102 protein-coding genes and 2 pseudogenes (1 of these 104 cut by a window edge) are annotated in these 114,268 nt (G+C 67.5%); 63 read left to right on the forward strand and 41 right to left on the reverse strand.

The window, feature by feature from the left end; genetic code table 11:
- Both FOB72_RS07025 and FOB72_RS07030 read left to right on the forward strand, forming a co-directional pair.
- On the forward strand, positions 1–486 hold the 3' portion of the coding sequence (locus FOB72_RS07025) for a tryptophan 2,3-dioxygenase (protein WP_150371866.1). It extends 396 nt beyond the left edge of the window; the window shows 486 of its 882 coding nt (coding positions 397–882); its start codon lies beyond the left edge, outside the window; the stop codon is at positions 484–486.
- Positions 483–1,553: a glutathione S-transferase family protein gene (locus FOB72_RS07030; protein WP_150371867.1), complete on the forward strand. Its 1,071-nt coding sequence runs from the start codon at positions 483–485 to the stop codon at positions 1,551–1,553. The genes FOB72_RS07025 and FOB72_RS07030 overlap by 4 nt, the downstream gene beginning before the upstream one ends.
- A gap of 61 nt (positions 1,554–1,614) precedes the next feature.
- Here the strand turns inward: FOB72_RS07030 and wrbA are convergent, their stop codons facing one another.
- Together wrbA and FOB72_RS07040 are read right to left on the reverse strand one after the other, a co-directional pair.
- On the reverse strand, positions 1,615–2,241 hold the full coding sequence (gene wrbA / locus FOB72_RS07035) for an NAD(P)H:quinone oxidoreductase (protein WP_150371868.1): 627 nt from the start codon (positions 2,239–2,241) through the stop codon (positions 1,615–1,617).
- A 27-nt stretch (positions 2,242–2,268) separates the two neighbouring features.
- Complete coding sequence (locus FOB72_RS07040) at positions 2,269–3,219, reverse strand: ring-cleaving dioxygenase (RefSeq protein WP_150371869.1); 951 nt, start codon at positions 3,217–3,219, stop codon at positions 2,269–2,271.
- Between the two features lie 201 nt (positions 3,220–3,420).
- On the opposite strand from FOB72_RS07040, the gene FOB72_RS07045 reads away from it, so the two are divergent.
- Together FOB72_RS07045 and FOB72_RS07050 are read left to right on the forward strand one after the other, a co-directional pair.
- Complete coding sequence (locus FOB72_RS07045) at positions 3,421–4,332, forward strand: LysR substrate-binding domain-containing protein (RefSeq protein ID WP_150371870.1); 912 nt, start codon at positions 3,421–3,423, stop codon at positions 4,330–4,332.
- Between the two features lie 100 nt (positions 4,333–4,432).
- On the forward strand, positions 4,433–4,831 hold the full coding sequence (locus tag FOB72_RS07050) for a hypothetical protein (protein ID WP_150371871.1): 399 nt from the start codon (positions 4,433–4,435) through the stop codon (positions 4,829–4,831).
- Here FOB72_RS07050 and FOB72_RS07055 read toward each other — a convergent pair.
- Complete coding sequence (locus FOB72_RS07055; protein ID WP_150371872.1) at positions 4,796–5,746, reverse strand: GlxA family transcriptional regulator; 951 nt, start codon at positions 5,744–5,746, stop codon at positions 4,796–4,798. The two genes, FOB72_RS07050 and FOB72_RS07055, sit on opposite strands and share 36 nt — an antisense overlap.
- 104 nt (positions 5,747–5,850) lie before the next feature.
- Here FOB72_RS07055 and FOB72_RS07060 point away from each other — a divergent pair, with 104 nt between their 5' ends.
- From FOB72_RS07060 to FOB72_RS07100, 9 genes are all read left to right on the forward strand, one after another.
- Positions 5,851–6,498: a hypothetical protein gene (locus tag FOB72_RS07060; RefSeq protein WP_150371873.1), complete on the forward strand. Its 648-nt coding sequence runs from the start codon at positions 5,851–5,853 to the stop codon at positions 6,496–6,498.
- A 73-nt stretch (positions 6,499–6,571) separates the two neighbouring features.
- Complete coding sequence (locus tag FOB72_RS07065; protein WP_150371874.1) at positions 6,572–7,489, forward strand: hypothetical protein; 918 nt, start codon at positions 6,572–6,574, stop codon at positions 7,487–7,489.
- 85 nt (positions 7,490–7,574) lie between these two features.
- Positions 7,575–8,354 carry a GntR family transcriptional regulator gene (locus FOB72_RS07070; RefSeq protein WP_150371875.1) on the forward strand — a complete coding sequence of 260 codons (780 nt, stop codon included), beginning with the start codon at positions 7,575–7,577 and terminating at the stop codon, positions 8,352–8,354.
- A gap of 158 nt (positions 8,355–8,512) precedes the next feature.
- Positions 8,513–10,228 (forward strand): fumarate reductase/succinate dehydrogenase flavoprotein subunit, encoded by a 1,716-nt coding sequence (locus FOB72_RS07075; RefSeq protein WP_150371876.1) that lies wholly within the window; start codon positions 8,513–8,515, stop codon positions 10,226–10,228.
- Positions 10,229–10,246: 18 nt separating this feature from the next.
- On the forward strand, positions 10,247–10,492 hold the full coding sequence (locus tag FOB72_RS07080; protein ID WP_150371877.1) for a ferredoxin family protein: 246 nt from the start codon (positions 10,247–10,249) through the stop codon (positions 10,490–10,492).
- A gap of 65 nt (positions 10,493–10,557) precedes the next feature.
- Positions 10,558–11,985: an ABC transporter substrate-binding protein gene (locus FOB72_RS07085; RefSeq protein ID WP_150371878.1), complete on the forward strand. Its 1,428-nt coding sequence runs from the start codon at positions 10,558–10,560 to the stop codon at positions 11,983–11,985.
- A 9-nt stretch (positions 11,986–11,994) separates the two neighbouring features.
- A complete protein-coding gene (locus FOB72_RS07090) occupies positions 11,995–12,858 on the forward strand; it encodes an ABC transporter permease (RefSeq protein WP_150371879.1) in 864 nt (287 codons plus the stop codon).
- Positions 12,855–13,730: an ABC transporter ATP-binding protein gene (locus FOB72_RS07095; protein ID WP_150371880.1), complete on the forward strand. Its 876-nt coding sequence runs from the start codon at positions 12,855–12,857 to the stop codon at positions 13,728–13,730. Before FOB72_RS07090 ends, FOB72_RS07095 begins: the two co-directional genes overlap by 4 nt.
- Before the next feature lie 11 nt (positions 13,731–13,741).
- The gene (locus tag FOB72_RS07100; protein WP_150371881.1) at positions 13,742–14,689 is read left to right on the forward strand and encodes a HEAT repeat domain-containing protein; all 948 of its coding nucleotides are present in this window, start codon (positions 13,742–13,744) and stop codon (positions 14,687–14,689) included.
- Positions 14,690–14,722: 33 nt separating this feature from the next.
- On the opposite strand, the gene FOB72_RS07105 is transcribed toward FOB72_RS07100, so the two are convergent.
- Genes FOB72_RS07105 through FOB72_RS07120 form a run of 4 tightly spaced genes read right to left on the reverse strand, consistent with a single transcriptional unit; the run spans position 14,723 to position 18,908 of the window.
- A complete protein-coding gene (locus FOB72_RS07105; RefSeq protein WP_150371882.1) occupies positions 14,723–15,703 on the reverse strand; it encodes a Bug family tripartite tricarboxylate transporter substrate binding protein in 981 nt (326 codons plus the stop codon).
- 26 nt (positions 15,704–15,729) lie between these two features.
- Positions 15,730–16,701 (reverse strand): Bug family tripartite tricarboxylate transporter substrate binding protein, encoded by a 972-nt coding sequence (locus tag FOB72_RS07110; RefSeq protein WP_150371883.1) that lies wholly within the window; start codon positions 16,699–16,701, stop codon positions 15,730–15,732.
- A gap of 59 nt (positions 16,702–16,760) precedes the next feature.
- Positions 16,761–17,699: a hydroxymethylglutaryl-CoA lyase gene (locus FOB72_RS07115; RefSeq protein WP_150371884.1), complete on the reverse strand. Its 939-nt coding sequence runs from the start codon at positions 17,697–17,699 to the stop codon at positions 16,761–16,763.
- Positions 17,700–17,708: 9 nt separating this feature from the next.
- Positions 17,709–18,908 carry a CaiB/BaiF CoA transferase family protein gene (locus FOB72_RS07120; protein WP_150371885.1) on the reverse strand — a complete coding sequence of 400 codons (1,200 nt, stop codon included), beginning with the start codon at positions 18,906–18,908 and terminating at the stop codon, positions 17,709–17,711.
- Between the two features lie 140 nt (positions 18,909–19,048).
- Between FOB72_RS07120 and prpR (FOB72_RS07125) the strand changes: the two genes are divergently transcribed.
- Entirely contained in the window at positions 19,049–20,953 is a 1,905-nt protein-coding gene (gene prpR / locus FOB72_RS07125) for a propionate catabolism operon regulatory protein PrpR (protein WP_150371886.1), read from the forward strand.
- An 18-nt stretch (positions 20,954–20,971) separates the two neighbouring features.
- Here the strand turns inward: prpR (FOB72_RS07125) and FOB72_RS07130 are convergent, their stop codons facing one another.
- On the reverse strand, positions 20,972–21,916 hold the full coding sequence (locus FOB72_RS07130) for a Bug family tripartite tricarboxylate transporter substrate binding protein (RefSeq protein WP_223851451.1): 945 nt from the start codon (positions 21,914–21,916) through the stop codon (positions 20,972–20,974).
- 203 nt (positions 21,917–22,119) lie between these two features.
- On the opposite strand from FOB72_RS07130, the gene FOB72_RS07135 reads away from it, so the two are divergent.
- Positions 22,120–23,904, forward strand: coding sequence for a zinc-dependent metalloprotease family protein (locus tag FOB72_RS07135; protein ID WP_150371888.1), 1,785 nt, complete (start codon positions 22,120–22,122; stop codon positions 23,902–23,904).
- Entirely contained in the window at positions 23,901–24,584 is a 684-nt protein-coding gene (locus FOB72_RS07140; protein WP_150371889.1) for a hypothetical protein, read from the forward strand. The genes FOB72_RS07135 and FOB72_RS07140 overlap by 4 nt, the downstream gene beginning before the upstream one ends.
- Positions 24,585–24,591: 7 nt before the next feature.
- Here FOB72_RS07140 and FOB72_RS07145 read toward each other — a convergent pair whose 3' ends face one another.
- Positions 24,592–25,716, reverse strand: a complete 1,125-nt coding sequence (locus FOB72_RS07145; protein WP_150371890.1) for a hypothetical protein — start codon at positions 25,714–25,716, stop codon at positions 24,592–24,594.
- A gap of 44 nt (positions 25,717–25,760) precedes the next feature.
- Between FOB72_RS07145 and FOB72_RS32935 the strand changes: the two genes are divergently transcribed.
- Positions 25,761–27,905, forward strand: a complete 2,145-nt coding sequence (locus FOB72_RS32935; protein ID WP_411859812.1) for a hypothetical protein — start codon at positions 25,761–25,763, stop codon at positions 27,903–27,905.
- Between the two features lie 8 nt (positions 27,906–27,913).
- Here the strand turns inward: FOB72_RS32935 and FOB72_RS07160 are convergent, their stop codons facing one another.
- Positions 27,914–31,051, reverse strand: coding sequence for a hypothetical protein (locus FOB72_RS07160; RefSeq protein ID WP_150371891.1), 3,138 nt, complete (start codon positions 31,049–31,051; stop codon positions 27,914–27,916).
- Positions 31,052–31,233: 182 nt separating this feature from the next.
- A complete protein-coding gene (locus FOB72_RS07165) occupies positions 31,234–32,181 on the reverse strand; it encodes a LysR family transcriptional regulator (RefSeq protein WP_150371892.1) in 948 nt (315 codons plus the stop codon).
- 261 nt (positions 32,182–32,442) lie between these two features.
- On the opposite strand from FOB72_RS07165, the gene FOB72_RS07170 reads away from it, so the two are divergent.
- The 6 genes from FOB72_RS07170 (at position 32,443) to FOB72_RS07195 (ending at position 39,774) form a co-directional block, all read left to right on the forward strand.
- Entirely contained in the window at positions 32,443–34,017 is a 1,575-nt protein-coding gene (locus FOB72_RS07170; protein WP_150371893.1) for a hypothetical protein, read from the forward strand.
- Positions 34,018–34,082: 65 nt separating this feature from the next.
- Complete coding sequence (locus FOB72_RS07175; protein WP_150371894.1) at positions 34,083–35,015, forward strand: LysR family transcriptional regulator; 933 nt, start codon at positions 34,083–34,085, stop codon at positions 35,013–35,015.
- 136 nt (positions 35,016–35,151) lie between these two features.
- Positions 35,152–36,135, forward strand: a complete 984-nt coding sequence (locus tag FOB72_RS07180) for a Bug family tripartite tricarboxylate transporter substrate binding protein (RefSeq protein WP_150371895.1) — start codon at positions 35,152–35,154, stop codon at positions 36,133–36,135.
- A gap of 14 nt (positions 36,136–36,149) precedes the next feature.
- Positions 36,150–37,121, forward strand: coding sequence for a M14 family metallopeptidase (locus tag FOB72_RS07185; RefSeq protein WP_150371896.1), 972 nt, complete (start codon positions 36,150–36,152; stop codon positions 37,119–37,121).
- Between the two features lie 208 nt (positions 37,122–37,329).
- Positions 37,330–38,316 carry a patatin-like phospholipase family protein gene (locus tag FOB72_RS07190; RefSeq protein ID WP_223851488.1) on the forward strand — a complete coding sequence of 329 codons (987 nt, stop codon included), beginning with the start codon at positions 37,330–37,332 and terminating at the stop codon, positions 38,314–38,316.
- A gap of 3 nt (positions 38,317–38,319) precedes the next feature.
- Positions 38,320–39,774, forward strand: coding sequence for a GntP family permease (locus FOB72_RS07195; protein WP_150371898.1), 1,455 nt, complete (start codon positions 38,320–38,322; stop codon positions 39,772–39,774).
- A gap of 2 nt (positions 39,775–39,776) precedes the next feature.
- Here the strand turns inward: FOB72_RS07195 and FOB72_RS07200 are convergent, their stop codons facing one another.
- The 3 genes from FOB72_RS07200 to FOB72_RS07210 form a co-directional block, all read right to left on the reverse strand.
- Positions 39,777–40,436 carry a response regulator transcription factor gene (locus tag FOB72_RS07200; RefSeq protein WP_150371899.1) on the reverse strand — a complete coding sequence of 220 codons (660 nt, stop codon included), beginning with the start codon at positions 40,434–40,436 and terminating at the stop codon, positions 39,777–39,779.
- Positions 40,433–41,788, reverse strand: a complete 1,356-nt coding sequence (locus FOB72_RS07205) for a sensor histidine kinase (RefSeq protein WP_150371900.1) — start codon at positions 41,786–41,788, stop codon at positions 40,433–40,435. Before FOB72_RS07205 ends, FOB72_RS07200 begins: the two co-directional genes overlap by 4 nt.
- Positions 41,789–42,012: 224 nt before the next feature.
- On the reverse strand, positions 42,013–43,413 hold the full coding sequence (locus FOB72_RS07210) for an FAD-containing oxidoreductase (protein WP_150371901.1): 1,401 nt from the start codon (positions 43,411–43,413) through the stop codon (positions 42,013–42,015).
- A gap of 179 nt (positions 43,414–43,592) precedes the next feature.
- Here FOB72_RS07210 and FOB72_RS07215 point away from each other — a divergent pair, with 179 nt between their 5' ends.
- Positions 43,593–44,663, forward strand: a complete 1,071-nt coding sequence (locus FOB72_RS07215) for an alkene reductase (protein WP_150371902.1) — start codon at positions 43,593–43,595, stop codon at positions 44,661–44,663.
- Between the two features lie 25 nt (positions 44,664–44,688).
- On the opposite strand, the gene FOB72_RS07220 is transcribed toward FOB72_RS07215, so the two are convergent.
- Both FOB72_RS07220 and FOB72_RS07225 read right to left on the reverse strand, forming a co-directional pair.
- Positions 44,689–45,567: an NAD(P)-dependent oxidoreductase gene (locus tag FOB72_RS07220; RefSeq protein ID WP_150371903.1), complete on the reverse strand. Its 879-nt coding sequence runs from the start codon at positions 45,565–45,567 to the stop codon at positions 44,689–44,691.
- Positions 45,568–45,572: 5 nt separating this feature from the next.
- The gene (locus tag FOB72_RS07225; protein WP_150371904.1) at positions 45,573–46,697 is read right to left on the reverse strand and encodes an aromatic ring-hydroxylating oxygenase subunit alpha; all 1,125 of its coding nucleotides are present in this window, start codon (positions 46,695–46,697) and stop codon (positions 45,573–45,575) included.
- Between the two features lie 237 nt (positions 46,698–46,934).
- Here FOB72_RS07225 and FOB72_RS07230 point away from each other — a divergent pair, with 237 nt between their 5' ends.
- Positions 46,935–48,902 (forward strand): PAS domain S-box protein, encoded by a 1,968-nt coding sequence (locus tag FOB72_RS07230; protein ID WP_150371905.1) that lies wholly within the window; start codon positions 46,935–46,937, stop codon positions 48,900–48,902.
- Between the two features lie 59 nt (positions 48,903–48,961).
- Here FOB72_RS07230 and pdeM read toward each other — a convergent pair whose 3' ends face one another.
- The 4 genes and pseudogenes from pdeM to FOB72_RS07250 form a co-directional block, all read right to left on the reverse strand.
- A complete protein-coding gene (gene pdeM, locus FOB72_RS07235) occupies positions 48,962–49,669 on the reverse strand; it encodes a ligase-associated DNA damage response endonuclease PdeM (RefSeq protein WP_150371906.1) in 708 nt (235 codons plus the stop codon).
- Positions 49,666–52,368 (reverse strand): ligase-associated DNA damage response DEXH box helicase, encoded by a 2,703-nt coding sequence (locus FOB72_RS07240; RefSeq protein WP_150371907.1) that lies wholly within the window; start codon positions 52,366–52,368, stop codon positions 49,666–49,668. The genes pdeM and FOB72_RS07240 overlap by 4 nt, the downstream gene beginning before the upstream one ends.
- A gap of 98 nt (positions 52,369–52,466) precedes the next feature.
- Positions 52,467–54,113: pseudogene (locus FOB72_RS07245) on the reverse strand (ATP-dependent DNA ligase); the annotation flags it as partial.
- A complete protein-coding gene (locus tag FOB72_RS07250) occupies positions 54,110–55,183 on the reverse strand; it encodes a ligase-associated DNA damage response exonuclease (RefSeq protein WP_150371909.1) in 1,074 nt (357 codons plus the stop codon). The gene FOB72_RS07250 and the pseudogene FOB72_RS07245, both read right to left, overlap by 4 nt.
- Positions 55,184–55,464: 281 nt before the next feature.
- On the opposite strand from FOB72_RS07250, the gene FOB72_RS07255 reads away from it, so the two are divergent.
- From FOB72_RS07255 to FOB72_RS07335, 18 genes are all read left to right on the forward strand, one after another.
- Positions 55,465–56,316, forward strand: coding sequence for an STAS domain-containing protein (locus FOB72_RS07255; RefSeq protein WP_150371910.1), 852 nt, complete (start codon positions 55,465–55,467; stop codon positions 56,314–56,316).
- A gap of 12 nt (positions 56,317–56,328) precedes the next feature.
- Complete coding sequence (locus FOB72_RS07260; protein ID WP_150371911.1) at positions 56,329–56,688, forward strand: STAS domain-containing protein; 360 nt, start codon at positions 56,329–56,331, stop codon at positions 56,686–56,688.
- Position 56,689: 1 nt separating this feature from the next.
- Positions 56,690–57,112 carry an anti-sigma regulatory factor gene (locus tag FOB72_RS07265; RefSeq protein WP_223851452.1) on the forward strand — a complete coding sequence of 141 codons (423 nt, stop codon included), beginning with the start codon at positions 56,690–56,692 and terminating at the stop codon, positions 57,110–57,112.
- 28 nt (positions 57,113–57,140) lie between these two features.
- Positions 57,141–58,133, forward strand: a complete 993-nt coding sequence (locus FOB72_RS07270; protein ID WP_223851453.1) for an anti-sigma regulatory factor — start codon at positions 57,141–57,143, stop codon at positions 58,131–58,133.
- A 2-nt stretch (positions 58,134–58,135) separates the two neighbouring features.
- Entirely contained in the window at positions 58,136–59,035 is a 900-nt protein-coding gene (locus FOB72_RS07275; RefSeq protein WP_150371913.1) for a sensor histidine kinase, read from the forward strand.
- The gene (locus FOB72_RS07280; protein ID WP_223851454.1) at positions 59,025–61,016 is read left to right on the forward strand and encodes a response regulator; all 1,992 of its coding nucleotides are present in this window, start codon (positions 59,025–59,027) and stop codon (positions 61,014–61,016) included. Before FOB72_RS07275 ends, FOB72_RS07280 begins: the two co-directional genes overlap by 11 nt.
- A gap of 196 nt (positions 61,017–61,212) precedes the next feature.
- Positions 61,213–63,390 carry a TonB-dependent siderophore receptor gene (locus tag FOB72_RS07285; protein ID WP_150371914.1) on the forward strand — a complete coding sequence of 726 codons (2,178 nt, stop codon included), beginning with the start codon at positions 61,213–61,215 and terminating at the stop codon, positions 63,388–63,390.
- 83 nt (positions 63,391–63,473) lie between these two features.
- Entirely contained in the window at positions 63,474–63,923 is a 450-nt protein-coding gene (locus FOB72_RS07290) for a hypothetical protein (RefSeq protein WP_150371915.1), read from the forward strand.
- Positions 63,924–64,091: 168 nt separating this feature from the next.
- A complete protein-coding gene (locus FOB72_RS32150; protein WP_191002216.1) occupies positions 64,092–64,241 on the forward strand; it encodes a hypothetical protein in 150 nt (49 codons plus the stop codon).
- 220 nt (positions 64,242–64,461) lie between these two features.
- Positions 64,462–65,661 (forward strand): AI-2E family transporter, encoded by a 1,200-nt coding sequence (locus tag FOB72_RS07295; RefSeq protein WP_150371916.1) that lies wholly within the window; start codon positions 64,462–64,464, stop codon positions 65,659–65,661.
- 186 nt (positions 65,662–65,847) lie between these two features.
- Entirely contained in the window at positions 65,848–66,681 is an 834-nt protein-coding gene (locus tag FOB72_RS07300) for an IclR family transcriptional regulator (protein WP_150371917.1), read from the forward strand.
- Positions 66,682–66,685: 4 nt separating this feature from the next.
- Positions 66,686–67,741, forward strand: a complete 1,056-nt coding sequence (locus FOB72_RS07305; RefSeq protein WP_150371918.1) for a cyclase family protein — start codon at positions 66,686–66,688, stop codon at positions 67,739–67,741.
- Between the two features lie 133 nt (positions 67,742–67,874).
- Entirely contained in the window at positions 67,875–69,116 is a 1,242-nt protein-coding gene (locus FOB72_RS07310; protein WP_150371919.1) for an ABC transporter substrate-binding protein, read from the forward strand.
- A 4-nt stretch (positions 69,117–69,120) separates the two neighbouring features.
- Entirely contained in the window at positions 69,121–70,275 is a 1,155-nt protein-coding gene (locus FOB72_RS07315; protein ID WP_150371920.1) for a thiolase family protein, read from the forward strand.
- Positions 70,272–70,619, forward strand: coding sequence for a Zn-ribbon domain-containing OB-fold protein (locus FOB72_RS07320; protein WP_150371921.1), 348 nt, complete (start codon positions 70,272–70,274; stop codon positions 70,617–70,619). The genes FOB72_RS07315 and FOB72_RS07320 overlap by 4 nt, the downstream gene beginning before the upstream one ends.
- 22 nt (positions 70,620–70,641) lie before the next feature.
- A complete protein-coding gene (locus tag FOB72_RS07325) occupies positions 70,642–72,732 on the forward strand; it encodes an acetate--CoA ligase family protein (RefSeq protein WP_150371922.1) in 2,091 nt (696 codons plus the stop codon).
- Between the two features lie 205 nt (positions 72,733–72,937).
- Positions 72,938–74,035, forward strand: a complete 1,098-nt coding sequence (locus FOB72_RS07330; protein ID WP_150371923.1) for a porin — start codon at positions 72,938–72,940, stop codon at positions 74,033–74,035.
- Positions 74,036–74,145: 110 nt separating this feature from the next.
- Positions 74,146–74,490 (forward strand): hypothetical protein, encoded by a 345-nt coding sequence (locus FOB72_RS07335; RefSeq protein WP_150371924.1) that lies wholly within the window; start codon positions 74,146–74,148, stop codon positions 74,488–74,490.
- On the opposite strand, the gene FOB72_RS07340 is transcribed toward FOB72_RS07335, so the two are convergent.
- A complete protein-coding gene (locus tag FOB72_RS07340; RefSeq protein ID WP_150371925.1) occupies positions 74,491–76,182 on the reverse strand; it encodes a thiamine pyrophosphate-binding protein in 1,692 nt (563 codons plus the stop codon).
- A gap of 203 nt (positions 76,183–76,385) precedes the next feature.
- Between FOB72_RS07340 and FOB72_RS07345 the strand changes: the two genes are divergently transcribed.
- From FOB72_RS07345 to FOB72_RS07365, 5 genes are read left to right on the forward strand one after another with little or no spacing between them, the layout of a single operon-like run.
- The gene (locus FOB72_RS07345; protein WP_411859813.1) at positions 76,386–77,390 is read left to right on the forward strand and encodes a Bug family tripartite tricarboxylate transporter substrate binding protein; all 1,005 of its coding nucleotides are present in this window, start codon (positions 76,386–76,388) and stop codon (positions 77,388–77,390) included.
- A gap of 8 nt (positions 77,391–77,398) precedes the next feature.
- The gene (locus FOB72_RS07350) at positions 77,399–78,493 is read left to right on the forward strand and encodes a malate/lactate/ureidoglycolate dehydrogenase (RefSeq protein ID WP_150371926.1); all 1,095 of its coding nucleotides are present in this window, start codon (positions 77,399–77,401) and stop codon (positions 78,491–78,493) included.
- 16 nt (positions 78,494–78,509) lie between these two features.
- Entirely contained in the window at positions 78,510–79,301 is a 792-nt protein-coding gene (garL, locus tag FOB72_RS07355) for a 2-dehydro-3-deoxyglucarate aldolase (RefSeq protein WP_150371927.1), read from the forward strand.
- A 26-nt stretch (positions 79,302–79,327) separates the two neighbouring features.
- Positions 79,328–80,224: a 2-hydroxy-3-oxopropionate reductase gene (locus tag FOB72_RS07360; RefSeq protein WP_150371928.1), complete on the forward strand. Its 897-nt coding sequence runs from the start codon at positions 79,328–79,330 to the stop codon at positions 80,222–80,224.
- A gap of 26 nt (positions 80,225–80,250) precedes the next feature.
- Positions 80,251–81,186, forward strand: a complete 936-nt coding sequence (locus tag FOB72_RS07365) for a LysR substrate-binding domain-containing protein (RefSeq protein ID WP_150371929.1) — start codon at positions 80,251–80,253, stop codon at positions 81,184–81,186.
- Positions 81,187–81,220: 34 nt separating this feature from the next.
- On the opposite strand, the gene FOB72_RS07370 is transcribed toward FOB72_RS07365, so the two are convergent.
- Positions 81,221–81,562: a hypothetical protein gene (locus tag FOB72_RS07370; RefSeq protein WP_150371930.1), complete on the reverse strand. Its 342-nt coding sequence runs from the start codon at positions 81,560–81,562 to the stop codon at positions 81,221–81,223.
- 253 nt (positions 81,563–81,815) lie between these two features.
- Here FOB72_RS07370 and FOB72_RS07375 point away from each other — a divergent pair, with 253 nt between their 5' ends.
- Together FOB72_RS07375 and FOB72_RS07380 are read left to right on the forward strand one after the other, a co-directional pair.
- The gene (locus tag FOB72_RS07375) at positions 81,816–82,304 is read left to right on the forward strand and encodes a GFA family protein (RefSeq protein WP_150371931.1); all 489 of its coding nucleotides are present in this window, start codon (positions 81,816–81,818) and stop codon (positions 82,302–82,304) included.
- A gap of 28 nt (positions 82,305–82,332) precedes the next feature.
- The gene (locus FOB72_RS07380) at positions 82,333–83,661 is read left to right on the forward strand and encodes a PQQ-dependent sugar dehydrogenase (RefSeq protein WP_411859814.1); all 1,329 of its coding nucleotides are present in this window, start codon (positions 82,333–82,335) and stop codon (positions 83,659–83,661) included.
- Between the two features lie 16 nt (positions 83,662–83,677).
- On the opposite strand, the gene FOB72_RS07385 is transcribed toward FOB72_RS07380, so the two are convergent.
- Together FOB72_RS07385 and FOB72_RS07390 are read right to left on the reverse strand one after the other, a co-directional pair.
- Complete coding sequence (locus FOB72_RS07385) at positions 83,678–84,193, reverse strand: DUF1993 family protein (protein WP_223851455.1); 516 nt, start codon at positions 84,191–84,193, stop codon at positions 83,678–83,680.
- A 58-nt stretch (positions 84,194–84,251) separates the two neighbouring features.
- Complete coding sequence (locus FOB72_RS07390) at positions 84,252–85,532, reverse strand: MFS transporter (RefSeq protein ID WP_150373788.1); 1,281 nt, start codon at positions 85,530–85,532, stop codon at positions 84,252–84,254.
- A gap of 168 nt (positions 85,533–85,700) precedes the next feature.
- On the opposite strand from FOB72_RS07390, the gene FOB72_RS07395 reads away from it, so the two are divergent.
- Positions 85,701–86,633: a LysR family transcriptional regulator gene (locus FOB72_RS07395; protein WP_150371932.1), complete on the forward strand. Its 933-nt coding sequence runs from the start codon at positions 85,701–85,703 to the stop codon at positions 86,631–86,633.
- Here FOB72_RS07395 and FOB72_RS07400 read toward each other — a convergent pair.
- Positions 86,591–87,439, reverse strand: coding sequence for a 3-keto-5-aminohexanoate cleavage protein (locus FOB72_RS07400; RefSeq protein ID WP_150371933.1), 849 nt, complete (start codon positions 87,437–87,439; stop codon positions 86,591–86,593). The two genes, FOB72_RS07395 and FOB72_RS07400, sit on opposite strands and share 43 nt — an antisense overlap.
- Entirely contained in the window at positions 87,436–88,776 is a 1,341-nt protein-coding gene (locus tag FOB72_RS07405; protein WP_150371934.1) for an aspartate aminotransferase family protein, read from the reverse strand. Before FOB72_RS07405 ends, FOB72_RS07400 begins: the two co-directional genes overlap by 4 nt.
- Before the next feature lie 151 nt (positions 88,777–88,927).
- On the opposite strand from FOB72_RS07405, the gene FOB72_RS07410 reads away from it, so the two are divergent.
- The 5 genes from FOB72_RS07410 to FOB72_RS07430 all read left to right on the forward strand — a co-directional run bounded on the left by FOB72_RS07410 (position 88,928) and on the right by FOB72_RS07430 (position 94,408).
- Positions 88,928–89,827 (forward strand): MurR/RpiR family transcriptional regulator, encoded by a 900-nt coding sequence (locus FOB72_RS07410; protein WP_150371935.1) that lies wholly within the window; start codon positions 88,928–88,930, stop codon positions 89,825–89,827.
- Between the two features lie 21 nt (positions 89,828–89,848).
- Entirely contained in the window at positions 89,849–90,748 is a 900-nt protein-coding gene (locus tag FOB72_RS07415; protein ID WP_150371936.1) for a LysR family transcriptional regulator, read from the forward strand.
- Positions 90,749–90,905: 157 nt separating this feature from the next.
- The gene (locus FOB72_RS07420) at positions 90,906–91,841 is read left to right on the forward strand and encodes an N-carbamoyl-D-amino-acid hydrolase (protein WP_150371937.1); all 936 of its coding nucleotides are present in this window, start codon (positions 90,906–90,908) and stop codon (positions 91,839–91,841) included.
- Between the two features lie 90 nt (positions 91,842–91,931).
- Positions 91,932–92,930: a Bug family tripartite tricarboxylate transporter substrate binding protein gene (locus tag FOB72_RS07425; protein WP_150371938.1), complete on the forward strand. Its 999-nt coding sequence runs from the start codon at positions 91,932–91,934 to the stop codon at positions 92,928–92,930.
- Positions 92,931–92,935: 5 nt separating this feature from the next.
- Positions 92,936–94,408, forward strand: coding sequence for an N-acyl-D-amino-acid deacylase family protein (locus FOB72_RS07430; protein WP_150371939.1), 1,473 nt, complete (start codon positions 92,936–92,938; stop codon positions 94,406–94,408).
- 23 nt (positions 94,409–94,431) lie between these two features.
- Here FOB72_RS07430 and FOB72_RS07435 read toward each other — a convergent pair whose 3' ends face one another.
- Positions 94,432–95,346 carry a LysR family transcriptional regulator gene (locus tag FOB72_RS07435; RefSeq protein WP_150371940.1) on the reverse strand — a complete coding sequence of 305 codons (915 nt, stop codon included), beginning with the start codon at positions 95,344–95,346 and terminating at the stop codon, positions 94,432–94,434.
- Between the two features lie 113 nt (positions 95,347–95,459).
- Here FOB72_RS07435 and FOB72_RS07440 point away from each other — a divergent pair, with 113 nt between their 5' ends.
- A complete protein-coding gene (locus FOB72_RS07440) occupies positions 95,460–96,221 on the forward strand; it encodes an SDR family NAD(P)-dependent oxidoreductase (RefSeq protein ID WP_150371941.1) in 762 nt (253 codons plus the stop codon).
- 51 nt (positions 96,222–96,272) lie between these two features.
- On the opposite strand, the gene FOB72_RS07445 is transcribed toward FOB72_RS07440, so the two are convergent.
- Together FOB72_RS07445 and FOB72_RS07450 are read right to left on the reverse strand one after the other, a co-directional pair.
- Positions 96,273–96,563, reverse strand: a complete 291-nt coding sequence (locus FOB72_RS07445; RefSeq protein WP_150371942.1) for a hypothetical protein — start codon at positions 96,561–96,563, stop codon at positions 96,273–96,275.
- 127 nt (positions 96,564–96,690) lie between these two features.
- A complete protein-coding gene (locus FOB72_RS07450) occupies positions 96,691–97,737 on the reverse strand; it encodes an SDR family oxidoreductase (RefSeq protein ID WP_150371943.1) in 1,047 nt (348 codons plus the stop codon).
- 56 nt (positions 97,738–97,793) lie between these two features.
- On the opposite strand from FOB72_RS07450, the gene FOB72_RS07455 reads away from it, so the two are divergent.
- Positions 97,794–98,825 carry an AraC family transcriptional regulator gene (locus FOB72_RS07455; protein ID WP_411859828.1) on the forward strand — a complete coding sequence of 344 codons (1,032 nt, stop codon included), beginning with the start codon at positions 97,794–97,796 and terminating at the stop codon, positions 98,823–98,825.
- Positions 98,826–98,843: 18 nt separating this feature from the next.
- Here the strand turns inward: FOB72_RS07455 and FOB72_RS07460 are convergent, their stop codons facing one another.
- The 4 genes and pseudogenes from FOB72_RS07460 to FOB72_RS07475 form a co-directional block, all read right to left on the reverse strand.
- Positions 98,844–99,368, reverse strand: coding sequence for a helix-turn-helix transcriptional regulator (locus tag FOB72_RS07460; RefSeq protein WP_150371945.1), 525 nt, complete (start codon positions 99,366–99,368; stop codon positions 98,844–98,846).
- Between the two features lie 3 nt (positions 99,369–99,371).
- A pseudogene (locus FOB72_RS32440) lies at positions 99,372–99,648 on the reverse strand (hypothetical protein).
- A 96-nt stretch (positions 99,649–99,744) separates the two neighbouring features.
- On the reverse strand, positions 99,745–100,515 hold the full coding sequence (locus FOB72_RS07470; RefSeq protein WP_150371946.1) for an SDR family NAD(P)-dependent oxidoreductase: 771 nt from the start codon (positions 100,513–100,515) through the stop codon (positions 99,745–99,747).
- A 16-nt stretch (positions 100,516–100,531) separates the two neighbouring features.
- Positions 100,532–101,335 carry an NADPH-dependent F420 reductase gene (locus FOB72_RS07475; protein ID WP_150371947.1) on the reverse strand — a complete coding sequence of 268 codons (804 nt, stop codon included), beginning with the start codon at positions 101,333–101,335 and terminating at the stop codon, positions 100,532–100,534.
- An 86-nt stretch (positions 101,336–101,421) separates the two neighbouring features.
- Between FOB72_RS07475 and FOB72_RS07480 the strand changes: the two genes are divergently transcribed.
- Positions 101,422–102,324, forward strand: a complete 903-nt coding sequence (locus tag FOB72_RS07480) for a LysR family transcriptional regulator (protein ID WP_223851456.1) — start codon at positions 101,422–101,424, stop codon at positions 102,322–102,324.
- Positions 102,325–102,328: 4 nt separating this feature from the next.
- Here FOB72_RS07480 and FOB72_RS07485 read toward each other — a convergent pair whose 3' ends face one another.
- From FOB72_RS07485 to guaB, 5 genes are all read right to left on the reverse strand, one after another.
- Positions 102,329–103,102 carry a hypothetical protein gene (locus FOB72_RS07485; RefSeq protein ID WP_223851457.1) on the reverse strand — a complete coding sequence of 258 codons (774 nt, stop codon included), beginning with the start codon at positions 103,100–103,102 and terminating at the stop codon, positions 102,329–102,331.
- Positions 103,103–103,107: 5 nt separating this feature from the next.
- A complete protein-coding gene (locus FOB72_RS07490) occupies positions 103,108–104,145 on the reverse strand; it encodes a hypothetical protein (RefSeq protein WP_223851458.1) in 1,038 nt (345 codons plus the stop codon).
- Between the two features lie 131 nt (positions 104,146–104,276).
- Positions 104,277–105,896 (reverse strand): glutamine-hydrolyzing GMP synthase, encoded by a 1,620-nt coding sequence (guaA, locus tag FOB72_RS07495; protein WP_150371949.1) that lies wholly within the window; start codon positions 105,894–105,896, stop codon positions 104,277–104,279.
- Positions 105,871–106,542: a hypothetical protein gene (locus FOB72_RS07500; RefSeq protein WP_150371950.1), complete on the reverse strand. Its 672-nt coding sequence runs from the start codon at positions 106,540–106,542 to the stop codon at positions 105,871–105,873. Before FOB72_RS07500 ends, guaA begins: the two co-directional genes overlap by 26 nt.
- Before the next feature lie 111 nt (positions 106,543–106,653).
- Positions 106,654–108,117 (reverse strand): IMP dehydrogenase, encoded by a 1,464-nt coding sequence (guaB, locus tag FOB72_RS07505; protein WP_150371951.1) that lies wholly within the window; start codon positions 108,115–108,117, stop codon positions 106,654–106,656.
- A gap of 113 nt (positions 108,118–108,230) precedes the next feature.
- On the opposite strand from guaB, the gene FOB72_RS07510 reads away from it, so the two are divergent.
- Both FOB72_RS07510 and FOB72_RS07515 read left to right on the forward strand, forming a co-directional pair.
- Positions 108,231–109,193, forward strand: coding sequence for a DMT family transporter (locus FOB72_RS07510; RefSeq protein ID WP_150371952.1), 963 nt, complete (start codon positions 108,231–108,233; stop codon positions 109,191–109,193).
- A gap of 37 nt (positions 109,194–109,230) precedes the next feature.
- Positions 109,231–109,785 (forward strand): DUF4124 domain-containing protein, encoded by a 555-nt coding sequence (locus FOB72_RS07515; RefSeq protein WP_150371953.1) that lies wholly within the window; start codon positions 109,231–109,233, stop codon positions 109,783–109,785.
- Here the strand turns inward: FOB72_RS07515 and FOB72_RS07520 are convergent, their stop codons facing one another.
- Positions 109,786–110,151 (reverse strand): RnfH family protein, encoded by a 366-nt coding sequence (locus FOB72_RS07520; RefSeq protein ID WP_150371954.1) that lies wholly within the window; start codon positions 110,149–110,151, stop codon positions 109,786–109,788.
- On the reverse strand, positions 110,135–110,575 hold the full coding sequence (locus FOB72_RS07525; protein ID WP_150371955.1) for a type II toxin-antitoxin system RatA family toxin: 441 nt from the start codon (positions 110,573–110,575) through the stop codon (positions 110,135–110,137). The genes FOB72_RS07520 and FOB72_RS07525 overlap by 17 nt, the downstream gene beginning before the upstream one ends.
- 129 nt (positions 110,576–110,704) lie before the next feature.
- On the opposite strand from FOB72_RS07525, the gene smpB reads away from it, so the two are divergent.
- Positions 110,705–111,157 carry an SsrA-binding protein SmpB gene (smpB, locus tag FOB72_RS07530; protein WP_150371956.1) on the forward strand — a complete coding sequence of 151 codons (453 nt, stop codon included), beginning with the start codon at positions 110,705–110,707 and terminating at the stop codon, positions 111,155–111,157.
- A gap of 36 nt (positions 111,158–111,193) precedes the next feature.
- Here the strand turns inward: smpB and prpR (FOB72_RS07535) are convergent, their stop codons facing one another.
- Positions 111,194–113,158, reverse strand: coding sequence for a propionate catabolism operon regulatory protein PrpR (gene prpR, locus FOB72_RS07535; RefSeq protein WP_150371957.1), 1,965 nt, complete (start codon positions 113,156–113,158; stop codon positions 111,194–111,196).
- Positions 113,159–113,354: 196 nt separating this feature from the next.
- On the opposite strand from prpR (FOB72_RS07535), the gene FOB72_RS07540 reads away from it, so the two are divergent.
- Complete coding sequence (locus tag FOB72_RS07540; RefSeq protein ID WP_150371958.1) at positions 113,355–114,239, forward strand: oxaloacetate decarboxylase; 885 nt, start codon at positions 113,355–113,357, stop codon at positions 114,237–114,239.
- Positions 114,240–114,268 lie beyond the last annotated feature (29 nt).

Below are 114,268 nucleotides of genomic sequence, written 5' to 3' on the forward strand. Positions count from 1 at the left end.
TTCGGCATCCGGCAGGCCGAGCATCTCCAGCACTTCGAGCCGCAGCCGGAACGCTGGCAGCAGCTGAATCAGGTGCTGGACACGCCTAGCCTCTATGACGATGTGCTGATGGCCCTCGATCGCGCGGGATTCGCGATACCGGCGCACGTGCGGGAGCGCGATTATCGCCAGCCCTATGCGCCGGACAAGGCCGTGGAGCGCGCGTGGCGCGACATCTATGCCGATGCCGGCGGGCATGTCCAGTTGCGAGGGCTCGGGGAAACGCTGGCCGACATCACGGAAGGATTCCTGGCCTGGAAGCACCTGCACCTGATGGCCACGCGCCGCACGTTCGGCCATCGCCCGGCGTACTTCGGCACCGAAGGCATCGCGTGGCTGCTGCCGACGATGGAAGAACTGCCGTTTCCCGAACTGTGGACCGCGCGCGGGATCATCGGCGACCCACCGGCCGGCTGCCCCATGCACAAGCCAGCGGGGCGCGCATGACGATCGACGATCTGATGACGCTCGCGGCCGGCGCACGGGCCGCCATGGCGGATCCACGGCGATCCCATCTCGTGGGCGGCGCAACGGCACCCCATTCGCTTCAGAACTCGCCACCGCGCTTCGAACTATTCCACGCGGCCAGTTCGCTGTGTTCGCAGAAAGTGCGCACGGTCCTCGCGGAGAAGGCGTTGCCCTATCGTTCCAACGACATGATGATCCTGAGCGCGATCCAGGGCGATCGCATCGTGCCGGCCGAACACTATTCGCCCGCCTACGTCAGGCTGCGCCTCCACGCCGGCCGCGAAATTGGCAAGCCGTTCGTCGATCGCTATACGGGGCGCACGTCGGTGGAGACCGAGGGGTTCGACCCGTGCGTCGTCCCGTTGCTGATCGACTACGAAGCCGGCCGCGTGATCGCGGACTCGCTGCGCATCTGCAGTTATCTCGATGGCTTGTCGCCCGCCCCGGTTCGGCTGATACCGGACGACGGCGCGGCACGCGATGCCGTGATGCGGCAGGCGGGTATCGTCGACCGCATTCCCAATGGCGCGCTGCTCTATGGCTTTCACCCGGACGCCGACCGTCGCCCCGCGGCACTCCGCGCGGTGATGGAAACCGTGTACGACGCCAAGATCCTCGCGCTGGAAGCGATGATCGATGCCAATGCCGACGATGCGGGACTGGCCGACGCCTATCGCGCCAAGATCCTCAAGGAGCGCGGCGGCAAGGCCGTATCCCACGACGCGCGCTTCCAGCGCCAGACGCGCGAGCACGTCGCGGCGCTGCTGCGCGATCTGGAATGTACGCTACCCAGCGCGGGCGCACCGTGGGTGACGGGGGCGAATTTCTCGCTGGCCGACGTGTTCTGGGGCGTCAACCTGACGCGGCTCGCGTATCTGGGGCTGGCCTCGATGTGGAACGATCTGCCTCTCGTGGCACGGTATGTCGAGGCGCTGGTGCGGCGGCCTTCCATCGCCGAGGAAGTCGTGCAGGCCACCATCGAATCGCTGCCCCCCTCCGCGTATATGGATGTGCTGACGGGCGGGACCCGCATGACGCTTGCATGAGCGATCGCGGGACGTAAAAAAGGGGCGCCACGTGGCGCCCCTTCTTCATAGGCCAGCGCAATCAGGCGGCGACCGCCTCCGGCGCGCCATGCAGCGAGCGCGCGACTTCCGCGACCCGGCGGCCCTGGAAGCGCGCCACCGCAAGCTGGTCCTCGTCGGGCATCAACGAATCCTGACGCGACACGTGCGTGGCGCCATACGGGGTGCCGGCCTTGAACATCGCGGCATCGGCATAGCCGAGCGGCACGATGATCAGACCCAGATGGGCCATCGGCGCGTAAATCGACAACAGCGTCGATTCGTTGCCCCCGTGCATCGACGACGTCGAGCCGAACACCGATCCGATCTTGCCGTTGAGCTTCCCCTGGAACCACAGTCCGCCGAGTCCGTCGATAAAGGCCTTCAATTCCGAAGATATGGATCCGAAGCGCGTGGGCGTGCCGAACACGATCGCATCGGCCCATTCGACATCGGCCTCGGTCGGCGCTTCGTATTTTGCGTTCATCGCCGTGGCATTCTCGAGCCAGCCCGGCACCTGCCGCATGACCTCGGGGCCGACGAGCTCGCGCACGCGCCGCAGGCGCACCTCCGCGCCCGCCGCCAGCGCGCCCTCCGCGACGGCTCTGGCAAGCGCCTCCGTCGAGTGGTTACGCGAATAGAACGGGATTAGTACTTTCGTTTTCGACATATCAATTTCCAACGCACCAGAAAGGGGTTATACGGCAATGGGTTCGAGGCGGGACAGCAGTTCGTCCTTGCGTTCGGCGAGCCACGGCGGCAGCTGGAATTCCTCGCCGAAGTGGCCGGGCGGCTCGTCGATCGCGAAGCCGATATCGGTCGTGGCCGCTTCGAAAATCACCCCGCCGGGCATCTTGAAGTACATCGAACGGAAGTAGTTGCGGTTCACGGACTCCGACGTGTCGATGTAGCCGAGCCCCATGAACTTGTCCTTGAGCGTCATCTGCTCCGCCTCGCTGTCCACGGCGAACGCCACATGGTGGATCGTGCCTTCGCCATAGACGGAGGAGCCCTGCAGGCGGTCCGGTTCGTGAAAGAACTCGACGACCATGCCGGGGCCGCCCGTGTGGGTCTCGAAGCGGTAGTACGGGCCCGACTCGCCCGCCAGGCGAAAGCCGATGGCCTCGCTCATGAATCGCACGGACTCGGCGACCTCGCGCAGCGACAGCGTGATGCTGTGCACGCCGCGCACCGCGTACGCCTGCGGCACGTTGTTCTCCACGCAGGCCGGACGCTTGTCGAGATCGGTCTCGACGAGGTCGAACTCGATGCCGCACGGATGGTAGAAGCGCTGGCGCCGCTCGTCGAAGCGCTCGACGATATCGGCGTCGTAGCGGATGTTCATGGCATCGAAGCGGTGGCGCCAGAACTCGAGGGAGCCGCGCGGGACCGAGTAGTTGATCACGCGCACCTGCCCCGAACCGGGGCGCGCCATCACGCCGCGCTGGCGGAACGGGAACGACGTGACCAGGGTACCGGCATCGCCGTTGGCATTGCCGTAGTAGAGGTGATAGATCGGGTCCTCGCCATCGAGCAACACGGTCTTCTTGACGAGGCTCTGGCCGAGCAGCTTCACGTAGAAATCCACGTCCTCCTGGGCATGCCGGACGCCCGCAGTCAGGTGGTGGAATCCCTTGATTATCGACATTGTCTTCTCCACATTGAGTACGTCGCACAGAGACAGCCACCGGGCTCTCTCCTTTGCAACAGCTTAAGCACTGGTGTGTATTTGGGAAGCATCGGAACGTGTACGCACGGTTCGGGAAAGCCGAACGATCGACCAAGGTTTTTCCCGATGCGTCCCGCGCGCGCGTGAAGTAAGATCGGTTCATCCACTCCCATAAAAGCCATGCTGGATCTGAAGGACGTCTACTTCTTCGTGCAGGTCGTCGACCGCGGTGGCTTCACTTCGGCCGGCGAGATGCTTCGCCTGCCGAAATCCACGCTCAGCCATCGCGTGAAGGAACTTGAAGCCTCGCTCGGCGTGCGGCTGATCAACCGGACCTCGCGCCAGTTCGCGATGACCGAGGTCGGCATGGAGTTCTATCAGTACGCGATGGCGCTGCTGCGCAGCGCGGAGGTGGCCGAGGAGGCGATGCGGCAGCGGCTCGCGGAACCGAGTGGCGTGATCCGCGTGACGACAGCTGCGGAGATCGCCCAGTTCGCGCTACGCCATGTATTGCCGACGTTCCTGTCCGACAATCCCAAGGTCAGGATCGTGGAGACCGCGACCGATCGGGTGCTCGATATCGTGGGCGACGGCTTCGACCTCGCGATTCGCGGCCATACGGGGCAGTTGCAGGACTCCAACCTCGTGCAGCATCCGCTGGCGCGTGCGCCGTGGTACCTGTTCGCGGGCGCGGAGTATCTGCAGCGGATGCCCGCACCCCGCACGCCGGAGGAAATCGCCGCGCATGCGACGATCGCCCTGTCGGGCAAGGGCGCACAGCAATGGAATCTGCAGGGTCCCGACAAGCGCACGGTGTCGATTCCCGTGGACCCGCGCTTTCAGAGCAACAGCCTGATCTCGCTGAAGGAGGCCGCGTGCGCGAATATCGGCATCGCGGCTTTGCCGGGCTATATCTGCCAGGCCGAGCTCAAGGCCGGCGAGCTACGGCAGGTCCTGCCGGAATGGATTGCCGCCGACGCGCGCATCACGGCGTTGATTCCTTACCGTACCGGGCTGCTGCCCGCCGTACGTACGCTCGTGGATTATCTGGCGGTGGTGTTGCCGAAGGTGACGGCATTCGACCGGAGCTAGCGCGGTAATAACGTCCGGCAGCGCCGTAGGACGGCGACGGATATGCATGGACCTCGAACCGGGAAATCATCGGGGTAACGCATCCCGCCGGAGATTCTTCATGATGTTCCACCGCTTTCTCATCGGCTCGGCCGGATCCGATAGCGTGCAGGAAGTGCATCTGATTCGCGCGCTGCCGCAGGACTGGGCGTGCCTCGCCCGCATCGATACGGGCATCCAGTCGCTGCGCGAGACCCGCCGCGATATCCCGCCCTACCTGCTGATCCACGATCGCGACTGGCAGCAGGCGTCGTTCCAGCCGGACAAGCTTATCCGCACCGCGCGCAAGTTCTCCTATGACTCGGTCAGCGAATTCGTCGATCTGCATCTGCGGCAGACCTTCCACGAGCACGCGCTCGCGGTATTGTCGCCCGCGTGGAATCCGACCGGCGTGACGCGCGCCATCACGCGCGCCGTGGCGCCGTCAGCCCGCCGCCGCCGCGCGCGCGTCGCGGCGTAGCGTTTGCGGAGACTCGCCAAAGGCGCGCTGGAAGGCCTCGCGCAGATGGCCCCGGTCCCGGAACCCCGTCTCGCGGGCAATCACTTCGAGCGAATGGCGGCCCCGTTCCACGAGATTGCGGGCCGTCTCGATACGGATGCGCTCGATCGCCCGCGCCGGCGACTCGCCGGTCTCCGCCTGGAACACGCGCTGGAACTGCCGCGTGCTCAGGTGCGCGGCATGTGCGAGATCGGCAACCCGTAGCGGCTTGCCGAGGTTCTGGCGCACGAACTCGAGCGCGACCTGCACCTTGTCCGACTTCGGTGCAAGCTTGAGCATCTCCGAATGCTGCGTTTGCCCGCCCGCGCGGCGGTGGTGCATGACGAGCACGTGGGCCACCCGGTTCGCGACCTCGTGACCGAGGTCCTTCTCGACGATGCCGAGCGCGAGGTCCATCGCGGCCGTCAGGCCGGCCGAGGTCCAGATCGCGCCATCGACGATGAAAATGCGGTCGGCGTCCACTTTCGCCAGCGGGCAGCGCTGCTTCAATGCCTCCGCGAAGGCCCAGTGCGTGGTGGCGCGCCGGTTGTCGAGCACGCCCGCATCGCCGAGCGCGAAGGCGCCCGTGCACATGCCGACCACGCGGCGCGCGCGAACCGACGCTTCATGGATAAATGCCGCTTCGTCCGGATGCGTGGGGCGTCCGGTCGGATCGACGATCCCGCTGATCATCCAGGTGTCGGCATCGTCGATATTCGCCGGCAGCGTGCCGACCGACGCGCCGACCGACGAGCGCACCTCGCCGCCAGCCATCGAGTAATTGGTAACCTGATAGACGGGCTCGCGCGCGACGACGTTGGCGAACTCGAACACCGACTGCGTGCCCAGGGCCATCACCTGAAAGCCTTCCGTCAGCAAATACCCAATCCGATGCATCTTTCCACCGCGCGCTACATGTCCGAGAAGCGGATTATAAATGTCGCGTGTAAATCCTGCATTTCACCGATCATGGGTGCTCGACATGCCCGAGGTTATTACCCATGACCGCATCGCTACACGAACTGGGGCTGTCGCTTCTGCACGATACGACCCCTCCCCTGACCTCGCTCACGCTGCTGGCCGCGGCAGGTCAGCGTTGGCTCGATGGCGACCGCCCCGCCATCGACGAGGCGCGGCAGTGTCTGACCGACATCGCCGCTCACACGCGACTGCTTACGGACCTGCTCCACGCGCTGGTCCATCTGGCGCCCGTCGCCATGCCGCCGGCTGCATTCGATCTGCGCGCGCTGCTGGAAGAGACGGCCGCCGAATGGCGACCCTTGCTCGCGCGGTCCTGCACACCGCTGCGGCTCGCATTGCCGCCGGAACCGGTGGAGATTCTCGGCAATGCCTGGCAACTGCGGCAGGTGCTGGTCCGCAGCCTTCATGCCGCCGCTTCCCTGCTGGCAGGTCCGGATGCGGGCGATGCCTTGCATCTCCGGCTGGAGGCCACGAATGCGCACGCCATCGTCTCGTTGGACCGTGCGGCCAGAACACGCACCGGTCTCGGAACCTGCGCCGCGATGATAGCGCCGGCCGAGCTGGCCGTGCTCGGCGCCGTGCTTCGCGTGCACGGCGCACGGATACTGCACGGCAATACCGCACCCGGCCAGCCGCCGCTCGCGTTTGTCTGGGACCGCGCGCCCTGAGCTTCGGCCGACCCGTGGCGGAACACCTGTTTTGGGCTAGCATCGCGGGTGTCCCGATTCCGAGCCGAAGCCCATGTCATCGTCCCTATCCGGTCCCGCGCGGCTTGCGCTGGCCGCCGCGTCCCTGATCGCGCTATCCACGCCCGCGTTCGCCGCAGGCACGGCAACGTCGATCGACAAGGTCCCCGGCAAGCTGACCACGCCCGAAGGGCGCGCCGTGTTCGATCGGGAGATTCGCGGTACACCGCAGGCGGACGGCTTCGGCACGCAATTGCCGGAAGGCTTCACGGCGGCGCAGTTGGTGCGCCAGATGGTGCCCGGCGCGAACCCCGCCGCGCTGGTGCTCGCCGGCGTCAAGCCATGGCCTGGACAGCCCGACCGGTATGTCGCCGTGGCATGCCTCGCCGAAACACCGGAGCGCGCCACGAACGAGCGCAAGTACTGGAAAGACCAGTGCCGTACCGATTCGACCGAAACATGGTTCGCGATCTTCGCGCGCGCGGCGGGCGAGGAACCGACGCTGATCGCGCGCACGACGGCACCGGTCCGGACGCCGACCGACTGGAACGGATCGAACCTCGACGCCCCGCAAGCCGTTGACGACGGCGGCGGCCCGCCCGAATCGTGGCTGCGCTTCGACCTCGCCGCCTACAAGCTCGGCGAAGGCCACCCCGCATTCGGCGTGCGCGCGGGCTGGAGCGAAGGCTACGCCGGTGGCGGCGCCTCGTTCGAGGCGCTCTACCTGTTCATGCAGGACGGCAAGACGCTGCGCGCCGTATTTGCCGCGCCGATGTCCTTCATGAAGATGATTGCCGGAGACTGGAACAAGGACGGCACACGCAATCACGACGTCACCGACGGCAGCAATGTGCTCGTCGTCTCGGACCGCGCCACCGCGGGCTACAGGGAGCTGCAACTGCGCGAGCGCAAGGGATCCTGGCGGAAGACCTATCGCTGGTCGGAGAAGGACGGCCTGTACGTGCCTCGATGACCTTGCGTGGCGGCAGGCGCCTGTACGCATACACGCCTATGACGTACACCCTGCCCTATAATACGGCGCGCTCCGTCCTCCACTCATGCCCGCGACCCGCACCGCTCCCCCGACCGACGACGATTCCACGCCGCTCTATATCCGCATTCGCGACGAACTGCGCGCGCGCATTCTCGACGGCAGCCATCCGCCGCGCAGCCAGATGCCATCGGAGAGCGAACTCCAGGAACGCTTCGGCGTCAGCCGCATCACGGTGCGCCAGGCACTCGGGCACCTCGAGCGCGAAGGCCTGATCTTCAAGAAGCATGGCAAGGGCTCGTTCGTTTCGCAGCCCAAGGCGTTCCAGAACGTGACGTCGCTGGAAGGCTTCGCGGAAGCGATGTCGCGCATGGGGCACGAGATCGTCAATCGCGTCGTGTCGTTCGATATCGTTCCCGCGACGGCCGCCGTCGCGCACCGGCTGGAGATCGGCGAAGGCGAGCCGGTAACGGAGATTCATCGGGTCCGGCTGCTGAACCGCGCGCCCGTGTCCTACGAGGTCACGTATCTGCCCGAGCCGATCGGCCGCCAGCTTCAGCGCGCGGACCTCGTCACGCGCGATATCTTCCTGATTCTCGAGAACGACTGCGCGCTGCCGCTGGGCGCCGCAGACCTCGCGATCGACGCAGTCCTGGCCGACAAGGCGCTGGCGCGCGCGCTGGAAACCACCGAGGGCGCGCCGCTGCTGCGCATCGAGCGGCTGACGCACGATAGCGCCGGCCGCCCCATCGACTTCGAGTACCTGTACTTCCGCGGCGATACGTTCCAGTACCGGCTGCGCATCGACCGCCAGCGCACGCGCGCGCGCCGCGCGGGCACCGCGTAGGCACCGTCGGGCGACATCCAGGCGACACCCAGGCGACACCGCTCACGGCGCATATGCGCGCCGCGCACAAGCAAGCGCGAAACCATTCATTGGTGCCGCGACGCCGCACTCCTACAATCTGGTCCTACTTGTTATAACAAGTTGATCCCCACAGGACCATGCAGACACACGAACTCGACTACGACATCGTCGTCATCGGCGGCGGCACGGCCGGCCCCATGGCGGCGATCAAGGCCAAGCAGCGCAATCCGGCGCTGCGCGTGCTGCTGCTCGACAAGGCGCACGTCAAGCGCAGCGGCGCCATCTCCATGGGGATGGACGGCCTGAACAACGCCGTGATCCCCGGCCACGCGACGCCGGAGCAGTACACGAAGGAGATCACGGTCGCCAACGACGGCATCGTGAACCAGGCCACCGTGCTCGCGTACGCGCGGCACAGCTTCCGCACGATCGAGGAACTCGACCGCTGGGGCGTGAAGTTCGAGCGCGACGAAACGGGCGACTACGCCGTCCGCAAGGTCCATCACATGGGCGCCTATGTACTGCCGATGCCGGAAGGCCACGACGTCAAGAAGGTGCTCTATCGGCAACTGAAGCGCGCACGTGTCGAGGTCACCAACCGGATCGTCGCCACGCGGCTGCTGACGGGCCCCGCCGGCGAGGCCGCGGGCGTGATGGGGTTCGACTGCCGTACCGCGGATTTCCACGTGATACGCGCAAAAGCGGTCATCCTCTGCTGCGGCGCCGCGGGCCGCCTCGGCCTGCCCGCATCGGGCTACCTGATGGGCACGTACGAGAACCCGACCAATGCCGGCGACGGGTACGCCATGGCCTATCACGCGGGGGCCGAACTGGCCAACCTCGAATGCTTCCAGATCAATCCGCTGATCAAGGACTACAACGGTCCCGCGTGCGCGTACGTCACGGGCCCGCTGGGCGGCTATACCGCGAACGGCAAGGGCGAACGGTTCATCGAGTGCGATTACTGGAGCGGCCAGATGATGTGGGAGTTCTATCAGGAACTCCAGAGCGGAAATGGGCCAGTGTTCCTCAAGCTCGATCACCTCGCGGAAGAAACGATACAGAACATCGAGACGATCCTGCATACGAACGAGCGTCCGAGCCGCGGGCGCTTCCACGCGCGGCGCGGCAACGATTACCGCAAGCGCATGATCGAGATGCATATCTCGGAGATCGGCTTCTGCAGCGGCCATAGCGCTTCGGGCGTGTGGGTGAACGAGCATGCGGCGACGTCCGTGCCGGGGCTGTACGCCGCGGGCGACATGGCCGCGGTACCGCACAACTACATGCTCGGTGCGTTCACCTACGGCTGGTTCGCCGGCGAGCAGGCCGCCGAGCGTGCCAGTGGCGGCGCCCTGCCCGCCATCGATCGCGCGCAGGTCGAAGCCGAACGCACACGCGTGCATGCGCCGTTGCATCGCGCGCACGGCCTGCCGCCCTCGCAGGTCGAGTACAAGCTGCGACGCTTCGTGAACGACTACCTGCAGCCGCCGAAGGTCACGCGGCGCATGGAGATCGGGCTGCAGCGCTTTGCCGAAATCCGGGAGGACGTCGCGCAGTTGTCGGCCGCCAATCCGCACGAGCTGATGCGCGCGGCCGAGGTCTCCGTGATTCTCGACTGCGCGGAAATGGCGGCGCGCGCGTCGCTGTTCCGCACGGAGAGCCGCTGGGGCCTGTACCACTACCGCATCGACCATCCCGTACGCAATGACGAGGAATGGTTCTGCCATACGCATCTGAAGAAGGGCGAAGACGGCGCGATGACGTCGTTCAAGCGCCCCGTCGAACCGTACCTCGTGCCGCTCGACGCGAACGAACGCACCGCCTACTCGCGCCTGCGGGTCGCGGCCTAGCTCACAAGGAATCCAACCATGGCCCTCGTACCCCGCGACGCGCAGACGCGCACCGCCGTTCCCGTGACGATCGACGAAGACAAGTGCATAGCCGACAAGGGCTGCACGGTCTGCATCGACGTCTGCCCGATGGATCTGCTTGCGGTGGATCCGGTCACCGGCAAGGCGTTCATGAAGTTCGACGAGTGCTGGTATTGCATGCCCTGCGAGCGCGATTGCCCGACCGGCGCCGTGCACGTCGACATTCCATATCTGTTGCGGTGATTCCGCTGCGTGCACCGTACCGATTTCCCAATGCCCCCGCACCCATCGACTTCAAGGAACGCAAAATGAAAGCGCTGCCCCTTCCCCTTACCCTTCCCCTGCGCGTCGCGCTGCTCCTCACGCTGACGCTGCCGGTTGCCCATGCGGAAACGATTCGCGTGGCACTCGGCACCCAGGACACGACGATCAACACCGCCAGCGGCGGGTTGCTCGTGCGCGAACTCAAGCTGCTCGAGAAGTACCTGCCTCGTGACGGCAAGTACAAGGATGCGGTCTATGACGTGCAGTGGAAGAACTTCACGAGCGGGGCGCCAATCACGAACGAGATGCTGGCCGGCAAGCTCGACTTCGGCTCGATGGCCGAGTTTCCGGGCGTGCTGAACGGCGTCGCGAACCAGAAGGCCGGCAAGGGCAGCATCTTCATCAATGTGCTGTCGGGCAGCACGCTTGGTAGCGGCAACGGCATCGTCGTGCCCAGCGATTCGCCGGCGCAATCGCTCGCGGACCTCAAGGGCAAGACCATTTCCGTGCCGTTCGCCTCCACGGCCCACGGCATGCTGCTGCGCGCCATCGCGGCACAGGGATGGGACCCCGAGCGCGACGTCAACATCATCACGCAGGCCCCGGAAGTGGCGGGCCCAGCGCTGCAGGCACGCAAGATCGACGCGCATGCGGACTTCGTGCCGTTTGCCGAGCTGTTCCCGTATCGCGGCTTTGCGCGCAAGATCCTCGACGGGGCACAGACGCAGACGCCCACGTTCCACGGTACGCTCGTACAGAAGGAATTCGCGCAGAAGTATCCTGAGGTCGTGGTGGCGTACCTGCGCGCGACCATCGAGGCCAACCGGCTGCTGGCCGCCGAGCCCGAGAAGTACAGCGAGCTGATCGCGAAAGTGACGGGCGTCGAGCCCGAAGTCAACTACCTGTTCCATGGTCCGCTCGGCCTGCAGACGCGGGACCTGACGTGGAAGCCCGAGTACCGCAAGGCCGTGCAGACCTCGTTCGACACGCTCAAGCTGCTCAAGCGCGCCGATGGGGACCTCGACGTCAACGCATTTATCGACGACAGCTTTGTGCGCGCCGCGTTCAAGGCGGAGAAGCTCGACTACGACGCCGCGCTGCGCGACTACGCACAACTGCCGCTCAAGGCGAACGATGCGGCCACCGGCAAGCGCATCGACCACTTCGACCGCGTGGCACAGGTGTGGGTCAAGGGCGAAGCGCGCGTGCGCAGCTACGCGTCGCCCGAAGCCGCGGTGCAGGCGCTGGGCGCGTTGCAGCGCGACGGGAAGGAAGTCCGCGCGTTCTACGCACAGGACAGAGAGTCCGGCATCAAGCTGCTCGGCAACCAGGCATGGTTCACACGCGATGGCGAGGGCCGCCTCAACGCGTTCCTGCTGAAGGCGCGCGCGCAGGCATGGGCCAGCCAGCACGGTGGCCAGGTCATCGATTACGCGGCGGCGCGGCAACCGTCTGCACTCGCGGCACGCTAGGAGGGCACGATGACGAGCCACGCCCTGCCTGGCACCTCCGGCAGCTCCGGCGCGCCGTCCGCCACGGCCACGCCCGCGGTTGCCGCGCGGCGCATTCGCCCGGCCCGCCTCGCGCTGCAGATCGCGTCGCTCGCGCTGTGCCTGCTGGGGTGGCACGTCGCGACTCGCTACCGGCTGCACTTCGGCGTGGTCACGTTCGAGAACGTGCCGACACCGTCCGAAACATTCGAGGCCGCCTGGACGCTGCTGCAGTCCCCGAAGCTGCTGCGCCATCTGGGCAGCAGCCTCTCGCGGGTCGGCTGGGGATACCTGTCGGCGGCCGTGCTCGGCACGCTCGCCGGCCTGCTGATCGGCCGCTCCACGTGGATACGGCTCGGCCTGTTGCCGCCGCTCGAGGTATTGCGGCCCATTCCGGCCGTCGCTTGGATTCCGCTTGCGATCCTGATGTTTCCGTCATCCGAGGTGTCGATGATCTTCATCACGTTCACGGGCGCATTCTTTCCGATCCTGCTCGGGGCCATTCATGGCGCCGAGTCGGTGGACCCGCGCCTCGTCGCCTCGGCGCGCAGCCTGGGTGCCGGCCAATGGTCCGTCCTGCGCGAAGTCGTGCTGCCCGGCGCCGCACAGGGCATCGTGACCGGACTCGCCATCGGCATGGGCACGTCGTGGTTCTGCCTCGTCACCGCGGAAATGATCTCGGGCCAGTTCGGCATCGGGTACTACACGTGGGAGTCGTACACCGTGCAGCGCTATCCCGACATCGTCGTCGGCATGCTGCTGATCGGCCTGCTCGGCATGGGCAGCAGCGCGCTGGTGCGCGTGGCGGGCCGGCTCGTCACGCCCTGGCTGGCGGTATCGGGGAGCGCGCGATGAGCGGCCCCACGCATGACGCGCGCCAGGGTGCCGTGGCGCTCGACGGCCTTTCCATCGCGCTGGGCTCCGGCGCGCAACGCTTCACGGCGGTTCGCGATGTCAGCCTGTCGATCGCGCCCGGCGAATTCGTCTGCGTGCTCGGCCCGTCCGGCTGCGGCAAGTCCACGCTGCTGGGCGTGCTGGCCGGGCATATCGCGCCCGCCGCGGGACGCGCCACGCTGGATGGCACGCCGATCGACGGCCCGCATCCCGAACGTGGCATGGTATTCCAGCACCACACGCTGTTCCCGTGGCGCCGGACGATCGACAACGTGGCATTCGGACTCAAGATGCGCGGCGTGGGCCGCGAGGAACGTCGCCGCCGCAGCGCGGCCTTGCTCGGCCGCGTGGGCCTTGCCGATTTCGCCGATCGCTATCCGTCGCAGTTGTCGGGCGGCATGCAGCAGCGCGCGGAAATCGCCCGCGTGATGATCGGGGGTCCGCGCATCCTGCTGATGGATGAACCGTTCGGCGCGCTGGACGCGCAGACGCGCGCCATGATGCAGGCGCTGCTGCTCGACGTCTGGGGCGACTATCGGCCCACGGTCGTGTTCGTCACGCACGATATCGACGAGGCGCTGTTCCTCGCGGACCGCATCGTCGTGATGAGCCCGGGCCCCGGCACGATCATCGAGGATCTGCGCGTCCCGTTTGCGCGGCCGCGCGAGCGCAGCGAGACGCGAGACCTCGTGACCGAGCCCGCGTTCATCGAGCTCAAGCGGCATCTGCTCGCGCTGCTGCGCCATCGCGAGCCCGCCTTACCCGCGGCCCGGCTGAGCCCGCTTGGCGACGGCCGCGCATCGCCCCCCTCTTCTTCCGTTTCCAGCTTCTGATCTCCGTGACCATGACCGACCCCCGCTTTGCCGCTGCCGATCCCGCCGTACGGCGTCTTGCCGTTATCGATGCCACCGAAAGCGAGGACGAAGCGCTGCTGCCAGAGGTCGCCGCCGCGCTGCGGCGCGATGCCGATGCCGGCGTGCGGCGCACGGCCGCCGAACATCTGGCCGCATGGGAAGCACCGGCGGCCGTTGCCGCCCTGTGCGATGCGCTCGGCGACGCCGACGCGGCAACGCGCCAGGCGGCGGCGGACAGCCTCTCCGCGCTCAAGGACCCCGCGCTCGGGCATCTGTTGCTCGCGCGTCTGGCCGGGACCGATGCGTTCGCGCGCGCGGCGCTGCTGCGTGCATTGCGCGAGTTGCGATTGCCGGAGAGCATTGCGGCCGCGCAGGGCGCGTTGGCCGATCCTGTATCCGCGGTGCGGCGCGAGGCCGTGGGCGTGCTTGGCTGGCTGCGTCACGAGCCATCCCTGCCCGCGCTGTCCGCGCTCGCGGGCGGCGACAGCGATGCCGATGTGCGGCGCGCCGCGATCGGCGCGCTCGGCTTTGCCCACGACGATAGCGTGCTGCCACCGCTGCTCGGCGCGCTGCGCGATGCGCACTGGCAGGTGCGCGAGGAAGCGGCCGTGACCCTTGGCAAGCTGCGGCTGCGTGCCGCGCGCGCGGGGCTCGAGGCCGCGCTCGACGACGAATACTGGCAGGTCACGCTGCAGGCCGCGCGGGCGCTGGGCCGGCTCGGCGAGCGGGCCAGTGCGACGGTGGTGGCGGGTCTGCTCGCGTTTCCGCTCAGCAACGTGCGCAAGGAGGCCGCGCTCGCGCTGGGCGAACTGGCCGAAGCGCGTGACACGGCCATCCTCGCGGTGCTCGAGGCCGCGCTGGGCGATGGCGATCCCGAGGTGCGCAAATCCGCGCGCATCGCCATCGCGCAGATTCGCGAACGGGTGTCGGCCGCCTAGGCGGGCCCCGCTGCCGGCCGCGCCGGATTGGCGTCAATCCACGTGAATATTCGCCTGCTTCACGATATCGCCGTACATGCGCAGATCGGCATCCACCTGCTTGCGGAACTCGGCCGGCGTGTTGCCTGACGGCACGATGCCGAGCGTCAGCAGCCGATCGCGGGTCTCCGGTTCGCTGACCACGGCGTTGAGCGTCTTCTGCAGCTTGTCGACGATCGGCGCGGGCGTCTTCGCCGGGGCGAACAGTCCCACCCACGAGTTCACCTCAATATTGGCGATGCCGGATTCGATCATCGTCGGCACGTCGGGCAGCGACGGCACGCGCGTGGCCGACGAGACCGCGATCGCGGTGGCCTTGCCGTTCTTCACGAACTGATGCGCGCCGGCCACGGCCGTGTACAGCACCGGCAGATTGCCGCCGACGAGGTCGCCCATCGCCTGTCCGCCGCCCTTGTACGGCACGTGCGTCATCTTGATGCCCGTGCGCGCCTTGAGCAGTTCACCGGCAAGGTGTGGCGTGCTACCGGTGCCCGCGCTGCCGTACGACAGTCCATCGGGCAGCGTCTTCGAGTACGCGACGAGGTCTTTCAGGTTCCTGGCCGGCACGCCCGGATTGGCCACGAGAATCAGCGCCGCGTCACCGATCTTGCTGATCGGCGCGAAATCCTTGAGCGTGTCGAACGGCACCTTCGCATAGACATGCGGATTGATGACCATCGTGCCGTCGAAGCCGAGCAGGAGCGTATAGCCATCGGGCTCCGACAGCGCGACCTGCTGCGTGCCGATATTGCCCGACGCGCCCGGCTTGTTCTCCACCACGACCGATTGTCCGAGCCGCTGCCCCAGCCGGTCCGCCACCACGCGCGCGCTCGTGTCCGCGACCCCGCCCGGCGCGAACGGCACGATCAGCCGTATCGGCCGCGCGGGATAGCTCTGCGCGTGCGCGGGCACGGCTGTCCCCATAGCCGCCGCCATGGCGGCCATGGCCAACATCATCTGACGTCGTTGCATCATGTCTCCCCCTTATTGTTGTTTGCAGCTTATTCAGGCTGAATCCCGCCGCGTTGCGCGACGGCCGCCCACTTTCGCGTCTCCGATACGATGAATTCGTTGAACTGCGCCGGCGGCGTGAGCACGACGTTCGCGCCCTGGTCGTGCATCTGCTTGGCAACCGCGGGGTCCGACGTCACGCGGCGCAGGTCCGCATTGATCTGGTTCACGACCTGTTGCGGCATGCCCTTCGGTCCGAACAGGCCATACCAGTTCAGCGATTCCACACCCGTGAGGCCCGCTTCCTTGAACGTCATGGCGTCGGGGAAGATCGACATGCGCTCGTCCGCGGCCACGCCGATCACGCGCAGATTGCCGCCCTGCACATGCGGCATCGCGGTCAGCACGCTCGTAAAGCCCATGTCCAGATGGCCGCCGATGACATCGACCATGATCTGCGCGCCGCCCTTGTACGGCACCGAAACCGTCTGCAGCTGGCCGATCTGGCGGAACAGTTCGCCGGTCAGGCGCGTCGTCCCTTCCGAATACCCAACGCCGAGCGGCTGCTTGCGCGCGGCCTCGACGAGGTCTTTCAGATTCTTGTACGGGCTCTTCTTCGACACGACGAGCACCATCGGCGAGATGGCGAGCCGCGTGATCGGTGTAAACGCGGCCGCGGTGTCGTACGGCATGCTCTTCATCAGCACCGGGTTGATCGCATGCGAACCCACGACCATCATCAGCGTGTAGCCGTCGGCCGAGGACTTCGCGACGTGGCTCGTGCCGATGACGCCGTTGGCGCCGGGGCGGTTTTCCACCACGACCGACTGGCCCCATAGTTCGGAAAGTTTCTGCGCGACGAGGCGGCTGACGATATCGGTGCCGCCGCCAGGCGCATAGGGAACGATTAGCGTGACGGGCTTTTCCGGCCATTTGCCGGCGGCCTGCGCGGGCAGCATGGCGCCAGGCAGGCCCAGCGACAATACGAAAAGGGCAATACGAATCCAACTGCGATGCAGCATGTCTGTCTCCGGAATGTTGTCGTTGTGTTCGGTGTTTGGGGTACGGCGGTCGTTCAGGGTTATGCGGCCTCCCTGTTGCGTTCCGCTTCCTTCGCGTAGTGCCTGCGCAGCCAGGCGATCGATCGGCCGCCGAGCGGTCGCCCGAGGACCGATTCGGCAAACGCCACGGCATCGAGCAGCCCGCGCAGATCGATGCCCGTGGCGAATCCGCTGCGCTCCGCCATCAGCACGAGGTCTTCCGTGGCGAGATTGCCGGCCGCGCCGGGCGCGAACGGACAGCCGCCGATACCGCCCACGCTCGCATCGAAATGCCGAATGCCGGCTTCCAGCGCGGCCCATGCATTGGCGGCACCGAGTCCGCGCGTATCGTGGAAGTGCACGGCCAGCCGATCGGCACCGATCGATGCCACCAGTTCGTTCATGCGGATCTTGACCGCGCCCGGAGCGGCGGCACCGATGGTGTCCGCGATGACGATGCGATCGGCACCGGCCGCCTGCATGCGTCCGGACAGGCGCAGCACGACGTCCAGCGGCACGTCGCCCTCGAACGGGCATTCGAACGCCACGGCGACATAGGCACGCGTGCGCAGGCCAAGGCGCCGCGCCTCGATCAACGTGCGCTCGCTGACCTCGGTGGCCGCGTCGAGGTCCATGTTGATATTGCGTTCGTTCATCGTGCGCGTGGCCGACAGCACCACGGCGATCTCGCGCGCGCCGGCCGCATGGGCACGTTCGAGGCCCTTGAGGTTGGGCACCAGCGCGGAGGTCTGCAAGCCGGGCAGCGCGCTGTTCAGCCGCGGGACGAGGTCGGCCGCGTCGGCCATCTGCGGCACGGCTTTCGGCGAGACGAAGCTGGTGACCTCGACGCTCGGCACGCCCGCGGCGGCGAGCCGCCGGACGAGTTCGAGCTTGTCGTCGGTGGACACGTGGATGGCCTGGTTCTGCAGGCCGTCTCGCGGCGAGACGTCGGTAATGACGATGCGATCGGTGGTTGCCATGATGTCTCCTCAGCCGATCGCGCCGTCGGCGCGCAGCGCCTCCACGCGGCCCGCGTCATAGCCGAGCCAGTCGCGCAGCACGGACTCGGTATGCTCGCCCAGCGAAGGCGGACACGTATAGGCAGGCTCGGCCACGGCCGACAGCTTGACGGGGTTGCCCGGCATGCCGATGGTTTCGCCGGTCTTGAGCGTGACCTCGCGCACCATGTCGCGCGCGCGGACCTGGCGGTCGTTGAGCGCCTGCGCAAAATCGTTGACGGGACTGCACGGGATGCGCGCCTGGCGCAGCTTGTCCAGCCAGTACGCCGACGATTCCTGACGCAGTTCATCGGCGATGATGCCGTCGATATGCGCCTTGTCCGCATAGCGGCCCGGCTGCCGCGCGTATTCGGGGCGGCGCAGGTCCGGATGCTCGATCACGCTCAGAAAGCGCTCGAAGAACGCGTCGCCGATACACGCGATGACGATATAGCCGTCGCGCGTCGGATACGTGTTGTACGGCACGTGCACGAAGTGGCTATTGCCGATCCGGTCCGGCACATGGCCCGACATCAGGTGCATGGTCGCCATGTAGTTGAGCATCGAGATCTGCGCGTCGAGCATCGAGATATCGACGTGTTGCCCACGCCCGGTCTGCTCGCGCGCGCTCAATGCCGCGAGCACGCCGATGGCGCCGAAGATGCCGCCGCCGAGATCGCCGATGGGAATGCCGCTGCGCACGGGCGAGCCATCGCTCATGCCCGTGATGGACATGCCGCCGCCCATGGCCTGGACGACCTGGTCGAACGCGGGATGCTGCGTGTCCGGGCCCGTCTGGCCGAAGCCCGTGACCGAGCACGTGATGATGCGCGGGTTGATCTCGGAGAGCGTGGCGTAGTCGATACCGAGGCGCGTGGTCACGCCGGCGCTGAAGTTGTCGAACACCACGTCGGCGCGGCGGACCAGATCGAGAAAGACCGCGCGGCCCGCCTCGCTCTTCAGGTCCACGCAGACGCTTTCCTTGTTCCGGTTCAGCGTGAGGAAGTACGCCCCCATGCCGTCGCGCGCGTAATCGTCGCTGTCCGCCAGCAGCTTGCGCGTACCCTCGCCCGCGCCCGGCGGCTCCACCTTGATGGTTCGCGCGCCGAGATCGGCGAGCAGCATGGTTCCGTATGGGCCGGACAGCATATGGGTCAGGTCCAGTACGGTGATGTGTTCAAGCGCCTGCATCGTCTCCTCCATGTATGGTTGAGACACCTATCGCAACCTGCATGCCATGGCAAAGCGCATTGATTTTTAAGCGTTTTTTCTTTCGCATCGATCGATGCGACGTTGCATGAGACGTTTCATGAAACAATGGCGCAACCTCCATGCAACGCTTTATCAGCTACCGTCATCTGAGCCATTTCGCGATGACCGTGCTCGACGAATATGCGGACCGCGCCGATATCGAGGTCGTCAACGGCTCGTTCGACGCGGCGCTGACGTTTGCGCGCGAGCGCATGCGGCTGGGCACGGCCGACGCCTTTATCAGCGCCGGGGCCAACGCGACCATCCTGCGTACCGCGTTGCGCGCCCCCGTGGCCACCATCAAGCTCAGCGGCTTCGACCTGCTGCTCGCGCTGATGAACGCGCGCCGCGTTTCCAACCGCGTGGGCGTGGTGATGTACGGCGCGCCGATTCCCGAGCTCGATGCCATCAGGGACCTGCTCAATATCGAGGTGGCGCAGTATGCGTACCGCACCCCCGACGAGGCGCGCCATTGCTTCGCGCTGCTTGCGCGCGATCGCTATGAAGTCGTGGTGGGTTCGAGCCTGGTACTCGAGTTTGCCGAGCAATACGGGATGCAGGGACATCTCGCCTATTCGCTGGCGGCCGTGCGCCAGGGCGTGGAGGACGCCATCGAACTCGCGCGCGCGGCACGGCAGGAAGCCAGCCGATACGAGCAACTGAACGGCGTGGTGCACAACCTCCAGGAGGCGGTACTGGCCGTCGATCGCGATCATCGTATCGTCGCGCTCAATCCGCCGATGGAGAAGCTGCTCGGCCGGCCGCAGGCGCAGCTGTTACGGCAATCGCTGGAGACGATCGAACCGGCGCTGTCGCTCGCGCATACGCTGGAGACCGGCGCGCAGGACCGTGCCGCGGTCATGCGCCTCGCGCAGCGCGACTGGATCGTGAATCGCACGCCGATTCGCGAGCACGGGCAGATCGTCGGCGCGGCCATCACGCTCTACGATGCGCGCACGATCCACGATGCCGATGCCAGCCTGCGCAGCCAGCAGCGTCACCGGCAGCCCACCGCGCGCCATAGCTTCGACAGTCTGATCGGCCGCAGCGAGCCGTTCCGGCGCGCGTCCGCCACGGCGCAGCGGTTCGCGCGCACCGACCTGACGATTCTGCTCTCCGGCGAGAGCGGCGTGGGCAAGGAACTGTTCGCGCAGGCCATTCACAACGCGAGCGCGCGCGCCGCGCGGCCCTTCGTCGCCATCAACTGCGCGGCGTTTCCCGAGTCCCTGCTGGAGAGCGAACTGTTCGGCTACGACGAAGGCGCCTTCACGGGCTCGCGCCGCGGCGGCAAGCGCGGGCTGTTCGAGGCCGCGCATACGGGCACGCTGTTTCTCGACGAAATCGGCGATATGCCCGTGTCACTGCAGACGCGGCTGTTGCGCGTGCTGCAGGAGCGCGAGATCGTGCGGCTGGGCGGCGCGCTGCCGATTCCGGTGAACGTGCGCGTGATTGCGGCCACGCACCAGCCGTTACGCGAACTCGTCGCCACGCGGCAGTTCCGGCAGGACCTTTATTACCGGATCAACACGCTGCATCTGCATCTGCCCGCATTGCGCGAGCGGCCCGAAGATATTGCGCCGCTGGCGGAGGCGTTGCTGCGCCGCAGCCTCGGCAGGCTCGGGTCGTCACTCGACGCCGCGCGATTGCTGACGCAGGTGCTGCCGCGGCTGTCGGCGTTTCCGTGGCCGGGCAACGTGCGCGAGCTCGAGAATATCTGCGACCGCATGGCGGTGTTCTTCTCGCAGTGGCACGACGAGGACGAGATCGACTTCCGCGAGCTGCGGCACGATTGCGCGGAGCTCTATGAAGACGCGGTGCCGCAGCCGGGCCTCCACCAGCGTGCCGGGGCGCCGGCACCCGCGCCCGCATCACAGCGCGATCGCGCGCGCGAGGTGCTCGATGCATGCGGCGGCAACCGGCAGGAAGCCGCGCGCGAGCTCGGCATCAGTCGCGCGACGCTCTGGCGATGGCTACGCGAGGACTAGCGCGGCTGATTATCGCGCTCACTGCACGGCGATGCCCACCGTCTTCACCAGCTTCTCGATATTGACGCTGTCGTTGCGGATCAGTGCGGCAAATTCGGGCGCGTCGGCGTAGTTCACCTCGGTGCCGCTCTCGGTCAGGCGCCGGCGCAGGTCGGCATCGGCCAGGCTGGTCGCGAGCGCGGTACGGAGCTTTTGCTGGACATCCTTCGGGGTGGCCTTGAGCACCGTCATGCCGTACCACGGGTACATCTCGAAGCCAGGATAACCCTGCTCGGCAATGGTCGCGAGCGAAGGCATCGCCGACGAACGCTTGGGCGTCGTTACGCCCAGCGCGCGGAACTTGCCGCTCTTGATATGCGGCAGGCTGGAGACGATCGTATCGAAGTAGGCGTCGACGCTGCCGGCCATCAGGGCCGGAATCGCCTCGGCGGCGCCCTTGAACGGCACGTGGACCATATCGATGCCGGCGGTCTGCTTGAACATCTCCCCGGCCAGATGCGAGGTGGTGCCCTGCCCGAACGATGCGTAGTTGACCTTGCCAGGATGCGCCTTGGCATACGCCACGAACTCGGCCAGCGTGTTCACGGGCATCGAGCTATTGACGACGAGCACGAGCGACTGCACGCCCACCTCGCCGATGGGCTCGAAGTTGTCGGGGTTGTAGGGCAGCTTCGAGTAGAGGAACCGGTTGCTGACGAGCGTGCTGTTCGAACCCAGCAGCACCGTATAACCATCGGCCGGCGCATTGGCCGCGGTCTGCGCACCAATGATGCCCCCCGCACCAGGGCGGTTCTCGATCAGCACGGGCGTCTTGAGCTCCAGCGCCATCCGCTCGCCCAGAAGGCGCGCGATGCTGTCGGTACCTCCGCCCGCGGGAAACGGCACGACGATCTTCACGGGCCGTGTCGGCCATTTCTCCTGCGCATGCGCGAACGACGCGAGCGAAAAGAGGGAAACAAGCACTGCACCTGCTGCGGCAAGCTGTCGGAGTGTTCGGTTCATTCCACGCACCATGAGAGTAGTCGGCGCCACTCCTGCAGCAACTTGCATGCCATGAAAGATGCATCAATGCGGTGCGGTGCCGTCCAAAAGTATTGTCAATTCATCGAAGGCGGCTGCCTTGCGCTCCTAGACTCGCTCATCGTCAATGACAAAGGGAGTACGGCATGTTGCATCGGACCCTGGTGGCGCGCGCGGCATTGTGGGCTTGCCTGGCATGGACTGGACCGGGCATGGCGGTCAGCTTCTCGCCCGCCGACCTGAGGGAAAATACGATTCCCGTGTCGGATGCCGACGCGCGACTGACGCTTGCGGATGGCATGTGGACACCGGTGGTGCGTCTGCCGGACCGCCATCCCCGTGATGGCATCCAGTATCACATCGCCACGTCGGCGGCGTACCCGACCACCTTACTGACCCGAAACACCGACCTTGGCATCGACTCGCTCACGCTTCATGCGGGTAACCAGATTTCGTTCCGATACCGGAAGGACGGGAATGTCTGGACAGTCGTGGCACCGGTTCAATCGCCGAGAGGCGGCAGCGATATGGTCGCGTCCGCCCCCAATGCATTCGTCTCGCTCTATGAGCTCCGCGATGGCGACTGGACCGGCAAGGTCCGGCTGCCTGCCGACGCCACCGACGGCGCGCTCGTGCTGATTCGTTCGGCAGCGACGTGGCCATCGGCCATCGACCCGGCGCATGCATTGTTTCCGAGTTCGCTCAGGCTTCAGCATGGCGACGCATACCTGTTCCAGTTCAGCAAGGCACGCGGCCGCTGGATGCCGCTGAGGACCGCGCGGCGGATCGTGCAGGCACGCACGGTCGCCGGGCGTCTGCCGCATCCCACCGCGCCGGTCACGGAGGTCCGTTTCGCCGACGGCAACTGGACGCCGTCCATTGCACTGCCGGCGAGCGCCAGCGATCGCGACCGCATCGTGTTCACCTCGCAGGCCACGTGGCCCGCCACATTGCTACCGGACGCGGCCAACCCGCGACATGCCGTGCGTATCGCCACGGGCCAGCGGTACGATTTCACGTACGTCAAGGCCGAATCGGCATGGAAGATGACATCGCACCCGAGAAGGCTACTGCTGGTAAAGCACCTGCCTCAGGGCGTGATACCGCAGCCGACGACGCCCATCACGGACGTGCTCGCGGGGGATGCCAACTGGGCGCGTGAACTCGTCCTCCCGCAAACCGCGAATCCGGGCGATGCCATTGTGGTCCGCAGCACCGCGGCATGGCCGTTCGCGGTACGTAGCGCGACGAGCGCGACGCCGCGTCATATCAAGACGGGGGATACCGTCAGGTTCACCTTCAACGAGGGCAAATGGGACACGGGTACGCATGTGGTCGATATCCTGCTCGTGTACAGCGATGCCGCAGCCCAACGGCTCGGCGATCAGGCGATGCGGATGCGCTTGTATGAAGGCCTGCGCCTGACGAACGAGGCGCTCGAGAACGCGAAGGCGAACCTTTACTACAACCCTGTCGCGGTCGTACGCCGTACGGTCCGGAATGGCGGCACCACGCTTGGCCAGGCCTTGTCCGCCATCCGCTTCGACCCCGATATCCAGGCCGAGCTGCGCGACCGCAAGGCCGATGCCATCTACTATGAAGGGACGGAAGCCGGATGCGGCCTGGCCTATGTCCGCCCCAACAGCTTCAGCATGGTCGGGACGGGTTCTCTGGCCTGCGGGACCACTGTCATGCGCCACGAGCTCGGGCACAACCTTGGGCTATCGCACGGCGGCGAACGCTATGCCAATCCCCGCTACGCTGTCGGCAACACCCTTCACGGCACCGTCATGGGCGGTAACGCCATCCCCTACTACAGCACCCCACACATCCTCCACCCGATTACAGGCGAGCCGCTCGGCATTCCGGACCAGATCGACGCCGTCCGCGTCATCAACGAGCGGTCGCAAGAGATCGCTGCCTTCCGATGAGCAGGTCACCACGCCTTGCGACGTTCGCCCTCGCCCTGGGCCTGCTGGCAAGCCTCGCCGCGTGGCTGGCCATGCGGCCCGGCGCACCGGACACCGCAGTCCCTCGCACATCGGATGTGCCGGTGCGCACCGTGGATGGCCCACGCGAAATCGGCCCCACCCTCCCCGACGAACCGACGGACGCCGACCGCTCGGCCAGACTCGAGCAGGTGCTCCACTACCGTGACGACCCGACGCTCCGCCAGCATGCCGACGACCTCCGCGCGGCCATCGGCAAGACGCTGCTCGCCACGCCGATGTCCGCGCAGGAGATTGCCGCGGCCACCCGCGGTGTCTCCGACGACCGGACATGGGTCACACTCGACCCCTTCGTCCTCGAGACCAGACTGCCCGGCGACACCATCCGCCTCGACGTCCCCGGCGCAGGGGACGTTACGGGAACGATCGAGCATGTGGCCACGGAGAACGGCTTCTCCCGGTGGGAAGGCACGATTGCCGATACCGACCCGCCCGCGCGGTTCTCCATTTCGCAATCGCTATCGGATCGCTATACCGTCGGCAACTTCCACGCCGCCGGCGGCGGCTTCACCATCGAAGCGACGAACGGCGTGGGATGGATACGCTCCCACGCGCAGGACGCCGCGCGGCTCGTGCACGATACCGTCGACGCCCCGCATTGAGCGTTGGCTACGCCTCGGGCCGTCTGCGGATCCATTCGGCAAAGGCCTCGTCTTCGATGCGGTAATCGCCCATCGACAGGCGTGTGACGACGTTGTCCGCCATGAGTCGCCGTAGTGCATGCGCCGCCGTATTGCGCGTGGCCGGCTTGCCGAGCATGGCACCCAGCTTTTCCAGCGTCGCGGCCGAGTGGAGGTCGGGCTCGCCGCGCGCGATCAGGTACAGGATGGCCCGGTCCGCGGCCCGGATCTCCTGCCATTGCTGCAGCGAATGCTCGTCCGAGAACACGGACGCCTTGGTGTGGGCCAGCGCCGCGGCGTCGCCCTGCGTTTGATAGAGCATGTACCGCTCGATGAATCGCTTGAAGAACTCGGGCGTGCGGTGCAGGGCTTCGAACGCGCGGCGTCCCTGCTCCAGCGTGAGCTTGTTGCGCGCCATGCTGTTGAGCAGCCTGACGCTGTAGGCCACGAACTCGTCGCCGAGCAGCGGGAACGGCTCCAGCGGGGCCCAGTTGTAGAACGGCTCCGAGGCCCTTGCGAACATCGCGCGCAGCGTCGTCTCGGAACTCCCGGCGAAAATGACCTTGATGCGGTCCTTGCGGATATCGAGCGCGGCGCGCAGGGCGTGCGCGAAATCGCTGTGGTCGGCGCGTGCGAGGACCTGGGCTTCGTCGATGACCAGCAGCAGGGTTTTCTTTGCGCCGTCCAGCTGCTTCAATACCTCGTGCAGCGCGCTGGTCCTGTCGGTGCTGGCCTTGCCGAGCTCGGCTTCGAGCGTACCCTCGAGTCCGCCAGGTAACTTCGCGCCTGCCTTCAGTTTCCTGACCGGGCCGCGCAGCCGCGACAGGACTGCCGCCGCCCCTTTCGGCTCCAATGCCTCGCCGAGCGCGGCAACGAGCGCCACCTCGGGCGAGGTCCGGCGGTCCCACAGATTGGTGTAGGCCGTGAGATAGCCACGCGCCAGCGCGGCAGGTATCAGGTCTTGCCGCAGAAACTCGGTCTTGCCCATGCGGCGGCGCGCAAACAGGCCGCGCGCGGCGGAGAGCTTGAGTTCGAAGGCCTGCAGATAGGCATCGGCGAGGTCGGGCCGCGGAAAATGCCAGGGGTCCTCGGGCAACGTGTCACGGCTTCTCATGGCTTCTCACGGAAATTGATACTTCTCAAATGTTCTGAGAAGTCATGATACAACCGGCCGGCGACGCAGGTAAAGCCGCGCCTGCGTCACCGGGCTCGGCTATGCTGCGGGATCTTGCTGCCATCCCGCCGGCCATGCCCGCTCCGCCGCCCCTCGACCGTCTGCTGCACACCGTGGCCCGCCGCTACCGGCTGCCGGGCCTCTCCGCGCTGGCGGCCGCGGCGCGGACACCGGCCATGGAGATCGCGCTAGCGATCGAGCAGGCGCGCGTGGCGCTCGCTCGCACCGACGCGGGTGGGATGGACGCGCTCCATGCCGCGAAGGCGCGGTTCCTCGACGCGCTTGCCGGGCTCGTGCGCCAGGCATTGTGCGACGATGCGGGCGACCCGGTGTTTCGGGCGATGATGCTGCGGCATCGCAATCCGCGCGTCCGTGAGTATGCATCGCTCTCCACGCATGCGGAGCAGGACCGGCGCCAGTTACGGACCGCCGTCAACGCGGTGGCGCATCCGGGGCGGCGGCAACGCACGGCCGACGATAGCCTGCGCACGACACTCGCGCAGCTGCACGACGCCGCGGCCCATGGCGACTGGCACGCGATGGAGAAGACGGCGCGGCGGCTGCTTGCCGGGCATGACGGTTACCATGCGCCCGGCACAGCCGGGCCAGCCGCCGCAGATCGAGCAGCCGAGCCGGCCGCCGCAGATCGCGCAGCCGGGCCGGCCGCCTCAGACGGCGCAGACGGGACGGCCGCCTCAGACGGCGCAGACGGCGCGCTCGACGAGGCCGGCACGGTCGGCGAGGCCGGCACGGTCGGCGAGGCCGGCACGGTCGGCGAGGCCGGCACGGTCGGCGCGGTCGGCACGGTCGGCACGGTCGGCACGGTCGGCACGGTCAGCGCGGCCGGCAAGGCCGGCACGGTCGGCGCAGTCGGCGCAGTCGGCGCGGTCGGCGAGGCCGGCACGGTCGGCGCAGTCGGCCAGGTCGGCCAGGTCGGCGAGGTCGGCGAGGTCGGCGCGGTCGACGAGGCCGGCGCGATCGGCGAGGTCGGCGCGGTCGGCGAGGTCGGCGCGGTCGGCGAGGCCGGCACGGTCGGCGCGGTCGGCGCGGTCGGCGCGGTCGGCGCGGTCGGCGCGGTCGGCGAGGTCGGCGCGGTCGGCGCGGTCGGCGAGGTCGGCGAGGTCGGCGCGGTCGGCGAGGTCGGCGAGGTCGGCGAGGTCGGCGCGGTCGGCGCGGTCGGCGCGGTCGGCGCGGTCGGCGAGGTCGGCGAGGTCGGCGCGGTCGGCACGGTCGCCGAGGTCGGCGTTACCGGCGTTACCGGCGATGGCTCCATTGGCCCGGGCCTCCAGAAGCTGCTCGCCCACCCCGCCCTCGCCCGATTGCAGCGGCTCGATGCGCTAACGTCGGACCCCTCCGTGAAAGCCTATCGCGCCCTCTGGTCACGGCATGGTCCCAGCGCCGGCAGCCCCATGGCCACATCGGCCGGCGTCGCATCGCGCGAGCGGGGCGCCGCGGCGGAGGCTGCCGCCGCGCGCGCGCTCGATGCCATTGCCCGGCGGCTCGATGCCGGTATGTCCTACCGCGTCGTCACCTCGATGCGCGTCCCCGCGACGATTCCCGCCAGCCACGAGCGCGCCAAGAGCGAATGGGACGTCGTGCTGCTGCGGCAGCGACCCCGCGCGGACGCACAGGACCCGCCCGTCTGGGACATCTGCCTGCTGCTCGAGGTCAAGGCCTCCGTGGAGGCCGCCACGTCAGACTTCCCGCGGCTGCTGCGCGGACTCCGCCTGCTCGGCCACGCCGATGCCACGCAGACCTACGCATTCCACACGCACGAAGGCACGGTGCGGCTGCACGGTGAGTCCCTGCACGCCCTCGGCGACATCGAGCGAAGCCATGACCCAGACCTCGCGAACACGGTGCTCTACTGCTGCGACACCCAAACCGAACCCGCTACCCGCGTACTCGGCGCGGCCAGCCGCATGCAGTTGCTATCGGCCCAGGCCAGCCTCGACTACGCAGGCGCCATCACCGATGGCAAGAACCCGGCGGTGTCCATGCTGGAACCGGTCTGGGAGCAGCTGCTGACCTCACCGCGATGGTCGGCCGTGCTCCATCAATACCCGCTGCTGCGCCAGATCCGCGGACTGATGGTACATACGGCCGATCTGCTCGCCGCCGCCGGGTAGCCCTGGCCCTAGCTCGGCACGTGCACGGTATCCCGCGCCCGGTACGCGCTGGTCTGCCGGGACGTGGAGACTTCCTGCGTGACCACCGCGTCGATCCAGTAGTTGAGGCCCAGCTCGGTACGTTCGCCATTGACCTCGTTGACGTACAGGAAGCGCGGCCCCCAGCTATCGGGCGCGACCGCCACGGCATCGAGCTCGGCGCGCAACGCGGCGCGTCGCTCGTCGCGCTGCGCGGGCGGCAGCGCTTCCGCGTAGGAAAACGCGGCCAGCAACTGGTCCATGCGCGCACGCGCGGCCGGCTGAATCACGACGCGCTCGGCAAGCAGGAGCCTGCCGTTGTCCACCCCGCCGCGCACACGTGCCAGGTAGTCGTCGAGGCGCGCCTCGGCGCTGCTGGTGGCACCCGGCTGGTCATCCGCCTCGGCGCGCGTCCACTGCAGCCACTCGTCGCGGCGGCTATCCACGTACTGCACGAAGTCGTCATAGTCGGCGAACTCATGGTCGTACACGGTCGTCGGCGCGACCTTGCCGTTGTCCATCGAGAACCGCAGCGTGCCGCCGCGCGACACCGGCAGCATCACGGCCGAGGCGCTCAGCAGGTTGATCGGCGTGAACACCGCGCTGCCATACGTGGTGCCGGAGGCGGGCGGTGCCACGCTCACCCCGCCGCTTACCGACGTATTGGTATTGCTGTTGCTGTTCATGACGAGCGTGCCCAGCCCACCGTCCTGATCCTTGGCCCTGCGTCGCGAGAACGCGGTGACCGTCTGCGTGATCGCGCCGCTGATACCGCCGCGCGTGGTGTCCTTTGCCCTGGGGTCGCGAAAGCGCGCGGCGCCGGTCGCGCCCAGCGACATGCCGACATTGACGGTACTGCCCGCCACGCGCCCGATGGACAGGTCCGGCGCGGTGGCATGCGTGGCGGCCAGGTTGTCGAGCAGCGTCGCCGCGTCCGCGGGACGCTCGATCGTCGCATGCGCGCCCGGATTGGCGGCCTCCGTGACGCCGTACATGGAATCGAACGCACCCAGCAGCGTCGTGCGCCAGGACTCGAGATCGCCTGGGGTGAAGCGCGTGCGGATGGCCGCGCCCTCGGAACTCGTATAGTCCGCGACCACCGGCAGCAACGTGCCCGCCACCGAACCGCCGAACCACTTCGTCGGCGTCCACGAGGCCACGCCGGACAGCCCCGCCCAGCCCGTGACCCCACGCTGCGTGGTCACCTCGAGCGCGCCGGCCAGTGCATTCGAACCGGCATAGACCTCCGCGCCAAAGCGGCCCGCCAGCCTGAGCGCGGGCCCGGCGGCCAACACCGGCACGCCGGGGCGCGCGAGAATGTTGACGTTGGCGTTGACCCCGACTTCCCGGCGCTCGCTCGCGCGCACGCCGTAGGTCATGCGCGACAGCGCCAGCGTGCGCCGCACGGCCATCAGGTAGTCGTCGGACGTTGCGCCATGTTCGGGAAAAATGTCGCCGCGGTTGTTCATGTGGTCCACATGCGCGAGGCCCGCGTCCATCTCCATGCGCGCCGGGTCTCCCTCGGGGGGCCGCACGTTGTCGGCCCACGCCCGCAGTTTGACGGACGTCATGACAAAGCCTTCGTTCACCCAGCCCATCGTCTGCCGCGCGCAGCATGCCGACAACTGGCGCGCGTCCAGATGCAGGACCTCCATGACGCGCGCCATGACCGGCGAGTCCGCCGTCAGCGGAATGGGCGTGCGATCCTGCCAGCCGTTCTCGCCGATCTGCGTGACCCACTGATCGAGGATCGCCGAGCGGAGCGCGGCGTTGAAGTGCGCGTCCGAGACGCGCGGGCCGCCCCTGCCGCCAGCGAGCGTGCCATCGATGGCGGTAGCGACGCGTCGCACCGCGGTCGCCACATCCGCGAAGTCGGCCTCGGGCTCGCGCATCAGCTGGCCACCGGTGCCGTTCTGCAGCGCATGCAGCGGGTTCTTGTCCTTGCCCAGGAGCGCGCGGGCGGGGTTCGGCACCGCCCCCTCCGCCGCGCGGTCGGCGTAGGTCAGCATCTTGAACAGACGCTCGCCAATCTCGTCGATCGCTTCCTGGTCATAGATCCGATTGCGTCCCGCGAGGTACGGCAGTGCGAGGTCCGGATGTCGTGCATGCAGGTCCAGGCCCGGGTTCTCGCGCAGCATGACGGCGGCCAGCAGCGCGCGCGCCGCGTTGCCCTCCCGCGCCAGCGGACTCCCGGTCAGTTCGGGCACGAGTTCCGTCCGGTCCGTGTTGCTGAGCAGCGAGGCGCCCTCGTGCGTCTCCGACTGACGCTCGAAGTCGGAACGCAGATCGCCCTCCAGATGCTCGCCACACCCCGCATTCGTCAGCAGATTGCACACATGCGCGAGCTCGCGCAGCGAATTCGGCCGCGACACGCCGGGCGGCCACGCGGCCAGCAGTCGCTCCGCGGCCTGATGCGCGGTCATTTCGGCCTGCTCCTGAATCGCGTGCTCGCGCGCGGACAGTTCGCCCGCCCCGCCCGTCCCCGAGAGCGCGCGCAGGATATCGAGGCCCGCCCCCGTCGTGCTGAGATGGCAGGCCGCGGCAAACGCGTCGGCGCGCGCGCCTTCGTCGGTGGTGCTCGCCTCGCCGTGGCGCAGGACGTTCAGCGCCCTGAGCGCGCGCGGGGCATCGCGATCGCAGACGGCGGCGAGCGCCATGCCCGCGATGCGGCCCGTATCGCCGGGACAGCATGCGCCGAGCGCGCGCTGCAGTTGCTCACGCGGGGTGGCGGACGACGATGCGACCTGCGAGGGTTGCGGGGGTTGGGTGGCTTGCGCATCCGGAAAGAACGCGTGCAGATCGAACAGCGCGGTGACATCGTGCTCCGCTGCCGGCCTCTGGCCCTCGGTCAGCAAACCGTTCGCCGCCTTCAGCGTGCCGCGCCGGAACGGGCCGGTGAGCACGGGCGCGGTGGCATTTTCGTCGGCGAAAGGGTCGGCACTCGCCGCGCGCGCCTGGGCCGTGGTCGCCTTGAGCGACGTGCGCGCGTGCACGCTGGCCGTGTTGACCGGCCCCATCCGCGGCTGCAGGCACCGCAGCACCGCCGACGGTTCCTTGCGCGTCGGTAATGGCGGCCGCGTTCCCGGCGTGATATCCGGCGCGTCGGGCTGGTTGCCCACCAGATGCAATTGAACGTGTCCTGGGTTATCCGTTGCGCTCCTGACCATCGCGTGCTCCGCAAATTTCCGGCAACTCATCACGGGCCAGCGTTCCAATGCCGCTAGCCTTGAGTGCTACCGGCAATGGTAGGGAGCGCAGTCTCCGCGCGACGGCGCAATGCGAAACGATACCGCCCGCGCCGAAGGCGCCCTCATGACGCCTCGATCAATGCCGCGGGCAAGGCGTCGCAATACTGGCTGCACACCTCGCGCGCCACTGCCGCCGCCGCGTGCACGGCCACGCGCGCATCGTCGCGCCGATAGAGTGCGATCACGATCGGTGGCGGCGACGGCAGCATCGGCAGCTCGACGAGCTCGCCGGTATCCAGGTACTCCGCGACGAGCAGGCTCGGCACCGCGGCCACACCGTAGCCATCGCGCAGCAGATGGATCATCGCGGCCACCGACGGCATGCAGGTGACGCGCGTTTGCGAGAGCGGCACGCCGTGCTCGCTGGCGAGGCCGCTGACCATCGCATCGACGGCGAGTTGGGGCAGCGTACCGCGGCCGAACGTCAGCACGGGATGCCGCAGCATCGCCCGCACGCGATCGTCCATCTGGTCCGTGCCGTCCGCCTCGGCGAGCATGTCGCGCCGCGCGATCCAGCGCACCGGGTAGCGCGCGAGCGGCTGCGCGACGATGGAGGGATCGATCGCGCTCTCCACCTGCGCCACCAGGTCGAGCTCGCCCGCGAGCAGGCGCGGGCCGAGCACGGCGGTGGCGTCGACGGTCAGGTCCACGACGAGCTCCGGATAGTCGGTTTCCAGCGCGCGCACGAAGTTCGGCAGCCAGCTATGCACCACGGTCTCGACGACGCCGAGCCGCAGCCGCCCCGAGATCTGCTGGCCCCGTTGCGCGGCCAGCTGCAGCGTACGCGCGGCGTGCACGACCTCTCGCGCATGATTGAGCAGCCGCTCGCCATCGTCGCTGAGCCGGAACTGGCTGCTGCCGCGATCGACGAGCGAGACGCCGAGTTCGGCTTCGAGCGCCTTGATGCGCGAGGAAATGGCGGCGGGCGTGGCATGCAGTTCGCGCGCGGTGGCGCGAATGCTTCCCGAGCGCGCCAGCGAGAGCAGCGTTTCGAGAAAGCGGGTGTTCATGGGTTCATGGGAAGCGGGGGGGATCAGAACTGAGCGCTGAACGGAGCGCCGCAACTCGCTGGGAGTATGCGGGATTTTCCCGTGGCGGGCACCTGTCCGGCCGGCAAACGAAGAAATACGAAGACGCCGCGCCATGAACGAAGCGCGGGCGCGCGCCAGAGGCCCCGCGCCATTACGCTGGCAGAGCGTCCAAGGCATCGTGCGGCGGACGCCGTGGCGCCCATTGCCCATTTGGGCGTCCCCGGACAGCGAGGCTCGTACATGCCCCCCAATACCTTTCGCGTCAGACCGTACACGCTCGCGGACGCCGCCGCCGATCAGGTCGCGAGCCAGGTCCCGAGAATCGTCCAGCCACTGGTACGGGGGCTCGCCAAGCACTACGCTAAGCGTGTGTATGCCGACGCCGGCCTGTCCGCATTTACCGCGGTGCAGGTGCAGGTGCCGCAGCCGGTCCGGCGCCCGCACGGCCCGCCGCCGCAGGCCCACGGCGCGGGCTTCAATCCGTATGCGCAGGGCATGTCGGGCTTCCAGCGGTACGAGGAGCCGCCGCCCCCTTATCGGCCCGATGCGGCGCCCCACGAACAGTACGACCCGCCGCCGCCGTACTCGCCCCCACACGCGCCCCCACACGCGCCCCCACACGCGCCCCCCCACGCGCCGTCCTACGCGCCGCCCGATCATCCGCCACCGGGCTTCGCGCACCCATCCCGGCCCCAGTCCACGTTCCAGCGGCCCGCCCCGCCGCCGGCCGACATCCCGTGGCATCTGCAGCCCCCGCCGTATGACGACCCCATCGGCATGGAGCTGCACGCGCGGCTCAACCAGATCGCCGCCAGCATGCAGGCGGCGAGCCACGAGCCCGAAGCGCACCCCGCTGGCCCCGCCCACGCGCTGGACCCGCGCGAGCAGCGCGCCATCGATCACGCCATCGCGCTCAGCATGCAGGACGCCACGCCGGGCCTGCGCGGCATCGACCCCGCCCGGGTCCACGAAGAACAGCGCTCGGTCGCGTACGCGCTCAAGGGCCTGCGCGACATCCCTTCGCTCGAGACCGAGATCACGCCATGGCAAGACCTCGATCCGGACATCCGCACCGCGGTCTATGACGATAACGAGACGGCGTACCTCGAGGAGCTGTCGGCCGGCGCAACGCGCACCGATCGCATCGCCAATGTGCTGGCCGCCCACGACATGACGCTGATACCGAATGGCGGAAAGACCCAGCCGATGCCGCGCGACGGCGCGCCGCCGGCGGACGAGAAATGGGCAACGAACAATTGCCTGCTGATCTCGCTGATGCAGCATGCCACGGGCGACTACGACAGCGACCACGCCCCGCTCGTCAACCAGTTCCGCGAGATCATCGAGCAGGATCCGTCGCTGGGCATCAAGTCCGGCGACAAGCTGCCCGCGCATGGCGATACCGCGAAGGCCATCGTCTCGCTGATCAACAACAGCCTCGGGCTCGAACGGCCGCTGCGCATGATCACGGTCTCCGACGCCGCCGGCGCCATTCATATCGAGACCACGGGGCCCGATCACACGCATCGGCGCGACGTGATCGTCGTCGATATGGGCGGCCATTTCGAGGCGGCTGCGCCGGTGTCCGTGATCGCGGCGCGGCGCGAGCAGGACGAGGCGGCGCGCCGCCAGTCCCCCGACACGCCCGCGCAAAGCGACGTAACGCCCGCCCCGTCGGCGCCGCCCCCCGGCGCGGAAGGCATGCATTCGATCGCCCACGTACAGCTCCAGAGCACGCTGATCCAGCAGGCCCAGCAACTCGCCAACACGACCATGCAGGGTTCGAAGGCCATTGCCGATCTGACAAAAGTTTGACCGTCCCGCTCGACGTTCGGTCTATGATCGCGATCTGACCTCATCGATGCCGATCGCGATCTCCGATGCATATCCGCTGGCTGGAAGACTTTATTTGCCTCGCGCAGGCCGGCAGCCTCGCGCGCGCGGCAGAGTTGCGCAATGTGACGCCACCCGCGTTCGGCCGGCGCATCCAGGCGCTCGAAATGTGGGCCGGCGCGCCGCTGATCGACCGCAGCGCGTATCCCGTGCGGCTGACCGCGGAGGGCCGGCAGTTCCTCGAGGCCGCCGAATCCGCGCTGCGCACGCTCGACGAGACCCGTCTGGCCCTGCGCGCCGCGCACCGCGCGGACGCCACCACGCTGACCATCGCCACGGGCAAGACGCTTGCGCGGTCGATGGTGCCGGCATGGCTCGCCGGCCTGCGCAATGCCCTGCGCGACGATCCCGTGGGCGACGGCTTCCGTACGCGCCTTTCCACCCATGCCACGCACGACGCGCTCGAACGCTTTACCGAAGGGCATGCGGATTTCCTGCTGTGCTACAGCCCGCACGACCTGCCCGTGATGCTCGACGACGCGAGCTATATGTTCCACGCGGTGGGCGTGGAACGGCTGGTCTGCGTGGCGGCCGCCGATGCCAATGGGCGCGCGGCATTCCAGATCCGCGGCGGAAAAACCAGGACGGCAACGGTGCCGTTCATCGCCTATGCGGAAACGCTGACCATGGGCCGCATGGTCAATCAGGAGATTGCACGCCGCAAACTCGCGACCCAGCTGGAAACGGTGGCCATCAGCGATTTCGCCGAATCGGTGCACGAGATGGTGCGCCAGCACATGGGCCTCGCGTGGCTGCCGGCCCGGCTGATCGCCGACGACCTCCACGCGGGACGCCTCGTGCGCGCCGACAGCCACGGGGGCAACTCGGCCGATCTCGCCCTCGATATCCGTCTTTACCGCCCGCGCGCGGCCATGCGCCCGCTGGCCGAGACCTTCTGGCGCGCCGCCATCGCGGCATGAGGGTCCCGGGCATCGCCATGCACCATTCCGTCTCATTGCCGAAACGGCAAGTGCCGTTGCCAAAGCCGCACGCCAAAAGCCGCGATGCTCACTACCATCGCCGTGCATCGACCACGACATCCCTGCCGGAGAAATCATGAAGACCCTGCTACGCAAGGCCCTGCACGCCTCCCTCTTCGCGACGCTGAGCGGCGCCGCGCTCGCCGCCAGCGCGGCCGGCGCCTATCCCACCAAGCCCATCACGCTCGTGGTCGGCTACACCGCCGGCGGCAGCGTCGACCTCGTGGCGCGCTCCATTGCACCCGAGCTCGGCAAGCGCCTCGGCCAGAGCGTGGTGATCGAAAACCTCGGTGGTGCCGGCGGCACCATCGGCGCACAGAAGGTGGTCAAGGCGGAAGCCGACGGTTACACCCTGCTGCTCGGCTCCGGCAGCGAAGTCTCCATCGCGCGGCTGACCAACCCCGCCGTGCGGTACGACGGCGAGAAGGACCTGGCGCCCATCACATTCGTCGGCACGCAGCCGATGGTGCTCGTCGGCAAGCTGCAACTGCCCGCCAAGGATGCGACGGAGCTGATTTCGCTGGCGCAGAAGCAGCCCGGTCAACTGTCGTACGCCTCGTCGGGCATCGGCACACCGCTGAATCTGGCCGGCGAACTGATCAAGCAGCAAGGCGGCGTGAATATCACGCACGTTCCTTACAAGGGCGCCTCGGCGATGTCGACGGACCTGCTCGGCGGCCAGATCGACCTTGCGGTGATGGTGCTGTCGTCCGCGCTGCCGCATATCCAGGCCGGCCGCGTGCGCGCCTATGGGCTGACCGAAGCCAAACGCTCGGCGGTGGCCCCGAACGTGCCGGCACTGGCCGAGACACCCGCGCTCAAGGGCGTGGACATGGGCGTATGGTTCGGCCTGATGGCGCCGGCCAGCACGCCGAAGCCCGTGATCGATCGCCTCAACACCGATATGCAGGCCGTGCTCGCGATGCCCGACGTCCGCCGCAAGCTCGCGGAAGCCGGCGTCGAGGTCAAGCCCGGCTCGCCGACGGAATTCGCCGGGTTCGTCCGACGCGAGACGGGCCGCTATCGCACGATCGTGCAGGCGGCCAATATCCGCGAATAACAGACAGGATTCCCATGACGCAACAACAACCCTTCGATGCCTACCCCGTAGAGGTCGAATTCCCCGACATCCGGCCCTACGCGACGGGCAACACCGGCGTGCCCTACGTACACACGTTCGACAGCGGCACGCCCGGCCCCCACGTGATGGTCAACGCGCTGACGCACGGCAACGAGGTCTGCGGCGCCATTACCGTGGCGGGTCTGCTCGCGCATGGCCTGCGTCCGCGCCGCGGGCGCCTGACCCTCTCGTTCGCGAACGTCGATGCCTATGCGCGCTTCGACGCCGCGCGCCCCGATGCGTCGCGCTACGTCGATCAGGATTTCAACCGCGTCTGGACCGCGGCCGTGCTCGACGACACCTCGCGCGACTCCTCCGAACTGCGCCGCGCGCGCGCCATGCGCCCCGTGATCGATACCGTCGATCTGCTGCTGGACCTGCATTCGATGCACGAAAAAAGCCGGCCGCTGATCGTCTCCGGCCCGCTCGACAAGGGCATCGCCCTGGCCCGCGCGGTCGGCGCGCCGGCCGACATCATCGTCGATGAAGGCCACCCGGAAGGCCGCCGCATGCGCGACTACGCTGACTTCGGCGACCCCGCCAGCCCGCGCAACGCGATACTCGTCGAATGCGGCCAGCACTGGGAAACGCGCGCCGTGGACGTGGCGCGCGACAGCACCGCGCGCTTCCTGCTGCAGTCCGGCATCGTCGAGGCGGCGGACCTGCCCGACGGCTGGCTGCGCCCGGATCCGGCCGCCCAGCGCGTGATCCGCGTGACGGAGCCCGTGGTCGCATCGACCATGGATTTCCGTTTTGCCGGCCCGTACACCGGTCTCGAGACGTTTGCCGAAGCCGGCGCCGTCATCGCCTGGCGCGACGGCCAGCCCGTGGTCACGCCCTATGACCACTGCGTGCTGGTCATGCCTTCGCTGCGGCAACTGCGGCCCGGCGTCACCGTGGTCCGGCTGGGGCGGCTCGACCGCTGACCGCCATCCCCCTCTTTGCCTCCCTTGCTTAAGTTGCACCGCACAACAAATAATGGAGCGTGCCCCACGGGCATTCCCAAGGGAGGATCGCATGGTCCAGCAAGGAGATGTGCAGAAAGGACAGGTTGAAAGCGTAGACGCTGCCGAAGCCGCCGATGCCGCCGATGCCGCCAACAACGCGCGGGCGCCACTGGCGGTGGATCTGGCCCTGCAGGGCGGCGGCGCGCACGGCGCCTTCACCTGGGGCGTGCTGGACCGCCTGCTCGAAGTACCGTGGCTGCGCATCGACGGCATCTCGGGCACATCGGCGGGCGCCATGAACGCGGCCGTGCTCGTCCACGGCCATGCGCGCGGCGGCGCCGAAGGCGCGCGCCAGGCGCTCGACGACTTCTGGCACCGCGTGGCCGACGCCGCGCGCTTCAGTCCCTTCCGGCGCAGCCCGCTCGATGTGATCCTCGGCCGCTGGACGCTCGACAACTCGCCGCTGTTCGTCGCGGCCGACCTCGCCGCGCGCATCTGGTCGCCCTACGACCTCAACAAGGCCGGCAGCAATCCGCTGGCCGAAATCCTGCGCGATACGATCGATTTCGACACGCTCGCGAACGCACCCGTTCGCCTGTTCGTCACGGCCACCAATGTCGAAACCGGGCGCGGACGCATATTTCGCAATGCGGAGATCACGGCCAGCGTGCTGCTCGCCTCGGCCTGCCTGCCCACGGTCTTTCAGGCCGTGGAGATCGACGGCGTTCCGTACTGGGATGGCGGTTACGCGGGCAATCCGACCATCACGCCCCTCGTGCGCGAATGCCAGTCGCGCGACACCATTCTCGTCCAGATCAATCCGGTGGCACGCCCCGGCGTGCCGCGCAGCGCGCGCGATATCCTGAGCCGCGTCAACGAGATCTCGTTCAATGCCACGCTGCTCAAGGAGCTGCGCATGATCGCGGTGTTGCGCCGCGTGGCCAGCGCCGGCGACTGCGAAGGCGCGCAATGGGCCGGCATGCGCATCCATCGCATCGCGAGCGACCGCATGGCCGAGTTCGGCTCGTCATCGAAGATGAATGCCGAATGGTCGTTCCTGTGCATGCTGCGCGATGAAGGTCGGCAGGCCGCGGACGGCTTCCTTGCCGCGCATGCCGATGCGCTCGGCCGGCGTTCCACGTTCGACCTCGACGAACTGCTCGAGGAGGTCTGACCGATGGGCCTGCTCGGCATCGTCATTGCCCTCGCGGCAATGATCTGGCTGGCGTTCCGTGGCTGGAGCATTTTGCTGATCGCGCCGGCCGCCGCACTGCTGGCGGCCGCCACGGCGGGCGCCCCGTTGCTCGCGCACTGGACGCAGACGTTCATGGGCACGGCGGCCGGCTTCGTCGCGCAGTTCTTTCCGCTGTTCCTGCTCGGCGCGCTGTTCGGCAAGCTCATGGACGACAGCGGCTCCGTCACCGCGATCGCGGACTGGATGACGCGCACGCTCGGCCCGCGCCGCGCGATGCTGGCCGTGGTGCTGGCCGGCGCGCTGCTCACGTATGGCGGCGTGAGCCTGTTCGTCGCCTTCTTCGTGCTCGCGCCCATGGCGCATGCGCTGTTCCGCGCGGCCGATATCCCGCCGCGGCTGATGCCGCCCGCGATCGTGCTGGGCACATCCACGTTCACGATGTCGGCGCTGCCCGGCACCCCGGCCATCCAGAATGCGATCCCGATGCCGTTCTTCGGCACCACGCCGTTCGCGGCGCCCGGCCTCGGCATCGCGGCCAGCGCGATCATGCTCGCGTTCGGTCTCTGGTGGCTCGGCCACGCCGAACGCAAGGCACGCCGCGCGGGAGACGGCTACGGCCCCGACATGCCGGCCATCCCCGACGAGGTGGCCGAGCGCCCGCTGATCCGCGAACGCGCGAGCACCGCGCACGAGTTCGACCCGGCCGAAGCCCTGCACGGCCTGCGCAGCGCGCAGGGCCCCGGCGCGGCGGTCGCGCTGCTGCCGCTGGCCGTCGTGATCGGTGTCAACCTCCTGATGACGCTGGTCGTGCTGCCCCGCTGGCCCGCCGACTACCTGCAGCTGCCGCAGTGGGGCGAGACGAGCCTGCAGGCACTGGGCGGCGTATGGTCGGTCATCGTGGCGCTGGTCGCGGCCATCGTCTGCCTGGTGCTGCTGAACCTGCGGCGGCTGCCCGCGCTGCGCGACACGATGGGAGCCGGCGTGCACGCGGCCGCGCTGCCCGTGCTCAGCGTGGCGAGCCTCGTCGGCTTTGGCGCCGTGGTGGCGGCGCTGCCGGGCTTTGCCGTGGTGCGCGACTGGGTGCTCGGCATCGGGGGCGGGCCTCTCGTCTCGCTGGCCGTGGCCACCAACGTGCTGTCGGCCCTGACGGGTTCCGCGTCCGGTGGCCTGACCATCGCGCTCGAGGCGCTGGGCGGGACCTACCTCGCGCGGGCGGCGGAGATCGGCCTCGATCCGGCCGTCCTGCACCGCGTGGCGGTGATGAGCGCGGGCACGCTCGACACGCTGCCGCATAACGGCGCGGTGGTCACGCTGCTCGCGGTCTGCGGCGCCACGCATCGCCAGAGTTATGGCGGCATCGTCATGGTCGGCATCGTCGGCCCGCTGCTTGCCCTGGCCGCGGTGATCGTGCTCGGAGGATGGCTGGGGTCGTTCTAGGGTCAGGTGCCCGGGATAGTCCAGCCAAGCCCGCGCACATTGCGTACGAGCGTGCTGCCGAACTTGCGGCGAATGCCGTAGATGATCGCATCCACCGCATTGCTTTCGACTTCCTCGCCCCAGCCATAGAGCCGTTCTTCCAGCTGCGCGCGCGAGAGAATCGCGCCGGGACGCTCGAGCAGCGCCAGCACCAGCGCATACTCGCGCGCGCTCAGCGCTTCGGCACGCCCATCGTAGTTGAGCTGCCGCAGGTTGAGGTCGAGCGTGGCCTTGCCGTGCACGAGCGTGGACGATGCGGAGCCCGACTTCCGGCGAATGACGGCGCGAATGCGCGCAAGAAGTTCGCGCGCCTCGAACGGCTTGATCACGTAGTCGTCGGCACCGAAGTCGAGGCCATCGATCCGCGTGTCCACATCGTCGCGCGCGGTGATGATGAGCAACGGCGTTTCATCGTGCTTCGTGCGCAGCCATTTGAGAATCTCGAGGCCGTCGATATCGGGCAGGCCGAGGTCGAGCAGGATCGCCGAATAGGACCCGTCATCGATCGCCGAGCGCGCGAGGTCGCCCGTGCGTGCCCAATCGACGCTGCATTGCGCGTCCTTGAGCGCGCGCACCAGGCTCTGGCCGATCTGCGGATCGTCCTCGATCAACAGGATTCTCATATCGCCTGCCCTCGCTCTTGCCCTTGCGCCTGGCCTTGCAACGGCAGCACGATGCGCGCCACAAGCCCATGCCCGCCGTCGGCCCGGCCCGAAAGCGTCACGCTGCCGCCCAGGTTATCGACCACGGTCTGGACGATCGCCAGTCCCAGTCCGCTGCCCTCCTCGTCCGTGGCGCCGCCGCGATAGAAGCGGTCGAACACGCGCGCGCGTTCGGATTCGGGAATGCCGGGTCCGTCGTCCGCCACCTCGATCTCGGCGTGACCGTCGAGGCGACGCACGCTCACATCCACGCGGCACCCCGCGCCGCCGTAGCGAATGGCGTTGTCGATCAGGTTCTTCACGAGCATGCGCAAGTCGGTTTCCTGCGCGCGCACCACCGCGTCGTCCATCTGCTCCGCGCCAAGGTCCACGCCGCGATCGAGCGCAAGGGGCAACAGGTCGGTCACCACGTCCGTCACCACCTGCGTCAGCGGCACCTCGGCCGGGGAGGCGCGCGCGCCGATCTCCGCGCGGGCCAGGCCGAGCAGCTGCGTGACCAGCGTCGACGTGCGGCGGATGCCGCGCTGCAGTTCCTCGATGCGGTCTTCCATCGCCTCCGGCGGCGCATGCCGCAGATTGTCGACCTGCAGCTGCAATGCGGTGATGGGCGAGCGCAGTTCGTGCGCGGCGTCGGCAATGAACGTGCGCTCCGCGTCGATCAGGGACGACAGGCGCTGCATCATGCGGTTGATCGAATCGAGGAACGGCCGCAGTTCCTCGGGCGCGGCCTGCGTTTCCACGGGCTGCAGATGATTGAGATCGACCTTGGCCACTCGCTCGCCGATCTCGCCGAGCGGCCGCAGCGACATGCGCACGCTTGCCCGCACCACCCAGACGAGCAGCGGCAACAGCAGCACCACGGGAATCGCGGCCCACATCGCCACACGCGCGGCATTGTCGTTGCGCACCGCGCGCTGCTCGGCCATCTGGACCCAGGCCGTGCCGGCCTGCATCGCGAAGACATCCCACATGCGCCCGTTGGCGCCGCGCGCCTCCGAAAAGCCCGGCGGCACGCGCGGCACCAGCACGGTCGGATCGCTCGTATGGCCCGGCAATGCGCCATCGCCGGGGCGCCAGGTCTGGATCACGATATGCGGCGTCGGATGGCCGGCCGGCGCGGGCACGGGCATGGCGGCCGGCGACGGCTGCATCGTCGAACCCGCATGCGCGAGGTCCGCGTTGAACTGGCTGGCAAGCTGACGCACGACGACCCACGCGCCGAACGCCCCGAGCAATCCGATCACCAGCGCGAGGCTCCCGAGGGAGAGGCTCAGGCGGCGATGCAGGGAACGGACGGCGGTCTGGCTTGGCATGCGGGCTCCGGCGGGGCTGAGCGGCTCGCGCGTTTCGGCGCACGTTTCGGCGCGCGTTTCTGCGCTCGTTTCGGCGCGCGTTTCGGCTCTTGATTCGGCTCTCATTTTCGGCTCATTTTCGCCTGCCACACTGTATTCAGCCATAGGTTTCGCCGCTGGCGCCGGGCCTCCCCGGCCGGCAGCTTCACCCCCAGTGGCACGGGCAGTTCCCCGCTGCCCTTTTTTTATCTGGTGGGCGCGAGGGTGTCCCCGAGCTCGCCGAGGATCGTGGGAATCAGTTCCGACACAGTGGGATGAATCGCCATGGTCCGCGCCAGCAGCGTGTACGGCTTGTCCGCGGCCATCATCGACAGGATCGAATGCACGGCCTCGTCGCCGCCGACGCCAAGGATCGCCGCGCCGAGAATGCGATCGGTGTCGGCATCGACGACCACACGCATGGACCCCTGGCTCTCGCCCTTTTCCACCGTGCGCATCACGCGCGTCATCTGCCGCTTGCCGACGCGCACGCGATGCCCGGCCTGCCGGGCCTGCGCCTCCGTCATGCCCACGCGGCCCAGCGGCGGGTCGATGAACAGGCCATACACGGGGATGCGATCGGCCACCGAGCGATGCTCGCCGTCCAGCAGATTGGCCGCGACGATCTCGAAGTCGTTGTAGGCCGTATGGGTGAATGCCCCCCGGCCATTGCAGTCGCCGAGCGCCCAGATGCCGTCCACGCTGGTGCGCAACCCGTCATCGACCACGATATAGCCATGCGTGTCGGTCCTGACGCCGGCCTTGTCCAGGCCCAGGTCGTCCGTATTGGGCTGGCGCCCGACCGCCACGAGCACATGGCTGCCGACCACCGCGGGCTCGCCGGACTCGCAGTCGACGCCGACCTCCACCCCTTCGGCATGCGCGCTGACCGTGATGCAGTTCGCATCGGTCCGGATCCGGATGCCTTCGGCCTCCAGAATGCCGCGTATCTGCGCCGACACCTCCTCGTCCTCGCGCGCGACAAGCCGCGCGCCGCGCTCGACCACCGTCACCTCGGCGCCGAAGCGCCGGAATACGTGCGCGAACTCGAGCCCGATATAGCTGCCGCCAATCACCACGAGGTGCTTCGGCACGGTCTCCAGCGCGAGGGCCTCCACATTGGTCAGATGCGGGACCGCGGGCAGGCCCTTGATCGCGTCGGGCACGAGCGCGCGTCCGCCGACGTTGATAAAGATCTTGTCGGCGGTCAGCAACCGGTCGCCGACGCGCACGGTCCGGGGGTCCTCGAAGCGCGCGTGGCCGCGAATCAGCTTCGCGCGCGGCATGCCCTCGATCCAGCGCGTAACCCCATTGCGGCTCTTGAGGACGATGCCCTGCGTGCGCGCATGCACGGCCGCCATGTCCACGCGCACCGTGCCGTCCAGCATCACGCCGTACTCGGCCGCCCGCGCGGCCATGCGCGCCGCGTAGGCGCTGGCGACCATCGCCTTGGTCGGCGTGCAGCCCACGTTGACGCACGTCCCGCCCACGTCGCCGCGCTCGATCACGGCAACCGCCATCCCGGCGGCCGAAAGCCGGTTGGCCAGCGCGGGCGCCGCCTGACCGGTACCGATGAGGATGGCGTCGAAACGTTCTGGTGCGGTCATCACAGCTCCCTTTGGCTCGTTCGCTGCGAAAGATTATAGGTAGCGCCGGCAACTTTCATCGCCCCGCATGTGCGTCGTTCTCCCTTTTGCACGGTTCCCGGGGCGCCGGCCTCCTCATCTGCACGATTTTTCAACCACTGCTAGTATCCACAGACTTTCATTGTGAAACTATCGAGTTCATGACAACCCTGTTCGACCCCATCCAGATCGGCGACCTGCAACTGTCCAACCGTATCGTCATGGCACCGCTGACGCGCCTGCGCGCGGCCAGTCCCGTCCACGTGCCCAACGCGCTGATGGCCGAGTACTACACGCAGCGCGCCTCGGCCGGCCTCATCGTGTCCGAAGGCGTACCCGTCATGCCCGACGGCGTGGGCTACCCGAACGTGCCGGGCCTGTGGTCGCAGGAGCAGGTTGCAGGATGGCAGATCGTGACGCGCGCCGTGCACGAAGCCGGCGGCCGTATCGTCGCCCAGCTGTGGCACGTGGGCCGCATCACCCACCCCGATCTGCTCGACGGCCGCCAGCCCGTGGGCCCGAGCGCCATCGCGGCCAAGGGCAATGTGAGCCTGCTGCGCCCGCAGCGCGAGTACGTGGTACCGCGGGAGATGTCGGTGGAAGACATCAAGGAAGTCGTGGCCGGCTTTGCGCGCGGCGCGGCCAATGCCAAGGCGGCCGGCTTCGATGGCGTGACCATCCATGCCGCCAATGGCTATCTGCTCGACCAGTTCCTGCAGGATGGCTCCAACCAGCGTACCGATGCCTATGGCGGCGCGATCGAGAATCGCGCGCGGCTGTTGCTGGAGGTGGCGGACGCCGTCACGGCGGTGTGGGGCCCGGGCCGCGTCGGCGTGCACCTTGCCCCGCGATCGCCGAGCCATTCGATGGCCGATTCGAACCCGTCCGAAACGTTCGGCTATGTCGCGCGCGAGCTCGGCAAGCGCAAGGTCGGCTTCCTGTTCGTGCGCGAGACGCGGGGCGACGGCGCGCTGCTGGCCCAGCTGAAGCGTGAGTTCGGCGGTGCCGTCATCGCCAACGACGGATTCGACCTGGACGCGGCGCAGGCCGTGCTGGCCGAAGGTACCGCCGATGCGGTGTCGTTCGGGCGCGCGTTTATTGCCAACCCGGACCTCGTCGAACGGCTGCGCCAGCGCGCGCCGCTCAACGAGGTGAACGCGGCCACGATCTACGACCTCGAGCACGCGAGCGGCACCGGCTATACCGACTACCCGCTGCTCGCGGCCTCGTAAGCCGCTTCCCGGAAGCGCCGCCCTGTCAGTCCTGCTGGCCGGCGCGGCGCGCGGAGACCTTGCCTAGCGCGGCGAGGTCGAGATTGCCCTCGCCGTGCGCGAGGTTGTCCAGCAGGTTGTCGCGCAGCACGCTGGCAAACGGCATGGGCACCTCGCCGGTGCCCGCCGCTTCCAGCGCGAGCCGCACGTCCTTGTAGCCGAGCGAGAGCTTGAAGCCAGGCGGATCGAACTGCCCGTTCGCCATCGCCATGCCATAGCCGCGGTACGCGGGCACCGCGAACACGGTGGACGTGACCATGTCGAGAAAATCGACATTCGAGACGTCCTGGCTGCGGGCGAGCGCCGCGGCCTCGCCCATCGATTCGATCGCGCTGGCAAGCATGAAGTTGGTCGCCAGCTTCACGATCGTGCCCTGTTCGGGCCGCGCGCCAAAGCGCCATGTCTTCTGGCCGAGCACGTCGAACAGCGGCTGCAGTCGGTCGAGCAGCGCGTCTTCCCCACCCGCCAGGATATTGAGCTTGCCGTCGCGCGCCACGTTGACGCGCCCCAGCACCGGTGCCGCCACGTAGCCGACCCCACGCGCGGCGTGAAAATCGGCCATCTCCCGCGTGAACGCCACCGAGACCGTGGCCATGTTGGCGTGGATCGCTCCCGGTGCCAGCGCGCCGAGCACGGCGTCGTCGATCACCGCGCGCGTGGCATTATCGTCGGCCAGCATCGTGATCAGCACCTCGGCGCCGCGCGCCGCGTCCGCGGCGCTGGCCGCCGCATGGCCACCGGCCGCCGCCAGCGCGGCAACGGGGTCCGGCGAACGGTTCCAGCCCCGCACGCGGTGTCCCGTCTTGACGAGGTTCGCGGCCATGGCCGCACCCATGGTGCCGAGGCCGATAAATGCGACTTCCATGATGATCAGACCTTGTGGATGGGAATCACCGTGCGGCCGCCGTTTTCGCGCAGCAGCGCACGCAGTTCACGGATGACCGGGAAGACCTCGTGGTTCCAGTCGGCGCCCTGCTTGTCGTGCGCGAGCTGTTCGAGTTCGACGATATCGCGGTCTTCCTGGAAGATACGTTCGGTAAACCAGACAAGCAGCGGCCACGCCAGATCCATCACGAACGGTACCTTTGGCCGGCGGATCGACAGCACGCCGAACGTGCGATTGGTCCGCTGCGCGGCGTCCAGCGGCACGTAGGCGATCCACAGGTCCATCACGAGCGTGCCGCTCGCGGTGCGAATCTGCAGCGTCTGATAGGGATAGCCCGTGCGGACGGTCATCACGTCCTTGCCGCCCGTACCGCTCTCGTTCTTCTTGCCGCCACCGAAGACCAGCGACTCGCCGAGCGGCTGCTTGCCGGCCTCCCGGTAGAACGTGTAGTCGACCTCGACGAACCCCTCGCCGCGGCGGCGCCCCAGCGAGCGCGCGCGCATGTTGCCCATCTGCCGGCGATGCAGGAACTGATGGTTCATGTCCATCAGGTTCTCGTGCATGAACGAGTAGTGGCACTTGACCTCGCGGCCGAAGCGGCGCGTCTTGTACTCGCGGTTCGTCACCGAAGCCAGCTCGGGGACCGGCCGGCTGTCGGCCAGCGCCGGATCGCCCGTGAACACGAAGATCAGGCCGGCCTGCTCGCGGCACGGATAGGCGCGGACGCCGTTGGGCAGGCGCTCCTTGCCGAGGTAAGGCACGTCGATGCACTTGCCGCTGCAATCGTAGCTCCAGCCGTGGTAGCAGCAGCGCAGCGTCTCGCCGTCCACGACGCCCGCGTGCAGCGGCACCTGGCGGTGCGCGCAGCGGTCCTCGAGCGCGAACAGCTTGCCCGTCTCGGTACGCACCAGCACGATCGGATCGCCGGCGAAATGGACGCCGTGCGCGCGCCCCTTGCGGACTTCGCGCGACCAGGCGAGCGGATACCAGTAATCGGGATGAATCGGCACGCGGCGCAGATCGCGCTCGGACGGTTCTACCGGTGTCTCGACCGATTTGTCGAGGGGTGTATCGTTCGTACGGCTGTCTAGCAAAGACTCTGCATACATGCGGGACGTCTCCTTGCGTCGCTAAAAGACTCGGCCGTGTTTTGCGGCGATGATTGTTCGAAGGTATTGTTGCCCGGACTGCGGACCGCCAGCACTGGAGTCTACGCGAACGGAATGCCAATCGGGGAAAACGGATGTGCAAATGCAGCAAGGTCCGCGCCAGCGGCTGCCCCAAAAAAGCGCGGGGGTGCCGGGAACACGAGTATCCTTGCGGAATGTTCGCATCCGCGCCCCATCATGTCCCGCTCCGCCCCGCCCCTTGACCGGCGCGCGTCCGCCGTCGGCGCCGGCGAGGCCGCGACCGTGACCGCGACGCCCGTGCAACCGGCCGGCGACGAGCGCTTCCGCACGCTTGTGGAAACGATCACCGACTACGCGATCTTCACGCTCGACGCCACGGGCCACGTCACGAGCTGGAACGCCGGCGCCGCGCGCATCAAGGGCTATGCGGCGCACGAGATCATCGGCAGCCATTTCTCGCGGTTCTACACCGAGGAGGCCAAGGCCCGCGACTGGCCCGGCGCGGAGTTGCTGGCCGCCGCCGAACACGGCCGTTTCGAGGATGAAGGCTGGCGCGTGCGCAAGGACGGCACCCAGTTCTGGGCCAACGTCATCATCACCGCGCTGCGCGACCCGTCCGGCCGGCTGACCGGCTTCGGCAAGGTCACGCGCGACATGACCGAGCGGCGCAACGCCGCCGAGGCGCTGCGCCGGAGCGAAGAGACATTCCGCATGCTGGTCGAGAGCGTCAAGGACTACGCGATCTTCATGCTCGACCCACAGGGCTACATCATGAGCTGGAACTCGGGTGCGTCCTATATCAAGGGTTACCGGCGCGACGAGATCATCGGCGAGCATTTCTCGCGCTTCTATCCGGCAGACGATGTGCGCATGGGCAAGCCGGACCTCGAACTCGAGATCGCGCGGCACGAGGGGCGCGTCGAGGACGAAGGCTGGCGCGTGCGCAAGGACGGCACGCTGTTCTGGGCCGACGTCACGATTACCGCAATCTACGACGAAAGCGAGGCGCTGCGCGGTTTTGCCAAGGTCACGCGCGACATGAGCGAGCGCAAGCGGCTCGAGGAACTCGAACGTTCGGGCCGGCGCATGAACGAGTTCCTGGCCACGCTCTCGCACGAACTGCGCAATCCGCTCGCGCCGGTACGCAACGCGCTGACCGTCATGCGGCTGCGCCCGGGCGACCTTGCCGCGACCGAAAAAGGCCTGGGCCTGATCGACCGGCAGGTCACGCATCTGACGCGGCTCGTGGACGATCTGCTCGACGTCGGCCGTATCGCGTCCGGGAAGATCGAACTGCGGCGGGAGCCCATCGATGCGTGCGACGTCGTGGTGCTCGGCATCGAGGCCGCACAACCCGCGCTCGATGCCAAGGGGCAGACCGTCAGCATCAACGCCGACGCGGGCGCGCTCCCGCTGTTCGTCGACAAGACCCGGCTGGTCCAGGTCATCCAGAACCTGCTGCTCAATGCGGCCAAATTTTCTCCACCCGGTTCGCCGGTTGCCATATCGATTCACGCCCAGGGACGCACGCTCGTGATCCAGATCATTGACCAGGGCCGCGGCATTTCGCGCGACGCGCTCGACGACATCTTCAACCTATTCGTGCAGGAGGACCGGCCCGGGAGCAATGCGCAGGGCGGCCTCGGCATCGGCCTTTCGCTCTGCCGTTCGCTCATCGAGATGCACGGCGGCTCGATAACAGCCATGAGCGAAGGGGCGGGGCTTGGCAGCACCTTCACCATCCGGCTGCCAATGGCGAGCTCGGCCGCGGCGTCCGATCGCGCCGATGACGACCGGACGGCCGGCACGCGTCCGCTCCGCGTGGTGCTCGTCGATGACAACCGCGACGCGGCCGACAGCATGGCGATGCTGCTCGAAATGTCCGGGCACGAAGTGGCCGTGGCTTACGACGGCATGGAAGCCGTGCACGCGGCCGCGCGCGTTCGCCCCGACGTGGCGCTGATCGACCTTGCCATGCCCGGCATGGACGGTTTCGCCGTGATCCATGCACTGCGCGGAATGCCGGCGCTGTCCGGCACGCGCTATGTGGCGCTGACCGGATTCGGCCAGGCTTCCGACCGGCAGCAGACGCAGGATGCGGGCTTTCATGCGCACCTCGTCAAGCCTGTCGACCTCGACAAGCTGCTGGCGACGCTCGCCGATTTCGGTCCGGCCGCCCAGTAACTTTTACATCGGCCATGCATCGTCTGCCGGTACGTTTTGCCGGCGCCGGTCAGCGGCACCTATCTGCCATGCACGACGGGCCACACGCGTCCGTCGCCAATCACGTACAGGCGGGTATTGGCTTCGGCCCGTACGGTCGCGTGGCCCGTGAACGCGCCGAACGCCGGCAGAATTCCCCCGCGGGGACCCAGTACGAAGCACGGCAGCCGCACCGCGTCGGCGCCGCGTCCGCGCAGGTGAAACGCCGGATGCAGGTGGCCCGCCAGCACGTATCCGCTGTCCGACGTGCCCGGCATATGACATAGCGCGAACGGCCCCGCCCCATACGGTTCGGCCCTGACATCGATCTGGAGTTCGGGCGGCGGATCGCCCGCATGCAGATCGTGATTGCCCCGGACGAGCGTGAGCCGCAGGTCCGCCGGTAACGCGTCGCGCCAGTCGTGCAGCGCGACGAGCACGGCCGCGGTCCGCGCCGCCCGCGCGTGCAGGAAATCGCCCAGGAACACGAGTTCGCGCGCGCGATGGCGCATGGCGAGCGTGCGCAGCCGCGCGAGGTTGCTGGCCGTCGTGCCGGCCGGCACCGGTTGCCCGAGCGCGCGGAACGATGCGGCCTTGCCGATATGGACATCGGCCACGAGCAGCATCGCACGCGCGGGCCACCATACCGCGTGCTCCGGCAGCAGCCATAGCGTCTCGCCCGCGACGTCCGCGGCCACGGCGCCCAACGCGGCGAGATCGGTGAGATCGGTGAGATCGGCGTCGCTCATAGGGGTGGCAATGGTCTGGAAGGTTTGCGCGCGCGTCTGGGCTTGCGCGGTGTGCCGCTGGCGGCGTGGTCGGACATGCCGAAGCGGGCGACCGTCGCGACATCCGCCGCGTCTTCCGCCACGTTCCCGGCTGTGTCCCGCGCGGTGTCCCCGACAGCGGGCCCTGCCGCGCGCTCGAGGTCCGCAAGCATCCGCGCGATCCGATCGGCCAGTTTCTCGGTACTGAGCTTCTCGCGCAGAAATTCCACCACGAGCGGGAACGCGAACGGCGACGGCCGCCGCAGCACGCGCAGATCCAGCGGCAGCGCGTCCAGCCGCGCGAGCGTCGCGCCGAGCCGGTGCGCGTCCAGTTCCTGCATCAGGACCTCGCGCTCCGCCTGCCCGAGCAGCAGGTTGTCGGGATCGTGCTTGCGGAACACCTCGTAGAACAGGCTCGACGATGCCTGCAGCTGCCGCGCGCTGCGCGCCTCGCCCGGATAGCCCTGAAAGATCAGCCCCGCGACGCGCGCAATCTCGCGAAAACGCCGCAGCGAGAGTTCGCCCGCATTGAGGCTGCCGAGCACATCGCGCGCGAGATCGCGCCCGCCGTCAGGGCGCGCCTCCTCCGCCAGCACTTCCGGCAGCCATCGCGCCCAGTCGATCTCCGACGGTGTCAGCAACTCCAGTCCGTAGTCGTTGACCGCCACCGAGAACGTGGCCGGCACCTTTTGCCCCAGCCGCCACGCCAGCAGGCTGCCGAGCCCCAGATGCACGGACCGGCCCGCAAACGGATAGAGGAACAGATGCCATCCCTCGCGCGAATGGAGGCTCTCCGCCAGCAGCGTATGCCGCGTGGGCAATGCGGACCAGCGCGTCTGCAGCTCGACGATCGGCTCGATCAGCGGCAGCTCGGGCGTCTCGCGCGGATCGAGGCGCTTTTGCGCGACCGCCTCGAGCATATCGAGCATGGTCTCGGCGAGCTCGGTGGAGAGCGGCATGCGTCCGCCGTTCCAGCGCGGCACCACGGGCTTGCGGCCGCTGGCGCGGCGCACGTAGGCCGTCATCTCCTGCACGCGCACGAGCTCGAGCAGGCGTCCGCCGAACAGGAAGCAGTCGCCCGGCGCCAGCCGTGCGATAAAGCCCTCCTCCACGCTGCCGAGCGACGCGCCGCCCGATGCCGCGCGGGACCAGTAGCGGACCTGCATCGTCGCGTCGCTCACGATCGTGCCGACGCTCATACGATGCCGCCGCGCGAGCCGCGCGTCGGGCACGCGCCAGATGCCGTCGTCGCCAGGCTGCGCGCGGCGGTAATCGGGATAGGCGGACAGCGTCCTGCCGCCCTGCCGGACGAAGTCCAGGCACCACTGCCATGCCTCGTCGGACAGATCGCGATAGGCCCAGGTCGTACGCACCTCGCGCAGCAGGTCGTCGGCACGGAAACCGCCGCCGAGCGCCACCGTCACCAGATGCTGGACCAGCACGTCGAGCGGCTGGTCGGGCGACTCGCGCGCCTCGATGCGCCCCGCCGCCACGGCATGCCGCGCGGCCAGCGCCTCGACGAGTTCCAGGCTGTGCGTCGGCACCACGGTGGCGCGCGAGGTACGCCCCGGTGCGTGGCCCGAGCGGCCCGCGCGCTGCAGCAGCCGTGCCACCCCTTTGGGCGAGCCCACCTGCAGCACGCGCTCCACGGGCAGGAAATCCACGCCGAGGTCGAGGCTCGACGTGCAGATGACCGCGCGCAACACCCCCTGCTTGAGGCTGACCTCGACCCACTCGCGCGTCGCGCGGTCGAGGGAGCCGTGATGGAGCGCGATCTGCCCCGCCCACTCGGGGCGCGCGTCGAGCACGGCCTGATACCAGAGTTCCGCCTGCGAACGCGTGTTGAGGAATACGAGCGTGGTGCTGCTCTCGTCGAGTTCGCGCACCACATGCGGCAGCATCGACAGCCCCAGATGCCCGGCCCACGGAAACCGCCCCGCATGATCGGGCAGCAGCGTGTCGATGGTCAGCGCCTTGGGGGTATGGCCCTGCACGCGCACGCGCTGCGCCGCGGGCACTCCGGCCAGCAGCACGTCGCTCGCGTGGTCCAGGTTGCCGAGCGTGGCGGAGAGCCCCCAGACGCGCAGCGCGGGTTGCCAGCGGTGGAGGCGCGCGAGCGCGAGCTGCGTCTGGACGCCGCGCTTGTTGCCGATGAGTTCGTGCCACTCGTCGACGACGACCAGTTGCACGCGGCCGAGCGTCTGCTGGGCGTCGGCGCGTGTGAGCATCAGCGACAGGCTCTCGGGCGTGGTGACGAGCGCGCTCGGCAGCCGGCGGGCCTGCGCGGCCCGCTCGCCGCTGCCCGTGTCGCCGGTGCGCAGCGAGACGGTCCATGGGATGCCGAGTTCGGCCAGCGGGGCCTGCAGGGCGCGCGTGGTGTCGGCGGCGAGGGCGCGCATCGGGGTGAGCCATAGCACCGTGAGCGGTGCGGGCTCCTTCCTCTCCGCGGTGTCCGCGAACGCGAGCAGCGCGCCGAGCCATGCCGCATAGGTCTTGCCGGTGCCCGTGGTCGCGTGCAGCAGCCCGCTCTGGCCGGCGCGGATGGCGTTCCAGACGTCGCGCTGAAACGGAAACGGCGCCCACCCGCGCGAGGTGAACCACGCGTCGAGGCGCGATGCGAGCGGCACGGCCAGCTCGACCGCCGCCGTCCCGGCCCGTCCCCGCACCGCGCGCGCGCTCATGCGGGGTCCTCCGGCACGGGCGAGCCGGACGCCGGCGCAGCCGCAGCCGCAGCCGGGGCCGGACCTGCGGGCGCAGCGGGCCCGGTGTCCCCAGCCGGCGGCTCGGCCGATCGCAGCATCCCCTCCAGCGTCGCCAGCGTATCCGCCTCGCCGATCGGCTTGTCCGTCCGCCACCGCAGCATGCGCGGAAACCGCACCGCGATGCCGCTCTTGTGCCGCGTGCTGCGGGCAATCCCCTCGAACCCGAGCTCGAACACCTGCGTCGGTTCCACGCTCCGCACGGGCCCGAATTTCTCGACCGTCGTGCGGCGGATGATCGCATCCACCTTGCGCATCTCCTCGTCCGTCAGCCCCGAATACGCCTTGGCAAACGGCACCAGCGCGCGCTCGGGTTTGTCCGGCGGCGCGTTCCAGACCGCGAACGTGAAGTCCGTGTAGAGGCTCGCACGCCGCCCATGCCCGCGCTGCGCATAGATCAGCACCGCATCGACGGTGTACGGATCGATCTTCCATTTCCACCAGACGCCCACATCGCGCGTCCGGCCGGCGCCATAGGCCGCGTCGGCCGCCTTGAGCATGAACCCCTCCACGCCCATCTCGCGAGACGCCTCGCGCAGCGTCGCGAACGCATCCCAGCTGTCCGCCTCGACGAGCGGGCTCAGTTCGAGCGCCGGATGCACGGTCGCCTCGAGCACGCGCGCCAGCTGCGCGCGCCGCTCCGCCTGCGGCCGTCCGCGCCAGTCCTCCCCCTGCCATTCGAGCAGATCGTAGGCCATCAGAATGGCAGGCGCATCGCGCAGCAGTTTCGCGCCCAGCGTCTTGCGGCCGATTCGCTGCTGCAGCAGCGCAAACGGCTGCACCCGCCGGTCCTTCCAGATCACGATCTCGCCGTCGAGTACCGTGCCATCGGGCAGCAACGCCGCGGCCTCCGCCAGTTCAGGAAAGCGCTCCGTAATCAGTTCCTCGCCGCGCGACCATAACCACGTGTCGCCCTGCCGGCGCACGAGCTGCGCGCGAATGCCATCCCATTTCCACTCGACGAGCCAGCGCGCGGGCGCGCCCAGCACCGTGTCGAACGTATCGAGCGGCGCCTGCAAGGGGTGCGCAAGAAAGAACGGATACGGCTGGCCGCCACGCGTCGTGGCATCGTCGTCGGCCGTGGAGATCAGCGCGAGAAACCGGCTCGCATCGGGGCGCGCCGAGAGGTCCGTATAGCCGACCATGCGCTCCGCCACGCGCTTGGGATCGATATCGGCCACCGCGCCAAGCGCGCGCGTCACCAGCAGCCGCGAGACGCCGACGCGGAAGCTGCCGGTAATCAGCTTGAAGAGCACGAGCCGCCCGCGCGCGTCGAGCGGCCGCCACAACGCATCGAGCCGCTGGGCCACTTCCCCGGGCGGCAGCCCGCGCAGCGGCAGCACGCGCTGCTCGACCCACTCGGCAAGACCCGCGTCGTCGGCCTGCTCGGGGTCCGGCAACAGCAGCGCGATGGTCTCGGCCAGATCGCCCACGGCCTGATAGCTTTCCTCGAACAGCCATTCGGGCAGCCCGGCCGCGCGCTGGGCGAGTTCGCGCAGCATCGCCACGGGCACGATCTGGCGCGGCTTGCCGCCGGCCAGGAAGAACACGGCCCAGGCCGCGTCGGCCGGCGGCGCCTGCCGCAGATAAGCAACCAGCGCGGCGAGCTTGGCATTGCTCGACGTCGTGCCATCGAGCGCGGCGTAGAGGTCGGCGAACGCCTTCATGCCGCGGGCGCCTCCGCCGCGACGTCCGCATCGCTGTCCTCTTCATCGCCATAGGCGGTGTCGAATGCCTGCGCGCGCCAGCCCCGCTCCGACAGATAGCGCACCATCACCGGCACGTTGCCGTGCGTGACGATCACGCGTTCCGCGCCCGTGGCCGTGATCGCCGAGATCAGCCCCGGCCAGTCCGCATGATCGGACAGCGCAAAGCCACGATCGACCCCGCGCCGGCGCCGCGTGCCGCGCAATTGCATCCACCCGCTCGCAAACGCATCCGAGGCATCGCCAAAGCGGCGCAGCCACGTGGACCCATGCGCGGACGGCGGCGCCATGACGAGCGCGCGCCGCAGCGCGGGGCTGCGCGGCGGCAGATCCGCGGCCAGCATCACGGGCGGCAACGCCACGCCCGCTTCGCGATACGCCTGATTCAGCGAGGTCAGCGCGCCGTGCGCCACGATCGGCCCCGGCAGCGCGACGTCCGCCCCCGCATGGGTCATCAACCCATGCAGGATGCGCTGCGCCTTGCCGAATGCATACGCGTAGAGGACGCTCGCGCGCCCTGCCTCCGCGTTGACGCGCCACCATTCGAAAATCTCGGCCATCAGCGTGGGCTGCGCCGGCCAACGGTAGATGGGCAGCCCGAACGTGCTCTCGGTAATGAACGTGTCGCAGCGCACGGGCTCGAACGGCGCACAGGTGCCGTCGTCCTCCACCTTGTAGTCGCCCGATGCCACCCACACGCGCCCCCCATGCTCGAGCCGCACCTGCGCGGACCCTAGCACATGCCCCGCGGGATGCAGGCTCAGCGTCACGCCGCGATGGACGATACGCTCGCCATACGGCAGCGTATCGAGCGTGATCCCCGGCAGGCGCGCCAGCAGCACGCCACGCCCGGGTTCGGCGCATAGATAATGGCCATGGCCGAACCGCGCATGGTCGGAATGGGCGTGCGTGATGACGGCGTGCGAGACCGGACGCCAGGGGTCGATATAGAAATCGCCCGGTGGGCAATACAACCCCTCGGGCCGCGCCACCACCAGGTCCGCGGACTGCTCCTTCTGCTGGCTCTCCATGGCCGGGCCCTCCTTGCAGCGTCATTGTCGCGCGGCCTGCCTGGGCACCGTCCAGACGGCGGAGGCTGCTCGTGCTGTCGGCGCATTCCGACAATGTGACTTATGCAATACTTTAGAGAAAGTACACACCAGATTTGCTTCCGGCGTCAATCAGCCGGAGGCCGATAGTGTGAACTATCAATCCCACCTAGAATGATTCGGCAATGCCCGTAGTCCCTGTCCGGACGGCTGCAATGCCGCAGTCCGTGCCGGCCCTGCCCGAAACCGATACCCATACTTCCATGCGACAAGAAAACCAGCGCCTCGCCGACCTGCTTCGTGACGATCAGGACGCCATCGTCAAGAGCTGGACCGCCGAATATCAGGCCAACGCGGGCGGCCGCGGCGTCAGCCAGACCCTGTTCGGGGAACAGATGGCCATCCTCAAGGCACTGGAGGCCGGCGTCCGGGCCGACGGCAATGCGGCCGGCTTCGAATCCACCGCATGGACCCCGTTGCGCGACGTGCTCGCGCAACTCTCGGCCTCGCGCGCCGCGCAAGGCGAAACGGCCGACGTGACCAGCGCGTTCGTGCTGGCGATCAAGCGACCGATCTTCGAGGGCCTGCAGCGCCATCGTGGCGAGCTGGAATCCCAGATCGAGGTACTGTGGGCCGCGTCGGCGATCGTCGATCGCATGGCGCAATGGACCATATCCACATACCAGCGCTCGCGTGAGGAGATCATCTCGCGCCAGCAGCACGAGCTGCTTGAACTCTCCACGCCGGTCATCAAGCTATGGGATGGCGTGCTCGCGGTACCCGTCATCGGCACGCTCGACAGCAGCCGCGCGCAGATCGTCATGGAGACGCTTCTGGAGCGGCTGGTCGAGTCCGGCTCCGAACTGGCGATCATCGACATCACGGGCGTGCCCACGGTCGATACGCTCGTGGCGCAGCATCTGATGAAGACCGTTACCGCCATCCGCCTGATGGGCGCCGAAAGCATCATCAGCGGCATCCGTCCGCAGATCGCGCAGACCATCGTGCACCTTGGCATCGACCTCCAGGGCATCCAGACCAAGGCCACGCTGGCCGATGCCCTGTCGGAGGCCCTGCGCCGCACGGGCCATACGGTCGCACGCCGCGCCGGTTGAGCGGGAGCCGATATGGAACGCATTCCAATCCTGCGCATGGGCAAATTCCTGCTGGTGACGATCCAGATCGACATGCAGGATCAGACCGCGCTGCAGCTGCAGGAAGACCTGGCCAACCGGATCGAGAAGACCAGCGCGCGCGGCGTGCTGATCGACGTCTCCGCGCTCGAGATGGTGGACTCCTTCATCGGCCGCATGCTCGTCAGCATCTCCGGTATCGCGCGCATTCTCGGCGCGGAAACAGTCGTCGTGGGCATCCAGCCCGCGGTGGCCATCACGCTCGTGGAGCTTGGGCTATCGCTGACCGGTGTGCGTACCGCCCTCAATGTGGAGCGCGGCATGGCCATGCTCGACGCCGCACAGGACCAATGACATGAGCGTCCTACCAAGCGGCGCGATGGCGCCCACGGGCAACACGCCCCTGCGCGACGAGCGCGACATCGTGCAGGCGCGCGCGATCGTGCGCACCCTGTCGGTCGGACTCAAGTTCTCGCTCGTCGAGCAGACCAAGATGATCACCGCGGCCAGCGAGCTCGCGCGCAATACCGTCGTCTACGGCGGCGGCGGCGAAATGCGCTGGGAGGTGATTGGCGACACGGTGCGCAAGGGGTTGCGCCTGCATTTCGAGGACAAGGGGCCCGGCATTCCGGACGTCGAGCAGGCACTGGTCGACGGCTGGACCACGGGCAGCGGGCTCGGCATGGGCCTGTCCGGCAGCAAGCGACTGGTAAATGAATTTGCCATCCGTACCAACGTTGGTGAGGGGACCTGTGTCAGCATCACTCGGTGGAAATAGCACCCACGGCCCCCACGTCACGTTCCCCATGGGCGATCCGAGCCGCGTTGGCGAGGCGCGCCGGTTCGCGGCGGATCTGGCCACGCGTCTCGCGTTCGACGCCATCCAGTCTGGCCGGCTCGCCGTCGTGGTCAACGAGCTCGGCAACAACCTGCTGCGACACGCGGTGGGCGGCCGGCTGCTGATCGGCGCGCGCACGATCAACGACAGCGTGGCCATCGAACTCATCTCGATGGATCAGGGTCCCGGCATTGCCGATATCCAGGCCTGCATGCGCGACGGCTATTCCACCGCAGGCAGCGCAGGCCAGGGGCTTGGCGCGATGCAGCGCATGGCGGACGACTTCGACATCCATTCGCAGGCCGGCGACGGCACGCTGGTACTGGCCCGCTTCTATCGCGAACGCGACCGCAGCGGCGCCGCGCGACGCCTGCCCGGTTTCGCGGTTGGCGCCATCTGCCTGGCCGCGCCGGGCGAGCGCGTCAGCGGCGACGGCTGGAGCGTCAACATCGACGCCAGTACCATCGAAGTGATGGTCGCCGATGGCCTCGGCCACGGCCCGGACGCCGCGGTCGCCGCGGATGCCGCGCTGGCCGCTTTCCATCGGCCGCGGCCCCGCGGCGCGGGCCGTTTCGTCGAACTCGCGCACAACGCGCTGCGCGGCACGCGCGGCGCGGCGATCGCCATCGCGCAGGCGGACGCCGCGACGGGCCGCGTCAGTTTTTCCGGCGCCGGCAACGTCGTCGGGCGTATTCTCTCCGGTGTGACCGACCGCACGCTGCTGGCGCAGAACGGCACCGCCGGCGTGCAGTTGCGATCGAACGTGCAGGAGCAGGACATGGAGTGGCCCGCCCACGCGCTGCTGCTGCTCTGCTCGGACGGCGTACAGTCGCGCTGGCAACTGGAGGATCGCAGTCTGCTGCAACGGGACCCGGCCCTCGTGGCCGCCTTCGTCATCTGGAAATTCTGCCGCGGCCGCGACGACGCCACCGTGGTGGTGATTCGCCGCGCGGAGACCTGAACATGGCCGAACTCGACAACGACCCCGCCACCCTGCAGGCCCTGCTCGATGCGCGCACGCAGGAAGTGGAAGCGCTGCGCGCGGAGCTCGAGGAAACGAACCGCGGCGTGCTGGCGTTGTACTCGGAACTGGATATCCAGGCCGACCAGCTGCGACAGGCCACGGAGCTCAAGAGCCGTTTCCTCGCCTACATGAGCCACGAATTCCGGACGCCCATCGTGGCCATCCAGAGCATTACGCGGCTGCTGATCGATCGCGTGGACGGCCCGCTCACGACCGAGCAGGAACGGCAGGTCACGTTCGTGCGCGATACCGCCGCGGAGTTCGCCGACATGGTCAACGACCTGCTCGACCTCGCGCGGCTCGAAGCGGGACGCGTCGATGTGTCCCCGGCGTGGTTCGACATGGTGGTGCTGTTCGATGCGTTGCGCGGCATGTTCAAGCCCGTGCTGACCAATCCCGAGGTCTCGCTGATCTTCGAGGAACCGCAGGATATCCCGAAGCTGTTCGGCGACGATCGCAAGCTGTCGCAGATCCTGCGCAACTTCATCTCCAACGCGCTCAAGTTCACGCCGAGCGGCGAGGTCCGCATCGCCGCGCACAGCGACAACCCGGCCACCATCACGTTCTCCGTGCGCGACACCGGCATCGGCATCCCCGCCGAAGCGCATGGCGCGGTGTTCCAGGACTTCGTGCAGATCGACTCGCCGCTGCAGCGGCGGTATCGCGGATCCGGCCTCGGACTGGCACTGAGCAAGCGGCTGGCCGAGGTGCTGGGCGGCCATGTCGGGTTCGAAAGCGAGGTCGGCGTCGGCTCGCGCTTCTACGTCACGCTGCCCGTGACTTACGGCGCGCCGTCGAACGCCGACGCCAATACACACGGAGGCAGCCATGGGCAATGATGCGATGCCCGCGCCGGCACCCTCGGCACCGACGATGCCGGGCCGCGATATCGCGCCCCTGGTACTCGTCGTCGACGACAATCCCGTCACGCGCTATGCGACAGTCCGCACGCTGTCCGCCGCGGGCTTTCGCACCATCGAGGCCGAAAGCGGGCAGGAAGCGCTCCAGCGCGCGGACGTGACGGTCTCCGCGATCGTGCTCGACGTCAACCTGCCCGATATCGACGGGTTCCAGGTCTGCCGCATGCTGCGCGAGCGCCATGACACGGCGACCGTGCCGGTGGTCCACCTGTCGGCTACGTACGTCCAGGACTACGACAAGGTGCGCGGCCTGGACGCCGGCGCCAGCGCCTATCTGATCCACCCGGCGGAACCCGCCGTGCTCGTGGCGACGATCTCGTCGCTGCTGCGTGCCAGCGCGGCCGAACGCTCGATGCGGGAGTCCGAGTCGCGTTTCCGCGCGATCTACCATCAGGCCATCGGCGGCATCTGCACGATCGATCTCGATGGCCGGTTCGTCGACGTCAATCCGGCCATGCAGAGCGTGCTGCGCCGCCCGCCGGAGGAGCTCGTGGGGCAACCGGTCGCATCGTTCGCCCCGCCCGGCTGGCGGGAGCGCGTGGAGGAAGCCACGGGCCCGCATGCCAACCACGGCTGGCAGGGCGCGTTCCCGCTGCTCGATGCCGAAGGCCAGCTCACGTTCTTCGAATGGAGCATCTCTTCCGTGCTCGAGACCGGCGTCAAGGTCGCGGTGGCATCGAACATCACGGACCGCGTCAACCTCGAACAGCAGCGCGAGCAGCTGATCGAGCGCGAGCAGGCCGCGCGCGCGGCGGTCGAGCGGCTCAACCGCATGAAGGACGACTTCATCGCCATCCTCTCGCACGAGCTGCGCAATCCGCTCAACGTGATTTCGGTATGGACGCATGTGCTCGGCCGCCATATCGACTCCGACGAGGGCCGGCGCGGACTGGCCGCCGTGGAACGCAATATCGCGATCCAGCGCCGGCTCGTGGCGGACCTCGTCGATGTGTCCATGCTCAACGTCGGCAAGCTCAAGCTCGAGCGCGAACGCACGAATCCCGCCGACGTCATTCGCAGCGCCATCGAAAGCATGGAGGCTGCCGCGCAGGACCGCCGCGTGACGCTCGACGCCGAGTTCGCGCCGGGGCTGACCAACGAAGCGTTCATCGACCCCGCGCGCTTCCAGCAGATTCTGTGGAACCTGCTCTCCAACGCGATCAAGTTCTCGCCCGAAGGCGGCACCGTGCGCGTGATCGCGCGCCCCGAAGGCGACGCGCTGCAGGTCACCGTCATGGATCAGGGCCGTGGTATCTCCGCCGAGTTCCTGCCGCTGCTATTCGACCGTTTTACCCAAAGCGACGATGCAAACCGCCGCAAGCACGGCGGCCTCGGCCTCGGGCTCGCCATCGTCAAGCATCTGGCCGAGATGCATGGCGGGTCGGTACAGGCACGCAGCGGCGGCGAGAACCAGGGTTCGACGTTCGAAGTCACGATCCCGCTCCACGAAACCGCGCCCACGGATACCGACGCCTCGGGCGGCCAGCCCGTGCTGGCCCATCAGCCGGTGCCGCTTCAGGCGCTCGATATCCTCGTGGTCGAAGACGACGCCGACGCCTCGGCCGCGCTCTCGACGATTCTGACCGGCTACGGCGCGCGCGTCCGTTGTGCGCGCGATTGCGACGAAGCCCTTGCGCAGATTAGTCGGGCCACGCCTGACCTGGTCATCAGCGATATCGGATTGCCCGGCCGCGACGGCAACGATCTGATCCGCGACATCCGCATCCGCGAGACGCTCGAGTCGCTGCCGCGCGTGCCCGCCATCGCGCTGACCGCCTTCACGCGCCAGCAGGACCGCCGCGTGTCGCTGGAGTCAGGCTTCGACGCGGTCTGCGGCAAGCCGCTGCGCCTGCAGGACCTGCTCAACGCGATCGAGGCGACGCTGGGCCCCGGACGTTGATCCCTCCGGAAATTTCCGAACACGCTATGCGAAATTGCCGCCATTAGGCGGCAATTTTGGCGCTATTTAGCGGAAATACGCGCCAAATTTCATAAATCTCCGATTTCACACGGCCTACTGGATAGGCACCATTCGTGGCTTTCAAACGCGAATCATTCGCATCCGTGCGCGATTCGCTCTCCATGAGCCACTGAAGATGACATCCAGTTTGCATTCCCCGCTCGCTCCCTCTCCGGCTAGCGCCATCCGCCCGCTCGCGGCCCTGGCGCGGCTTGTCGTGCTGACGGGCTTCCCGCTCTGCGGCACCACGCTCGCCCATGCGGCCCCGGCGGCCACCACCCTCCCCGCCGTCACCGTCACCGCGCCCACGCTTGCCGCCAACGACGCAAGGGGGCACCAGCTGGAAACGCCCTTCGCCAACGGCGCGCTGGGCAGCCGCTCGCAGCTCGACACGCCGTTCTCCACGACCATCGTCACCGGCGAGGATCTGGCCGACCGCCAGGTCACCAAACTGGGCGACATCTTCGCGCTCGATGCCTCGGTCACGGACAACAGCAATGGCAACAGCGCGTGGAATTCGTACCTGACCGTGCGCGGCGTGCCGCTCGACTGGCAGCGCGGCTTCAAGATCAACGGCATGCCCTACGTCGGCTACGGCAATACGCTGCCATACGAACAGCTCGCGCAGGTGGAACTGCTCAAAGGGCCTTCGGCGTTCATGTATGGATTTGCCACGCCGGGCGGCGCGCTCAACTACGTCACGAAGAAGCCGCCCGCGCCGGGCGAGCCGCTGCTGGCCAGCATCGACTTCGGATACCGCACCGCGCATCTCTGGGGCGAGCACCTCGACCTCGGCGGGCGCGTGGGGCCGGACGACCGGTTCGGCTACCGCGTGAACCTCACGCACGAGGAAGGCAAGCCCGCCAACGCGGTCGGCATGAACCGCAACGCGGCGTCGCTGGGCCTCGAAGCACGCGTCACCCCCGCGCTCACGTGGACATTCGACGGCCTCTATCAGGACCGCAATGCCTGGGGCCAGACGCCCACGTTCGCGACCTATGCGATCCAGGGCACGCGGCTGCCGGCCATGGTCAGCGGCCGTGGCGGCGTCTTTGCCGGGCCGGACCAGCATCTGTACACGAACCTCCAGCTCTACACGACAGGCCTGCGCTACGCGCTCTCCCCGGACTGGACGCTCACCACGCGCTACAGCTTCTCCAAGCAATCGCGCAACCGCAACGAGTCGTCCTACGTGCTGCGGAACAGCGCCGGCGACTACGACGACTATCGCTACTACGGTATTCAGGGGCACCAGTTCAACTATGTCGATGCCATGGTGGAGGGCCGGTTCCGCACGGGGCCGTTCGCCCACCAGATCGTCGCGGGCGTGGCCGGCCAGAAGCAGCGAAACTTCTATAGCCGCGGCACGGGCCGCTACTTCCTGCTCGGCACCGGCAATATCTTCGAGCCGAGCACCAATGTCTTCTATCAGCCGGATGGCCTCGTCACGTTCCGCGCGAGCGACATCGAGCAAAAGGCCGCGTTCCTCTCCGACACGCTGCAACTGACCGAGCGCTGGTCGGTGCTCGCCGGCGTGCGCTACACGAACTTCTCGCAGCACAACTACAACCGCGGCGGCACGACGAAGAGCGTCTACAGCAAGAGCGGCGTCATCTCGCCCACTGCGGCGCTGATGTTCAAGCCGGCGCCGGGTACGACGCTCTATGCCAGCTACGTGGAATCGCTGGAGCCAGGCACGCTGGTGAGCGACCAGAGCCTCGCCAACTTCGGGCAGCAGCTGAATCCGGTCCGCAGCCGGCAGTACGAGGTCGGCGCCAAGACCGACCGCGACCGCTGGACCGGCACGGCGGCGCTGTTCCGCCTCGAACGCGGCGCCCAGTACCGCCAGGGCAACTATATGGCGCAGGACGGGCTCGAGGTGTATCAGGGCGTGGAACTGGACGGCTACACGCGCGTCGGCCAATGGGATCTCAAGGCCAGCGCGATGTACCTGCATGCGCGCTATGCGCGCGGCGTGCAGAACGACGGCAATCGCGTGGCGGGCGCGCCGGCGCTCGTGCTCGCGGGCGCCGTGGGCTATCGCGTGCCGTTCGTGCCGGGCCTGCGCATCGGCGTGGACGGCAAGTACACGGGCAGCGTGAAGCTGCGGCCCGCCGGCGATATTGCGCTGGGCGGCTACACCGTGTTCAATGCGGGCGCCAGCTACACCACGCGCGTGGCGGGCCGCGAGGTCACGCTGCGCGCGGTGCTGGCCAACCTGACCAACAAGCGCATCTGGGGCTTCCAGTACGCCGACTATATGCAGCCGGCCGATCCGCGCGCGATCAGCCTGAACGCGAAAATCACGTACTGACGCTCGGAAACGTCCGTCCGACTGGCGAACCCCGCGATCGCTGCCTACGATAAATCCATCGTTCATGCATCGAGGGGATCGTCATGACCCGCGCGCTCGCATCGTCCCTGCTGTCCCTGTTGCTGCTGCTTGCGGGCAACGTGGCGCATGCCGTTACCAAATGCCAGGGACCGGACGGCATCCTCTACCAGAACGGTACCTGTCCGGCGGGATACGCCAATATCACCGCCGGCATGAAAGCCAACATCACCACCGTGCCGCGCAGCACGCCGGCGTCGCGCCAGCAGGACGCCGCATATGCGCGCGTGCTCGCCGCCGAAGTTCGCGAGCGAGAGGCACAGTGGACGCTCGATCAGCAACGCTATCGCATTGCGCAGAACAATTTCTGGGCCGAGTGTCAGATGCTCGAATTCCAGCTTCGCGCGAGTGAACGCGCGATCGTGGAATCCCCCACATGGGAGGGGTCGCGCCGCTATCGCGAGAGCCATCGCGCCCTGCGCACGCAGCAATACGACCTCGGTTGCTATGGCTGAGCGCGATATTAGTCGCGCTTAGATCGGCCTACAAAAAGTTTCAGACGCCAAGCGTAACGACGTTCCCTACAATCCGGGTCACATTCCGGCCCGCCAGCTTTCGTCGCGTTTTTGTTTGATTCGACCTGCCGTTAGCCTTGCGGTCGCAACCCTCATCCGTGAAGAAACATGATGACTCTGACCGCGATCGTTGCGTACATGCTGGCCTGCATCGTTGCACTGGCCTACGGCGCCCGTTGGGTGCTCAAGAATGACCCTCTGCTGCGGCAGCATGCGCTGAAACCGCGCACGCGCCCGCAAACGGAGGACCGCCGGTAACGCACCGCGCTGCCGTGCGCTGCGCCGCACCGTTCCCTTGTTAGCCCGGTCATGTCCTGCCGGGCTTTTTTCTTTTCCGCCCCTGTCCTACAGGCCGAGGTGCGGCGCGCCGACAGCATGTGGCATCGGGTTGGCTATCGTGTAAGCAGGGCATGGTGCCCCATCGTGCCCTGCTTGCCCCGTTACGCTTACCCCGCTTACCTACAGATCGCCGCCCATCATGTCCGCCGTCGCGCCGCCCTTCCCGCCCCCTCCGCAGGAAATCACGCCGGAGCCGGTTGCTCAGCCGGACAGTGGTCCGGAGGCCTCGCCGCCCTTCTTTACCGCCGACGGCGATCCCACGCCGGCGCTCTACCAGCGGCGGGCAAGCATCGCGCTTGTCATACTGGCCACACTGGCCTGCCTGTACGCACTGCATGCGGCCCGCACGTTCCTCGTCCCGGTGGTGATGTCGATCGTCATCGCCTACTTGCTGGATCCGCTCGTGGCGGGATTGCAGCGTTATCGCGTGCCGCGCAGCGTCGGCGCCACCTTCGTGCTGCTCGCGATGTGCTCGCTGCTGTCCTGCCTCGCCTATCTGCTGCAGGGCCAGATCGAATCGATCGTCGATCGGCTGCCCGAGATCGCGGGCAAGCTCTCGCGGTCGCTCGGTGCGCTGATGTCGGGGGACGACTCGATGATCCAGAAAGTGCGCCGTGCCGCCACCGTGCTCAGCGGCACCGGACAGCCCGTGCCGGCGCGCGCGCCGCAGGTGGTCGTGGAGCGTCCCAGCGATGGTCTCAGCAATGTGCTGTGGCTCGGCTCCGCGGGCGTCTTCTCGATGCTTGCGCAGGCGACGGCCGTGCTATTCCTGACATGGTTCCTGCTGCTCGGCGGCGACATGTTCAAGCGCAAGTTCGTGAAGATGGTCGGCAAGACCATCAGCCAGAAGAAGATCAGCGTGCATATGCTCGCGGAAATCAACCGCTCGATCCAGCGCTACATGCTCATGCTGCTCCTCACCAATGCGGCGCTGGGGGCCTGCACGTGGCTGCTGCTCAAATGGCTCGCCATGGACAACGCGGGTACGTGGGCCGTTGCCGCGGCGGCGCTGCACCTCGTGCCGTACTTCGGCGCGGTGCTCATCGCCATCTGCCTCGGCGTCGCGGCCTTCATGCAGTTCGGCACGCTCGGGATCGCGGCCATGGCGGCCGGCGGCTCGCTGCTGATCGCCACGCTGATCGGCTCCGTGGTCACGACCTGGATGACGGGACGCATGGCACGCATGAACGCCGTGGCCGTGTTCGTCGCGCTGCTGCTGTTCACTTTCCTCTGGGGCACATGGGGCATGCTGCTGGCCATTCCGCTGGCGGTCATCGCCAAGGTCGTCGCCGATCACGTGGAGGGCCTCGAGCTCCTTGCCGAGTTTCTCGGCGAATGACGCCGCGCCTGCCCGGTTTCACCGGGCAATAATTTCATCCCGCAAAACATTGATGCAGCGCAGAATGACCTGCCGCATCCGTTCGCCTATAACCTTGCTCTAACGCCCGTGCCAATGCCGCATGGGCCACAAGGATGCCGCCCGCGGAGTTTCACGTGGCGAAATTCCAGAAAAGAGGAGACATTGGTGACGGTACCCAGCACGTCCCTGCAGAAGGCCTGCCGGCTGCTGCGCGCGCTCTCGGATGCACGCCATACGCGGCTGACCGACGTGGCCGCCGCGGCAGGCGTCGACAAGGCCTCCGCGCTGCGCCTGCTCGAGACGCTCGTGGCCGAGGGGCTCGTCGAACGCGACCCCGATACCAAGGCCTTTTCCCCGGGCCGCGAATGGCTGACGCTGCAATCGGCCGCGCAGCGCCGCTTCGACCTGCGGCCGGTCGTCCGGCCCGCGCTGATCCGGCTGGCCAACGCCTTCGAGGACTCCGCCATCCTCTCCGTGCCCAGCGGCTGGGAATCGGTCTGCATCGAACTGCGCCTCGGCACCTTCCCCATTCGCGCGAACTACCTCGATATCGGCAGCCGCCGCCCGCTTGGCGTGGGTGCCGGCAGCCTGGCGCTGCTGGCCGCGCTGCCCGACAGCGAGGTGGAGGCCGTGCTCGGCTGCATCGCCCCCTCGCTGCGGCGCTATACGCGCCTCAACGCCGACGTGCTGCGCCGCCATATCGACGCCACGCGCGAGCGCGGCTACGCGGTGCTGCTGGACGTCGTGGTCGAGCGCATGGGGGGCATCGCCATCGCGCTGCCCGATGCCAACGGCTATCCGCTCGGCGCGATCAGCATGGCCGCGCTCAACGAACGCATTACCGAGCGCGAGGCGACCATCGCCCGCGCGCTGCGCCGCGAGGCCGAGGCGATCTGCGCGACATGGCGCGGCCGTGCCCCTGCGCCGAACGCCCCCGCCCTCGCGCGCGCCACCCCCGTCCGCACCGCCACCCCAACCACCACGATCGAGGAGGCTTGACCGCATGCGCTGGAAAGAACGTCCGGAAGGTTCCAACTGGGGCGACTTCGGTCCCGACGATCAACTGGGACGCGTGAATCTGATCGGTCCCGAGCAGGTGGTCAGGGGCGCGCGCGAGATTCAGGCAGGGCTGAGCTTCTGCCTGTCGCTGCCGCTCGACTATCCGGGCGGCAACAAGCTCAATCCGCGCCGGCACCCGCCCGTGCTGCGGCCCACCTTCCGGGAAGACACGCCCTATCTGAACTTTCCGCTCGCCAAGGTGCACCCGGCCGCGACGGACGTGATCAGCGACGACCAGGTGCTGCTGTCGCTCCAGTATTCGACCCAGTGGGATTCGCTCGCGCACGTCGGGGCGTTGTTCGATGCCGATGGCGACGGCCGCGCCGAGCGCGTCTACTACAACGGCTATCGCGCCAACGACCATATCGTCGGTCCGATGGACTACGCGGAGGACGCCGGTTTTGCCGCGCACCCATGCGGGCACGAACACAGCCACGCGGATGCACTGGGCATCGAGAACTTTGCGGTCAAGGGCATGCAGGGCCGGGGCGTGCTCGTCGATCTTGCGCACGTGTACGGCACCGAGTTTCGCGATATCGGCTACGACGAACTGATGCGCGCGATGGAGGCCACCGGCGCCGAGGTCGAATCCGGCGACATGCTGCTGCTGCGTACGGGGTTCTCGGAAGTCGTGCTGTCGATGGCCCGCGATCCCGACGAGACAGTGCTGCACCACAGCTGCTGCGCGCTCGATGGCCGCGACGAGCGGCTGCTGCGGTGGATTACCGATGCGGGCATTGCCGCGCTGATCGCGGACAACTATGCGGTGGAGCGCTTTCCGGCGCGCCCCGCGCCGGCCGGCCAGGCCACGCATCCGATGCTGCCGCTCCATCACCACTGCCTGTTCAAGCTCGGGCTGCCGCTCGGCGAACTCTGGTACCTGAAGGAGCTTGCCGACTGGCTGCGCGCGCACCAGCGCACGCGCTTCATGCTGACCGCGCCGCCGCTGCGATTGCCGGGCGCGGTCGGATCCCCGACGACACCGATCGCCACCGTCTGAACGCAGGTGAGCCACACGCCTGCCGGCCGCCCAATGCGGCCGGAACCAAATCTTGGCGGTTAATTGCTAATTTCAAGGCGGCACGCACCAAGACACACCCATTAGAAACCCAGAAAAAACTCAGGAGACAACCATGCGTATTCCCTTCGGCCGCAAGGCCCTCGGCGCGCTCGCGCTCGCTGCGTTCGGCACACTGCCGGCCGGCCAGGCCACCGCGCAACCCAAACCCGGCATTTCCGACGACGTGGTCAAGATGGGTCTGTTGCTGGACATGAGCGGCCTGTATGCGGACGTGACCGGCCGCGGCAGCGCGGCCGCGGCGCAGATGGCCATCGACGACTTCGGTGGCAAGGTGCTGGGCAAGAAGATCGAACTCGTGGTGGTCGATCACCAGAACAAGGCCGACATCGCCGCCAACAAGGCGCGCGAGTGGTTCGATACGGACCACGTGGACGCCATTCTCGACGTCGCGGCCTCCGCCCCCGCGCTCGCGGTACTCGACGTGGCCAAGCAGAAGAACCGCATCGTCGTGTTCTCGGGTCCCGGCACCGAGCGCATCACCAACGACCTGTGCACGCCGGTCTCCGTCCACTATGCCTACGACACCTACGCGCTCGCCAACACCACGGCCAAGGCCATGGTCCAGCGCGGTGGCAAGACCTGGTACTTCCTGACCGCCGACTACGCGTTCGGCCACACGCTGCAGCAGTCGGCCACGGCGGTCGTGCAGGAAGCCGGCGGCACCGTGCTCGGCGCCTCGCGGCATCCCACGGGCGCGAGCGACTTTGCCTCCTACCTGCTGCAGGCGCAGGCCAGCAAGGCGCAGGTCGTCGGGCTCGCCAACGCGGGCGGCGATACCGTCAACGCGATCAAGGCGGCCTCCGAGTTCGGCCTCACGCGCAACAACGCGCAGCGCATGGCGGGGCTGCTGCTGTACATCAACGACATCCATGCCATCGGCCTCAAGACCGCGCAGGGGCTCGTACTGACGGAAGCGTTCTACTGGGACATGAACGACGAAACCCGCGCGTGGTCGCGCAAGTACTTCGACAAGGTCAAGAAGATGCCCAATATGAGCCAGGCGGGCGTCTATTCGTCGGTGACGCACTATCTCAAGGCCGTACAGGCCGCCGGGACCGACGAGACCGCGGCCGTCATGAAGCAGATGAAGTCGATGCCGATCAACGACTTCTTCGCGAAGAACGGCCGCATTCGCGAGGACGGCCGCATGGTCCACGACATGTACCTGTTCGAAGTCAAGGCGCCCGGCGAGTCCAAGTATCCGTGGGACTACTACAAGGTGCTGGCCACTGTGCCCGGCGACCAGGCCTTTATGCCGCCGTCCAAATCCCAATGCCCCCTGATGAAGAAATAAACCGATGACAGCGAGCTATGTACGCGGCGTGGGCAACACGCCTTTCGGCCGGCTGCCCGGCAGCACGCCGCTGACACTGATGGCGGACGCGGCGTCGGTCGCGCTGGAGCAGGCCGGCCTGCGGCGCCAGGACGTCGATGGCGTGCTGTGCGGCTATGCCACGACGCTGCCGCATCTGATGCTGGCCGACCTGTTCTGCGAGACCGCGTCGCTCTCCCCGGCCTATGCGCATGGCATGGCCGGCGGCGGGGCAACCGGCGGCCTGATGGCGATGCTCGCGCACGACCTCGTCCGCGCGGGCCGCTGCCGCAATGTGCTCGTGGTGGCCGGCGAGAACCGGCTGTCCGGCCAGAGCCGCGACCAGTCCATGCAAACGCTGGCGCAGGTCGGCGAGCCCGCCATCGAGGTGCCCAATGGCGCGTCGGTCCCCGCCTACTATGCGCTGCTGGCCTCGCGCTATCTGCACGAGACCGGGCTCGAAGCGGATGCGCTGGCCGAGTTTGCCGTGCTGATGCGCAGGCATGCGGGGGGCCATCCCGATGCCCATCTGCGCGAGCCGATGACGCTGGCGGATGCGCTTGCCGCCAAATGGATCGCGGCGCCGCTGCGGCTGTCCGACTGCTGCCCGATTTCGGATGGCGCGGTAGCCGTGGTGGTCTCCATCGAGCCGGGCGCGGGCACGCCGGTGCGCATTGCCGGCGCGGGACAGGCGCATCGGCACCAGCATCTGTCGGCGATCGAAAGCGTGATGGACTCGGGCGCGGCCGATGCCGCCGCGCGCGCGTTCGCCGACGCGGGCTGCGCGGTGGCCGATATCGATCTGCTCGCCATCTACGACTCGTTCACGATCACGCTCGTGATGCTGCTCGAGGAACTGGGCATCGCGCCGCGCGGCCGTGCGATCGAACGGCTGCGCGCGGGCGACTTCGGCGTCGATGGCGTGCTGCCGCTCAACACGCATGGCGGCCTGCTCGCGTTCGGCCACTCGGGCGTGGCGGGCGGCCTCATGCATCTGGCGGAAGCCAGCCGCCAGCTCGCGGGCCGCGCCGGCGCACGGCAGATCGCGCCCCAAGGCGGGACAGCAAGGCGGCGCGCACTGTTCCACGCGGACGGCGGCGTGCTGTCGTCCCATGTCAGCCTGATCCTGGAGACCGCATGACGCATCCCTATACCGAAGGACTGGCCGCCGGCGTGGTCCGCTACCAATGCTGCGCGGCATGCGGCGCGTGGCAACCGCTCACCCGGCTCGCGTGCCGGGCGTGCGGCAGCGCCGACCTCCACTGGCAGGACGCCGGCGGCGACGCCACGGTCTTCGCCGTCACCGAAGTCTCCCGCGCGCCGACCGATGCGTTCCGCGCGCTCGCCCCGTACACGCTCGTCCTCGCCACGCTCGACGAAGGCCCGCGCGTCATGGGCCACGCAGCCCCCGGCGTACGCATCGGCGACCGCGTGCGCGCGTCGTTCCTGCCGTTTGGCGACGGCACCCTGCTGCGATTTGCCTGAAACACGAACACTGATCCGAAACATGTCCACTCGTCTCGACTCCCTGCTCTCGCCCAAGTCCATCGCCGTGATCGGCGCCTCCGACAATATCCACAAGATCGGCGGCCGGCCAATCTACTACATGCGCCAGCACGGCTATGCCGGCGCGATCTACCCGGTCAATCCGCAGCGCGAAACGATTCAGGGCATCCCTTCGTTCCCCTCGCTGGACGCGCTGCCCGCGGTGCCGGAACTCGCGATCATCGTGGTCGCCGGCGACGCCGCCGTGCAGGCCGTGCGCGATTGCGCGCGGCTCGGCGTGCAGTCGGCGATCGTCATCGCCTCGGGTTTCGGTGAAGCCGGCGAGGAAGGCAGGCGCCAGCAGGACGAGATGGTGCGCATTGCGAAAGACGCCAATCTCCGCATCGTCGGCCCCAATAGTCAGGGCCTCGCCAACTTCGGCAACGGCGCGGTCGCCAGTTTCTCGACCATGTTCATCGAAGTCCCGCCGCAGGACGGCCCCGTCGCCGTGGTCAGCCAGAGCGGCGGCATGGCGGCCATGGTCTACGGCCTGCTGCGCAGCCAGGGCATCGGCGTGCGGCACGTGCATGCCACGGGCAACCAGGCCGACGTCACCGTCAGCGAACTGGCGCTGGCCGTCGCGCACGACCCGGACGTCAGGCTGCTGCTGCTCTATCTGGAAAGCCTCTCGGACCCGGACATGCTCGCGCAGGCCGCCGCGGTGGCACGCGCACGCGGCGTGCCCGTGGTCGCCGTCAAGGCCGGCCGCACGAACGCGGGCCAGCGCGCGGCCGCGTCGCATACGGGCGCGATGGCAAGCGAAGACCGAGCGGTAGATGCATTCCTCGCGCGGCACGGCATCTGGCGTGCGGACGACGCCCACGCGCTCGCACGCTGCGCGCCGCTGTACCTGCGCGGCTGGCAGCCATCGGGCCGCCGGCTCGTGGTCGTCAGCAATTCGGGCGCAAGCTGCGTGATGGCCGCCGACGCGGCCGATACGCTCGACCTGTCCATCGCCCCGCTCTCCGACGCGACGCAGGCCGCGCTCGCCGAACGCCTGCCCGGCTTCGCCGCCACCGCAAACCCCGTCGATGTCACGGCCGCCCTGCTGACCAACAGCGCGCTGTTCGGGGACGTGCTGCCGGTCGTCGCCGAAGATCCGTCCGCGGATCTGTTTCTGCTCGATATCCCCGTGGCCGGCATGGGCTACGACGTCCCCCGTTTCGCGCGCGACGCCGCGCATTTTGCCGACAACGCGGGCAAGCCGATCGCCGTGGCCACATGGCAGGAGTCGGTCGCCAGCGTGTTCCGCGCGGCCGGTGTGCCGACCTTCGAGAACGCGGCCGATGCGCTGGCCGCGTTCCGCCAGCTGACCGGCCATCAGGCGCTGCTGCGCATCGTCGCGCAGGAACCGCCGGCCGCCGCGGCCATACCCGCGCCTCCGCATGGCGGCAAGACGCGCACGCTGTCCGAAGCCGCGAGCCTCGCGCGCCTGGCCGACGCGGGCGTCAACGTGGTCGAGCACGTGCTGTGCCGCACCGCCGACGAAGCCGTGGCCGCGTGGCAAAAGATCGGCGCGCCCGTCGCCGTCAAGGCCAGTTCGCCGCAGGTTCCGCACAAGAGCGAACACGGCCTGGTCATGCTGCATTGCAATGACGCCGATACCATCCGGCGGGCCTTTGCCGCGCAGACGCGCACGCTCGCCGACATGCGGGCCGACTGTGAAGGCGTGCTCGTCGCGCGCATGACGCGCGGCCAGCGCGAGCTCATGGTCGGCGCGCACTGGGATCCGACCTTCGGCGCAGTGTTGCTCGTAGGCGACGGTGGCAAGTACGTCGAGGTGCTGCGCGACACGGCGCTGCTGCTGGCGCCCGCCACCCCGGCGGCGGTCGCGCGCGCGCTGTCGTCGCTGCGCATCGCGCCGCTACTCGCGGGCGTGCGCGGCGACAAGCCGATCGACGTGGAAGCGCTCTGCAGGCTGGCTGCCGGGGTGGGCCGCATGGTTCACGACGCGCGCGGCGCGATCGCCTCGGTCGATCTCAACCCCGTGATGGCGGGCCCCGATGGCGCGGTGGTCGTCGATGCTTTGATCGAGGTGTCCGGGCAAAGCTGAAAAACCTCGGGGTCTGCGGTGACCGGCCGGCGCCAAGATGGGGATGGTGGCAGTCCACCGCAAGGGCTCCTATTGTTCATGGGCAGGAATACTGTGTCGACAAAACTGGCCTATGACGTAGCGAATACGTGCCGTTACATTGGGCGGCCCGCGTGTTTCGAGCCCATTAGACACACGCGCGGCTGCCACAATAAGGACTCCGATAATGAAAGCCCATCATGCCTGCCTGGCGGCACTGTCCATGCTGCCAGCCCTTGCTTCCGCCCAGGGAAGCGGCATCACCCTCTATGGCGTCGTCGACGACGGCATCGAATACATCAATCACCTGCCCCGCGCCGGCAACAGCAGCGCCTCTACCGTGCGCATGTCGGCCGGCAATCTGTCGACGTCCCGCTGGGGCCTGCGCGGCCGCGAGGACCTCGGCGACGGCCTGGCCGCGGTGTTCCTGCTCGAGAACGGTTTCGACCTCGATACGGGCGTGGCCAATCAGGGGGGCCGCCTGTTCGGCCGTCAGGCCTATGTCGGCCTGCAGCAGCGCTACGGCACGCTGAGTCTCGGCCGCCATCAGAACCTCGTCTACGACTTCTCCAACGCGTTCGACCCGATGGCCATCGCCACGCGCTATTCGCTGCTGATGCACGATCGCTGGATGTCGAGCCGCTCGGACAATTCCGTGAAGTTCTTCGGCCAGACCGGTAGCGTCTACTACGGCCTGCTCTACAGCACGGGCTACGACAGCAGCGCCGGCGGCGAGATTCCGGGCGACTACAAGGCGGGCCGCGAGATGAGCGCCGCGCTCGGCTATGCGGCGGGCCCGCTCGCCCTGCGCGTGGTCTACGACGACCTGCACGGCAGCACGCTGGCCACCGACGACAATCGCGAACGCCGCGCGGCGATTGCCGGCACCTACACGTTCGGCCCGGCCAAGGCGTTCGTCGGGTATCGCTGGTACTACGGCGACTTCACCACGAGCTCGCTGCGCACGAATCTGTACTGGGCCGGCATGCAGTACCAGCTGACCCCGGTGATTTCCGTAACGGGCGTGGCCTACTACACCGACGTGCGCAACAGCGGCGGCGATCCCTACAGCTTCGTGCTGTCGGGCTCATACGCGTTCTCCAAGCGGACGGACGTCTACACGGTGTTCGGCTTCACCCGTAATCGCGACGGCTCCAATCTGAGCCTGAGCGGCTTCGGCCCATCGCTGAACCGGTCCGCGACCACGCTGGTCAACACGACGGAACAGGTCGGCGCCGGCCAGAACCAGTTCGGCGCGGTCATCGGTATCCGCCACCGGTTCTAGCCGCGTGTTAGAGGAGGATCTCGGACATTTCTGAGCACCCGACCTTGAAAAACGCCCAATACTGTATATATTCACAGTAACTGTATGAATACACAGTATCGGAGCGTGCGATGGAACAACTCGTTCGGGTGCAAAACGAATATGACCGTCAGGTATTGGGCTGGCTGCGCGTGCGCGTAGGCGACGCGGCGTTGCAAAGTGCCGCGCGCCAGGCCGCCACGGATGGCGAAAAGCCTTATCTTTCAACGATTTGCCGTAGCCTCGGCATTCGCCCGCCGTCCCGCCGCGCATTCCGCGACGAGGCCGCGAAGACGCACCGCGCCGTGGGCGAACGCTACCTCAAGCGCATCCGGCAGATCCTCGGCGCCGCCAGCCCGGCGGCCTCCCACCCCGCTCAGCCCGCCCGCCGGCCGGAACCCCGCGCCGCATCGCGTCCGCAGGGCTCCCTGTTCTGATCAGGCCGGCAGGTCCGTCACCCGCATGGCGGGCGTGATCTGCAGCGGATCGGTCACGAGCTCGATCAGGGCCGGCTTCTGTTCGGCCACCGTGGCCGCCCGTGCGCGCTCAAGCGCCGCGGGGAAATCCTCGGTCCGCTCCACGCGCTCGGCCACCGCGCCGCAAGCCCGCGCCATGCCGATAAAGTCCGGCGACGGGATCGTCGTCCCGCTCTGACGCCCCGGGTAACGCCGCTCCTGATGCATGCGGATCGTGCCGTACATCCCGTTGTTGACCACGATGACGATCAGGTTGGCCCCATGCGCGGCCGCCGTGGCGATCTCCTGCGGATACATCAGGAAGCAGCCATCGCCCGCGAACGCGATCACGGTCTTCTCGGGCGAACGCAGCTTGGCCGCGATTGCCGCGGGCAGGCCATAGCCCATCGCGCCACAGGTCGGCGCCAGTTCCGTGCGCGGCTGCCTGTAGGCGTAGAAGCGGTGCAGCCACACCGTGTAGTTGCCCGCGCCGTTGGTCAGGATCGAATCCGCCGGCAGCACGTCGTTCAGGTGCGCCATCGCGGCGGCCATATCGACGCCGGTCAGTTCCGGATGCGGCCTGGGCACCGTGACGAACGCCTCATGCTCGGCGCGCGCGCCGGCCGTCCAGTCGCCCCAGACCGGCGTCGCGGCAGGTTTCAGCGAGGCCAGCATCGCGGCGCCGGGCTCCACGCCCGCATGAATCGGCAGGTCGGCCTGATAGACGCGCCCCAGTTCGGCATTGTCGGCATGGATATGCACGAGCTTCTGCACCGGCCGCGGCACCTGCAGCATCGTGTAGCCATCGGTCGCGATATCGCCGAGGCGCGTGCCGAACGCGATGATCAGGTCCGCGCCGCGCACCCGCTCCGCCAGCTTCGGGCTCACGCCAAGGCTCAGGTGGCCCACATAGTGCGGATCGCGGTTGTCGAAGGTGTCCTGACGGCGGAACACGCAGGCCACCGGCAGGTTCCACGTCTTCACGAACGCCGCGAAGTCGCGCGCGGTGGCCTCGGTCCAGTTCGCGCCGCCCGCGATCACGAGCGGCCGCTTCGCTTCGGCCAGTGCCGCCGCCAGCGCGGCCGTATCCTCGGGCCGCGGCGCGGCGGCCACCACGCGGTACGGCGCCGCATCGGCGGTCTCGCACAGGTTGTCCAGCACGTCCTCCGGCAGCGCGATCACCACGGGCCCCGGCCGGCCCGACGTGGCCACCTGGAATGCGCGCGCCACGACCTCGGGGATGCGCTTCGGATCGTCGATCTCCACGGCCCACTTGGCCAGCGTGCCGAACACCGCCGCGTAATCGACCTCCTGGAAGGCCTCGCGCCCCTTGTGCTCGCGCGCGATCTGGCCGACGAACATGATCATCGGCGTCGAATCCTGCTGCGCGATATGCACGCCGATGCTCGCATGCGTGGCACCCGGCCCGCGCGTCACGAAGCAGATGCCCGGCTTGCCGGTCAGCTTGCCATCGGCCTCGGCCATGTTCGCCGCGGCACCCTCGTGCTTGCATACCACGAGGTCGATCGCGGGCTGGTCGTGCAGCGCGTCCAGAACGTCGAGAAAGCTCTCGCCGGGCACGCAGAAGATGCGTTCGGCACCATGGATACGCAGTTGATCGACGAGGACGCGGCCACCGGTGCGGGCCGAGGGGGAGGAAGTCGAAGCGGTCATGACGAAGCGTGAGGATTGAAGAGGTAGACGAGAAAAACAGATTGTCTGCGATTGTTCCGTTTGACGATACGCATCGCGCGGTCTATCGTGCATTTCTGTTATGCGAATTATGCAAGACGGCACGCCATGGGGGCGTGTAGATTTGCTGACGGCGCATGTTGCAACGACGCCCTGAAAACTACACAGCAACTGGAGACCACGCAATGCCCTTTCCCCATCTCTCGACCGGGATGATGCGGCCGCTGTTTGCCGCGCTTTGTGTCGCATGCATGGCCACGGCGCCCCAGGCGCGAGCCCAGTCGGCCGACAAATACCCCTCCAAGCCCATCAACTACGTCGTGCCGTTCGCGGCGGGCGGCACCACGGACCTGCTCGGCCGCCTGATCGGCCAGCGTCTGTCGCAGGTGCTCGGCCAGTCGGTCGTCGTGGAGAACCGGCCCGGCGCCGGCGGCAATATCGGTTCCGACTATGTGGCCAAGGCCGCCCCCGATGGCTACACGCTGGTCGGCGGCACCATCAGCTCGCACTCGATCAACGTGAGCCTGTATCCCAAGATGCCGTACGACCCGGTCAAGAACTTCCAGCCGGTGGCGCTTATCGGCACGCTGCCCAATGTACTCGTGGTCAACGCCAGCAGTCCGTGGAAGTCCGTTGAGGACGTGATCGCCGCGGCCAAGGCCAAGCCGGGCGCGATCAATTTCGGCTCGTCGGGCAACGGCACCTCGCAGCATCTGTCGGCCGAGCTGTTCGCCAACATGGCCGGCCTCAAGCTCACGCACGTGCCGTACAAGGGCAGCAGCCAGGCCGTGCAGGCGCTGCTCGGCAATCAGGTGGACCTCGTCTTCGAGAACAGCGTGGCCGCCGTGCCGATGATCCAGTCCGGCAAGTTCCGCGCGCTGGCCACCACGGGTCCGAAGCGCTCGGCCGAGCTGCCCGACGTGCCCACGGTGTCCGAGGCGGGCCTCAAGGGCTACGAGATCGTGTCGTGGCAGGCCATCTTCGCGCCGGCCGGCACGCCCGCGCCGATCGTCAACAAGCTCGCCACCGAGATCGGCAAGATCATCCGCGAACCCGAGATGCGCGCGAAGCTCGCCGGGCTCGGCGTGGAGCCCTCCGGTGCGGGCCCCGCGGAACTGGGTGCGTTCCAGAAGCGCGAAGTCGCCAAATGGGCGGAGCTGATCAAGGTAGCCAACATCCGACTGGAGTAATCGACAGCATGAGCGAACACCGCATTCCCGCCGCCGCCCTGCACCAGTGGGTGCAGGATCTCTGGCTCGCCGCGGGCTCCGACGCGCGCGAGGCGCGCCTGACCGCCGACCACCTCGTACTGGCCAACCAGTCGGGCCACGACTCGCACGGCGTCGGCATGATTCCCAAGTACGTGCTGTCGTGGCAGGCGGATCAGCTGCAGCTGAACCAGCGCGTGAGCGTCGTGCACGAGTCGGGCGGCATCGTGAGCCTCGATGCCAACCGCGGCATGGGGCAGGCCCTCACCGAAGAGGCGATGCGCATCGGCATTGCGCGCGCGAAGGAACATGGCGTCTGCGTGCTGGGGCTGCGCCGCGCGCATCATCTGGGCCGCGTGGGCCACTGGGCCGAGCAGGCGGCGGCCGCGGGCCTGATCTCGATCCACTTCGTCAACGTGCTGTCCAAGCCGATCGTCGCGCCGCACGGCGGCTACGACGCGCGCTTCGGCACCAATCCGTTCACGATCGCCGTGCCGATTCCGGGCCGCCCGCCGCTCGTGCTCGACTTTGCCACCAGCGCGATCGCGCTCGGCAAGGTGCGCGTGGCCAACAACAAGGGCGTGCCCGTGCCGCCGGGCTGCCTGATCGACGATCATGGCAACCCGACGAACGACCCGTCGATCATGTTCCCGATGGCCGGCGGCCCGCACGGCGCGCTGCGCACGTTCGGCGAGCACAAGGGCTACGTGCTGGCCATGATGTGCGAACTGCTCGGCGCCGCGGTCACGGGCGGCCATACCATCCGGCCGGAGACGCTCACGCACGAGCACGCGGTCTGGAACAACATGCTCGCCATCGTGTTCGATCCCGCTCGCCTCGGCACGAGCACCACGTTCGGCCACGAGGTCGAGGCGTTCGTCGAGTGGGTCAAGGCCTCGCGCCTGCAGCCGGGCACCGAGGACATCCTGTTCCCCGGCGATCCGGAACGGCAATGGCGCCAGCTGCGCGCGGAAACCATTCCCGTCGATGCGGGCACGCTGTCCCAGCTCGACGACGCGGCGGCACGCGTGCTGCAGTCGCGCGGCAAATCGCCAGGGCCGCTGACACGGCTCGCGCTCGATTGAATTTCAGGAGACACCCATGAGCACCGCCCCCCATCTGCCCCACCTGTCGCCGCTGCCGAACCAGTTTCGCGCGGACGTGCTCGCCCGCAAGCGGCTGATCGGCTGCTGGAGTTCGCTCGGCCATCCCATCACGACCGAAATCGTCGGTCTGGCCGGCTTCGACTGGATCCTGCTCGACGGCGAGCACTCGCCCAACGACGTGCTGACGTTCGTGCCGCAGCTGATGGCACTCAAGGACAGCACGAGCGCGCCCGTCGTGCGCCCGCCGTGGAACGATCCGGTCATGCTCAAGCGCCTGCTCGACGTGGGCTTCTACAATTTCCTGATCCCGTTCGTGGAATCGGCCGAGGAAGCCCGCCGCGCGGTACGCGCCACGCGCTATCCGCCCGACGGCATCCGCGGCGTGTCCGGCATCCAGCGCCAGAACCGCTACGGCACGCTGCCGGACTTCTTCAAGACCATCAACGAGAACATCTGCGTGCTCGTGCAGGTGGAAAGCCGCAAGGGCGTGGAAGCGATCGACGAGATCTGCGCGGAGCCCGGCGTCGATGGCATCTTCATCGGCCCCAACGACCTCGCGGCCGCCTACGGCCATCTGGGCAACCCGAACCACCCCGACGTGCAGGCCGCCGTGCAGCGCATCTACGATGCGGCCAATCGCGCGGGCAAGGCCATCGGCACGCTGACGCCTGTCGAGGCCGAGGCGCGCCGCTATCTGGACATGGGCGCGCATTTCGTCGCTGTGGGCCTCGACCATGGCCTGCTGCGCGATGCGACGCGCGCGCTGCGCCAGAAGTTTGCCGACTGACAGTTGTACAACGACCGGAACGTGACATGAGCAAGATCGGATTCATCGGACTCGGCGTCATGGGCAAGCCCATGGCGCTCCATCTCCAGCAAGGCGGCCACACGGTGTTCGCGCACACGCGCAGCGGCGTGCCGAAGGACCTGCTGGACGCCGGCATGCAATCGCGCGAGAGCGCGGCGGACGTGGCCCGCGAGGCGGACGTCGTCTTCCTGATGCTGCCCGATACGCCCGACGTCGCGCGCGTGCTCTTCAGCGACGGGGGCGTGGCCGAAGGCCTGAGCCAGGGCAAGACCGTCGTCGATATGAGCTCGATCTCGCCGATCGAGACGCGCGAGTTCGCGGCGCGTATCGAAAAGCTCGGCTGCGAGTATGTCGATGCCCCGGTCTCGGGCGGCGAAGTCGGCGCCAAGGCCGCCACGCTGTCCATCATGTGCGGCGGCAAGCAGGACGTGTTCGACCGCGTGCTGCCCCTGCTGCAGCTGATGGGCAAGAACATCACGCTGGTCGGCAACGTCGGCGACGGCCAAGTCGCCAAGGTGGCCAACCAGGTCATTGTGGCGCTCACGATCGAAGCGGTCGGCGAGGCGCTCGTGCTCGCGGCGAAGGCCGGCGCGGATCCCGCGCGTGTGCGGCAGGCGCTGATGGGCGGCTTCGCCAGCTCGCGCATCCTGGAAGTGCACGGCGAACGCATGATCAAGCGCACGTTCGATCCGGGCTTCCGCATCGAGCTGCATCAGAAGGATCTGAACCTCGCGCTGTCCACGGCCAAGGCGCTCGGCATGGCACTGCCGAACACCGCCTCCGCGCAGCAGCTGTTCAACGTATGCGTGGCTCAGGGCGGCGCCGGCTGGGACCATTCGGGCATGGTGCGCGCGCTCGAGCATATGGCGTCGTTCAAGATCGGCGACACGCCGAAGAAGTAACTGCCCGGCCGACTGGCCCGCGCCCCATGTCGACACTGAACTCGGACGACCTCGCGTGCTTCGTCTGCGTGGCCAACACGCAGAGCATCTCTCGCGCGGCGCTCGAGCTCGGTGCCGACCAATCGACGGTCAGCCGCCAGATCGCGCGGCTGGAGGCCGCGCTCGATGCGCGGCTGTTTCATCGCAGCGGCCGCGGCGTCGTGCTGACCGAGGCCGGCAATACCCTGCTCACCTACGCGCGGCAGGTCGCGAGCACGCTCACCGAGGCGCGCGCGGCCGTGCGCGCCTCCACGGGCAACGGCCCCGCCCAGATGGTCATCGCCGCGCAGCCGACCATCGCCAATACGGCCTTCGCGGCCATAGCCGCCGCGCTCAAGCAACGGTTTCCCGCGACCCGGGTGCGCTTTGTCGAAGGCCTCGCGAGCCCGATCCTCGCATGGCTCGCCGCGGGCGAGATCGACGTGGCATTGCTGTACCTGCCCGAGCAGCAGGGCGCGCTCAAGGTGGATGTCCTGCTGGAAGAAGACCTCACGCTTGTCACGCCGACATCCTGGAGCCATCTGGGCGCGACGTTCCCGGCGAAGCGGCTCGGCGAGATGCCGATGATTTTGCCGAGCACGGGCCATGGCCTGCGCGTGCTCGCGGAAACGCTGGCCACGCGCGTCGGCACCACACTGAACATGGCGCTCGAGTGCGATGCGTCGAACACAGTGGCGATGCGGCTGGTGGAGGATGGATGCGGCGCGACGATGCTGCCGTTTGCCGCGGTCGCCGATCGCGTCGCGCAGGGACGCCTGCACTCGGCGCGGATCGTCGATCCGGTGGTCACGCGTCAGGTCGCGCTCGCGACCGCGCGAAACCGGCCGCCCGTCCCCGAACTCTGGGACGTCATGCAGGCCGTGCGCATGTCGGTGCGGAATATCGTGATGTCCGGCGCGTGGCCGGGCGCGCGACTCGTATAGTCACGCCCCGGCCACGCTTCCCTGACTGGCAACGTTACTGCTTCGTGCCTTGCTGGAGCTGCTGCGTGGCCTGCTCGTTGGCGGCCTTGTAGGCGTCCTTGCGCTCCTGCTTCGCGGCGCCGACATCCTGCTTGTATTCGGCCTTGGCGGCCTTCTTCTCCGCCGCGTATTCCTGCTTCGCTTCGCGGCGCTGTTCGCGGCGCTCCACGAGCGGATCCTTGGGCGGCTGCACCTGCGTGTAGCCCGGCGGCACGGTGTTGGTACCGGCGGCCGGCGCGGTCGTGGTCGTGGTTTGGGCGAAGGCGGTGGCCGACATCAGGCCCGCGGCCAGCGCGCCAATCAGAGCGGAAGTACGAAGGGTATGGTTCTTGGACATGTGAGACCTCTCAGGTAGTTTTTGAAAAAAAGCCGCATACGTGAGCGGGATGAATGAGCGGGTTTTGGTACCGCATGCCTGCCGAAGTTTAGAAGCGTCATCGGGCCCCGCGTGCCGCATTCACACATCTCCTTACAAAAACTCATCCACGCTGACAGACAGAGCCCGACAAGGCCACAGATACGCGCCGTTTCGCTTGCACAGGCGCGCTCCGTGGACCACACTGAGTGACGACGTCCTGTATGGAGGCACCATGCATCTGGAAGGATCCTGTCATTGCGGCGCGGTGGAATTCAGCCTCGAATCCGACTCGCCGTATCCGTACATGCATTGCCACTGCTCCATCTGCCGCAAGACCGCGGGCGGTGGCGGCTATGCGATCAACCTCGGCGGCGATGCCACCACGCTGCGCGTGCGTGGCAAGAAGAACGTCGCGATCTATCACGCCGTGATGCGTGAAGCCGGCAAGTGTCCCACGCGTTCGAAAGGGCAACGGCATTTCTGCATCAAGTGCGGCAGCGCACTGTGGATGTGGGATCCGCGCTGGCCCGAACTCGTCCATCCCCACGCGAGCGCCATCGATACGCCGCTGCCCAAACCGCCCGAAGTCGTCGAGGCCGGACTCGACTACGTGGCACCCTGGGTCGATGTGCCACGCGGCAAGGGCCACCGGCACGTGGGCACGTGGCCCGAGGAATCGCTGCACGACTGGCATGCGCGCCACGGTCTGCTGTCCGAATAAACGTTCACAGAGAAACTGGAGATCCGCCATGGCACAGCGCATGTCCCGCATGCTTGCCCTGCCCTTAGCCGCCGCCATCGTGGTGCTCGCCACCGGCTGCGGCGAATCGTCCAAGTTGCCCGAGTCCGCGGGCTTCGGGCCCACGCCGCAGCTTCCCGAGCCGAAGAAGCAGACCATCCCCACCGTGCACGTCGCCACGGCCAAGGGCTGGGCAGACGGGAAGACCCCGGTGCCGGCCGAGGGCATGAGCGTCACCGCGTTCGCGGGCGGGCTCGACCATCCGCGCTGGGTCTACGTGCTGCCCAACGGCGACGTGCTCGTGGCCGAATCGAACGCGCCGCCCAAGCCGGACGACGACAAGGGCATCAAGGGGTGGTTCTCCAGGATGTTCATGAAGCGCGCGGGCGCGACCGTTCCCAGCGCGAATCGCATCACGCTGCTGCGCGATGCCGATGGCGACGGCGTGGCCGAAGTGAAGACCGTATTCCTGCAGAACCTCAATTCGCCGTTCGGCATGGCGCTGGTCGGCGCGGACTTCTACGTGGCCAATACCGATGCGGTGGTGCGATTCCCATACACGCCCGGCCAGACCAGCATCACCGAACCGGGACAGAAGGTCGTCGATCTGCCGGCCGGACCGCTGAACCACCACTGGACCAAGAACATCATTGCCAGCCCGGATGGGACGAAGCTGTACGCGACGGTCGGCTCCAACAGCAACGTCGCGGAAAACGGTATCGACAAGGAAGTGGGCCGGGCGGCCATCTGGGAAATCGATCCGCGCACGGGCCAGCACCGCGTCTTCGCGAGCGGCCTGCGCAATCCCAACGGCATGGCGTGGGATTCGGCCAGCGGCATGCTATGGACCTCCGTCAACGAACGCGACGAGATCGGCAACGACCTCGTACCCGACTACATCACGTCGGTGCGCGATGGCGGATTCTACGGCTGGCCTTACAGCTACTACGGGCAGCACGTCGATGAGCGCGTGAAGCCGCCCGCGCCGGACATGGTGGCCAAGGCCATCGTGCCCGACTATGCCGTGGGCGCGCATACCGCGTCGCTGGGGCTCACGTCGGCCCAGGGCAGCAGCCTGCCCGCGCAGTTCCAGCACGGCATGATCGTGAGCCAGCACGGCTCGTGGAACCGCAAGCCGCGCTCGGGCTACAAGGTCATCTTCGTGCCGTTCGACCAGGGCAAGCCGAGCGGTGCCCCGTTCGACGTGCTGACGGGCTTCCTGAACGAGGATGGCGACGCGCAGGGGCGGCCCGTCGGCGTGGCCATCGACAAGCGCGGCGGGCTGCTCGTTGCCGACGACGTCGGCAACATGATCTGGCGCGTATCAGGGGCCAAATAGGGGCGCGGCGGAGGGCTCAGCGCGGCCCGAGGTAGTCCAGCTTGCCGATCTGCACGCCCTTGTGGCGCAGCAGGCCATACGCGGTGGTCACGTGGAAGAAGAAATTCGGCAGCGCGAACGACAGCAGGTACGTCTTGCCGTCGAACGTCACGGGGCCCGTGCGCATCTTGAGCTCGATCGAGCGCGATTCGCTGCCTTCCATCTGCTCGGCGCGAATGGTCTTCAGGAAGCCGATCGTCTTCGCGATGCGCTCCTGCAGCTGGGCAAACGTCGTTTCGTCGTCGGCAAACGACGGGACTTCCACGCCCGCCAGACGCGCGGCGGCGCCCTTGGCGGCATCGCTCGCGCGCTGGATCTGCGCGGGCAGCGCATCCATGTCCGCCACGAGGCGGGTATCGATCAGCGTTTGCGGATCGATTCCCTGCTCCTTCGCATGCGCCACGCCCTTCTCCAGAATGGCCGAGAGGTTGGTCAGGTAACGAATGAAAACGGGGATCGATGCGTCATACATCGAGAGCGAAGTCTGGCTCATGGACGGGGTCTCCTCGGGGGGGAAGGTGAACGACAGCCGAGAGAATAGTGCAAATTCTCTAAACGTGCCGTTGCTTGACCCAGCGGTTCATCGCCGCGCACAGCAGCAGCAGCGCCGCCGTCGCGACAAACACGTAGCGCAGGCCGACATGCGCCCCCACCTGGCCGCCAAGCAGCGGCCCCACTACCTGTCCCGAGAACTGCGCCGACTGCAGATACCCGAGCGTCTTGCCCGAGCGGTTCTCGTCGACCGACTGCCGGACGAGCTTGGCGATCGACGGCAACAACCCGGCAATCGTCATGCCCATCAGGCCACGCAGGATGGCAAGCTGCCACCACGCCGTCACGAACGCCTGCGGCACCATCACCACGGCCGTCGCCACAAGGCACCCGACGATCACGTTCCAGCTGCCGATGCGGTCCGCCAATGCACCGAGCCGCGGCGCGGTCAGCATGCTGCCGAAGGCGGAAGCGGCCATCACGATACCCGCCATGCGCGCCTGATGCGCGGTCGGCACCCCGAGCTCGCCGATATACACGGTGATGATCGGTTCGATCGACATGTTCGCCAGCAGCACCATCATCGCGGTAATCAGCAATGCGACGATGACGATCCGCCGTGACGGATCGGCCGCCATGCCATCGACCTGCACGCGCGGCTTCGTATCGGCATGGCGGTCGAAGTCTTCGCGCACCAGAAAGATCGTGGCGAGCGCCGCCACGGCGATGATGGCGCCGCCGACGAAGAACGTGCCGCGAATGCCGACGAGTCCCGGCAGGAAACCGCCGACGAGCGGCCCGATCAGGTTGCCGGCCAGCGCCCCGGTGGAGAGCACGCCGAGCGCCCACCCCGCGCGTTCCTTCGGCGCCTGCGTGCCGATCATGACGATCGACGCGGAGGCATAGCCTCCGATCAGCCCCGCGACGAGCCGCAGCACCACCAGTTCCGTGACCGTATGCGCCACACCGATCAGCGACATCACGATCGCCATGCCGATGGCCGCGCGCACGAGCATCGGCTTGCGGCCGAAGCGGTCCGCCAGGCGGCCCCAGAGCGGTGCCGTGATGGCGGTCCCGAAGAACGTGGCGCCGAAGGCCACCGCCGACCATTGCACGATGGCCGCCGGCGAGGTCTCGCCAAGCTGCTCGACGTAGAGCGGCAGAAACGGCAGCAGCATGCTGAGGCTGATCAGCGTGGTGAAGGAGCCGAACACGCAGACGTAAAGGTTGCGCCGCCAGTACGCCTGATTGCGCTCCGCGTATCCGCGCGCCGGCGGCGGCGAGGCGACATCCGCCGGAGGGGAGTTGCCGGCCACGGCCAGCGCCATGTCGTCCTTCATCGTCATTGCCTCTATCCATCGCTATCGGAGATAGCCAAAGGCTAGGCGTAATCGGCAATCATGAGAACTGAAAAATAACGATACCAGTTATCTGAAATACAGATAGCCATGCAACGATCGCGGAAGCGCGCTACAGTCGGGAACGATGACCGCATCCAGCGAGACCCCATGGACGTCGCCGACCTGAAAACTTTCGAAGCCGTGGCCCGGCATGGCAGCATGAACAAGGCCGCCGCGGAACTGCACACCGTGCAATCCAATGTGACGGCGCGCATCCGCGCGCTGGAAGACGCGCTGGGCACCCAGCTGTTCGAGCGCCATGCGCGCGGCGTCAGCGTGACGGCGGCCGGGCAACGCATCCTGCCGTTCGTGCCACGCATCGCGCGGCTGATTGCGGAGGCGCGGGCCGCCGCGCGCGACGACGGCGTGCCGGGCGGCACGCTCGCGCTGGGCTCGCTGGAGACGACCACCGCGTGGCGGCTGTCGCCGTTGCTGACCGAGTTCGCGCGCGCCTATCCGGCCGTGCGGCTGACCGTCACGGCGGGCAGCACCGCGAGCCTCGTGCGCGACGTGGCTGCCTCGCAAATGGATGGCGCGTTCGTCGCGGGGCCGGTCTCGCATCCCGATCTGCATCAGGAGCGCGTATTCACCGAGGAACTCGTGCTGGCGACGAGCCTCGCCATCCCCTCGCCCAGGGCGCTCGCGTCCCTGCCCGATCCACGCATCGTGGTGTTCCAGAGCGGTTGTTCGTATCGCCAGCGGCTCGAATCCTACCTTGCGAGCCTCGGCATCGTCGTGGCAAGGCCGCTCGAATTCGGCTCGCTCGATGCCATCGTCAGTTGCGTCTCCGCGGGGGTGGGCGTCACGCTGCTGCCGCGCGGCGTGCTCGCCGATGCGGCCGCCGCGGGCCGCATCGCGCTGCACCGCATGCCGCGCGAGCTTGCGCGCGTGGACACCCTGTTCATCCGCCGCGAAGATGCCTATGTCACGAGCGCCATGCAGGCCTTTCTGGCGATGATCCGCCAGTTCCACGGCAAGCCGGCCGCCCCGGCGAAGCCTCAGGTGAGCCCACGCAAGGCGGCCGCGTTGCAAGGCGCATAGCCAAGCGCGTCCACGCTCGTTCGCACCGCGCGCAGCAGCGCCGCATTGTCCGGCGCGACGTCGCCGGACGGCAGCAGCATATTGTTCTCGAACCCGATGCGCGCATGCCCGCCGAGCAGGATCGCGGCCGCCGCGCAGTCCGCCTCCTGCCGGCCAAACGCGCAGACCGCCCATTCGATGCCGGCGCGATCGAGGCCCAGCTCGCGCCAGGCCTCAAGAAACGGCAGCAGGTCCGCGGGCGACGACGTCTGCCCGACCGCGTAGCGCCCCAGCACGAACAGCACCCAGTGCCCGTCCGCCGGGATCACGCCGCTTGCGCGCAGCGCCGCATAGCGGCGCACGTCTTCGGCGTCGTAGAGGATGTACTGCGCCACCACGCCTGCCTCGCGCATCCAGTGGAAAAATGCCGCGGCATCGTCCTGCGCGGCGTCCTTCGGCACGAGCTCGCGTACCGCCACCGATGCGGCTTCGGGCCGCAGCGCGCGAATCGTCGCGATCTGCTGCGCGGGCGCATAGATCCCCACGGCCTCGGTCGTCAGCTGGATGACCAGCTCCTGCCCCACGGCCTTGCGCACGGCCGCCACGGCGGGTGCATAGTCGCCGACCTCGAGGCTATGCGTATCGTCGGCCTTGCGCACATGCAGATGGATCATCGACGCGCCGGCATCGAGGCACTCGCGCGCGCATCGGGCCAGTTCATCGGGGGTGATCGGCAGGCGCGCATGATCGCGATGCGTCTTGCGCGCGCCGTTCGGCGCCACGGCCAGCGCGTACCCGCGCCGCGTGTTCGTTACGGATGTCGTCATCGGACGCTCCCCGATGCGGGCAACACGGCATCGACCGTCGTCGCAAACCGCTCGACGATGCGATCGATATCGTTCGCGGTGCTGATAAACGGCGGGGCGAACAGCACATGGTCGCCATGCACGCCGTCCACGGTGCCGCCCATCGGATAGATCAGCAGCCCGTTCTGCATGGCCGTCGACTTGATCTTCGCGTGCACCTTGCGCGCGGGATCCAGCGTGGCCCTGGTCTCGCGGTCCGCCACGAACTCCACGCCGACGAACAGCCCGCGGCCCCGCACATCGCCGACGTTCGGATGCGCGCCCAGTACCTCGCGCAGCCGCGCGCGCAGCTGCTCGCCGCGCGCCCGCACATTGTCGAGCAGACGCTCCTCGGCAATCGTGCGCTGCACGGCCAGTGCCGCCGCGCAGGCGGTCGCATGGCCGATATAGGTATGCCCATGCTGGAAGAAGCCGCTGCCGCCCACGATCGCATCGTAGATCCGGTCCGTGGACAGCATCGCGCCGATGGGCTGGTACCCCGCGCCGAGCCCCTTGGCAATCGTCACGATATCGGGCACCACGCCGTCTTCCTCGCAGGCGAACGTATAGCCGGTGCGGCCCATGCCGGCCATGACTTCGTCGAGGATCAGCAGCACGCCGTACTTGTCGCAGACCGCGCGGATGCGGCGCAGGTAGTCGCCAACGGGGGGCACGGCGCCCGCGGTGGCGCCCACGACTGTCTCCGCGACGAACGCCGCCACCGTCTCCGGCCCGAGTTCGAGGATCTTCGCCTCGAGTTCGTCGGCCAGCCGCTGTGCGTACGCGTCCTCGGTCTCGTCCTCGCGCTGGTCGCGATAGGCGTAGCACGGCGACACATGATGGGCGGGCACCAGCAACGGCAGGAACGGTTCGCGGCGCCACGCGTTGCCGCCGATCGCCAGCGCACCGAGCGTGTTGCCGTGATAGCTCTGGCGGCGCGCGACGAAGTGGCGCCGCGCGGGCTGTCCAGTCTCCACGAAATACTGCCGCGCGAGCTTCAGCGCGGCCTCCACGGCCTCCGATCCGCCCGAGACGAAGTACACATGATCAAGATCGCCGGGCGCCGCCGCGACGAGGGTATCCGCGAGCGTCTCCGATACCTCGGTCGTGAAGAACGACGTATGCGCATAAGCCAGCGTCTCCACCTGCTCGCGAATGGCCGCGATCACGCGCGGATGCCCGTGCCCGAGGCACGATACGGCCGCACCGCCCGATGCGTCGATATAACGCTTGCCCTGATTGTCGAACAGCTCGACGCCCTGCCCGCCGACGGCAATGGGCATGGCCTGACGCGGATTGCGATGGAAGACCTTGGTCATGGTGGTGTGAAGGTGAAAACCGATGGAGAAAGTATATGAGCGCTCCGCGCGTTACGCAACATTTGTTTCATACGTAGCGCGATAAGATTCGAATGATTCAACCCTGACTTGTGCAACAATCGTTACATCCCGAGTCCCACGCACCCCGACGATGACTTCCCCCCTCGTGCCGCCGCAACACCTCGACGATCTGCTGACGTATCTGCGCGAGCATTTCGCCGAGCTCAGCACCCAGTTCCAGGGCGGCGCGCGCTATCTGCTCGACCATCCCCAGGAAGTCCCGCTGCTGTCGATGCGCAAGGTGGCGACCGAAGCCGGCGTCCAGCCCGCCACGCTCGTGCGGCTCGCGCAGTTCCTGGGCTTCGAGGGCTGGCAGGGATTGCGCGAGCTGTTCGTCGAGTCGATGCGCGGCGGCCCGCAACCGTATGCCAAACGCGCGCGCAAGGTCGTGCAGGCCGGCGGCTCCAACCGCCTGCTCAAGGACATGTTCGACGCGCAGCATCGCAACCTCGACGTGACCGGCGAGCAGAACGCGGCAGCCATGACCAAGGCCGTCGATCTGCTGAGCGCGGCCGGCAACGTCTATGTGGCCGGCTTCCGCTCGTGCGCGCCCATCGCGGCGACCCTGCATTACGTCTACCGGCTGTTCCGCCCGACGGTCCAGCTCATTCGCGGCGATGCCGGCGCGCTGGAAATGGAACTCCGCGCCCTTACCGCGCGCGATGCGGTCGTCGTCGTCAGCTTCGCCCCCTATTCCGCCGAGATCATCCGCGTCACCGACGCCGCGCGCGAAGCGGGCTGCCGCGTGGTCGCGATGACCGACAGCACGGTGGCGCCCATCGCGCTGCATGCCGATTGCACGCTGCTGTTTTCGGTGGATAGCCCGTCGTTCTTCCCGTCGATCACCGCCGGTATCGCGCTGGCCGAAGGCCTCGTCGAGCAGTTGCTGGCGCGCAAGGGCAAGGGCGCGATCAAGGCGCTCGAGCATACCGAGGGGCAACTGCATCAGGCCGGCGCCTACGTGCAGGGCAAGGGTGCGAAGCGCAACTGAGCGCGCTGAGGGGAGCGAATCATGAACCTGCGGCAGATCGAAGTCTTTCGGGCGGTCATGAGCACGGGCTCCGTGAGCGATGCCTCGCGGCTGCTGCACGTCTCCGTGCCCGCGGTCAGCCGCATGCTGTCGTACACCGAGAGCCGGCTCGGGTTTCCGCTGTTCGAGCGCATCAAGGGCCGTCTCCACCCCACCGAGGAAGCGCGCCGCCTCTATCACGAGGTGCAGCTCGTCTATCGCGGCGTCGAGCGCATCGAGGACCTGATCCACGAGCTCGCCGATCGCCGCCACGGCCTGATCAGCGTCGGCGCGAGCCCCAGCATCGGCCAGATGCTCGTGCCGCAGGCCATCGCGCAATTCCATATCGGCAACCCCGACGTGCGCATCCATTTCCAGTGCATGACGCACGCGCAGCTCAAGGAGCAGTTGCTGAACCGTCAGATCGAGGTCGGTGTCTCCACGCTGCCGATGGATCATCCCACGCTAACCACCACGCCGCTGGCATCGAGCCGCGTGGTCTGCATCTGCCCGCCGTCGCACCCGGTGGCGTCGCGGACATCGGTCACCGTGGCGGACCTGCTGCCGTATCCCCTTATCGCCTATCCGCCCGATACGCCGTTCGGCCAGCGCATCGACAAGCTCTACCGCGAAGCCGGCGAAACCCCGCGCGTGGCGATCGAGGCCGGACTGCCCCACACGGCCTGTGCGCTCGTGCATGCGGGCGCGGGCATTGCACTCGTCGATGAGTTCCTGCTGCGCGGCTGGCCCGGCGCGCGTTTCCGCGTACTGCCCCTGGAGCATGCCGCGCCGATCGTCGCGGACCTCGTGCACCTGCGCACGGAGTCCGTCTCGCCGGTGGCGGAGGCATTTATCCGCGTGCTGCGCAATGTGCTGGCGCAGCACGACGTGGCGGCACCGTAGCGACCTTTGTGCACGCCGCACTGTCCGTGTGCACCGCACCACGCCGGGGCAACGTCTTAAACCGCGATTAAGACCGACGCACAAACCGTCATTCGACGCGCCCGCACCCGGTTCCGATAATGGCTCGCATCCCGCTCCCGACCATTACGGAACCCGCATGCAATCCAAGCGCACCCTTGGCCTCGCCGTCGCACAGATGGGCCCCGTCCATCTGGCCGACTCGCGTGCCGCCGTCGTCCGCCGACTCCTCGACATGATGCGCGACGCGCACGGCCGCGGCGCGACCTTCGTCGTGTTTCCCGAGCTCGCGCTCACCACGTTCTTTCCCCGCTACTGGATGGACGAGGCCGAAGCGCAGGAACGCTTCTTCGAACGCAGCATGCCCGGCCCGGCCACGCAGCCGCTGTTCGACGAGGCGAAAAGGCTCGGCATCGGCTTCTATCTCGGCTACGCGGAACTGACGCCCGAGGGGCAGGCCTTCAACACGTCGATCCTCGTCGGCACGGACGGTGCGATCGTCGGCAAATACCGCAAGATCCATCTGCCTGGCCACAGCGATCACAAGCCGGACGCGCCGTTCCAGCATCTCGAGAAAAAGTTCTTCGAAGTCGGCGACCTCGGCTTCCGCGTATTCGATACGCAGGACACGCGCTTCGGCATGTGCATCTGCAACGATCGCCGCTGGCCCGAAACCTATCGCGTCATGGCGCTGCAGGGTGCCGAGGTGGTCGTGCTCGGCTACAACACGCCGTCACGCAATATCCACTGGAACGAGCCCGCGCATCTGCGTACGTCCACGCACCTCATCTCGCTGCAGGCCAATGCGTACCAGAACGGGATCTGGGTCGCGGCGGCGGCCAAGTGCGGCAGCGAGGACGGCCATCACATGATCGGCAACTCGGTCATCGTCGCGCCCACGGGCGAGATCGTCGCGCGCGCGCTCACCGAAGAGGACGAAGTCATCTCGGTGCACGCGGACCTGACGCTTGGCGAACACTTCCGCCAGCACGTCTTCAACTTCGCGAAGCACCGGCGCCCCGAACACTACCGGCTCATTACCGAGCGCGTCGGCGTGGGCGATCCGCTGCCCTGAGGCTGCGTGGAACGCCACGTCGAACCATCGCCGCGCACGCTTGTTGCATTCCCCGAATTATCGATCTGCCGTCTGCCCGAAGGAAGTCGCATGCTCCCGTTTCGTCTGCCCTCCCGTTTCATCAAGCGTTTGACCATTGCCGCCATCGGCGTCTCGCTGGCACTGCCGGCGGTGCAGGCGTTCGCCGCATGGCCGGACAAACCCATCACGTTCGTGGTCCCGTCCGCGGCGGGCGGCTCGCCCGACGTGCTGTCGCGGCTCGTCACCAATGAAATGACGCGCACGCTCGGCGTGCCGATGGTCATCGAGAACCGTCCCGGCGCGGCCGGCAATATCGGCATCCTGCAAATCAAGAGCAAGGCCGCGGACGGCTACACGGTAGGCTATGGCAACGTCAACACGCTGGCCGTCAACCGCTCGCTGTTCAAGAAGCTGCCCTACGACGTGGACAAGGACCTCGTGCCCATCGTGCACGCGTTCGATCTCTACAACGTGCTGATCGTCCGCAGCGATTCGCCGTTCCACACCGCCAAGGGCCTGATCGACGCCGCGAAAAAGGCGCCCGGCACGCTGTCGTTCGGCGCGCCCGGCATCGGGACCACGGGCCACCTTGGCGGCGAACTGTTCAAGAGCATGGCCAGGATCGACGTGCTGTTCGTGCCGTACAACGGCGGCCCGGCCGCGCTGCAGGATCTGCTCGGCGGCCGCATCGACTATCTGTTCGCCAATACGTCCGAAGTCGGTCCGCAGATCGCGGCCGGCAAGGTGCGCGCGCTCGGCGTCAGCAGCCTCAAGCGGCTGCCGATCCTGCCCAACGTGCCCACGCTCGACGAATCGGGGCTCAAGGGCTACCAGACCGTGGCATGGGGCGGCGTGGTCGCGCCGCGCGGTACGCCGCCGGAGGTGGTGAGCAAGCTCAACCAGGCCGCCAATGCCGCGCTCAAGACCGACGTGGTGCGCGATGGGCTTGCCAAGCTCGGTGCCGTGCCCGCGGGTGGCAGTCCGGCCGACTTCCAGGCGACGATCAACGAAGAAACCGAGCGCTGGCGCAAGCTGATCGACGAAGCGCATATCGAGAAGCTCGACTGATCGCCATGACCCCATCCCGCCAACCGGATCGGACCGCCCGCCTGCTGCTGCGCGGCGGCATGGTCATCGACGGCACCGGCGCGCCGGCCCGCGCCGCGGACGTCCTCGTCGAAGGCGACCGCATCGCGGCCCTCGCCGCGCCCGGCACCGCCATCGAGGGCGACGTGGGCGATATGACTGTGCGTGATATCGCCGGGCTCACCGTCGCGCCCGGCTTTATCGACTCCCACACGCACGACGACGGCTATCTGCTCGCGCATCGCGACATGGTGCCCAAGGTGTCGCAGGGCATCACCACGGTGGTCACCGGCAACTGCGGCATCAGCCTGGCGCCGTCGCCGGCGGCGGACCGGGTGCCGCAACCGCTCGACCTGCTCGGCCCGCGCGACCTGTTCCGCTTTCCGCGTTTCGCGGACTGGCTCGCTACGTTGCGCGCCCAGCCCGCGGCGGTGAACGTGATTCCACTTGTGGGCCATACCACGCTGCGCGTCGCCGCGATGGACGACCTGCAACGCCCCGCCACGCCGGACGAGACGGCCCGCATGCAGGCACTGCTGGCGGAGGCGATCGAGGCCGGCGCATTCGGCATGTCCACGGGCACGTTCTATCCGCCCGCGGCCCATGCCACCACGCGCGAGATCATCGACGTCGGCGGCCCGCTGCGTGCGCGCGGCGGTATCTACGCCACGCATCTGCGCGACGAGGCCGACCAGATCGACGCGGCCATCGAAGAAGCGCTCGAGATCGGCCGCGCGCTCGGCACACGCGTGGTGTTCTCTCACCACAAGCTCGCGGGCGAACGCAACCATGGCCGCTCGGCCGCGACGCTCGCGCGTATCGGCCAGGCCGGCGCGCTGCAGCCCGTCTGCCTCGACTGCCATCCGTATCCCGCCACCTCGACGATGCTGCGGCTCGACCGCGTGCGTCTGGCCCGCCGCACGATGATCACGTGGTCGGAAGGCTATCCGGAGGCTTCCGGCCGCGACTTCGACGATATCCAGCGCGAACTGGGCCTCGACGACGACCAGATGCTCGCGCGCCTGTCACCGGCCGGCGCCATCTACTTCCTGATGAGCCAGGAGGACGTCGATCGTATCGTCGCCGATCCCCGTTGCATGGTCGGCTCGGACGGGTTGCCGTTCGACAAGCATCCGCATCCGCGCCAGTGGGGCACGTTCACGCGCATTCTGGCGGACACCGTTCGCGAACGCGGGCTGATGCCGCTGGAGACCGCCATCCACAAGATGACGGGTCTGGCCGCCCGGTATTACGGCCTGCCCGACCGCGGCCTGCTGCAACCGGGCATGCGCGCCGACCTCGTCGTCTTCGACCCGGCCACGGTCACCGACCGCGCGACGTTCGATGCGCCGATTCAGGCGAGCGAGGGGATTGCCGGGGTCTGGGTCAATGGCGAATGCGTCTGGGATGGGCAGCGCGCCACGGGCGCCTATCCGGGACAGATGCTCGCGCCGGCCTGACCTCGCTCGTTCTGCTCGCCCGGCTACGCGAACCGGCGGCTGACGAAGTCCGCGAACGCCCTCACCTTCGCCGAATGCCGGCGTTGCTGGGGGCTGACCAGATGAATGGGCATCGGCACGGCTTCCCAGTCCGGTAACAATCGCTGTAACTCGCCGCTCGCCAGCTCTTCGTCGAACAGCCATGTCGGCGAGTAGCCGATCCCCATGCCCGCGAGCAGCGACGCCCGCATGACCTCGCTGCTGTTCGTCTGCAGATTCCCCTGAATCCGTACTGCGGAGGTCGTGCCCGCCGGCACTTCCGCACCGGCGCCCGCCGTGAACTGCCAGACGTTGCGCGACACGGTCTCGGTGTAGACGAGGCAGTTGTGCTGCGCGAGATCTTCCGGTGTCTTCGGCGCCTTGAGGCCGGACGGCAACCTGCGCAGATACTTGCGATGCGCCACCAGCGTCCGGTGCGTGGTGCCCAGCCGCCGTGCCACGAGGCTGCTGTCCGATAGTTCGCCGATCCGCACCGCGACATCGATCCCGAGCTCGACGAGATCGACAAACCCGTCATGCAGGCGCAGGTCGATCTTCACATGGCGATGTTCCGCCAGAAAATCCTGGACGATCGGCATCAGCTTGCGGCGCCCGAACGCGACCGACGCGGCCACGCGCAGCCATCCCGACAGCTGCTGCTCTCCGGACCGCAGCGCACCCTCGGCCTCCGCGATCTCGGCCACGAGCCGCCGCACCTGCTCGAAATAGCGCGCGCCTTCCTCGGTCAGCGCAAGCGATCGCGTCGTGCGCGTGAGCAGCTTCGCGCCGAGGTCCGCCTCGAGCGCCGCCACCTGCTTGCTTACCGCGCCCTGCGTCACGTCCGCCTCATGCGCCACCGCCGAAAAACTCCCGGCTTCCACGACCCGCACAAAGGTCCGCATCGCCTGCAGCTTGTCCATCGATATCCCTTCGTCTTTATTCCAGCGTGGAATGATTGATATGAGAATACCCCACTGAATCTACGCATGGGAATCAACGATAGTGGATGAACGCAAAACCACGGAGACCCATCATGACCCCTTCCGCTGCCGCCCCTGTTGTCCTCATTACCGGCGCCCTCACCGGCATTGGCCGCGCCACGGCCCTCGCCTTCGCACGCGAGGGCAGCCGCCTCGTCGTCAGCGGCCGCCGCGAGGAAGCCGGCCATCAGCTGGCCGCCGAGTTGCGCGCGCTCGGCACGGAAGCCGAGTTCGTTCGCGCCGACGTGCGCTTCGAAGCCGATGTCCGCAACCTCGTGGAACGCGCGGTCGAACGCTTCGGCCGCATCGACGTGGCGGTGAACAACGCGGGGACCGAAGGCCAGGTCGCCCCGCTGTCCGAGCAGTCGGTGGCCAACTACGAGGAAACGTTCTCGACGAATGTGCTGGGCACGCTGCTGGCGCTCAAGCACGAGATGCGCGTGATGCTGGCCCAGGGCAGCGGCGCGATCGTCAACCTGTCCTCGGTCGCCGGACACGCTGGCTTTGCGGGCGCATCGGTCTACGTGGCCAGCAAGCACGCCGTGGAAGGCCTGACCAAGTCCGCCGCGCTGGAGGGCGCCGTCGCCGGCATCCGCGTCAATGCGGTCGCCCCCGGGCCCGTCGCCACGGACATGCTCGACCGCTTCACCGGCAACGACGCCGGCGCCCGGTCCGGCTTTCTCGACACGATTCCCGCGCGCCGCGCCGGCACGCCCGAAGAGATCGCGCAGACCATCGTGTTTCTTGGCAGCGACAAGGCGCGCTATCTCACGGGTCAGTCCATTGCGGTCGATGGCGCCTATCTGGCGCAGTGAGCATCGCTGACGCCGCCGCGACAGGAACGTCGCGGCCGGCCGCCATGCATGTCACGGCTGGATGCAGACGCCATCGCGGCGGACCCACGACACGAACGACGCCGACGGCGCGACGCGCTGAACACCGAGGAGCATCTGGCTCATGACGGCATGCGCCTCGGTCGCCGTACACACGTACGTCATCGATAATCGCCGCTCGCGGTCGATCTGGATCAGCATTTGCGCCAGCGTGGGCCGGGCGAGACGTTCGACGAGGGTTTCGAGGTCACGCTCGTGCTCGGCAAGCTGGTATGTCAGGGTGAACGTGAAGTAGTCATGCGGCGTGACGTGCGGAGGATGCATGGTACGAATTCCGAGCGCGGAGAGTTATCAGACCCCAACCCTAGCAGCGCCGCAAAGCGCGCTGAATAGCCGATCTCTCGAATTCATCCCACGCGTGGACCCACCAGAAACTTTCGGCAAACTCTGACTAAGCCGCCATGCCCGACCGCCCCAGCAAGCCCAGCCGGACCAGACTCTCGGCCGTGGCCACGATCGCGTCCTCGCTCGAACGCGGCGCCCAGCCAAGCAGGCGAATGGCCTTCTCGCTCGTGGCGTTCATGTTCCTGCCCAGCAGCGTGGCGACCCCTTTCAATGAGGGGTTCCTGCGCGCGGCCAGGCGCACCATCCAGTTCGGCAGTTCCCACGCCGATACCTTGCTGGCCGCCGCGCCCATCCGGCGCTGCAATACCTTCGCCACGTCGCCCATCCACAGGCTGTCGCCCGCGATCGCCAGGAAGCGTTCGCCACGGGCGGCAGGGTTCGTCATGGCCAGCACATGCAGGTCGGCCACGTCCCGCACATCGACAAAGCCGCAATTGACCTTCGGGCATCCGCGCTGCCCGTCGAGCATTCGCGTGATCATCGAGATGGAGTGCGAATAGTCGGCGCCCAGCACGGGCCCCACCACCGCCGTCGGATTGACGGCCGACAACTCGAGGCCACCGCCCTCGCGCGCGATGAAGTCCCACGCCGCGCGCTCGGACAGCGTCTTGGACTTCTGGTATGGCCAGATGTCGCCGGCCGTCAGATCGCTCCAGTTGTTCTCGTCGAACGGCCGATTCAGTTGCGCATGCCCGGCACAGATCGCTCCGAACGCGGAGGTCAGCACGACGCGCCTGACGCCGGCATCCCGCGCAGCGCGGAGCACGCGCAGATTGCCGCCGACCGCGGGCCGGATCCAGTCCTCCTCGCGCACCTGATCGCCCGACGGCGTCGGCGACGCCCCGTGGAGCACGTAGGCACATCCGGCCACGGCTTCTGTCCAGCCGCGGTCGTCGCCCAGGTCGGCGACGACGAACGACAGCCGATCTCCCGCCGCCACGCCGCCCGTCCGCAGCTGGTCGCGCACCGCCGCCTCCCGCGCCGCGGACCGGACCGTGGTCCGCACCCGATAGCCCGCGCGCAGCAGGGCCAGCATGCAGTGCTGCGCGATAAATCCCGTTCCGCCCGTGACCAGTACCGTCTCTTCGCTCATGTCGATGTCCCAAATGCCGAAAGGCGTCAGGTTAGACACGAAGCCGCGTACGGTGAATAATTGAAAGTGCGATTTACTTTCGCGATAGTACGAAAAAGCTCGAAATACGCCGAATTAGCCCGATGAGCCGCGATCCGTTTTCCGACATCCTGAAGTTCACCCATGCCGAGTCCATCGTCACAGGCGGATTCACGGCGACCGGCCCGTGGGCGCTCCGCTTCCCGGCTCCGGAGAAGATCAAGTTCTTTGCGGTGGTGAAGGGGCAGTGCTGGGTGCGGATCGACGGCGAGCAGGAACCGGTCCGCTTCGAGACCGGCGACGTCGGGTTGCTGGCGGCCAGACGATCGTTCGTGCTCGCGAGCGATCTGGACACGCCACCCGTCGATGCGATGAGCGTGTTCGCCCGTGCCGGCAACAACGGTGTGCATCTCGGTATCGGTATCGGCACCGGCACCGGCACCGGCACGGCGCCGGATTTCTCGCAGATAGGCGGCCACATCCTGCTGGACCCCGTCAGCGGCCGGCTGCTGGCCGACGTCCTGCCGCCATGGATCCATGTCCCGGCCGCCTCCGCGCAGGCCACGGCCTTTCGCTGGCTGCTCGCGCAACTGGTCGAAGAGCGCGCCAACGAACAGCCCGGCACCCAGCTCGCCTCCGCGCAGCTCGCGCAGCTGCTGTTTATCCAGATCCTGCGCGCGCACCTGCGGACGTCCGCACCGATGCCACCCGGGTGGCTCCGCGCGCTCGGAGACGCCCGCCTCGCGCCGGCCCTGCGCCTGATGCACGACGACCCCGCGCGCACCTGGCACCTCGAAGACCTCGCGAAAGCCTGCGCCATGTCCCGCACGACGTTCGCCGCCCACTTCAGGACCGTCGCCGGCGTCGCGCCGCTGACCTACCTCACCGAATGGCGCATGCGACTGGCCGAACGCGCGCTGCGGGAAGACGACACGCCGGTCACCGTCGTCGCCCAATCGCTCGGCTACTCATCCGATAGCGCGTTCAGCACGGCCTTCAAGCGCGTGAACGGCCACTCGCCCAGGGCCTATCGCATGGCCATGCGCGAGGCCGAGCCAGGCGAGGCGTGATCCCGCCGAAAACCGAACTCACCCCACCAGTGCCTGCAACTCCCTCGCCGCCGCCCGCGGCAACCGCTGGCCCTCCTTGGCCAGATTGACCTGCAACGCCACCCGCGCCACGTCCAGCGCCTCCCTGGCCAGCGAGTAGGTCCCCTTCGCCTGCAGCCACGCCAACACATCCACCAGATGCCAGATGGAAGCGCTGCCTTCATGCACGGGCGTCGGAAAACTCCCCGGGTGCGACAGCATCAGCTTCCGCATGTTCTGCCGCGACACGCCAATCATCTCGGCGACATCGGTCAGTCCAACGAGGTCCGGCGCCACCTCGATGAGCCGCGCCTCCGGCACGGCCCGCCGCACATCCGCGAGCGCACTGCGCACCGCCGCATCGGCGCTGGGCGCTTCGCGCGTGAACGCCAACGCGAGTCGGCCGGGCTGCCCGATGCCAACCAGCGCGTCATCGCAACCTGCCTCCCCCAGCCGTGCCACCACACGGTCCGGATCGCCCAGACCATCGGCCAACTGGTACTTCAAGGTAAAAACGTATTCCATCGGCTAATCCTTCCGCAGCTTGGGAACGTGAATCGGTCTCTGTTGCATCGCGCAGTTGTCCACGACGCGCCGAATCGCACGCGCATGGTTGCAGGCGTTCCGGGGAGTACTCCAGACACTGGAGATACAGAACTCCCCGCAACGACAATCGCGCGCGTTATGGGGACAATAAAATCCGTCCCCACGCATGGCCACCACCCGCCTCCACACGCCAGCCACAACTTTCGGCGTACCTGAGCGCTTCCTCTACGTCCTTCTTCGGATGAGCGACGCGCGCCATCGGCGATCTCCAGTGTGGGAACCCCCACATAGTTGTCATGTGACAACCATACACCCCCCAAGCCCCCCTTTGGAATCGCACTTTGCCGATTTACCCTTATCCAAGCCTGTACCCGCCGCTCGCCTCGATCACCTGCGCGGTCACCCAGCGCCCTTCGTCCGACGCCAGGAATGCCACCACCGCCGCGATGTCCGAGGTTTCGCCAAAGCGGCCCAATGCGGTATCGCCCTCGATGGCCTTCACCATGCCGGCATTCTCGCGAACCGCGGCGTTCATGTCGGTTCGCACCCAACCTGGCGCGACGGCATTCACGGTAATGCCGCGCGGCCCCAGTTCCATGGCCAGCGAGTGGGTCAGGTTGTTGATCGCCGCCTTGGCCATGCCGTAGATGGGCACCACCGGCAACGGACGCGTGGCGAGGCCCGACGAGATATTGACGATGTGACCGCCATTCGCCAGACGACGCAACGCGGACTGAACGACGAAGAACGGTGCGCGGGCATGTACCGCGAACATCGTGTCCCAGCTGTCCGGCGTCGCATCCGCAAGACCGCCCCAGCCGGAATTCCCGGCATTGTTGACGAGCACGTCGAGTACCGTGCTGCCCGTGCGTTCGACAAGTTCGCCGTCGAGCGCCGCGAACATTGCCGGAATCGCCGCCGCATCGACGAGGTCGGCCTGCAGCGCGAAAGCACGGCCCCCATCCCTCCCGATGGCCGCAACCACCTCTTCTGCACCGGCCTTGTTCGCGTTGTACGTCAGCGCGACCGTCGCGCCCTCTTTCGCGAGCCGCTCGGCGATCGCCCGTCCAATGCCGCGCGACCCACCCGTGACCAGCGCGGTTTTCCCCACAAGCAACTGTGACATGTCTGGTTCCTCGCGCTTACGTTCTGACGGTGTCCGCACTGGCCTGCTCGAGGAACAGGTCGATATGCACCTGCGGCATGCCGTCCAGCGTCCCGCCGATCGGCGACGGGCGTACCGCCTCGTTGACGAGTTGGCGGGCGTCATGGCGAGAAACGGGTTTGCCTGGCTGCAGGTAGTACCGCTTCGCCTCGTCGCCCGTCGCGCCATCCGGCACGACGGGGGCATAGCGCCAGAAATAGATCGGCGTGCCGGGTTCGATCCGCCAGCTGTCCGCGAGCGCGCCCGCGTCGATGACGTCGTAGCCCACCGCCTCGACAAAGCGCATCACCGCAGCCTTCGCGGCCGCATCGTCGCCAGCAATGGGCAATGTCGTCCGAGCGGCATCGCCCCGGGGACGGGCATTGCGCGCCATGTGGATCCAGCTCAGGTTATGCAGGCCCTTCACCACCTTCGCGCCACGAAGGTGCCGTTGCACGAGTTCGCTCGACGTCAGTTCGCCGTTGTCGAGATCGGCCCGGCGAAACTCGCCCATGCCCGGGTAATAGTTGGTCTGGTCGAGCACGACCTTGCCGGCAAACCCGTCCGCCGGCAGCGTCTCGAAGACCGCCAGCGGAATGGCGAGCGTGACGATATCCGCGGCCGCAATCGCGTCCTCGACGGTGCCGGCGCGAGCGAGCGGCCCGAGCTCCCCGACCAGCGCGGAAAGCGTGGCGGGGCCGCGCGCGTTGCTGATCACGACGTGATAGCCCGCCGCGACGGCCAGACGCGCAACGGCCTTGCCGACCAGTCCCGCGCCAATGATTCCGATTGTTTGTTTCATCGTACGTCTCGTGTGTTGAAGAAGATCGCACTTTGAACGTGACGCCAGGATTGATAAATAGCGCCGAAAATCACATACTGTTGTCCATGACTACATCAGTCGACCTGCCCGAGATGCGCGTCTTCGCGGCCGTGGTAACCGACGGCTCCTTCACCACGGCCGCGGAACGGCTCGGCACCGACAAGGCAAGGGTCAGCCGCATCGTGCGGCGCATGGAAGAAAAACTCGGCGCCCAGCTCCTGACTCGCTCGACGAGGCGGCTCAACGTGACCGAAGTCGGCCGCGACTATTTCGAGCGCGCGATCAGCATCCTCACCGCCGCCGAGGCCGCGGAGGCCGCGGTGGCGCAACAGTCGAGGGAGCCCAAGGGCCTGCTCAAGATCACGGCCGGCTCCGAATTCGGGACGATGGTCGTGGACCAGTGGGTCGCCGCATTCCTGCGGCTGGGACCGAAGGTCACGGTGGAGGCGGAATACACGAACCGCATGGTCGACATCATCCACGAAGGCTTCGACGTCGCGGTTCGCGTCGGCGCGCTGGAGGACTCAGGCCTGTCAGCCCGCAAGCTGGGGGAAGTGGATTACGGCCTGTACGCGGCCCCGGATTACCTGAAAGATGCACCGAAGCTTCTGACGCCCGGCGACCTGAAGCATCACGCGCTGATCCTGAAAACGACCCGCGGCCGCGCCAGCTGGACGCTCGGCAACGGCACGCAAACGGAGCGCATCACGACGTCCCCACGCTGCGCGGTCAGCAGCACCCTCTCCGCAAGAAACCTCGCCCTGGCGGGCATCGGCATCGCGCAACTGCCCCGCTTCATGGCGGCGCCGTACGAAGCGGAAGGCGCGCTGTCCTGCGTACTGCCGGGCTGGTCAGAACCGCCCGCCCCGGTCCACGCCGTATTCGCCTCGAGCCGCTACATGGACCCCAAGGTACGCAGCTTCGTGGACCTGAGCGTGAGGGCATTCGGGGTCCCGCTGGCCGCATAGATCATCATCGCTTCGCCTGCGCAGGCAATGCAATGTCATACGCCCTGGCGATTCGGGCGACCAGATCGGCGACGGCAACGTTGCCGAGATTCAGTGCTTTTGGATCGATCGTTGCATCGGCCGCAATGGCGACAAGAAAGCGCGTCAGGTCCGCGCCGATCTTGTTGTCGAGCGAGATGCGTGTATCGGGTGTCAGAAGCTGGGAAAGACGCAGCACGTCGTTGAGGTGCTTGCGCACGTCCTTGGCATCTACCTTTGCGCCATGCTCCTTCTGGCTGCTCAGGTCCAGCCACGCGATGGCCTTGAGCGGGATCAGACGATCTTCACCGACCCACGGCAGACCACCGACCTCGCGACGTCCAGCCATGATAAACGCGTAGTAGACTTCGTCCAGCAGAATGGCGGACAGGCTGGAGACGGCTTCATCCAATGGTATCGGTGTCAGCGCACTGCCTTCGGCCAGCCTTAGTCCTGCAGGCGTTCTCGCGAACAACTCGATCATCGCGGGGTAGCGATCATCGGCCGGCTTCTGAAATCGATAGAAGGTCGGTTTGCCTGTGTCACTCGCCTGACGAATTTCGTACCCACCCTCCTCAACGAATTCCCAGAAGGCTTCGCCGAACGCCGGCGTCAACGCCTCCACGTGCAGGACAATGTCGAGGTCCTTCGTGGCTCGGAACTCCAGGCCCGCCTCCTCCATCGTCAGACTCGCAGCTGTGCCGCCAATCAATACATATTGGTCGGCGTACGCCGCGAAATGCTCCTGAAAAATAGCCAATCCTCTCACCACGGCAACAGTCCCTTGAGTTCATCCAGTGCGAGCTGAACCCTGTCGTCGGCGCTATCCTGCAAACTAAGCGTCAGCGAGAGGGGGTCAACAATGTCGGTATCCCACATCAACGCCGGGCTGTAGCTCCATAACTGCCACTGCTGGGCGCCCGCTTCAGGCTCGGGCAACTCCTGAATCCCGGCCTCCGTCGCGACCTTCCAATCGGCGGCGGCCATCGCATACACCGGCCATCTCGGCGCCGTCAGCATGGAATGGCGAGCGAGCGCACTCAGGCCTGCCATGCGAGTCGGCCGATATCGGACGTCTTCACAGGCTGCCACCCACGCCACGCGCTTGACCGGCGTTCGCAGCATGGGTTTCGCACGTTCCCATATCTGCTGTGGAGGATGTTCCATCTTCAGCCAGCGCGAACGACCAACCGTGTAGGCAGTGGCCAGCCCGGTCCCAGTGAGTTCCTTGACAGCACGCGACACTGTCATTGGCGTATAGCCGAGGACCGCCGCCACGCTGGAGGGCTGCCAGTCGGATTGCCATGGCTGATGCAGTAAAGCGGAAATCAGCATGGCCTGCGCGGATGGGCTCAGCGCTTCCGTGGGCGTAGCGCGCTGCCGAAAATGTTCACGCAAATCCAGACCCAGGTCTGGCAGGTAGAGTTGGTTGCCCGGAACGATGAACGGGACTTTCTGCTCGATCAACCGCCGGCGGTCATAGGACGGCAAGGCATCCGTGACGTAAACCACCGGATGGCCGGCCAAGGCGCCGACCTTGCTCACCCAGAGCCGGATCTCGCTCAGAGACGTCCTGGCGTCGGCGGCGGCCATCGCCAGAATGACGGGCTGCCCTAGCAGCTCTAGCTCGCAGAACTGAAAGGCATCCTGGAGGAAGTAAGGCAACTGCCCCGCGCCTGTCCACGGCTCGACGCCTGGTGCGTCGATGCCCAAGACCTCATGGAGATAACGCAGAACGTCGGTCGCGAGAGATGGCAAGGTGAAGCCCCGGTAACGTACATTCCACACGATAACATACACCATGTTATCGTGCAGAAGTACGTTATCTTAGTGCCACCCTCAATGCGTCAAGGCGGAGATGGCTCACAAATGGCAAAAAGCTCACTGAACGTGAGCTTTTTACGACATCTATAAACCGGAAGTCCGCTGGGCAGTTATTCCCACTCGATCGTCGCAGGCGGCTTGCCCGAAACGTCGTACACCACCCGGTTCAACCCGCGGACCTCGTTGATGATGCGGTTCGAGCAGCGGCCCAGCAGCGCGTAAGGCAGGTGCGCCCAGTGCGCCGTCATGAAGTCCGTGGTCTGCACCGCGCGCAGTGCCACCACGTAGTCGTACGTGCGGCCATCGCCCATCACGCCGACCGACTTCACGGGCAGGAAGACCGCGAACGCCTGGCTCGTCAGGTCGTACCAGCTCTTGCCCACCTGATGCGGCTCGCACAGGCCGGCCGCCGCGTCCTGCTCGGTCGCGATCGTCTTGCGCAGTTCCTCGATGAAGATCGCATCGGCGCGGCGCAGCAGCTCCGCGTACTCGCGCTTCACCTCGCCCAGAATCCGCACGCCGAGGCCCGGGCCCGGGAACGGGTGGCGGTACACCATCTCCGGCGGCAGGCCGAGTTCCACGCCGAGTTCGCGCACTTCGTCCTTGAACAGGTCGCGCAGCGGTTCCAGCAGCTTCAGGCCCAGCGTCTCCGGCAGGCCGCCCACGTTGTGGTGGCTCTTGATCGTGGTCTGCTTCTTCGTCTTGGTACCGCCCGACTCCACCACGTCCGGATAGATCGTGCCCTGCGCCAGCCACTTGGCGTTGCTCAGCTTCTTCGCCTCGGCCTGGAACACCTCGACGAACTCGCGGCCGATGATCTTGCGCTTCTGCTCGGGGTCGGTCACGCCGGCCAGATGGCCGAGGAACTGGTCCGACGCGTCGATATGCACCACCTTCGCGTGCAGGCGGCCCGCGAACATGTCCATCACCATCTTGCCTTCGTCCAGGCGCAGCAGGCCATGATCGACGAACACGCAGGTCAGCTGATCGCCGATCGCGCGATGGATCAGCGCCGCGGCCACCGACGAATCGACACCGCCGGACAGGCCCAGAATCACCTCTTCATCGCCCACCTGCTCGCGAATCTTCGAGACGGCTTCCTCGATGTGGTCGCGCATGACCCAGTCCGCCTTCGCGCCGGCAATGCCGAGCACAAAGCGTTCGATCATCTCGCGGCCGCGCACCGTGTGCGTGACTTCGGGGTGGAACTGCACGGCGTAGTAGCCGCGATCCACATCGGCCATGCCCGCGATCGGGCAGCTCGGCGTGGACGCCATGAGCTTGAAGCCCGGCGGCAGTTCGGCCACCTTGTCGCCGTGGCTCATCCAGACCTTGAGCATGCCGTGGCCTTCCGGCGTGACGAAGTCCTGCACGTCCTGCAGCAGCGGCGTATGGCCGTGCGCGCGCACCTCGGCGTAGCCGAACTCGCGATGGTCGCTCCACTCCACCTTGCCGCCCAGCTGCACGGCCATCGTCTGCATGCCGTAGCAGATGCCGAGCACGGGCACGCCGAGGTCCCACACGGCCTGCGGCGCGCGCAGCTGATGGTCCTCGTAGGTGCTGGCGTGGCTGCCCGACAGGATGATGGCCTTCGGCGCGAACTGCCGCACGAACTCGTCGGACACGTCGTTCGGATGGATTTCGCAATAGACGTGGGCCTCGCGAACACGGCGGGCAATCAGCTGCGTGACCTGCGAGCCGAAATCAAGAATGAGGATTTTGTCGTGCATGATGGGGGGATGGCAGTTCTTCCGTTGCAGGGTCGGGCAACACTTCGGTACCGGGCCCATAGCCCGGCGGCGGCGTGATGACCGGCTCGCGCCGGTATTCAGGATATTCGCGCGATGCCGGACGAACCGCATCGTCATGAGGATAAGGGTCGGGTCGCACCGCATCGCCACCGGGACCGACGGGACGTCCGCCCGTGGTGGCCGTGGTGGCCGCCTGGCGCTCGGCCTCGCGTGCCAGCTGTGCCTCGCGCTCGCGCCGGCGCACGCGCTTGGCCGCGGGAATCTGCACCGCTGCAAAGAACGCGAGGACCGCGGCCAGCGTCAGCAGCCAGATCTTGCCCGCGCCCTGCACGGGCACTTCAAGGAACAGCACCCACGATACGATCAGAATCGCGCCGATCAGATTCACCTGTCCGACCGTCCGCGCGATGGCGACGGTCAGCTGGCCGTTGATCGTGGCCTGCACCAGAAGCCAGGCAAAGCCGATCATTGCCACGCCGAGCAGTTGCCCGTACAGCGCGGGCTGCGGCTGCGGCAATTGCAGCGCGGCATACAGCGTCGCAAACGGCGACGCCAGCAGCAGGATGCCAAGCAGCAGTTGGAGCAAGGCATCGAGAAACAGCACCGCTCGCAGCAGTATCTTCATTGGCGCTCCTGTCCGTGATGTCGGTGACTCATGTACACACGGCCGCGCGGCCCCGCCCGCAATCTGCGCGGACAAGGCTTGCGCGGCCGTGCGGCCGGATCGACTGCGGAATCAGTCGATGTGGTAATTCGGCGCTTCCTTCGTGATCTGGACGTCGTGCACGTGCGACTCGCGCATGCCTGCCGCCGTGATCTGCATGAACTCCGCCGTCTCGTGCCACTGGGCGATGGAGCTGCTGCCGCAATAGCCCATCGACGCGCGAATGCCACCGGTCAGCTGGTGAATGATCGCCTGCACCGGGCCCTTGTAAGGCACGCGGCCCTCGATGCCTTCCGGCACGAGCTTGTCGACGTTGGCGGTGTTGTCTTCCTGGAAGTAACGGTCCGCGGCGCCATCCTTCATCGCGCCCACCGAACCCATGCCACGGTAGCTCTTGAACGAGCGGCCCTGATACAGGAACACTTCGCCCGGCGCTTCCTCGGTACCCGAGAACATGCCGCCCATCATCACCGTATGCGCGCCTGCCGCGAGGGCCTTGGCCACATCGCCCGAGTAACGCACGCCACCGTCGGCGATCAGCGGCACACCGGTGCCCTGCAGCGCCTCGGCCACGTTGGAGACGGCCGTGATCTGCGGCACGCCCACACCCGCGACGATACGCGTGGTGCAGATGGAACCGGGACCGATACCGACCTTGACGCCATCGGCGCCATGATCGACCAGCGCACGCGCGGCGGCGCCGGTGGCGATGTTGCCGCCGATGACCTGCACCTGCGGATAGTTCTGCTTGACCCAGCGCACGCGGTCCAGCACGCCCTGGCTGTGGCCGTGGGCGGTATCGACCACGATCACGTCCACGCCGGCCTTCACCAGCAGATCCACACGCTCGTCGTTGTCCGGGCCCACGCCAACTGCCGCGCCTACGCGCAGCTGGCCATGGTCGTCCTTGCTTGCCAGCGGGTTATCGACGGCCTTCTGGATGTCCTTCACGGTGATCAGCCCGCGCAGCTCGAACGCGCTGTTGACCACGAGCACACGCTCCAGGCGGTGACGGTTCATCAGGCGCTTGGCTTCTTCGAGCGGCGCGCCTTCGGCCACGGTCACCAGCTTCTCGCGCGGCGTCATCTTCGCGCGCACCGGCGCTTCCAGGTCTTCCTCGAAGCGCAGGTCGCGGTTGGTGATGATGCCGATGACGGTCTTGCCTTCGAGCACCGGGAAACCCGAAATGCCGTGGTGCTGCGACAGCGCGATCACATCGCGGATCTTCATGTCCGGCGAAATGGTGATCGGATCACGCAGTACACCCGACTCGTAGCGCTTGACCCGCGCGACTTCGCGCGCCTGGTCGGCTGGCTTCAGGTTCTTGTGGACAATGCCGATGCCGCCGGCCTGTGCCATGGAAATGGCGAGGCGGGCTTCCGTCACGGTATCCATGGCGGCGGAGACCAGCGGAATGTTCAATTCAATGGAACGAGACAGGCGGGTGCGAAGGGAAACATCCCGGGGCAGGACGGCCGAATAGGCCGGTACGAGCAGCACATCATCGAACGTGAGTGCTTTCTGGACAAGACGCATAGCAAATCCTCTAGGCGCAAAAGCAGATTATACAGGATTGCAGGATTTGCTGATGCTTTCCCGCAAACCCTTTGCTATGCTCGCCTTCCTTTCAAGATTCGAGAACGGAGACGATGGGAATCGGCGTCCTGTGCGGCCTGCTGGCCGGCGCGTTCTGGGGGATGGTGTTCATCGCGCCCAAGCTGCTGCCGGTATTTTCACCGTGGGAACTCGCCATCGGCCGCTACCTCGCCTATGGCATCGTCGCATGCGTGGCCACGCTGCCGATGCTTCGCCGCATCCTGCGCAAGCTCACGCGCGCCGACTGCATCGCGCTGCTGCGGCAGGCATTCACGGGCAACCTGCTCTACTACGTGCTGCTCGCGTTCGGTGTGCAACTGGCCGGCGTGGGCCCCACCTCGCTGATCATCGGCATCCTCCCGATCACGGTCACGATCATGGGCCGCCGCGACCATGGCGCGGTTCCGTTATCGAAGCTCGTACTGCCGCTGCTCGTCGTTGCCGCGGGCATCGCCTGCATCAATATCGATCTGTTCTCCGGCGGCGGCGGCGCCCATGGCGCGGCGGCCACCGACGCGGCAATCCGTCCGGTATGGGAGAAGATCGCCGGCGTGCTGTGCGCCGTGGGCGCGCTCGTCTGCTGGTCGCTGTACGCGGTGGACAACGCGCGCTACCTGCAGTGCAACCCGCATTTCAGCGGCAACGAATGGTCCGCGCTTTATGGGCTGTCCACGGGCCTCGTTTCCGCGGTGCTCGCGGTCATCGGGTGGATGGTCGCCGGCGACACCCTCACCGCGTCCGGCAGCCAGCGCGACTGGCAGTGGTTCTGGATCGTCAACGGCGCCGTTGCAATCGGAGCGTCGCTTATTGGCAACAACCTGTGGAACATCGCGAGCCGTCGGCTACCCCTCACGCTGTCGGGCCAGATGATCGTGTTCGAGACGCTATTCGCGCTGGCATATGGGTTTGTCTTCGACCATCGCTGGCCCCGGCCGCTCGAGACGGCCGCCGTTGCATTGCTGATGATCGGGGTGGCCTGGTCCGTGCGCTTGCACGCCCCGGACAAGTCTGCGTAGACTGCTGTGCGTTGCTCACCACGCACGTTACCTCCCCATGAAACGCTCGTTCGCGCGCTTTTTCGGTCTCTCCCTGCTCGCCGCGGCCGGCATCGCCGCGCTGCCCGGCATCGCCCAGGCCCAGTGGCAATGGCGCGACGAGGCCGGCCGCAAGGTCTACAGCGACACGCCACCGCCGCCTGGCGTGCCGGCGCGCAACATCCTGTCGGCACCGGGCCGCGCGCCGGGCGCCTATGTCCCCGCCGATGGCGCCGAGGGCGCAGCCGACAAGGGCAAGGGGTCGGTCAATACCATCGCCTCGACGCCGAACGACAGCCAGGCGGCCCTGCAGGCCCAGAAGGAAGGCTTCGAGAAGCGCCGCGCGGCGCGCCTGAAGCAGGAAGAGGAAACGGCCGCCAGGGAAGCCAGGCTCGCTCAGCGCGCCGCGCGCTGCCAGGAGCTGCAGAACTACGCGCTGGGACTCTCGCAGAACGCGCGCATCGCGCGCATCAACAGCGAAGGCGCGCGCGAGGCGCTGGACGATGCCGAGCGCGCCGCGTCGCTGGAACGCACGAATACCGCGATCGCGGCGGAGTGCGGCGCCGGCGGCTGATCAGTCAGACTTGCCGCGCAGCCACTTCTGGCCTTCGCGGGTCCCCGTGGCGCGGGTCTTCTGCACGCGCCTGCGCCGCGCCTGCTTGGGATCGGCCGTGAGCGCGCGATACACCTCCACACGATCACCGTCGCGCACCACCGTATCGAGCGTCTTGAGCTTGCCGAAGATTCCCACGCGCATCGTGTTCGGATCGACCTCGGGACAGGCCCGCACGAGCCCGCTGGCCGCGATGGCCTGCACGATCGACGTCCCCGGCGGGACTTCCACGTCCTCCAGGAACACGCGGTCCGGCCGCGCATAGCAGACGGCCAGGCGCACGACGGCAGCCGGCGACCCGGGCGCGAGATCAGGTCTTGTTGTCATAGACCACCTCGGCCCGCTTCACGAACGCATCGACGAACGTATTGGCGATGACGCTGAACGCCGGGCCGATGATCTTCTCGAGCAGGACGCTAGAGAACTCGTAGTGCAGATGGAATTCGATCTTGCACGCGTCGGCGCGCAGCGGCGTGAAGCGCCACGTGCCATTGAAGGTCTTGAAAGGTCCGTCCGCGAACGTCATATCGATTCGCGTGGGACGCTCCTGGATGTTCCGCGTATGGAAGTACTGCTTGATGCCGCTGAAGTGGATATTGATCTTCGCGTCGAGCAGCGTTTCGGTCTGCTCGAAGACCTCCACTCCTCCGCACCACGGCAGAAACTTCGGGTAGTCCTCCACGCGGGTTACCAGGTCGTACATCTGCTCGGCGGAATACCCGAGCAGGACGGATTTGTGGACGTCGGCCATGTAAGCGGAATGCGGGGCGCTGCCGGGCTGGGCCGGCGCCTGTCTGGTTTGCTAGAATCGGGATTTTAGCCGACACGCGCGCGAAGGGCATCCCCAGCGGACACCCCAGCTCATCATTCATCGGAACGCATGACCATCGCAGACAACAAGAAAGCCTTTTTCGACTACTTCATCGAAGAGCGGTACGAAGCCGGCCTCGTGCTGGAAGGCTGGGAAGTCAAGGCGATCCGGGCTAACCGCGCGCAGATAAAGGAAGGCTACGTGGTCATCCGCAACGCCGAGATGTTCCTCATCGGCGCGCATATCAGCCCGCTGCAGAGCGCCTCCACGCACGTCCAGCCCGACCCCGTCCGCACGCGCAAGCTGCTGCTCAAGGCCGCCGAGATCAGCAAGCTCATCGGCAAGGTCGAGCAGCGCGGCTATACGCTGGTCCCGCTGAACCTCCATTACCAGCGCGGTCGCATCAAGTGCGAGATCGGGCTGGCCAAGGGCAAGAAGCAGTTCGACAAGCGCGAGACCGAGAAGAACCGCGACTGGCAGCGCGAGAAGGCGCGCATCCTCAAGGGCGACGCCAAGGAGTAATCGCCCTCGATCCGGTCGTCCTGATCGTGGTCGCCCTCAGCGCGCGGGTGACGACTTCATGAGCCGCCACAGCGTGGTACGGCCGATGCCGAGCGCGCGGCTCGCCGCGGCGCGATTGCCGCCGTGCGCCTCCAGCGCGCGCAGCACGTCGTCACGCGACGGCGGCGCTGCGGATGGTGCCGCGGCCTGCCGGTGCCGCTCGCCCGCCTCAACTACCTCACCCACCTCATCGAACTCGGGAAAGATCTCCCGCAGATCCTGCTGCGCGCTCCACGCGGCATCGGTCAGATAGATCGCCGCGCGCGCCACGAGGTTCTCGAGCTCGCGCACATTGCCCGGCCACGCGTACGACGCGAATAACGGCTGCAGGAACGCGACGATGCGCGCGTCGTCCTGCCCATCGTTCCGCGCGGCCAGGCCGTACTTGCTGCGGCTGCGCGCCAGCAGTTGCCGCGCGAGGTCGGGAATGTCCTCGCGCCGCTCGCGCAGCGCGGGCAACGCGATCTGCAGCAGATTCAGACGGAAATACAGGTCGGCGCGAAACGTCCCCTGCCGCACGAGTTCGCGGAGGTCCCGGTGCGTGGCGGCAATCACGCGCACGTCGATCGGCGTCGCGCGCCCCGCCCCGAGCTTCATGACCTCGCGCTCCTGCAGCACGCGCAGCAGCCGGCTCTGCAACGCCGCGGGCATCTCGCCCACTTCATCCAGAAAGATCGTGCCCGTGTGCGCCACCTCGAAGAGCCCCGGCTTGCCGCCGCGCCGCGCGCCCGTGAACGCGCCCTCTTCGTGCCCGAACAGTTCGCTTTCGATCAGTCCCTCCGGCAACGCCGCGCAATTGAAGGCCACGAACGGATTACCCCGGCGCTCGCTCGCGTTGTGCACGCCCTGCGCGACGAGCTCCTTGCCCGTGCCGCTCTCGCCGATCAGCAGCAGCGTGGCATCGTGCGCGGCGCTGGCCTGCGCGAGCCGCCTGACGCGATCGATCGCCGCCGATGCGCCGGTCAGATCGGCCAGCTTGTGCCGCGCGACCACATGCCGCGGCCGCTGGCTCGTGCGCAGCGAGCGGTCGATGCGCTGCGCGACGAGCGCATCCTGCGCGGTGATGACCGTGCCCGAACGCACGCCATGATCGACGATCGGCAGGCTGTTCATGATCAGCGCGCGGCCGCCCATCTGCTCGATGCGCTCTTCCGCCATGGCATCGCCGTCGCCCGCGTCGCGCAGCTGCGCGCCAAGCGCGCGCATCAACTGCGCATCGATATCCTGCGCGCGGTCCACACCCAGCAGTTCGAGCATTGCCGGGTTGACCACCTCCACCTGCCCCGACTCGTCGAACGCGGCCACCCCATCGCGCAGATGCGCGACGATCGTGTTCAGACGCACGCGCTTCGACTCCTTCTGCCGGCTCATGCGCGCGAGTTCGATCGATCGTTCGAACGCTTCCTCCACGGCGCCCATGGAATACAGGAACACGCTGTGCAGCCCCGCACGCAATGCAAGGTCGCAGGCCATGCCCGGGCCGATGATCACGGTGCAGCCTTCGGCCGCCAGGGTCTCCACGGCTTCGCGCACTTCATCGATCGAGCGATAGGCGCGCTGCCGCAGGTCGAGCCGCAGGTACTTGCCCAGTTCGGCAAGCTCCTTCGAAATGGCCTCGTGCAGCACGAGTCCGACCGACTCGCCCGGCCATAGCGAGATGGCCTGCGCGATCGCGCTCAGCACGTCGAAGCCATTGACCTTGACCATGACCACGGGCACCGCGAGGTTGTCGCGCAGATAGGCGCCGTTGGAGCCCGCGGCCAGCACCACATCGACCGTGCCGGCCTCGATATGTGTCTGCAGCGCCGCGACGGCCGCGCCGTAGCCGGCCCGCACCGAGAAAAATCGCGCCTGATCGCCATAGCGCGGCGCGACGGTTTCACAGAGCGTCGCAAGTTGACTAAAACTGACGAGGGCGATGCCGGGACGTCCAGGGACGGCGTTCGATACGACTTGGGACATGGGAAAGACCTTGGTGCCAAAACGTCCAGCCCGAGACTGGAACGTTCCGTGAAACACATGAAACGTTCCGGCATGGTAGCTCAACCACGCGCCCCGCACCCAAGTCATTGTTTTGCATGAAGTTTTTGGCGAACCGTCCGACTGGCACGCTCCGTGCGAAAAGAGGCACATCCATTCGAGATCCGGAGACCCCATCATGACCACCTCCTCCGCGGCACGCCGTGCCGCCTTCCGCGCCAAGGTCGAAGCCCGCCAGGGCCTGCTCGTGCCCGGCGCATTCAATGCCATGAGCGCCCGCGTCATCGAGGACGCCGGGTTCGAGGCGCTGTACCTGACCGGTGCCGGCGTGACCAACATGTCGCTGGGCCTGCCCGACCTCGGCTTTATCGGCCTGCACGAAGTCGCCGAGCACACGTCGCGCGTGCGCGATGCCATCGCGCTACCGATCATCGTCGATGCCGACACGGGCTTCGGCAACGCGGTGAACGTCTATCGCACGATCCAGGTCCTCGAACGCAGCGGCGCCGACGCGGTCCAGCTGGAAGACCAGATCATGCCGAAGAAGTGCGGGCACTTCGCGGGCAAGGAAGTCATCAGCACGAGCGAGATGGTCGGCAAGATCCAGGCCGCGGCCGATGCGCGCGAGGACGAAAACCTGCTGATCATCGCGCGGACCGATGCGGCCGCCGTGCATGGCATCGAGGACGCGATCGACCGCGGCCGCCGCTTCGTCGAGGCGGGCGCGGACATCCTGTTTATCGAAGCCACCGAGTCGCTGGCCGATATCGAACGCCTGCCCGGCCTGATCGACATTCCGCAACTGATCAATATCGTGATCGGCGGCAAGACGCCGACGCAGTCGCGCGAGGCGCTTGCCGGCCTTGGCTACGCCATCGTGCTGTACGCGAACGCGGCGTTGCAGGGCGCGGTGCTCGGCATGCAGCGCGCGCTCGGCACGCTGCAAAAGCAGGGGCGCCTCGATGAAGACGCGACGCTCGTGGCACCGTTCAGCGAGCGCCAACGCCTTGTCAACAAGCCGCGCTACGACGCGCTCGACAAGAAGTACGCCGCGAAAGACTGACGTTTCAGATGTTGTTATTCGCTTTTGGA

The organism is Cupriavidus pauculus, assembly GCF_008693385.1.
GTDB lineage: Bacteria > Pseudomonadota > Gammaproteobacteria > Burkholderiales > Burkholderiaceae > Cupriavidus > Cupriavidus pauculus_D.

Excerpts from the sequence above, each read along its gene's own strand:
- FOB72_RS07430 (WP_150371939.1), top strand. The coding sequence starts at position 92,936 with ATGACCCCATCCCGCCAACCGGATCGGACCGCCCGCCTGCTGCTGCGC.
- FOB72_RS07135 (WP_150371888.1), top strand. The coding sequence starts at position 22,120 with ATGTTGCATCGGACCCTGGTGGCGCGCGCGGCATTGTGGGCTTGCCTG.
- FOB72_RS07295 (WP_150371916.1), top strand. The coding sequence starts at position 64,462 with ATGTCCGCCGTCGCGCCGCCCTTCCCGCCCCCTCCGCAGGAAATCACG.
- FOB72_RS07040 (WP_150371869.1), bottom strand. The coding sequence starts at position 3,219 with ATGTCGATAATCAAGGGATTCCACCACCTGACTGCGGGCGTCCGGCAT.
- FOB72_RS07075 (WP_150371876.1), top strand. The coding sequence starts at position 8,513 with ATGCAGACACACGAACTCGACTACGACATCGTCGTCATCGGCGGCGGC.
- FOB72_RS07215 (WP_150371902.1), top strand. The coding sequence starts at position 43,593 with ATGACAACCCTGTTCGACCCCATCCAGATCGGCGACCTGCAACTGTCC.
- FOB72_RS07450 (WP_150371943.1), bottom strand. The coding sequence starts at position 97,737 with ATGAGCGAAGAGACGGTACTGGTCACGGGCGGAACGGGATTTATCGCG.
- FOB72_RS07365 (WP_150371929.1), top strand. The coding sequence starts at position 80,251 with ATGTCGACACTGAACTCGGACGACCTCGCGTGCTTCGTCTGCGTGGCC.
- FOB72_RS07305 (WP_150371918.1), top strand. The coding sequence starts at position 66,686 with ATGCGCTGGAAAGAACGTCCGGAAGGTTCCAACTGGGGCGACTTCGGT.
- guaB (WP_150371951.1), bottom strand. The coding sequence starts at position 108,117 with ATGCGTCTTGTCCAGAAAGCACTCACGTTCGATGATGTGCTGCTCGTA.
- FOB72_RS07050 (WP_150371871.1), top strand. The coding sequence starts at position 4,433 with ATGATGTTCCACCGCTTTCTCATCGGCTCGGCCGGATCCGATAGCGTG.
- garL (WP_150371927.1), top strand. The coding sequence starts at position 78,510 with ATGAGCACCGCCCCCCATCTGCCCCACCTGTCGCCGCTGCCGAACCAG.
- FOB72_RS07110 (WP_150371883.1), bottom strand. The coding sequence starts at position 16,701 with ATGCTGCATCGCAGTTGGATTCGTATTGCCCTTTTCGTATTGTCGCTG.
- FOB72_RS07180 (WP_150371895.1), top strand. The coding sequence starts at position 35,152 with ATGAAGACCCTGCTACGCAAGGCCCTGCACGCCTCCCTCTTCGCGACG.
- FOB72_RS07410 (WP_150371935.1), top strand. The coding sequence starts at position 88,928 with ATGACTTCCCCCCTCGTGCCGCCGCAACACCTCGACGATCTGCTGACG.
- prpR (WP_150371886.1), top strand. The coding sequence starts at position 19,049 with ATGCAACGCTTTATCAGCTACCGTCATCTGAGCCATTTCGCGATGACC.
- FOB72_RS07225 (WP_150371904.1), bottom strand. The coding sequence starts at position 46,697 with ATGTATGCAGAGTCTTTGCTAGACAGCCGTACGAACGATACACCCCTC.
- FOB72_RS07195 (WP_150371898.1), top strand. The coding sequence starts at position 38,320 with ATGGGCCTGCTCGGCATCGTCATTGCCCTCGCGGCAATGATCTGGCTG.
- FOB72_RS07165 (WP_150371892.1), bottom strand. The coding sequence starts at position 32,181 with ATGAACACCCGCTTTCTCGAAACGCTGCTCTCGCTGGCGCGCTCGGGA.
- FOB72_RS07055 (WP_150371872.1), bottom strand. The coding sequence starts at position 5,746 with ATGCATCGGATTGGGTATTTGCTGACGGAAGGCTTTCAGGTGATGGCC.
- FOB72_RS07470 (WP_150371946.1), bottom strand. The coding sequence starts at position 100,515 with ATGTCACAGTTGCTTGTGGGGAAAACCGCGCTGGTCACGGGTGGGTCG.
- FOB72_RS32150 (WP_191002216.1), top strand. The coding sequence starts at position 64,092 with ATGATGACTCTGACCGCGATCGTTGCGTACATGCTGGCCTGCATCGTT.
- FOB72_RS07420 (WP_150371937.1), top strand. The coding sequence starts at position 90,906 with ATGCAATCCAAGCGCACCCTTGGCCTCGCCGTCGCACAGATGGGCCCC.
- FOB72_RS07090 (WP_150371879.1), top strand. The coding sequence starts at position 11,995 with ATGACGAGCCACGCCCTGCCTGGCACCTCCGGCAGCTCCGGCGCGCCG.
- FOB72_RS07425 (WP_150371938.1), top strand. The coding sequence starts at position 91,932 with ATGCTCCCGTTTCGTCTGCCCTCCCGTTTCATCAAGCGTTTGACCATT.
- FOB72_RS07480 (WP_223851456.1), top strand. The coding sequence starts at position 101,422 with ATGACTACATCAGTCGACCTGCCCGAGATGCGCGTCTTCGCGGCCGTG.
- FOB72_RS07255 (WP_150371910.1), top strand. The coding sequence starts at position 55,465 with ATGCGACAAGAAAACCAGCGCCTCGCCGACCTGCTTCGTGACGATCAG.
- FOB72_RS07250 (WP_150371909.1), bottom strand. The coding sequence starts at position 55,183 with ATGGAGAGCCAGCAGAAGGAGCAGTCCGCGGACCTGGTGGTGGCGCGG.
- FOB72_RS07185 (WP_150371896.1), top strand. The coding sequence starts at position 36,150 with ATGACGCAACAACAACCCTTCGATGCCTACCCCGTAGAGGTCGAATTC.
- FOB72_RS07220 (WP_150371903.1), bottom strand. The coding sequence starts at position 45,567 with ATGGAAGTCGCATTTATCGGCCTCGGCACCATGGGTGCGGCCATGGCC.
- FOB72_RS07240 (WP_150371907.1), bottom strand. The coding sequence starts at position 52,368 with ATGAGCGCGCGCGCGGTGCGGGGACGGGCCGGGACGGCGGCGGTCGAG.
- guaA (WP_150371949.1), bottom strand. The coding sequence starts at position 105,896 with ATGCACGACAAAATCCTCATTCTTGATTTCGGCTCGCAGGTCACGCAG.
- FOB72_RS07060 (WP_150371873.1), top strand. The coding sequence starts at position 5,851 with ATGACCGCATCGCTACACGAACTGGGGCTGTCGCTTCTGCACGATACG.
- FOB72_RS07500 (WP_150371950.1), bottom strand. The coding sequence starts at position 106,542 with ATGAAGATACTGCTGCGAGCGGTGCTGTTTCTCGATGCCTTGCTCCAA.
- FOB72_RS32935 (WP_411859812.1), top strand. The coding sequence starts at position 25,761 with ATGATACAACCGGCCGGCGACGCAGGTAAAGCCGCGCCTGCGTCACCG.
- FOB72_RS07115 (WP_150371884.1), bottom strand. The coding sequence starts at position 17,699 with ATGGCAACCACCGATCGCATCGTCATTACCGACGTCTCGCCGCGAGAC.
- FOB72_RS07210 (WP_150371901.1), bottom strand. The coding sequence starts at position 43,413 with ATGACCGCACCAGAACGTTTCGACGCCATCCTCATCGGTACCGGTCAG.
- FOB72_RS07285 (WP_150371914.1), top strand. The coding sequence starts at position 61,213 with ATGACATCCAGTTTGCATTCCCCGCTCGCTCCCTCTCCGGCTAGCGCC.
- FOB72_RS07350 (WP_150371926.1), top strand. The coding sequence starts at position 77,399 with ATGAGCGAACACCGCATTCCCGCCGCCGCCCTGCACCAGTGGGTGCAG.
- FOB72_RS07335 (WP_150371924.1), top strand. The coding sequence starts at position 74,146 with ATGGAACAACTCGTTCGGGTGCAAAACGAATATGACCGTCAGGTATTG.
- FOB72_RS07370 (WP_150371930.1), bottom strand. The coding sequence starts at position 81,562 with ATGTCCAAGAACCATACCCTTCGTACTTCCGCTCTGATTGGCGCGCTG.
- FOB72_RS07275 (WP_150371913.1), top strand. The coding sequence starts at position 58,136 with ATGGCCGAACTCGACAACGACCCCGCCACCCTGCAGGCCCTGCTCGAT.
- FOB72_RS07030 (WP_150371867.1), top strand. The coding sequence starts at position 483 with ATGACGATCGACGATCTGATGACGCTCGCGGCCGGCGCACGGGCCGCC.
- FOB72_RS07345 (WP_411859813.1), top strand. The coding sequence starts at position 76,386 with ATGCCCTTTCCCCATCTCTCGACCGGGATGATGCGGCCGCTGTTTGCC.
- FOB72_RS07065 (WP_150371874.1), top strand. The coding sequence starts at position 6,572 with ATGTCATCGTCCCTATCCGGTCCCGCGCGGCTTGCGCTGGCCGCCGCG.
- FOB72_RS07145 (WP_150371890.1), bottom strand. The coding sequence starts at position 25,716 with ATGAGAAGCCGTGACACGTTGCCCGAGGACCCCTGGCATTTTCCGCGG.
- FOB72_RS07320 (WP_150371921.1), top strand. The coding sequence starts at position 70,272 with ATGACGCATCCCTATACCGAAGGACTGGCCGCCGGCGTGGTCCGCTAC.
- FOB72_RS07515 (WP_150371953.1), top strand. The coding sequence starts at position 109,231 with ATGAAACGCTCGTTCGCGCGCTTTTTCGGTCTCTCCCTGCTCGCCGCG.
- FOB72_RS07375 (WP_150371931.1), top strand. The coding sequence starts at position 81,816 with ATGCATCTGGAAGGATCCTGTCATTGCGGCGCGGTGGAATTCAGCCTC.
- smpB (WP_150371956.1), top strand. The coding sequence starts at position 110,705 with ATGACCATCGCAGACAACAAGAAAGCCTTTTTCGACTACTTCATCGAA.
- FOB72_RS07290 (WP_150371915.1), top strand. The coding sequence starts at position 63,474 with ATGACCCGCGCGCTCGCATCGTCCCTGCTGTCCCTGTTGCTGCTGCTT.
- FOB72_RS07325 (WP_150371922.1), top strand. The coding sequence starts at position 70,642 with ATGTCCACTCGTCTCGACTCCCTGCTCTCGCCCAAGTCCATCGCCGTG.
- FOB72_RS07120 (WP_150371885.1), bottom strand. The coding sequence starts at position 18,908 with ATGCAGGCGCTTGAACACATCACCGTACTGGACCTGACCCATATGCTG.
- FOB72_RS07360 (WP_150371928.1), top strand. The coding sequence starts at position 79,328 with ATGAGCAAGATCGGATTCATCGGACTCGGCGTCATGGGCAAGCCCATG.
- FOB72_RS07520 (WP_150371954.1), bottom strand. The coding sequence starts at position 110,151 with ATGACAACAAGACCTGATCTCGCGCCCGGGTCGCCGGCTGCCGTCGTG.
- FOB72_RS07280 (WP_223851454.1), top strand. The coding sequence starts at position 59,025 with ATGGGCAATGATGCGATGCCCGCGCCGGCACCCTCGGCACCGACGATG.
- FOB72_RS07140 (WP_150371889.1), top strand. The coding sequence starts at position 23,901 with ATGAGCAGGTCACCACGCCTTGCGACGTTCGCCCTCGCCCTGGGCCTG.
- FOB72_RS07070 (WP_150371875.1), top strand. The coding sequence starts at position 7,575 with ATGCCCGCGACCCGCACCGCTCCCCCGACCGACGACGATTCCACGCCG.
- FOB72_RS07330 (WP_150371923.1), top strand. The coding sequence starts at position 72,938 with ATGAAAGCCCATCATGCCTGCCTGGCGGCACTGTCCATGCTGCCAGCC.
- FOB72_RS07490 (WP_223851458.1), bottom strand. The coding sequence starts at position 104,145 with ATGGTGTATGTTATCGTGTGGAATGTACGTTACCGGGGCTTCACCTTG.
- FOB72_RS07405 (WP_150371934.1), bottom strand. The coding sequence starts at position 88,776 with ATGACCAAGGTCTTCCATCGCAATCCGCGTCAGGCCATGCCCATTGCC.
- FOB72_RS07085 (WP_150371878.1), top strand. The coding sequence starts at position 10,558 with ATGAAAGCGCTGCCCCTTCCCCTTACCCTTCCCCTGCGCGTCGCGCTG.
- FOB72_RS07105 (WP_150371882.1), bottom strand. The coding sequence starts at position 15,703 with ATGATGCAACGACGTCAGATGATGTTGGCCATGGCCGCCATGGCGGCG.
- pdeM (WP_150371906.1), bottom strand. The coding sequence starts at position 49,669 with ATGAGCGACGCCGATCTCACCGATCTCACCGATCTCGCCGCGTTGGGC.
- FOB72_RS07390 (WP_150373788.1), bottom strand. The coding sequence starts at position 85,532 with ATGAAGGACGACATGGCGCTGGCCGTGGCCGGCAACTCCCCTCCGGCG.
- FOB72_RS07440 (WP_150371941.1), top strand. The coding sequence starts at position 95,460 with ATGACCCCTTCCGCTGCCGCCCCTGTTGTCCTCATTACCGGCGCCCTC.
- FOB72_RS07315 (WP_150371920.1), top strand. The coding sequence starts at position 69,121 with ATGACAGCGAGCTATGTACGCGGCGTGGGCAACACGCCTTTCGGCCGG.
- FOB72_RS07230 (WP_150371905.1), top strand. The coding sequence starts at position 46,935 with ATGTCCCGCTCCGCCCCGCCCCTTGACCGGCGCGCGTCCGCCGTCGGC.
- FOB72_RS07385 (WP_223851455.1), bottom strand. The coding sequence starts at position 84,193 with ATGAGCCAGACTTCGCTCTCGATGTATGACGCATCGATCCCCGTTTTC.
- FOB72_RS07445 (WP_150371942.1), bottom strand. The coding sequence starts at position 96,563 with ATGCATCCTCCGCACGTCACGCCGCATGACTACTTCACGTTCACCCTG.
- FOB72_RS07340 (WP_150371925.1), bottom strand. The coding sequence starts at position 76,182 with ATGACCGCTTCGACTTCCTCCCCCTCGGCCCGCACCGGTGGCCGCGTC.
- FOB72_RS07205 (WP_150371900.1), bottom strand. The coding sequence starts at position 41,788 with ATGCCAAGCCAGACCGCCGTCCGTTCCCTGCATCGCCGCCTGAGCCTC.
- FOB72_RS07435 (WP_150371940.1), bottom strand. The coding sequence starts at position 95,346 with ATGGACAAGCTGCAGGCGATGCGGACCTTTGTGCGGGTCGTGGAAGCC.
- FOB72_RS07095 (WP_150371880.1), top strand. The coding sequence starts at position 12,855 with ATGAGCGGCCCCACGCATGACGCGCGCCAGGGTGCCGTGGCGCTCGAC.
- FOB72_RS07175 (WP_150371894.1), top strand. The coding sequence starts at position 34,083 with ATGCATATCCGCTGGCTGGAAGACTTTATTTGCCTCGCGCAGGCCGGC.
- FOB72_RS07170 (WP_150371893.1), top strand. The coding sequence starts at position 32,443 with ATGCCCCCCAATACCTTTCGCGTCAGACCGTACACGCTCGCGGACGCC.
- FOB72_RS07525 (WP_150371955.1), bottom strand. The coding sequence starts at position 110,575 with ATGGCCGACGTCCACAAATCCGTCCTGCTCGGGTATTCCGCCGAGCAG.
- FOB72_RS07080 (WP_150371877.1), top strand. The coding sequence starts at position 10,247 with ATGGCCCTCGTACCCCGCGACGCGCAGACGCGCACCGCCGTTCCCGTG.
- FOB72_RS07310 (WP_150371919.1), top strand. The coding sequence starts at position 67,875 with ATGCGTATTCCCTTCGGCCGCAAGGCCCTCGGCGCGCTCGCGCTCGCT.
- prpR (WP_150371957.1), bottom strand. The coding sequence starts at position 113,158 with ATGTCCCAAGTCGTATCGAACGCCGTCCCTGGACGTCCCGGCATCGCC.
- FOB72_RS07380 (WP_411859814.1), top strand. The coding sequence starts at position 82,333 with ATGGCACAGCGCATGTCCCGCATGCTTGCCCTGCCCTTAGCCGCCGCC.
- FOB72_RS07400 (WP_150371933.1), bottom strand. The coding sequence starts at position 87,439 with ATGACGACATCCGTAACGAACACGCGGCGCGGGTACGCGCTGGCCGTG.
- FOB72_RS07200 (WP_150371899.1), bottom strand. The coding sequence starts at position 40,436 with ATGAGAATCCTGTTGATCGAGGACGATCCGCAGATCGGCCAGAGCCTG.
- FOB72_RS07260 (WP_150371911.1), top strand. The coding sequence starts at position 56,329 with ATGGAACGCATTCCAATCCTGCGCATGGGCAAATTCCTGCTGGTGACG.
- FOB72_RS07510 (WP_150371952.1), top strand. The coding sequence starts at position 108,231 with ATGGGAATCGGCGTCCTGTGCGGCCTGCTGGCCGGCGCGTTCTGGGGG.
- FOB72_RS07265 (WP_223851452.1), top strand. The coding sequence starts at position 56,690 with ATGAGCGTCCTACCAAGCGGCGCGATGGCGCCCACGGGCAACACGCCC.
- FOB72_RS07270 (WP_223851453.1), top strand. The coding sequence starts at position 57,141 with ATGGGCGATCCGAGCCGCGTTGGCGAGGCGCGCCGGTTCGCGGCGGAT.
- FOB72_RS07415 (WP_150371936.1), top strand. The coding sequence starts at position 89,849 with ATGAACCTGCGGCAGATCGAAGTCTTTCGGGCGGTCATGAGCACGGGC.
- wrbA (WP_150371868.1), bottom strand. The coding sequence starts at position 2,241 with ATGTCGAAAACGAAAGTACTAATCCCGTTCTATTCGCGTAACCACTCG.
- FOB72_RS07540 (WP_150371958.1), top strand. The coding sequence starts at position 113,355 with ATGACCACCTCCTCCGCGGCACGCCGTGCCGCCTTCCGCGCCAAGGTC.
- FOB72_RS07475 (WP_150371947.1), bottom strand. The coding sequence starts at position 101,335 with ATGAAACAAACAATCGGAATCATTGGCGCGGGACTGGTCGGCAAGGCC.
- FOB72_RS07100 (WP_150371881.1), top strand. The coding sequence starts at position 13,742 with ATGACCGACCCCCGCTTTGCCGCTGCCGATCCCGCCGTACGGCGTCTT.
- FOB72_RS07460 (WP_150371945.1), bottom strand. The coding sequence starts at position 99,368 with ATGGAATACGTTTTTACCTTGAAGTACCAGTTGGCCGATGGTCTGGGC.
- FOB72_RS07395 (WP_150371932.1), top strand. The coding sequence starts at position 85,701 with ATGGACGTCGCCGACCTGAAAACTTTCGAAGCCGTGGCCCGGCATGGC.
- FOB72_RS07045 (WP_150371870.1), top strand. The coding sequence starts at position 3,421 with ATGCTGGATCTGAAGGACGTCTACTTCTTCGTGCAGGTCGTCGACCGC.